This is a genomic window from Nonomuraea composti (assembly GCF_012034275.1).
In the GTDB taxonomy this organism is placed as follows: domain Bacteria; phylum Actinomycetota; class Actinomycetes; order Streptosporangiales; family Streptosporangiaceae; genus Nonomuraea; species Nonomuraea composti.
On record NZ_JAATEP010000007.1, the window covers coordinates 169742 to 282973 of the forward strand.

Annotated in this window: 106 protein-coding genes and 1 pseudogene (2 of these 107 only partly in view); 51 read left to right on the plus strand and 56 right to left on the minus strand. The window is 70.2% G+C overall.

What is annotated here, in order from left to right; all coding sequences use genetic code 11:
* Positions 1 to 934, plus strand: partial view of an NAD(P)-dependent alcohol dehydrogenase gene (locus HCN51_RS12565; RefSeq protein ID WP_168009847.1) — the 3' portion only. The gene continues 65 nt to the left of window position 1, outside the view; 934 of the gene's 999 nt are visible here — the last part of the coding sequence; the start codon falls outside the window, past its left edge; its stop codon occupies positions 932 to 934.
* On the opposite strand, the gene HCN51_RS12570 is transcribed toward HCN51_RS12565, so the two are convergent.
* The gene (locus tag HCN51_RS12570; RefSeq protein ID WP_168009848.1) at positions 925 to 2364 is read right to left on the minus strand and encodes an ATP-binding protein; all 1440 of its coding nucleotides are present in this window, start codon (positions 2362 to 2364) and stop codon (positions 925 to 927) included. The genes HCN51_RS12565 and HCN51_RS12570 overlap by 10 nt on opposite strands.
* Positions 2365 to 2447: 83 nt before the next feature.
* Here HCN51_RS12570 and sppA point away from each other — a divergent pair, with 83 nt between their 5' ends.
* Together sppA and HCN51_RS12580 are read left to right on the plus strand one after the other, a co-directional pair.
* The gene (gene sppA, locus HCN51_RS12575) at positions 2448 to 4145 is read left to right on the plus strand and encodes a signal peptide peptidase SppA (RefSeq protein ID WP_168009849.1); all 1698 of its coding nucleotides are present in this window, start codon (positions 2448 to 2450) and stop codon (positions 4143 to 4145) included.
* A gap of 228 nt (positions 4146 to 4373) precedes the next feature.
* The gene (locus HCN51_RS12580; protein WP_168009850.1) at positions 4374 to 5819 is read left to right on the plus strand and encodes an exo-alpha-sialidase; all 1446 of its coding nucleotides are present in this window, start codon (positions 4374 to 4376) and stop codon (positions 5817 to 5819) included.
* Positions 5820 to 5826: 7 nt separating this feature from the next.
* Here HCN51_RS12580 and HCN51_RS12585 read toward each other — a convergent pair whose 3' ends face one another.
* The 5 genes from HCN51_RS12585 to HCN51_RS12605 are packed head-to-tail and all read right to left on the minus strand — an operon-like array spanning position 5827 to position 9748.
* Complete coding sequence (locus tag HCN51_RS12585; protein ID WP_168009851.1) at positions 5827 to 6312, minus strand: flavin reductase; 486 nt, start codon at positions 6310 to 6312, stop codon at positions 5827 to 5829.
* A 43-nt stretch (positions 6313 to 6355) separates the two neighbouring features.
* On the minus strand, positions 6356 to 7288 hold the full coding sequence (locus HCN51_RS12590) for an ABC transporter substrate-binding protein (RefSeq protein ID WP_080045422.1): 933 nt from the start codon (positions 7286 to 7288) through the stop codon (positions 6356 to 6358).
* Between the two features lie 39 nt (positions 7289 to 7327).
* Entirely contained in the window at positions 7328 to 8020 is a 693-nt protein-coding gene (locus tag HCN51_RS12595; RefSeq protein WP_206066902.1) for an ABC transporter permease, read from the minus strand.
* Positions 8017 to 8697 carry an ABC transporter permease gene (locus HCN51_RS12600; RefSeq protein ID WP_168009852.1) on the minus strand — a complete coding sequence of 227 codons (681 nt, stop codon included), beginning with the start codon at positions 8695 to 8697 and terminating at the stop codon, positions 8017 to 8019. Before HCN51_RS12600 ends, HCN51_RS12595 begins: the two co-directional genes overlap by 4 nt.
* Entirely contained in the window at positions 8690 to 9748 is a 1059-nt protein-coding gene (locus HCN51_RS12605) for an ATP-binding cassette domain-containing protein (protein WP_168009853.1), read from the minus strand. Before HCN51_RS12605 ends, HCN51_RS12600 begins: the two co-directional genes overlap by 8 nt.
* A gap of 290 nt (positions 9749 to 10038) precedes the next feature.
* Between HCN51_RS12605 and HCN51_RS12610 the strand changes: the two genes are divergently transcribed.
* The gene (locus tag HCN51_RS12610; protein WP_168009854.1) at positions 10039 to 11694 is read left to right on the plus strand and encodes an RNA polymerase sigma factor; all 1656 of its coding nucleotides are present in this window, start codon (positions 10039 to 10041) and stop codon (positions 11692 to 11694) included.
* Between the two features lie 40 nt (positions 11695 to 11734).
* Here the strand turns inward: HCN51_RS12610 and sigJ are convergent, their stop codons facing one another.
* From sigJ to HCN51_RS12645, 7 genes are all read right to left on the minus strand, one after another.
* Positions 11735 to 12622 (minus strand): RNA polymerase sigma factor SigJ, encoded by an 888-nt coding sequence (gene sigJ, locus HCN51_RS12615; RefSeq protein ID WP_168009855.1) that lies wholly within the window; start codon positions 12620 to 12622, stop codon positions 11735 to 11737.
* Between the two features lie 167 nt (positions 12623 to 12789).
* Positions 12790 to 13950 carry a lipid-transfer protein gene (locus HCN51_RS12620; protein ID WP_080045416.1) on the minus strand — a complete coding sequence of 387 codons (1161 nt, stop codon included), beginning with the start codon at positions 13948 to 13950 and terminating at the stop codon, positions 12790 to 12792.
* Positions 13947 to 14336: a MaoC family dehydratase gene (locus tag HCN51_RS12625; RefSeq protein ID WP_346433622.1), complete on the minus strand. Its 390-nt coding sequence runs from the start codon at positions 14334 to 14336 to the stop codon at positions 13947 to 13949. Before HCN51_RS12625 ends, HCN51_RS12620 begins: the two co-directional genes overlap by 4 nt.
* Complete coding sequence (locus HCN51_RS12630; RefSeq protein ID WP_168009856.1) at positions 14321 to 15238, minus strand: bifunctional MaoC family dehydratase N-terminal/OB-fold nucleic acid binding domain-containing protein; 918 nt, start codon at positions 15236 to 15238, stop codon at positions 14321 to 14323. The genes HCN51_RS12625 and HCN51_RS12630 overlap by 16 nt, the downstream gene beginning before the upstream one ends.
* Positions 15235 to 16389 (minus strand): acyl-CoA dehydrogenase family protein, encoded by a 1155-nt coding sequence (locus HCN51_RS12635; protein ID WP_168009857.1) that lies wholly within the window; start codon positions 16387 to 16389, stop codon positions 15235 to 15237. The genes HCN51_RS12630 and HCN51_RS12635 overlap by 4 nt, the downstream gene beginning before the upstream one ends.
* Complete coding sequence (locus HCN51_RS12640) at positions 16389 to 17501, minus strand: acyl-CoA dehydrogenase family protein (protein ID WP_168009858.1); 1113 nt, start codon at positions 17499 to 17501, stop codon at positions 16389 to 16391. Before HCN51_RS12640 ends, HCN51_RS12635 begins: the two co-directional genes overlap by 1 nt.
* Positions 17501 to 19180, minus strand: a complete 1680-nt coding sequence (locus HCN51_RS12645; protein WP_168009859.1) for an AMP-binding protein — start codon at positions 19178 to 19180, stop codon at positions 17501 to 17503. The genes HCN51_RS12640 and HCN51_RS12645 overlap by 1 nt, the downstream gene beginning before the upstream one ends.
* 211 nt (positions 19181 to 19391) lie before the next feature.
* On the opposite strand from HCN51_RS12645, the gene HCN51_RS12650 reads away from it, so the two are divergent.
* The gene (locus HCN51_RS12650; RefSeq protein ID WP_206066903.1) at positions 19392 to 20048 is read left to right on the plus strand and encodes a TetR family transcriptional regulator; all 657 of its coding nucleotides are present in this window, start codon (positions 19392 to 19394) and stop codon (positions 20046 to 20048) included.
* A gap of 233 nt (positions 20049 to 20281) precedes the next feature.
* Here the strand turns inward: HCN51_RS12650 and HCN51_RS12655 are convergent, their stop codons facing one another.
* The 3 genes from HCN51_RS12655 to HCN51_RS12665 all read right to left on the minus strand — a co-directional run bounded on the left by HCN51_RS12655 (position 20282) and on the right by HCN51_RS12665 (position 21609).
* Positions 20282 to 20656 carry a dihydrofolate reductase family protein gene (locus HCN51_RS12655; RefSeq protein ID WP_240972757.1) on the minus strand — a complete coding sequence of 125 codons (375 nt, stop codon included), beginning with the start codon at positions 20654 to 20656 and terminating at the stop codon, positions 20282 to 20284.
* 120 nt (positions 20657 to 20776) lie between these two features.
* Positions 20777 to 21253 carry an SRPBCC domain-containing protein gene (locus tag HCN51_RS12660; protein ID WP_168009860.1) on the minus strand — a complete coding sequence of 159 codons (477 nt, stop codon included), beginning with the start codon at positions 21251 to 21253 and terminating at the stop codon, positions 20777 to 20779.
* Positions 21250 to 21609: an ArsR/SmtB family transcription factor gene (locus HCN51_RS12665; protein WP_168009861.1), complete on the minus strand. Its 360-nt coding sequence runs from the start codon at positions 21607 to 21609 to the stop codon at positions 21250 to 21252. The genes HCN51_RS12660 and HCN51_RS12665 overlap by 4 nt, the downstream gene beginning before the upstream one ends.
* Positions 21610 to 21713: 104 nt before the next feature.
* On the opposite strand from HCN51_RS12665, the gene HCN51_RS12670 reads away from it, so the two are divergent.
* The 6 genes from HCN51_RS12670 to HCN51_RS12695 all read left to right on the plus strand — a co-directional run bounded on the left by HCN51_RS12670 (position 21714) and on the right by HCN51_RS12695 (position 28312).
* The gene (locus HCN51_RS12670) at positions 21714 to 22706 is read left to right on the plus strand and encodes a sigma-70 family RNA polymerase sigma factor (RefSeq protein WP_168009862.1); all 993 of its coding nucleotides are present in this window, start codon (positions 21714 to 21716) and stop codon (positions 22704 to 22706) included.
* A gap of 42 nt (positions 22707 to 22748) precedes the next feature.
* The gene (locus HCN51_RS12675) at positions 22749 to 23864 is read left to right on the plus strand and encodes a steroid 3-ketoacyl-CoA thiolase (protein ID WP_168009863.1); all 1116 of its coding nucleotides are present in this window, start codon (positions 22749 to 22751) and stop codon (positions 23862 to 23864) included.
* A 297-nt stretch (positions 23865 to 24161) separates the two neighbouring features.
* Entirely contained in the window at positions 24162 to 25184 is a 1023-nt protein-coding gene (locus HCN51_RS12680; RefSeq protein ID WP_168009864.1) for an MBL fold metallo-hydrolase, read from the plus strand.
* A 25-nt stretch (positions 25185 to 25209) separates the two neighbouring features.
* Positions 25210 to 25890 carry a FadR/GntR family transcriptional regulator gene (locus HCN51_RS12685; RefSeq protein ID WP_080045405.1) on the plus strand — a complete coding sequence of 227 codons (681 nt, stop codon included), beginning with the start codon at positions 25210 to 25212 and terminating at the stop codon, positions 25888 to 25890.
* 69 nt (positions 25891 to 25959) lie between these two features.
* A complete protein-coding gene (locus HCN51_RS62235; RefSeq protein WP_168009865.1) occupies positions 25960 to 26961 on the plus strand; it encodes a DNA polymerase ligase N-terminal domain-containing protein in 1002 nt (333 codons plus the stop codon).
* 94 nt (positions 26962 to 27055) lie between these two features.
* On the plus strand, positions 27056 to 28312 hold the full coding sequence (locus tag HCN51_RS12695; protein ID WP_206066905.1) for an ATP-binding protein: 1257 nt from the start codon (positions 27056 to 27058) through the stop codon (positions 28310 to 28312).
* A 44-nt stretch (positions 28313 to 28356) separates the two neighbouring features.
* Here the strand turns inward: HCN51_RS12695 and HCN51_RS12700 are convergent, their stop codons facing one another.
* The 7 genes from HCN51_RS12700 to HCN51_RS12730 form a co-directional block, all read right to left on the minus strand.
* Positions 28357 to 29295 carry an aldo/keto reductase gene (locus tag HCN51_RS12700; protein WP_168009866.1) on the minus strand — a complete coding sequence of 313 codons (939 nt, stop codon included), beginning with the start codon at positions 29293 to 29295 and terminating at the stop codon, positions 28357 to 28359.
* 95 nt (positions 29296 to 29390) lie between these two features.
* Positions 29391 to 30380, minus strand: coding sequence for an ABC transporter permease (locus tag HCN51_RS12705; RefSeq protein ID WP_346433623.1), 990 nt, complete (start codon positions 30378 to 30380; stop codon positions 29391 to 29393).
* Entirely contained in the window at positions 30377 to 31858 is a 1482-nt protein-coding gene (locus tag HCN51_RS12710; protein ID WP_168009867.1) for a sugar ABC transporter ATP-binding protein, read from the minus strand. Before HCN51_RS12710 ends, HCN51_RS12705 begins: the two co-directional genes overlap by 4 nt.
* Positions 31859 to 32881 carry a sugar ABC transporter substrate-binding protein gene (locus HCN51_RS12715; protein ID WP_168009868.1) on the minus strand — a complete coding sequence of 341 codons (1023 nt, stop codon included), beginning with the start codon at positions 32879 to 32881 and terminating at the stop codon, positions 31859 to 31861.
* A 30-nt stretch (positions 32882 to 32911) separates the two neighbouring features.
* Complete coding sequence (locus HCN51_RS12720; protein WP_346433624.1) at positions 32912 to 33646, minus strand: SDR family NAD(P)-dependent oxidoreductase; 735 nt, start codon at positions 33644 to 33646, stop codon at positions 32912 to 32914.
* Positions 33643 to 34980: an L-fuconate dehydratase gene (locus HCN51_RS12725; RefSeq protein WP_240972758.1), complete on the minus strand. Its 1338-nt coding sequence runs from the start codon at positions 34978 to 34980 to the stop codon at positions 33643 to 33645. Before HCN51_RS12725 ends, HCN51_RS12720 begins: the two co-directional genes overlap by 4 nt.
* On the minus strand, positions 34977 to 35822 hold the full coding sequence (locus HCN51_RS12730; RefSeq protein WP_168009869.1) for a fumarylacetoacetate hydrolase family protein: 846 nt from the start codon (positions 35820 to 35822) through the stop codon (positions 34977 to 34979). Before HCN51_RS12730 ends, HCN51_RS12725 begins: the two co-directional genes overlap by 4 nt.
* A gap of 838 nt (positions 35823 to 36660) precedes the next feature.
* Here HCN51_RS12730 and HCN51_RS62240 point away from each other — a divergent pair.
* Positions 36661 to 37845 (plus strand): cytochrome P450, encoded by a 1185-nt coding sequence (locus tag HCN51_RS62240; protein WP_080047521.1) that lies wholly within the window; start codon positions 36661 to 36663, stop codon positions 37843 to 37845.
* A gap of 298 nt (positions 37846 to 38143) precedes the next feature.
* On the opposite strand, the gene HCN51_RS12740 is transcribed toward HCN51_RS62240, so the two are convergent.
* A complete protein-coding gene (locus HCN51_RS12740; protein WP_168009870.1) occupies positions 38144 to 38908 on the minus strand; it encodes a DUF559 domain-containing protein in 765 nt (254 codons plus the stop codon).
* 700 nt (positions 38909 to 39608) lie between these two features.
* The gene (locus tag HCN51_RS12745) at positions 39609 to 40688 is read right to left on the minus strand and encodes a GDP-mannose 4,6-dehydratase (RefSeq protein ID WP_168009871.1); all 1080 of its coding nucleotides are present in this window, start codon (positions 40686 to 40688) and stop codon (positions 39609 to 39611) included.
* Between the two features lie 251 nt (positions 40689 to 40939).
* On the opposite strand from HCN51_RS12745, the gene HCN51_RS12750 reads away from it, so the two are divergent.
* The 5 genes and pseudogenes from HCN51_RS12750 to HCN51_RS62925 all read left to right on the plus strand — a co-directional run.
* Complete coding sequence (locus HCN51_RS12750) at positions 40940 to 42190, plus strand: glycosyltransferase (protein ID WP_168009872.1); 1251 nt, start codon at positions 40940 to 40942, stop codon at positions 42188 to 42190.
* Between the two features lie 3 nt (positions 42191 to 42193).
* Entirely contained in the window at positions 42194 to 42904 is a 711-nt protein-coding gene (locus tag HCN51_RS12755) for a class I SAM-dependent methyltransferase (RefSeq protein ID WP_346433625.1), read from the plus strand.
* Positions 42901 to 43944, plus strand: coding sequence for a glycoside hydrolase family 15 protein (locus tag HCN51_RS12760; RefSeq protein WP_168009873.1), 1044 nt, complete (start codon positions 42901 to 42903; stop codon positions 43942 to 43944). Before HCN51_RS12755 ends, HCN51_RS12760 begins: the two co-directional genes overlap by 4 nt.
* A gap of 165 nt (positions 43945 to 44109) precedes the next feature.
* Positions 44110 to 45078, plus strand: coding sequence for a DUF1702 family protein (locus HCN51_RS12765; RefSeq protein WP_168009874.1), 969 nt, complete (start codon positions 44110 to 44112; stop codon positions 45076 to 45078).
* Between the two features lie 9 nt (positions 45079 to 45087).
* Positions 45088 to 45453, plus strand: a pseudogene (locus tag HCN51_RS62925) (zinc-binding dehydrogenase); the annotation flags it as partial.
* A 32-nt stretch (positions 45454 to 45485) separates the two neighbouring features.
* On the opposite strand, the gene HCN51_RS12775 reads toward HCN51_RS62925, so the two are convergent.
* On the minus strand, positions 45486 to 46115 hold the full coding sequence (locus HCN51_RS12775; protein WP_168009943.1) for a class I SAM-dependent methyltransferase: 630 nt from the start codon (positions 46113 to 46115) through the stop codon (positions 45486 to 45488).
* Between the two features lie 86 nt (positions 46116 to 46201).
* On the opposite strand from HCN51_RS12775, the gene HCN51_RS12780 reads away from it, so the two are divergent.
* The 3 genes from HCN51_RS12780 to HCN51_RS12790 are packed head-to-tail and all read left to right on the plus strand — an operon-like array spanning position 46202 to position 47956.
* The gene (locus HCN51_RS12780) at positions 46202 to 46654 is read left to right on the plus strand and encodes a pyridoxamine 5'-phosphate oxidase family protein (protein ID WP_168009875.1); all 453 of its coding nucleotides are present in this window, start codon (positions 46202 to 46204) and stop codon (positions 46652 to 46654) included.
* A complete protein-coding gene (locus tag HCN51_RS12785) occupies positions 46651 to 46842 on the plus strand; it encodes a ferredoxin (RefSeq protein ID WP_168009876.1) in 192 nt (63 codons plus the stop codon). Before HCN51_RS12780 ends, HCN51_RS12785 begins: the two co-directional genes overlap by 4 nt.
* 28 nt (positions 46843 to 46870) lie before the next feature.
* The gene (locus tag HCN51_RS12790) at positions 46871 to 47956 is read left to right on the plus strand and encodes a Zn-dependent alcohol dehydrogenase (protein ID WP_080045387.1); all 1086 of its coding nucleotides are present in this window, start codon (positions 46871 to 46873) and stop codon (positions 47954 to 47956) included.
* 43 nt (positions 47957 to 47999) lie between these two features.
* Here the strand turns inward: HCN51_RS12790 and HCN51_RS12795 are convergent, their stop codons facing one another.
* The 8 genes from HCN51_RS12795 to HCN51_RS12830 form a co-directional block, all read right to left on the minus strand.
* Positions 48000 to 49007 (minus strand): sugar phosphate isomerase/epimerase family protein, encoded by a 1008-nt coding sequence (locus HCN51_RS12795; protein ID WP_080045386.1) that lies wholly within the window; start codon positions 49005 to 49007, stop codon positions 48000 to 48002.
* Positions 49004 to 50155 (minus strand): Gfo/Idh/MocA family protein, encoded by a 1152-nt coding sequence (locus tag HCN51_RS12800; RefSeq protein ID WP_080045385.1) that lies wholly within the window; start codon positions 50153 to 50155, stop codon positions 49004 to 49006. The genes HCN51_RS12795 and HCN51_RS12800 overlap by 4 nt, the downstream gene beginning before the upstream one ends.
* A 17-nt stretch (positions 50156 to 50172) precedes the next feature.
* On the minus strand, positions 50173 to 51231 hold the full coding sequence (locus HCN51_RS12805) for an ABC transporter substrate-binding protein (protein WP_168009877.1): 1059 nt from the start codon (positions 51229 to 51231) through the stop codon (positions 50173 to 50175).
* Positions 51228 to 52217 (minus strand): ABC transporter permease, encoded by a 990-nt coding sequence (locus HCN51_RS12810; RefSeq protein WP_080045383.1) that lies wholly within the window; start codon positions 52215 to 52217, stop codon positions 51228 to 51230. The genes HCN51_RS12805 and HCN51_RS12810 overlap by 4 nt, the downstream gene beginning before the upstream one ends.
* The gene (locus HCN51_RS12815; RefSeq protein WP_168009878.1) at positions 52217 to 53701 is read right to left on the minus strand and encodes a sugar ABC transporter ATP-binding protein; all 1485 of its coding nucleotides are present in this window, start codon (positions 53699 to 53701) and stop codon (positions 52217 to 52219) included. The genes HCN51_RS12810 and HCN51_RS12815 overlap by 1 nt, the downstream gene beginning before the upstream one ends.
* 13 nt (positions 53702 to 53714) lie before the next feature.
* Positions 53715 to 54872, minus strand: a complete 1158-nt coding sequence (locus HCN51_RS12820; protein ID WP_168009879.1) for an ROK family transcriptional regulator — start codon at positions 54870 to 54872, stop codon at positions 53715 to 53717.
* A 306-nt stretch (positions 54873 to 55178) separates the two neighbouring features.
* On the minus strand, positions 55179 to 56051 hold the full coding sequence (locus tag HCN51_RS12825; protein ID WP_168009880.1) for an SDR family oxidoreductase: 873 nt from the start codon (positions 56049 to 56051) through the stop codon (positions 55179 to 55181).
* A gap of 54 nt (positions 56052 to 56105) precedes the next feature.
* Positions 56106 to 57164, minus strand: coding sequence for an MBL fold metallo-hydrolase (locus HCN51_RS12830; protein WP_346433626.1), 1059 nt, complete (start codon positions 57162 to 57164; stop codon positions 56106 to 56108).
* 44 nt (positions 57165 to 57208) lie between these two features.
* On the opposite strand from HCN51_RS12830, the gene HCN51_RS12835 reads away from it, so the two are divergent.
* Positions 57209 to 58054, plus strand: coding sequence for a glutathione S-transferase family protein (locus HCN51_RS12835; protein WP_168009882.1), 846 nt, complete (start codon positions 57209 to 57211; stop codon positions 58052 to 58054).
* Here the strand turns inward: HCN51_RS12835 and HCN51_RS12840 are convergent.
* Both HCN51_RS12840 and HCN51_RS12845 read right to left on the minus strand, forming a co-directional pair.
* Positions 58002 to 59285: an MFS transporter gene (locus HCN51_RS12840; RefSeq protein ID WP_168009883.1), complete on the minus strand. Its 1284-nt coding sequence runs from the start codon at positions 59283 to 59285 to the stop codon at positions 58002 to 58004. The two genes, HCN51_RS12835 and HCN51_RS12840, sit on opposite strands and share 53 nt — an antisense overlap.
* Positions 59282 to 59848 carry a helix-turn-helix domain-containing protein gene (locus HCN51_RS12845; protein ID WP_346433627.1) on the minus strand — a complete coding sequence of 189 codons (567 nt, stop codon included), beginning with the start codon at positions 59846 to 59848 and terminating at the stop codon, positions 59282 to 59284. Before HCN51_RS12845 ends, HCN51_RS12840 begins: the two co-directional genes overlap by 4 nt.
* A 74-nt stretch (positions 59849 to 59922) precedes the next feature.
* On the opposite strand from HCN51_RS12845, the gene HCN51_RS12850 reads away from it, so the two are divergent.
* From HCN51_RS12850 to HCN51_RS12870, 5 genes are all read left to right on the plus strand, one after another.
* The gene (locus tag HCN51_RS12850) at positions 59923 to 60567 is read left to right on the plus strand and encodes a B3/B4 domain-containing protein (RefSeq protein ID WP_168009884.1); all 645 of its coding nucleotides are present in this window, start codon (positions 59923 to 59925) and stop codon (positions 60565 to 60567) included.
* A gap of 204 nt (positions 60568 to 60771) precedes the next feature.
* Positions 60772 to 64419 (plus strand): multifunctional oxoglutarate decarboxylase/oxoglutarate dehydrogenase thiamine pyrophosphate-binding subunit/dihydrolipoyllysine-residue succinyltransferase subunit, encoded by a 3648-nt coding sequence (locus HCN51_RS12855; RefSeq protein WP_168009885.1) that lies wholly within the window; start codon positions 60772 to 60774, stop codon positions 64417 to 64419.
* 112 nt (positions 64420 to 64531) lie between these two features.
* Entirely contained in the window at positions 64532 to 64711 is a 180-nt protein-coding gene (locus tag HCN51_RS12860) for a DUF6104 family protein (protein ID WP_080045373.1), read from the plus strand.
* Positions 64712 to 64835: 124 nt separating this feature from the next.
* A complete protein-coding gene (locus tag HCN51_RS12865) occupies positions 64836 to 65639 on the plus strand; it encodes a DUF4097 family beta strand repeat-containing protein (RefSeq protein ID WP_168009886.1) in 804 nt (267 codons plus the stop codon).
* Positions 65636 to 66391, plus strand: a complete 756-nt coding sequence (locus HCN51_RS12870) for a PadR family transcriptional regulator (protein WP_080045371.1) — start codon at positions 65636 to 65638, stop codon at positions 66389 to 66391. Before HCN51_RS12865 ends, HCN51_RS12870 begins: the two co-directional genes overlap by 4 nt.
* A 372-nt stretch (positions 66392 to 66763) precedes the next feature.
* Here the strand turns inward: HCN51_RS12870 and HCN51_RS12875 are convergent, their stop codons facing one another.
* From HCN51_RS12875 to HCN51_RS12900, 6 genes are all read right to left on the minus strand, one after another.
* Positions 66764 to 67627: an oxygenase MpaB family protein gene (locus HCN51_RS12875; protein ID WP_168009887.1), complete on the minus strand. Its 864-nt coding sequence runs from the start codon at positions 67625 to 67627 to the stop codon at positions 66764 to 66766.
* Positions 67628 to 67703: 76 nt separating this feature from the next.
* Positions 67704 to 68660 carry a zinc-binding dehydrogenase gene (locus HCN51_RS12880; RefSeq protein ID WP_168009888.1) on the minus strand — a complete coding sequence of 319 codons (957 nt, stop codon included), beginning with the start codon at positions 68658 to 68660 and terminating at the stop codon, positions 67704 to 67706.
* Positions 68661 to 68781: 121 nt separating this feature from the next.
* Positions 68782 to 69663: a hypothetical protein gene (locus HCN51_RS12885; protein WP_168009889.1), complete on the minus strand. Its 882-nt coding sequence runs from the start codon at positions 69661 to 69663 to the stop codon at positions 68782 to 68784.
* A gap of 46 nt (positions 69664 to 69709) precedes the next feature.
* Positions 69710 to 70138 carry a type II toxin-antitoxin system VapC family toxin gene (locus tag HCN51_RS12890; protein ID WP_168009890.1) on the minus strand — a complete coding sequence of 143 codons (429 nt, stop codon included), beginning with the start codon at positions 70136 to 70138 and terminating at the stop codon, positions 69710 to 69712.
* Complete coding sequence (locus HCN51_RS12895; protein WP_168009891.1) at positions 70125 to 70403, minus strand: DUF6364 family protein; 279 nt, start codon at positions 70401 to 70403, stop codon at positions 70125 to 70127. The genes HCN51_RS12890 and HCN51_RS12895 overlap by 14 nt, the downstream gene beginning before the upstream one ends.
* A gap of 96 nt (positions 70404 to 70499) precedes the next feature.
* Complete coding sequence (locus tag HCN51_RS12900) at positions 70500 to 71930, minus strand: acetyl-CoA synthetase (RefSeq protein ID WP_168009892.1); 1431 nt, start codon at positions 71928 to 71930, stop codon at positions 70500 to 70502.
* 283 nt (positions 71931 to 72213) lie between these two features.
* Between HCN51_RS12900 and HCN51_RS12905 the strand changes: the two genes are divergently transcribed.
* The 7 genes from HCN51_RS12905 to HCN51_RS12935 all read left to right on the plus strand — a co-directional run bounded on the left by HCN51_RS12905 (position 72214) and on the right by HCN51_RS12935 (position 83128).
* On the plus strand, positions 72214 to 73335 hold the full coding sequence (locus tag HCN51_RS12905) for a trypsin-like serine peptidase (protein ID WP_080045364.1): 1122 nt from the start codon (positions 72214 to 72216) through the stop codon (positions 73333 to 73335).
* A 345-nt stretch (positions 73336 to 73680) separates the two neighbouring features.
* Positions 73681 to 74799, plus strand: a complete 1119-nt coding sequence (locus HCN51_RS12910) for a trypsin-like serine peptidase (protein ID WP_168009893.1) — start codon at positions 73681 to 73683, stop codon at positions 74797 to 74799.
* Positions 74800 to 74997: 198 nt separating this feature from the next.
* Positions 74998 to 76161: a trypsin-like serine peptidase gene (locus HCN51_RS12915; protein WP_080045362.1), complete on the plus strand. Its 1164-nt coding sequence runs from the start codon at positions 74998 to 75000 to the stop codon at positions 76159 to 76161.
* Between the two features lie 725 nt (positions 76162 to 76886).
* Positions 76887 to 77300: a transposase gene (locus tag HCN51_RS62930; protein ID WP_168009894.1), complete on the plus strand. Its 414-nt coding sequence runs from the start codon at positions 76887 to 76889 to the stop codon at positions 77298 to 77300.
* Between the two features lie 455 nt (positions 77301 to 77755).
* Positions 77756 to 79363 (plus strand): trypsin-like serine peptidase, encoded by a 1608-nt coding sequence (locus HCN51_RS12925; protein WP_168009895.1) that lies wholly within the window; start codon positions 77756 to 77758, stop codon positions 79361 to 79363.
* Positions 79364 to 79808: 445 nt separating this feature from the next.
* Positions 79809 to 81407, plus strand: coding sequence for a trypsin-like serine peptidase (locus HCN51_RS12930; RefSeq protein WP_168009896.1), 1599 nt, complete (start codon positions 79809 to 79811; stop codon positions 81405 to 81407).
* A gap of 176 nt (positions 81408 to 81583) precedes the next feature.
* On the plus strand, positions 81584 to 83128 hold the full coding sequence (locus HCN51_RS12935; protein WP_168009897.1) for a trypsin-like serine peptidase: 1545 nt from the start codon (positions 81584 to 81586) through the stop codon (positions 83126 to 83128).
* Positions 83129 to 83218: 90 nt separating this feature from the next.
* On the opposite strand, the gene HCN51_RS12940 is transcribed toward HCN51_RS12935, so the two are convergent.
* The 3 genes from HCN51_RS12940 to HCN51_RS12950 all read right to left on the minus strand — a co-directional run bounded on the left by HCN51_RS12940 (position 83219) and on the right by HCN51_RS12950 (position 87057).
* Positions 83219 to 84052 (minus strand): hypothetical protein, encoded by an 834-nt coding sequence (locus HCN51_RS12940; protein WP_168009898.1) that lies wholly within the window; start codon positions 84050 to 84052, stop codon positions 83219 to 83221.
* A 149-nt stretch (positions 84053 to 84201) separates the two neighbouring features.
* Complete coding sequence (locus tag HCN51_RS12945) at positions 84202 to 85560, minus strand: NsdA family TPR-like regulatory protein (RefSeq protein ID WP_080045355.1); 1359 nt, start codon at positions 85558 to 85560, stop codon at positions 84202 to 84204.
* Positions 85561 to 85863: 303 nt separating this feature from the next.
* Positions 85864 to 87057 carry an NAD(P)-dependent malic enzyme gene (locus tag HCN51_RS12950; RefSeq protein WP_428981535.1) on the minus strand — a complete coding sequence of 398 codons (1194 nt, stop codon included), beginning with the start codon at positions 87055 to 87057 and terminating at the stop codon, positions 85864 to 85866.
* A 281-nt stretch (positions 87058 to 87338) separates the two neighbouring features.
* Between HCN51_RS12950 and HCN51_RS12955 the strand changes: the two genes are divergently transcribed.
* The 4 genes from HCN51_RS12955 to HCN51_RS12970 all read left to right on the plus strand — a co-directional run bounded on the left by HCN51_RS12955 (position 87339) and on the right by HCN51_RS12970 (position 90333).
* Complete coding sequence (locus tag HCN51_RS12955) at positions 87339 to 88193, plus strand: ABC transporter substrate-binding protein (protein ID WP_168009900.1); 855 nt, start codon at positions 87339 to 87341, stop codon at positions 88191 to 88193.
* Positions 88194 to 88196: 3 nt separating this feature from the next.
* A complete protein-coding gene (locus tag HCN51_RS12960) occupies positions 88197 to 89024 on the plus strand; it encodes an amino acid ABC transporter permease (RefSeq protein WP_080045352.1) in 828 nt (275 codons plus the stop codon).
* On the plus strand, positions 89021 to 89767 hold the full coding sequence (locus HCN51_RS12965; RefSeq protein ID WP_168009901.1) for an amino acid ABC transporter ATP-binding protein: 747 nt from the start codon (positions 89021 to 89023) through the stop codon (positions 89765 to 89767). The genes HCN51_RS12960 and HCN51_RS12965 overlap by 4 nt, the downstream gene beginning before the upstream one ends.
* Before the next feature lie 140 nt (positions 89768 to 89907).
* Positions 89908 to 90333, plus strand: coding sequence for a CGNR zinc finger domain-containing protein (locus HCN51_RS12970; protein ID WP_168009902.1), 426 nt, complete (start codon positions 89908 to 89910; stop codon positions 90331 to 90333).
* Here the strand turns inward: HCN51_RS12970 and HCN51_RS12975 are convergent.
* Positions 90330 to 90662, minus strand: coding sequence for a S24 family peptidase (locus tag HCN51_RS12975; RefSeq protein ID WP_168009903.1), 333 nt, complete (start codon positions 90660 to 90662; stop codon positions 90330 to 90332). The genes HCN51_RS12970 and HCN51_RS12975 overlap by 4 nt on opposite strands.
* A gap of 88 nt (positions 90663 to 90750) precedes the next feature.
* Here HCN51_RS12975 and sodN point away from each other — a divergent pair, with 88 nt between their 5' ends.
* From sodN to HCN51_RS12990, 3 genes are all read left to right on the plus strand, one after another.
* Positions 90751 to 91152: a superoxide dismutase, Ni gene (sodN, locus tag HCN51_RS12980; RefSeq protein ID WP_080045348.1), complete on the plus strand. Its 402-nt coding sequence runs from the start codon at positions 90751 to 90753 to the stop codon at positions 91150 to 91152.
* 128 nt (positions 91153 to 91280) lie between these two features.
* The gene (locus HCN51_RS12985) at positions 91281 to 91718 is read left to right on the plus strand and encodes an ATP-binding protein (RefSeq protein ID WP_080045347.1); all 438 of its coding nucleotides are present in this window, start codon (positions 91281 to 91283) and stop codon (positions 91716 to 91718) included.
* Positions 91719 to 91735: 17 nt separating this feature from the next.
* Positions 91736 to 92515, plus strand: coding sequence for an RNA polymerase sigma factor SigF (locus tag HCN51_RS12990; RefSeq protein ID WP_186404427.1), 780 nt, complete (start codon positions 91736 to 91738; stop codon positions 92513 to 92515).
* Positions 92516 to 92579: 64 nt separating this feature from the next.
* Here the strand turns inward: HCN51_RS12990 and HCN51_RS12995 are convergent, their stop codons facing one another.
* A complete protein-coding gene (locus HCN51_RS12995) occupies positions 92580 to 92993 on the minus strand; it encodes a hypothetical protein (protein WP_080045345.1) in 414 nt (137 codons plus the stop codon).
* A gap of 88 nt (positions 92994 to 93081) precedes the next feature.
* Here HCN51_RS12995 and HCN51_RS13000 point away from each other — a divergent pair, with 88 nt between their 5' ends.
* Positions 93082 to 94047, plus strand: coding sequence for a diacylglycerol/lipid kinase family protein (locus tag HCN51_RS13000; RefSeq protein WP_168009904.1), 966 nt, complete (start codon positions 93082 to 93084; stop codon positions 94045 to 94047).
* Positions 94048 to 94319: 272 nt separating this feature from the next.
* A complete protein-coding gene (locus HCN51_RS13005; protein WP_080045343.1) occupies positions 94320 to 94574 on the plus strand; it encodes a WhiB family transcriptional regulator in 255 nt (84 codons plus the stop codon).
* A gap of 78 nt (positions 94575 to 94652) precedes the next feature.
* On the opposite strand, the gene HCN51_RS13010 is transcribed toward HCN51_RS13005, so the two are convergent.
* The gene (locus tag HCN51_RS13010) at positions 94653 to 96122 is read right to left on the minus strand and encodes a PAS domain-containing sensor histidine kinase (RefSeq protein WP_080045342.1); all 1470 of its coding nucleotides are present in this window, start codon (positions 96120 to 96122) and stop codon (positions 94653 to 94655) included.
* Positions 96123 to 96584: 462 nt separating this feature from the next.
* Here HCN51_RS13010 and HCN51_RS13015 point away from each other — a divergent pair, with 462 nt between their 5' ends.
* The 6 genes from HCN51_RS13015 (at position 96585) to HCN51_RS13040 (ending at position 102347) form a co-directional block, all read left to right on the plus strand.
* A complete protein-coding gene (locus tag HCN51_RS13015; protein ID WP_080045341.1) occupies positions 96585 to 97304 on the plus strand; it encodes a GntR family transcriptional regulator in 720 nt (239 codons plus the stop codon).
* Positions 97301 to 98002 carry a dethiobiotin synthase gene (gene bioD, locus HCN51_RS13020; RefSeq protein WP_168009905.1) on the plus strand — a complete coding sequence of 234 codons (702 nt, stop codon included), beginning with the start codon at positions 97301 to 97303 and terminating at the stop codon, positions 98000 to 98002. The genes HCN51_RS13015 and bioD overlap by 4 nt, the downstream gene beginning before the upstream one ends.
* A 77-nt stretch (positions 98003 to 98079) precedes the next feature.
* The gene (locus tag HCN51_RS13025) at positions 98080 to 99240 is read left to right on the plus strand and encodes a sensor histidine kinase (RefSeq protein WP_168009906.1); all 1161 of its coding nucleotides are present in this window, start codon (positions 98080 to 98082) and stop codon (positions 99238 to 99240) included.
* Entirely contained in the window at positions 99231 to 99887 is a 657-nt protein-coding gene (locus tag HCN51_RS13030; RefSeq protein WP_080045338.1) for a response regulator transcription factor, read from the plus strand. The genes HCN51_RS13025 and HCN51_RS13030 overlap by 10 nt, the downstream gene beginning before the upstream one ends.
* Positions 99884 to 100660, plus strand: a complete 777-nt coding sequence (locus HCN51_RS13035; protein WP_168009907.1) for a DUF4097 family beta strand repeat-containing protein — start codon at positions 99884 to 99886, stop codon at positions 100658 to 100660. The genes HCN51_RS13030 and HCN51_RS13035 overlap by 4 nt, the downstream gene beginning before the upstream one ends.
* Positions 100661 to 100700: 40 nt before the next feature.
* The gene (locus tag HCN51_RS13040) at positions 100701 to 102347 is read left to right on the plus strand and encodes an acetolactate synthase (RefSeq protein ID WP_168009908.1); all 1647 of its coding nucleotides are present in this window, start codon (positions 100701 to 100703) and stop codon (positions 102345 to 102347) included.
* On the opposite strand, the gene HCN51_RS13045 is transcribed toward HCN51_RS13040, so the two are convergent.
* Entirely contained in the window at positions 102348 to 104003 is a 1656-nt protein-coding gene (locus HCN51_RS13045) for a serine/threonine-protein kinase (protein WP_168009909.1), read from the minus strand.
* Between the two features lie 243 nt (positions 104004 to 104246).
* On the opposite strand from HCN51_RS13045, the gene HCN51_RS13050 reads away from it, so the two are divergent.
* Entirely contained in the window at positions 104247 to 104627 is a 381-nt protein-coding gene (locus tag HCN51_RS13050) for a thioesterase family protein (RefSeq protein WP_168009910.1), read from the plus strand.
* Between the two features lie 112 nt (positions 104628 to 104739).
* On the opposite strand, the gene HCN51_RS13055 is transcribed toward HCN51_RS13050, so the two are convergent.
* The 5 genes from HCN51_RS13055 to HCN51_RS13075 form a co-directional block, all read right to left on the minus strand.
* The gene (locus HCN51_RS13055; protein ID WP_080045333.1) at positions 104740 to 106035 is read right to left on the minus strand and encodes an HD-GYP domain-containing protein; all 1296 of its coding nucleotides are present in this window, start codon (positions 106033 to 106035) and stop codon (positions 104740 to 104742) included.
* Positions 106032 to 107387 carry an HD-GYP domain-containing protein gene (locus HCN51_RS13060; RefSeq protein ID WP_168009911.1) on the minus strand — a complete coding sequence of 452 codons (1356 nt, stop codon included), beginning with the start codon at positions 107385 to 107387 and terminating at the stop codon, positions 106032 to 106034. Before HCN51_RS13060 ends, HCN51_RS13055 begins: the two co-directional genes overlap by 4 nt.
* 224 nt (positions 107388 to 107611) lie before the next feature.
* Positions 107612 to 108553: an NAD-dependent epimerase/dehydratase family protein gene (locus HCN51_RS13065; RefSeq protein ID WP_168009912.1), complete on the minus strand. Its 942-nt coding sequence runs from the start codon at positions 108551 to 108553 to the stop codon at positions 107612 to 107614.
* A gap of 42 nt (positions 108554 to 108595) precedes the next feature.
* The gene (gene rsrA, locus HCN51_RS13070; protein WP_080045330.1) at positions 108596 to 108862 is read right to left on the minus strand and encodes a mycothiol system anti-sigma-R factor; all 267 of its coding nucleotides are present in this window, start codon (positions 108860 to 108862) and stop codon (positions 108596 to 108598) included.
* Entirely contained in the window at positions 108859 to 109464 is a 606-nt protein-coding gene (locus HCN51_RS13075; protein WP_043624264.1) for a sigma-70 family RNA polymerase sigma factor, read from the minus strand. The genes rsrA and HCN51_RS13075 overlap by 4 nt, the downstream gene beginning before the upstream one ends.
* Before the next feature lie 233 nt (positions 109465 to 109697).
* On the opposite strand from HCN51_RS13075, the gene HCN51_RS13080 reads away from it, so the two are divergent.
* A complete protein-coding gene (locus HCN51_RS13080; protein ID WP_080045329.1) occupies positions 109698 to 110441 on the plus strand; it encodes a class I SAM-dependent methyltransferase in 744 nt (247 codons plus the stop codon).
* A gap of 141 nt (positions 110442 to 110582) precedes the next feature.
* Here the strand turns inward: HCN51_RS13080 and HCN51_RS13085 are convergent, their stop codons facing one another.
* On the minus strand, positions 110583 to 110915 hold the full coding sequence (locus tag HCN51_RS13085; RefSeq protein WP_080045328.1) for a TraR/DksA family transcriptional regulator: 333 nt from the start codon (positions 110913 to 110915) through the stop codon (positions 110583 to 110585).
* A 156-nt stretch (positions 110916 to 111071) separates the two neighbouring features.
* Positions 111072 to 111818: an SOS response-associated peptidase gene (locus HCN51_RS13090; RefSeq protein WP_168009913.1), complete on the minus strand. Its 747-nt coding sequence runs from the start codon at positions 111816 to 111818 to the stop codon at positions 111072 to 111074.
* Between the two features lie 351 nt (positions 111819 to 112169).
* Here HCN51_RS13090 and aroA point away from each other — a divergent pair, with 351 nt between their 5' ends.
* Positions 112170 to 113232, plus strand: partial view of a 3-phosphoshikimate 1-carboxyvinyltransferase gene (aroA, locus tag HCN51_RS13095; RefSeq protein ID WP_168009914.1) — the 5' portion only. Its footprint extends 320 nt past the window's final position; only the first 1063 of its 1383 coding nucleotides appear in the window; its start codon is at positions 112170 to 112172; the stop codon falls past the right edge of the window.

Below are 113232 nucleotides of genomic sequence, written 5' to 3' on the forward strand. Positions count from 1 at the left end.
GCCGGCGCCCGGCCCCGGCGAGGTGCTGGTGCGGGTGCGCGCCGCCTCCGTCCAGCCCGCCGACTGGCACCTCATGCGCGGGGAGCCGTTCATCTCCCGGCTCATGCCCGGCCCGCTCGGCCTGCGCCGGCCGCGAATCACCGTCCTGGGCGCGGACGTGGCCGGCGAGGTCGCGGCGGTCGGCCCCGGGGTGACGGGGTTCGGGCCGGGCGACGAGGTGTTCGCGATGACGGCCAAGGGCGGCGGGTTCGCCGAGTACGTGTGCGTCCCGGAGACCGAGCTCGCGCCCAAGCCGGCGAGCCTGACGTTCGAGGAGGCGGCGTCCGTGCCGTTGGCCGCCGGCACCGCCCTGCTCGCGCTGCGCGACCAGGGCGCGGTCCGGCCGGGCTCCCGCGTCCTGGTCAACGGCGCGTCGGGCGGCGTCGGGACGTTCGCGGTGCAGCTCGGCAAGGCGTACGGGGCGCACGTCACGGGCGTGTGCAGCACCCGCAACCTGGACCTGGTGCGCTCGCTCGGCGCCGACGAGGTCTTCGACCGCACCAAGGAGGACTTCACCCGCAGCGGCCAGGTCTACGACGTGCTCCTCTACATCGCGGGCAACCGCTCGTTCGCGGAGTGCCGCCGGGTGCTGACGCGCAAGGGCGTCTGCGTCCTGATCGGCGGCGCGGCCACCCGCTGGCTGCAGCCCGCCGGCCACGTCTTCGCCACCCTCGCCGCCTCCGCGTTCGTCCCCCAGAAGGCGGTGCTCACGAACGTGCTCGCCTGCAAGGGCAACCGGCACAACCTGGAGGAACTGACCGCCCTCATCGACGAGGGCCGGCTCACGCCGGTGCTCGACCGCGTCTACGACTTCGAGGACCTGCGGGCGGCCATCCGCTACCAGGAGGAGGGCCACGCCCCCGGCAAGGTCGTCGTCCGGGTGGGTCAGGCGTAGAGGTCGTCGAGCGTGACCACGCGGGCGTCCTTTGGCAGGTCTCCCTGGAAGCCGGCGCCGGTGTAGCAGGTGAGGATCGTGCCGCTGGTGTCGTAGCCCTTCACCGACAGCAGGTCCCTGGCCCGGCGGAGCCGTTCGACATGGCCCGGATTCATGACCTTGTCCCACTTGACCTCGCCCAGGGACAGGACGCGGCGCGGCCGGCCGTGCTCCTCGCGGCCCAGCACGGCCACGTCCACCTGGATCTGGGTGCGGTTACGCGGGTCCGCCACCGTGCCGGCGGCCACCTCGCTGGGCAGCTCCCCGAACACGCCAGCGTCCACTGTCCACACCCACTCCCTGCACAGGGCCTCGAAGTGCGGGCCCACCACCTGGGACAGGAAGGTCGCGCGGGAGTCGCGCCACGCGGCTTCGGGCTGGCCGCGTTCCAGGCGGGTCCATTCGCGGCGCATGATGGCTTCGTAGAAGACGATCAGGGGCTCGCTGACGCGGAAGACCGATTTCCCCTTCCTGAACGCGTCCGCCTCACGAGTGATCAGCTGCGCGTCCTCCAGCACGGTCAACGGATGGCCGATGTCCGGAGATTTCCGCCCAATATGGTTGGCTATGCCGCCACGAGTGGCGTTGCCGGATGCGATGGCGTCGAGCACGGCGTGGTAGATGGCAGTGTCACGGATGTCCGCCTCCTCCGCCAAGAGGTAGCGGGCCTCCCGGAAGATCGGAGTCTGCGGGTTGAGCACGGTGCGCACCACCCAGTCATCGAAGTCGTCCACGGACTCCGGCACATCATGGGCGACGAACTCCCGCCGGTAAGCGGGCGTGCCTCCCACAACCGCATGGACGAGCACCGCGAGACGAGGATCATCGATGTCCCAGAACCTGGCAGCAGCGCGGTAGTCCAGGGGCTTGACCACCAGTTCCAGACTCGCCCGCCCGCGCAAGGGCGCGTTACCGGCGAGGAGACGCCCCATCACCCCCATGGCCGACCCGCACAACAGCAGCCGGGACTTCGCGCCTCTCGCATACCCACGTGGATCCAGCGCGAGCTGAAACACCGACGCAAGTGAGGGAGAAGCCTTCGCGAGATAGGGGAACTCATCGATCACGATGAGCCCTTCCGGCACGTCGATGTACAGCCGTTCCAGCGCCTCATGCCAGTCGGCGAACGCGTATCGGCCGCCTCCGGTCTGCGCCGCCAGCGCTCTGCCGAACCGGGCCAACGCGGCGGTCTCCGTCTCGTCCGTGGCGGTGAAGAAAAATCCACCCACCTCGCGCACCAGCGCATCGAGCAGGAACGTCTTGCCCTGTCTGCGTCTGCCACTCACGATCCCGAGCCGCACGTCCGGGCTCGGAGAGGTCGCGAATCGCACCAGGCCCGCCCACTCACGATCGCGGTCGAACACGTGGGCGGGTTTAGGGATCGACTTCATGGTAGGACCATACACCTAAGGTCTACACACCTTAGGTGTATACCTCTAAGCACAATCCGATTTGTGTCGCTTAGGGTGGCTCTATGGACGCAGGTAAGGCGATCATCGAAACCGTCGAAAAGCTTCGCCAGCGGCGCACCGCCCCGCTGATCCTGGAGCTGGACCTCACAGAGGGTCTCACCGAGGGCCCGCCGGCCGATCCGCTCGCCGCCGTGCTGTCCATGCGGAAGCCGCGCCTGGCCGACGTGCTGTCCGGGCTCAAGCGGGCCCGGCAGGACCCGCGGGTCAAGGCGCTGGTGGTGAAGATCGGGGGGCAGCCGCTGGGGCTGGCGATGGTGCAGGAGCTGCGCCAGGCGGTGATCCACTTCCGGGCCTCCGGGAAGCTGACGGTCGCGTTCTCCGAGTCGTTCGGGGAGTTCGGCGGCGGCACCGTGCCGTACTACCTGGCCACCGCCTTCGAGCGGCTCTACCTGCAGCCCAGCGGCGACGTCGGGCTGACGGGGGTGGCGCTGGAGCAGCGCTTCGTCAAGGGGGCGCTGGAGAAGCTGGGGGTCGGGTTCGAGGCGGGGCAGCGGCACGAGTACAAGACGGCGCCCAACACCTTCACCCAGGACCACATGACGGATCCGCACCGCGAGTCGATGGCGCGGATCGTGGAGTCGGTGACCGAGACGCTGGTCGCGGGCATCGCCGACGGGCGGCGGCTCGATCCGGGGAAGGTGCGGGAGCTGGTCGACCGCGGGCCGTTCACCGCCTCCGAGGCGCAGGAGGCCGGGCTGGTCGACGGGCTGGCCTACCGCGACGAGGTGTACGACGAGCTGAAGCAGGCGGCGGGCGACGACGCGCACCTGCTGTACGTCTCCCGCTACGCCAGGGGCGCGGCCGTGCGGAAGCTGCCGCATCCGATGGCCGACGCGGTCGCGCTCGTGCACGCCACCGGCATGATCAGGACGGGCCGCAGCGGCCGCAGCCCGCTCGGTGGCGGCGGCGCCATGGGCTCCGACACGATCAGTGCCGCGCTGCGGGCGGCCCGGCGCGACGACCACATCAAGGCGGTCGTGTTCCGGGTGGACAGCCCCGGCGGCTCGTACGTGGCCAGCGACACGGTCTGGCGCGAGGTGACGCTGACGCGCAAGGTGAAGCCGGTGATCGTGTCCATGGGCGACCTGGCGGCCTCCGGCGGCTACTTCATCTCGATGGCGGCCGACGTGATCGTGGCCCAGCCCGGCACGCTGACCGGCTCGATCGGCGTGTACGGCGGCAAGCCCGTCTTCGCCGAGCTGCTGGAGAAGGTGGGGGTCAACTCGGAGATGGTGGCCGAGGGCGCGAACGCCGGCATGTTCTCCACCTCTCGGGGCTTCTCGCCGGAGCAGTGGGAGCGCATCAACGCCTGGCTCGACCGCATCTACGACGACTTCGTGGGCAAGGTGGCGCAGAGCCGCGACCTGTCCCGGGAGCGGGCGCACGAGCTGGCCCGCGGCCGCGTCTGGACGGGCGCCGACGCCCGGTCGAGCGGGCTGGTGGACGAGCTGGGCGGGCTGGAGGACGCGCTGGCCATGGCGAGGAAGCGGGCCGGCCTGGCGGAGGACGCGCCGGTACGCACCTATCCCCGGCTGAACCCGCTGGAGCGGCTGCGCGGCCCGGAGTCGAGCGAGGACAGGTCGGCGGCGCTGGCCAGGATCCGGATGGACGCCTGGGGGCCGCTGGCCCGCCTGTCGGCCGAGCTGGGCCTGCCGGCCGTGGGTCCGCTGATCCTGCCGGGCTGGTACACGATCCGCTGACCCGCGTGACGGGCCGGCACACGATCCGGTGAAGGCCGCGCGACGGCCGCGCGTGGTCGAGGAGCCGGTCAACTCGCGAGCATCACGAAGGCCCAGGTCAGACATCGCCTTTGCGGATAAAGCGAACAAACCTGATCTTGGGCCGGTAATCTTCCTCCGTCGTTCGCCGGACCCCCTCAAGGAGGTCCGGTGACGTCTCCATGGACACGACGAGAACGAGGAAGGCTCGTGATCCGACCCTCCAGGGCTCTTCTGCCGGCCGCGGCTGTCCTGCTGGCCTGCGCCCTCGCCCAACCCGCCACGGCGGACGACGACGCGGCCGGGGCCGCCATCGTGCGGCAGGTCTCGGGCGTCAGCCCGTTACCCGCCGACTGCGGCCCGCCGCCCGCCGACGGCTACACCCTCAACCCGAACACCGAGGTCCTGCCCGCGCTGGCGCAGGACCCGTACCGGCCGCAGCGTCTCGTCACGGTCTTCCAGCAGGACCGCTGGAACCGTTACGGCAGCAACGGCACGGGCGTGGCCGTGTCGGACGACCGCGGCCTGACCTGGCGCCAGTCCAGGAACCGGCCCGCCTTCTCCCGCTGCGACGGCGGGGACTACGACGTCGCGACGGACCACTGGGTGACGGTCACGCCGTCGGGCACGGCGGTGGCCGCGTCGCTGGCGATGTCGCGCGCCGGCGACGTCACCGCCATCCTGGTGTCCCGCTCGGGTGACGGCGGCCGGACGTGGGAGGCGCCGGTCACCCTGCAGCGCGACGACAACGTGCGCTTCTTCAACGACCGCCCGTCGGTCACCGCGGACCCGTACCGGCCGGGCGTGCTCTACGCGGTGTGGGACCGCATCGACGACCAGTCGACGAGCACGACGCCCAACTGGGTGCAGCCGGTCTACCTGGCGAAGTCGACGGACGACGGCCGCACCTGGACCACGCGCAAGGTGTACGACGTGCCGACCAACAGTGGCGTCATCGGCACGCAGCTCGTGGCGCTCCCGGACGGGACGCTGCTGATCGGCATGCACCACGAGACGATCACCGAGGGCTCGACCCAGGTGATCCGCTCGACCGACGGCGGCGCGACCTGGTCGGCGCCGACGCTGAACGTCCCGGCCCCGCTCGCGGTGGGCCCGCGCATCCCCGACCCGGACGACTCGGGCGACCCGATCCGCAACGCCGCCCTGCCGCTGCTGGCCGCCCAGCCGGGCACGCGGGTGGTCAACGCCGTCTGGCCGAGCCAGGACTCCGACGGCACCTTCCACGTCGCCTACTCGCGCTCGTCGGACGGCGGGAAGACCTGGTCGGCCCCGATCCGCGTGGACAAGACGCCCACGGGCTCGGCCGCCGTGCCGGTCGTGGCCACGTCGAGGACGGGCACCGTGGCGATCACCTACTACGACTTCCGCAACAACACGCCCGACCCGGCCACCCTGCCCACCGACCTGTGGGCGGTGACGTGCGCGGGCGACTGCGCGAAGCCGGGGTCATGGCGCGAGCGGCACGTCGAGGGGCCGTTCGACACGCGGAAGGTCCCGGTGACCAGCGTCGGGCGGCTGCTCGGCGACTACACGGGGCTGGTCTCGGCGGGGAGCACGTTCACCGCCGTGTACGGGGTCGCGACCGCCGACGCCGCGAACCCGGTGGACCTGCACAGCGCCGTCTTCCCCGGCTGAGCCCGGGTCAGGAGGACGTCGAGCGGTAGCGGCCGCGCAGCCGTACCAGAGGGGTCTGGGCGGGGTCGACGTAGTCGACGGCGAGGACGGCGGCGATGAAGAGCGTGTGGTCGCCGGCCGGCACCACCTGGGTGGTCTCGGCCTCGATCGCGGCCACCCCGCCGTCGATGACGAGCGCCTCCGTCCGTTCGCCCCGGTGGTGCGGGGTGCCGGCCACCAGCAGGCGGGCGCTGGGCCGGCCGGCGGTGGCGAAGCGGCTGGCGACGGCGGCCTGCCCCGACGACAGCAGGGAGGCGGCCCAGCGGTCCTGCCGGAGCAGGACCTCGTTCAGGTAGCCGCGGGCGGCCAGGCTGACCAGGACCAGCGGCGGCTCCAGCGAGACGGACATGAGCGCCGACACGGTGGTGCCGAGGTCGTCGCGCCCGTCGCGGACGGTGACGACAGCGACCCCGGCGGCGAGCTGCGCCATCGCCTCGGTGAACAGCTCGCTCACCGCGCGGGCCCCCGGCGTCCGGGGGCCCGTGGCGGTGCGGGGGTCATCCGAGGCCGTTGGTGGTCAGCCATTCCTTGGCCACGGTCGCGGGCTCGTCCTTGTTGACGGAGATCTGCTGCATCATCTTCAGCAGGGACTCGGTGGTCAGCTTGGCCGAGATGCCGTTCAGGGTGGTCCTGATGGTGTCGCTGGCCGCGGCCTTGTTCAGGAGGGGCGTCACGTTCTGGGCGGGGAAGATGTTCTTGGGGTCCTGCAGCGCGACGAGGTTGTTGGCGGCCATCTTGGGGTCGGTGGTGAAGACGTTGCCGACCTGGATCGAGCCGTCCTTGATGGCGTCGGAGGTGGTGGGCCCGGTCGGCTTCCACTCCTTGAACTCCAGGCCGTAGACCTCCTTGAAGCGCGCCTCCCACCGCTTCTTGAACTCGGGCGGGCCGCCGACGACCATGTCCTTGGAGACCTTGGCGAGGTCTTCGATGGTGTTCAGCGACTGCTTGGTCTGGGTGTCCTTGGAGATCGACAGGCTGTCCTTGTCCTCGGCGGGCGAGGAGTCGAGCACTTCGAGCTCGGCGGGCAGCTTCTCCTTGAGCGCCGCGTTCACCTCGTCGGTGGTGGCGGCGGTGGCCTTCGGGTCGATGAAGGCGAGCAGGTTGCCGTTGTACTCGGGGACGATCGTCAGGCCGCCGCCCTTGACCTGGTCGTAGACGACCTCGCGGCTGCCGATGCGCGGCTTCTCCTCCACCTGCACGCCCTTGGCCTCCAGCGCCTGGGCGTAGATGGAGGCGAGCAGCACGCTCTCGTCGAAGTCGAAGGAGCCGACGACGGCCTTGCCGCCGGCTCCGGAGGCCGAGGCCGAGCCGCTGGGGGCGGCGCTCGTCGTGTCGAGCGGGTTGCCCCCGGTGCTGCCGCCGCCCCCGCAGGCGGCGAGTGCGAGCATCGCCGTCAGGAACACGCCGGCGACGCCGTACTTGCGTCTCATCTTGCTTTTCCCCTTCCAAGCGGGAGGTAATACAGGAGACTATCGGACCTTCAACCGCTGGCTCACCCCAGGCGACACCGTCACTCTCTGGGCGAGCGCGAACAGGACCTGCACCACGAGGGCGAACAGCACAATCAGTACTGAACCCCCCACGACGCTCGCGTAATCCTTCGTCGCGAAACCGTCGATCACATAACGCCCGAGACCGCCCAGCCCGGTGTAGGCGGCGACCGTGGTGGTGGCCACCACCTGGATGGCCGACAGCCGGCAGCCGAGCAGGATCAGCGGCAGCGCCACCGGCACCAGCACCCGGCCGAGCACCTGCGGGCCGCGCAGCCCCATCCCGTACGCGGCGTCGCGCAGCTCGGGATCGACCCCCTTGATCCCCTCGAACGTGTTGACCAGGATCGGCGGCACCGACAGCAGCACCAGCGGGATGATCACCGGCCAGATCGACGCCGTGCCCAGCAGCAGCACGAACATCACGAGCAGGCCCAGCGTGGGCAGCGCCCTGGCCAGGTTCGCGGACACGACGACCAGCAGCTCGCCCCGCCCCGTGTGCCCGATCGCCAGGCCCAGCGGCACCGCGATCAGCACCGCCAGCAGCAGCGCCAGCCCCGAGAACTCCAGGTGCTCCAGCAGGCGGACCGGGATGCCGCCCGGCCCCGACCAGTTCTCGCCGCTGCCGAAGAACTCGCCGAGCCAGCTCACGAACGACGACAGCCACGTCATGACGCCTGCCCCTTCCGCGCCCGCACCCAGGGGGTGAGCAGCCGCTGGGCCAGCACCAGCAGGCCGTCGGCGATCAACGCGAGCAGCACGATGAGCACGATGCCGACGATCACCGGCGGCATGAACGGGTTCTGATAGGCCCGCGTGAACAGCCCCCCGAGCCCGCCCTGCCCGATCAGCGCGCCCACGCTGACCAGGCTGATGCTGGAGACCGCGACCACGCGCATCCCGGCCAGCACCACCGGCACCGCGATCGGCAGCTCGACCTGGAGCAGGCGGCGCAGCGGCGTGAAGCCCATCGCGACGGCCGACTGGCGTACGTGGTCGGGCACCGAGTTGAGCCCGTCGACCACGGCCGGGATCAGCACCGCCATGCCGTAGAAGGTCAGCGGGATGATCACCGTGGTCTGCGACAGCCCGGTCACCGAGATCAGCAGCATGAAGACGGGCAGCGACGGCAGCGCGTACACGACGTTCATGAGCCCCGTGGTGGGCTGGTAGAGCCAGCGCCAGCGCACGGAGGCCAGGCCCAGCGGGAGCGCGAGGACCAGCGCGAGCACGATCGGCACCAGCGACATCGTGAGGTGGTCGGTGAGCAGGTTCCTGATGCTGTCGGCCCGGCCGGTGTCCCAGTTGCGCCCGATCCACTCCCAGATGGAGGGAGGACCGTCACCCATCTGCCGCCTCCGCCAGCGCCTCGTCCAGTGCCTGCCGGGTGGCCACGCCGACGGCCCTGCCCCGCTCGTCCACGGCCACCGCGCAGCCGGACGGCGACAGCAGCGCCGCGTCGAGCGCGGCGCGCATGCTGTCGGTGCCGTGCACGAACGTCCCGTACGGCTCCAGCTCCTCGGGCCGGTCGCTGGAGCGCCAGCCGAGCGGCCGGCCGTCGCCGTCCACCACCAGCAGCCACCGCTCCGGCGAGCTGCCGTCGAAACCTTCCGCCACGGTCAGGTCGGTACGCAGCCGCAGCCCCGCCGTGGAGATGAAGCGCAGCCGCCTGATCCCTCTGTCCTGCCCGAGGAACTCGCGGACGAAGTCGTCGGCCGGCTCCGACAGCAGCGTCTTGGGGTCGGCGAGCTGGGCCAGCCTGCCGCCCACCTGCAGCACCGCCACCTGGTCGCCCAGCTTGATCGCCTCGTCGATGTCGTGGGTGACGAACACGATCGTCTTGTTCAGCTCGCTCTGCAGCCGCAGCAGCTCGTCCTGGAGGTTGGTGCGGACGATGGGGTCGACCGCGCTGAACGGCTCGTCCATGAGCAGCACGGGCGGGTCGGCGGCCAGCGCCCTGGCCACGCCGACGCGCTGCTGCTGGCCGCCGGAGAGCTGGAACGGGTAGCGGCCGGCCAGCGCCGGGTCGAGACCGACGCGCTCCAGCAGCTCCATGGCCGTGGCCCTGGCCTTCTTGCGGTCCCAGCCCAGCAGGTAGGGGACGGTGGCGATGTTGTCGACGATCTTCCGGTGCGGGAACAGGCCGGCCTGCTGGATGACGTACCCGATGCCGCGCCGCAGCGTCGGCGGGTCGATGCCCTGCACCGGGACGCCGTCGAGGAGGATGCGGCCCTCCGTCGCGTCGATCATCCGGTTGATCATGCGCAGGGAGGTGGTCTTCCCGCAGCCCGACGGGCCGACGAACACGGTGATCTGGCCGGTGGGCGCCTCCAGGGTGAGGCGGTCGACCGCGACCGTGCCGTCCGGATAGCGTTTGGTGACAGACTCGAATGTGATCACGCGCGAACTCTCGCTCAGGGGCTTCCGGCGGCAGTGCCGCAGCCCCCGTGCCACGACCGCCGCATGATCTGCTGAACCCACAGACTACGGCGGCTCGTACCGGCCTGTCCCCTCGGGTTTTCCTGAAGCGTTTCACCTGAGCTGGGAGATTCCGATGAAATCTGGATCTGGTAGTGCGCCGGACCACGAAGAGTTGGCATGATAACCCTCACAATTCCTGACGCTTCAGCTCACAACTCCTGACGCGCACTCACCCCCCAGCGTCCGCATCCAGCAAGAGGAACCGGCCCGTGTCCCAGTCGCTCACCGATCAGCGCCGGCGCGCAGAAGTGATCGCAGAGCTCTACGACCTCCATGCCGCCGGGCTGTTCGCGTACTGTGCCGACCAGCTCGGCGACCTCGGCTCGGCCTCCGACGTCCTGGTGGCCGTGCTCGGCGGCGTCCCCGCCACCCCGCCGCCCCGCGCGGCGCTCTACGCCTTCGCCCGCCGCGAGATCCACCGGCGGGACATCGTCTACTCCCCGCCCGCCGTCGACCCGCTCATCGACCCCGCCACCGCGCTCGTCGAGCGCACCCTGCGGGAGCTGCGCCCGCACCAGCGTGAAGTGCTCGTGCTGTGCGCGGTGTGCGGGCTGAGCAAGCAGGAGCTGGCGTGGGTGCTCGACGTCGCGCCCGACACCGCCGAGGAGCTGGCGGTGGGCGCCGGGCACCGGTTCAGGCAGTCGCTGGGGGCCGCGCTGGCCTCGACCGGCGTCCGCGTGCCCAAGCCCGTGGCCGACGTCTACGGCGCGCTCGCGATCGCGCCGCTGGCCGACGTGCTCGGCCGCCTGCCCTGGCCGCAGCCGCCCGGCACGCTGCGCATCCACTTCGCGGGCTCCCGCACGGCGGCGCCCGCGCCGCTGTTCACCAAGCCGCGCTGGCCCAGCCCGCCCGTGTGGCCCCAGCCGCTGGCGGAGGCGGACCCGGCGTCCAGCACGGTGATCTTCCCGGCCGAGCTGCTGACGCCGCCGTCGCCCGCGCACACGCCCGTGCACGAGGCGACCACGGCTCCCATGCCCAAGCTGCGCGACCCGCTGTCGCCGCCTCGAGACGTCCTGGATCCGGGCCCGCCGCTGCGGGATCCGCTCGGGTCGGCGCGGACGCTCAGGGGGCCTCTGGGCGAGCCCGGGGTGCCGTCCGCCGGTGACAAGTGGGTGGCCGGGGCGTCCTCGTCGCGGCAGGCGCCGCAGGAGCGCCCGTTCTTCATGGCCGCCCCCGACCCCACGGCCGCCGAGCCGTTCGCCACCGGTGACGTGATCCTGCCCAAGGACGCGCCCGACCCGTACATGACCGGCGACGTGCTCCTCCACGACGGCCCCTCCCGGCCGCTGCCGCCGCCGCGGCGCGCGCCCGCCGACCGCCGGCCGCCGTCGTCGGAGCCGCAGCCGGCACCGGAGGAGTTCCGCCGCCCGCCGTCGGCGCCGGAGGAGTTCCGCCGGCCGCCGTCGGCGCCCGCCCCCCGCCGCCAGGCGTCCCGTGCCGAGGAGCCCGTACGCGGACCGGCGGCCCCGCTGTTCAAGCCCCGCAGCAACAAGCGCGCCTCCTCCAGGCCCGCCGGCGAGCCGGTCTACCGGCTGCCCGGCCCGGACGAGCAGGAGCAGGCGGGCTCGCTTGGACGGCCGCTGGAGAAGCCGCTCGTCAAGCCGCTGGAGAAGCCCCTCGACAGGCCCCGCCAGGGTGACCGGGAGCCGAAGCGGAAGGACCGGCCGGGCGCCTCCGTCCTGGAGCCGCGTCCCGTACGGGCCAGGCCCGCCCCCAAGCGGCGCCCCGACAGCGCCCGCCCCAAGAAGGTGCGCCGCCGCAAGGACCGCCACCACGACTGGGTGTGGGAGCTCGTCGGGTTCCTGCTGTGCGTGGCCATCGCGATGATCGTGTTCTTCTCCATGCCGGTCATCGTCGGCCCGTGACGATCATGGGGGGCGGCGGGCCGGCCCGCCGCCCCTTTCTTCACGCGCCGATGAGGGTGGCCGGGTCGAGCCCGGCCACGCGGGCGGGGTCGGCGAGGATGTCGATCGAGACGATCCTGCCGTCCGCGATCGTGAACGCTCCGACGGCGACCGTCTTGCCGTCCACGACGTTGAGCGCCCCCGCGACGCCGTTGACCAGCACGGGGTGCGCGAACGGCGCCATCCGCCGGAACATGAGCGCCTGCTGCCCGACGGTGAGCGCGCCGCGCAGCTCGTTCCAGCCCCTGGCCACTGTGGGCCCCATGTCGGTGCGCAGCACGACGTCGGGGTGCAGCAGCGACACGAGCGTGTCGAAGTCGCCCTCGCGGGCGGCCGCCATGAACGCCCGCACCACCTCCCGCTGCCGCGACACGTCCGGGTCGGGCTCGGGCGCCGCGCCGCGCACGCGGCGGCGGGCGCGGCTGGCGAGCTGCCGGGTGGCGGCCGGCGTGCGGTCGATGATCAAGGCGATCTCCTCGAACGGCACCGCGAACATGTCGTGCAGCACGAACGCCAGCCGCTCCGTCGGCTCCAGGGTCTGCAGCACGACGAGCAGCGCCAGCCCCACCGAGTCGGCCAGCAGCGCCTCCTGCTCGGGATCGACGCCGCCCGCCGGGCTCACCACCGGGTCGGGCAGGCGTTCCTCCAGCGGGTCCTCGCGGCGGTGCTCGCGCGAGCGCAGCATGTTCAGGCAGATGCGGGCCACGACCGTGGTCAGCCAGCCGCCCATGTTCCGCACGTCGGCGGTGTCGGTGCGGTTGAGCCTGATCCACGCCTCCTGCACGGCGTCGTCGGCCTCGCTGAGCGAGCCGAGCATCCGGTACGCGACGGCTCTCAGCTGACCGCGTTGCGCCTCGAAGAGGCCCGTCAGAGATTCGTGGTCGTCCATGTGTCACATTCCTTCTTCGGCCCGCGTCATCGCTGTGACCCATGAAAGCGGGCCGGCGTGACATGGCCGGCCCCGGGCCCCCTCTCTGGAGTGGGCGATGGAGGCACGGATGGGCCGGCCCGCCTTCGTCCTGCCGGGCGCCATGAAGGCGCTGCGGGCGAGCCGCCTCAGCCGGATGACAGGATGAGGCCGCTGGTCGGGACGCCCGTCCCGGCCGTCACCAGCACGTTCGTGACGTCGGGGAGCTGGTTGACGGCCGTGCCCCTGATCTGGCGGACGGCCTCCGCGATGCCGTTCATGCCGTGGATGTACGCCTCCCCGAGCTGCCCGCCGTGCGGGTTGACCGGGAGGCGGCCGTCCAGCTCGATGCCGCCGTCGGCGAGGAACCCGGGCGCCTCGCCCCGCCCGCAGAAGCCGAGCTCCTCAAGCTGGGTCAGGACGAACGGCGTGAAATGGTCGTACAGGATCGCCGTCTGGATGTCGGCGGGGGAAAGGCCGGAGATCTCCCAGAGACGCCGGCCGACGACCGACATCTCCGGCAGGCCGGTCATGTCATCCCGGTAGTAGCTCGTCATCATCATCTGGCCGGCCCCCGCCCCCTGGGCCGCCGCCGTGATCACGGCCGGGGAGCGGCGCAGGTCGCGGGCCCGTTCGGTGGAGGTGACCACCAGTGCCACCGCCCCGTCGCTCTCCTGGCAGCAGTCGAGCAGGTGCAGCGGCTCCACGATCCACCGGGACGCCTGGTGCTCCTCCAGCGTGATCGGGCGGCCGTGGAACCAGGCGGCCGGGTTCGTGGCCGCGTGCCTGCGCATGGCCACCGCCACCCGCCCGAAATCCTCGGAAGTCGCGTTGTGGACGTGCATGTAGCGGCGCGCGAACATGGCCACCCACGCCGCCGGCGTCATCAGCCCGAACGGCACGTGCCAGCTCATCTCCAGCCCCTGCGAGCCCGGCTGCCCGGCCAGCCCCGCGTTCGGACGGCCGAAGCGGCGGCCCGAGCGCTCGTTGAACGCCCGGTAGCAGACCACCGTGCGGGCCGCGCCCGTGGCCACCGCCATGGCCGCGTGGGCGACGGTGCCGCAGGCCGCGCCGCCGCCGTACTCGACGCGGGAGAAGAACGTCAGCTCGCCGATGCCCGTCTCCCTGGCGACGGCGATCTCCTGGTTGGCGTCCTGGCTGTAGGTGACCAGGCCGTCCACGTCGGCCGGCGACAGGCCGGCGTCGTCCAGGGCCGCCAGCACGGCCTCGGCGGCGAGCCGCAGCTCCGAGCGTCCCGACTGCTTGCTGAACTCGGTGGCGCCGATGCCGGCGATGGCCGTCGTCGTCACTGCGTCTCCAAGGTGACCGTGCCCGTGGCGTGCTCGCCCAGGCTCACCCGGCCGCGCACCTCGACCGTCAGCCGCTCGCCCGCGCCCGCCACGACCGTGCCGCTGAACGTCAGGCGGTCGCCCGCGTACGCCGGGACGCCCAGCTTGACGTCGATGCTCCTGATCACGGACCGGGGGCCCGCCCAGTCGGTCACGTAGCGCTCGACCAGGCCCATCGTGGTCAGGATGTTCAGGAAGATGTCCTTGGAGCCCTGGGCGCGGGCCAGCGCCGTGTCGTGGTGCACCGGCGTGTAGTCCATGGTGGCCAGGGCCGTGGAGACGACCATCGTGGGCGTCAGGTCGATCGACAGCTCCGGCAGCGCGGCCCCGATCACGGCCGCGTCCACATGGGCAGGACGAGCCGGTCGTCCATCCGGCGGTAGGTCACCCGCAACGGCATTCCGATCCTCACTTCCTCGACGGGGCAGTCCACGACGTTGCCGACGACCCGCACGCCCTCCGGCAGCTCCACCACCCCCACCACGAACGGCGTCTGCCTGCCCGGCACGGGCGGATGGTGGTGCACGACGTAGCTGAACAGCGTCCCGTTGCCGCTGGCCACGCGGTACGTACGCTCCGAGGAGCGGCAGCGCGGGCACAGCGGGCCGGGCGGGTGGCGCAGCTCGCCGCAGTCGGCGCACGCCTGGACGCGCAGCTCGCCGTCGTTCACGCCCTCCCAGAAGAACGCCGTGTCCTGGTTGACGGCGGGCTGCAGCGGATACGGCTCCATCGCCTTCGCCTGCGGCGGGCGGAACTTCAGTACCCGGAACATCATCTCGGCGACCGGCTCGTCGTCGTCGGTGTACCAGGTGATGTTCCACGTGGCGAAGTAGCCGACGCCCAGAGCCGTCCGCTTCGGCCCCGCCAGGCCCGCGAACCTCGTCGCCGGGGTCAGCCGCTCCCCTACCCGGACATAACGGTGGTAGGTCTGCTCGCAGTTCGTCGCCACCACACCCGTGTAGCCGCTGCCGTCGAGCGCGGCCATCATGTCGTCCACCGGCGAGCGGTCCTTCGCGCCGCGCCGCAGGCCCGGCATCGTCCACACCTGGGCCATGGCGGGCGGGGCCAGGCCCTCCTCCAGGTAGCGCGGGTTCTCGTCGCCCATGGCGGTCAGCCAGTGCCTGATCATCGGGACGTTCACGGGGTCGGCGGCCGGAGCGCCCCGCACCTCCCCGAGCGCCGCCTGCTTGCCCGCCAGCTCGTGCAGCTCCTCGTCCGACAGCGGCTCACGCTTCTCGGAGGCGGTCATCGCGGCGGCCTCGGGAGGCTCAGGCCGAGCATGGCGATCAGCTCGCGCTGCACCTCGTTCACCCCGCCGCCGAACGTCAGCACCACCGCGCCCTTCACCCCGTGGTCGAGGCGTTCGAGCAGCTCGGCCGTCTCCGGGTCCGCCGGGTCGCCGTACCTGGCCAGCACGTCGCCGACGATCCGGCCGATCTCCTGCATGCGCTCCGAGCCGTAGATCTTCGTCGCGGACGCGTCCGGCGCGCCCAGCCAGCCCAGGTCCATGTTGGCCGCCACCTGCCAGTTGAGCAGCTCGTTCGTCCGGAACGCCGCCCACACCTCCGCCAGCGCTCGCCGCACGTCCGGCTCGGCGTCCACGCCGGTGCGGCGCGCCCAGGCGCGGAAGCGGTCGTACGTCTGGCCGAGGTTGCCCGCCGGGCCGAGCGTGACGCGCTCGTGGTTGAGCTGGTTGACGATCAGGTCCCAGCCGCGGTCCACCTCGCCGACCACCATGTCCACCGGGACGCGCACGTCCGAGTAGTACGTGGCGTTGGTGTGGTGGCGGCCGTCCATGGTCACGATCGGCGTCCACGAGAAGCCCGGATCGTCCGTGGAGGCGATCATCATGGTGATGCCCTTGTGCTTCTTCGCCGTCGGGTTCGTGCGGGCGGCCAGCCAGATGTACTGCGCGTAGTGGGCGCCGCTGGTGAAGATCTTCTGGCCGTTGACGACGTAGTGGTCGCCGTCGAGCACCGCCGTGGTCCGCAACGAGGCCAGGTCCGTGCCCGCCTCCGGCTCGCTGTAGCCGATCGCGAAATGGCACTCGCCGGCGAGGATGCGCGGCAGGAAGTGCTCCTTCTGCCGCTCCGTCCCGTACTGCATGAGCGTCGGCCCCACCGTCTGCACCGTGATGATCGGGTACGGCACGCCCGCGCGGGCGATCTCGTTGGCGAAGATCTGCTGCTCCAGGGGGCCGTAGCCGCTGCCGCCGTACTCCTTGGGCCAGCCGAGGCCCAGCTTGCCGTCCCGCCCGAGGCGGCGGCAGTGCGCCATGTACGCCTCGCCGAACGGATCCTCGGCGATCTTGGCGCGGTCCTCGGCGGTGAGGCAGCCCTGGAAGTACTCGCGCAACTCGTCACGCAGCCTGCGCTGCTCGGGGGTCAGGTCGATGAACATCAGACGAGCGCTCCGATCACGTCGAGCTGCGCGTCGGCGCCGCCGAGCAGCAAGGACAGGTGCCTGGCCTGGGCGAAGTAGCGGTGCAGCGGGTAGGTGACGTCGAGGCCGAGACCGCCGTGCAGGTGCTGGCAGGTGTAAAGCGCCCTGAACGCCCCGCTGACGTGGTACGCCGCCAGCGCCACGTCCTCCTCCGCCGGCAACCCTTCGCCCAGCCGCCACACCGCCGACCACATGGCCACGTCCAGGGCCCTGGCGGCGATGTAGACGTCGGCGATCTGCATCGTCACGGCCTGGAACTCCGCCAGCGCCCGCCCGAACTGCCTGCGCTGCTTGATGTAGGCGGTGGTCAGCTCCAGCGCGCCCGCCAGCACGCCGCTCGCCTGCGCGGCCACGGCCGCCATGAAGATCCGCCGCGCGTCCGCCACCGCCTCCGGCCCCGCCACCCGCTCCGCCGGGGTGCCGTCCAGCACGACCGTGGCGGCCGGCTCGCCCGTGGAGGTGAACTCGGCCGCCGTCACCGGCTCGTCCACGAGGAACAGACCTTCGTCGGCGGTCACCAGCACCGCCCCTCCGGGATACGGCACCCCCACCTTCCGCCCGCTCACTCTCCACCCGGCTTCGCCCTCGGCGCCCGCGCCGGCACCTGGTGCCTCTGCCGCGACCGGCCCGGCGCCCGCCCCTCCAGCACCCGGCCCCTCAGCCCCCGGTCCAACGGTGACCTGGCGGGCGGTGGTCGTGGGTGGGTCGGCGAGGGCACGGGCCGGCTCGCGCAGGGCGAGGGTGAGGCGGCCGGTGCGCTGCCGGTCGGAGGTGGCGCGGCTTCGCGAGTCGGCCGCGTGGCGGCGCTGCTGGTCGGGGGTGCCGTGGCGGGCCAGCAGGAGCGTCGAGGCCAGGGTCGGCAGCGCGGGCACCATGGCCGCCCGCGCGCCCACCTCGCGCAGCACCACGGCCATCTCCACCGGCCCGAGTCCGGCCCCGCCCGCCTCCTCGGGCACGCACACGCCCATCAGCCCGGCCTGCCACAGCCGCTCCTCGTCGCCGTCCCTGGCGAGGACGTCGGCGGCCAGCTTCTTCAGATCCTGCTGGGTTTCGTCCAGGTTGAAATCCACTACGTCTCCAAGAGGTGTTGCCTGCCGTGCCGTACGAACTCCTCCTCGATCCCCTTCACGTCCGCCTCGGTGAGCGGCCTGAATCCGTCGGGCCCGCGCACCCAGACCGGGTCGGAGGCGCGCCAGGCGTCCCGGGCGAGCCGCCGCTTGATGACCTTGTGCGAGGCCGTCTGCGGCAACTCCCGGCACACGCGGACGAAGCGGGGCATGGACTTGACGCCGAGGTCCCGCCGCGAGGCCAGGAACGCGCCGAACGCACCCGGATCGAAGCCGGAGGCGCCGCCGTTCATGACGAGGGCGGCCATGACCTGGTCACCGGCCGCCGGGTCGGGCACCGGATACACCGCCGCCTCCACCACCCCGCCGAACTCCCGCAGCGCCGCCTCGATCGGCGCGACCGCCAGGTTCTCGCCGTCCACGCGCAGCCGCTCGGTGCCCCGGCCGGCGAAGAACACATGGCCGTCGGCGTCCATGTAGGCGAGGTCGCCGGACCAGAACGCCCCGTCCCTGACCCGCTCGGCGTCGGCGCCGGGGTCGTTGTAGTAGCCCTCGAACAGGCCGAGCCCGGCCGTGTTGACCAGCTCCCCGATGGCCTCGTCGGGGTTGAGCAGGCGGCCGTCCTCGATGCGGGCGGGCGGGCAGGGCCGGGTGGTGGACGGGTCGAGGATCAGCACGCCCTCGGGCAGGCGTCCGAGGCAGCCCGGCGGCCCGGCGGGGTCGGGGACGAGCGAGATCGCGGTCTCGGTGGAGCCGAAGGCATCGATGACCAGGCAGCCGAACCGCTCCCCGAACCTCCTGACCGCCACCGCGCTCCCCTCGTTCCCGAACGCGATTCTGAGCGGGTTGTCGGCGTCGTCGGGCCGCTCGGGGGTGGCGAGGACGTAGGAGAGCGCCTTGCCGACGTAGTGCAGGTACGTACAGCCGTATCGCCTGATGTCGGGCAGCACCCCGGAGGCCGAGAAGCGCCGCCGCAGCACCAGCGCCGCCCCGGACGCGACGGCGGGCGCGTAGGCGGCCATGAGCGCGCCGGAGTGGAACAGCGGCATCGAGCAGTAGACGGCGTCCTCGGGGGTGAGCAGCGCGGCCAGGCTCGTCCCGGGCACGGCGAGCTTCCGCTGCGTGATCCGCACGGCTCTGGGACGGCCGGAGGTCCCGGACGTGAAGATCAACATCACGAGATCCCCCGCCGCCGCCTCCCCCGCACGAGAGGCTTCGGGCGCGGCACCGTCGGGCTTGAGCGCGGGACCGTCCGGCTTGAGCGCGGGACCGTCCGCCTTGAGCGCGGGGCCGTCCGGTTGCGGGGCGAGGGGCAGCGCCGGCACGTCCAGCGCCTCCGACACCGCCCGGCCCGTCCCCGCGTAGGGTTCGCCGGCCAGGACCAGGTCGACCTCGGTCGCGCGGGCGTCGCGGATGAGCTCGTCCACCGACCGCGTCGGGTTCAGCGCCACGACCACGTGGCCGGCCAGCGCCGCGCCGCCGATCAGGCAGACCAGCTCGGGAACGTTCTCGCTGAGCACCCCGACGTGCGTCCCGGCCCCGCGCGCGGACAGCCGGGCCCCGGCGGCGAGGCAGTCCGCGACGTGCTGACGCCACGACCACACCCTGCCCTCGAACACGACCCCGGGCCGGTCGTCCTCGGCCCGTGCGAGCAGCAGGGAGGCGAGCGTGTCCGCGGTCATCGCTCCTCCAGCAAGCGCTAGGCAAGCTCGTCCAGCAAGCGCTAGGTAAGCCGAATCGCAAACTAGAACAGATTCTAATAGCTGTCCAGTATCCGGCCCGAGAGATAAACACCGATATATCCGCGTAACGCCGGAGACATGGGCCAATACGGCTCGTTTGTGACCCGCGAGTAACAAGCCGCGTTATCGAGAAATCAGATAACGTGTTCTTATGCGTACCCCGCAGCCCGCAATCACCGCGCCCCCGAGCGAGACCGAGGCAGCCGTGGAAAGCCACCCCGCGCCGGGCGGGCACAGCGTCCGTACGCGCAGCCAGCACCAACGCCGCAAGCGCATCGTCCAAGCCGCCGCCGCGCTCGCCTCACGCGGCGGCGTCGAGGCCATGCAGATGCGCACGGTGGCCGAGCGCGCCGGCGTGGCGCTCGGCACTCTTTACCGCTACTTCCCCTCCAAGATGGACCTCGTCGTGGCCGTCGTCGGCGAGGAGATCGACCTGCTGGAGAGCAGCATCGAGCGCCGCCCGCCGGGGGCCGCCACCCCGGCCAGCCGCGCCGTCGACGTGCTCATGCGGGCCACGCGGGGGCTCATGCGCGAGCCGGAGCTGGCCGACGCGCTGATCAGGTCGCTGATCCTGGCCGAGGTCCAGACCCCGTTCGGCGACCGCATGACGGGCCTGCTGCTGCGCGTCTCAGCCGACGGGCTGACGCTGGAGGAGGCCACCGAGGAGCAGATCGACCTCGCGGGGTCGCTGTCCAGCGTGTGGGTGCAGGAGCTGCTGGAGATGCTGCGCGGGCGCCGCACGTACGACCAGATCCAGCGCCGCATCGAGACCGCCGCCGCCCGCCTGCTCGCCGACATCCCCTCGTGAGTCGAACCCACCCCATCCCGTACGGCGAAGCCGCCCCCACCGCCACCCGCCGCACTCCGGCGCGGACCTTCCAGGAACACGCCCGCTGACCCCGTCAGTGGCGAGCCGCCGTTACGCCGCCCCAGTGGGCCGTCCGCGTGGCCGAGCAACATCCCGGCCACCGGGCGAAGGACTCCTGGGCGAAGGACTCCTGGGCGAAGGACTCCTGGGCAAAGGACTCCTGGGCAAAGGACTCAGACGAAGGCGGTGACGCCCTCGTACCGCCCCTGGGAGGCCCGCCCCGCCGCCTCGTACTCAAGGAGCACCAGCCCGCTCGGCGTCGCCTCGTGCCGCACGAGGCGCAGCCCGGACGTGCCGCCCGCCCCCGACAGGAGGCGCCGGCCGGCCCGCAGCACGGTGGGTGCGATCACGAGGTGGAGCACGTCGACCAGGCCGGCGGCGAGGAGCGTGTCGCCGAGCCGGCCGCTGCCGTGGATCTGCAGCTCCCGCCCGGGGCGCGCCTTGAGCCCGGCGACCGCCTGGACCGGGTCGCCGCCGAGGACGGTGGTGGGGTGCCAGGCGCCTTCGGTGAGGGTGTTCGAGACGACGTCCTTGGGTAGCGCGTTCATCCGCGGGCATACGGATCCGCCGGATCGGTGATCTTGGGCAGCCGCCACTGTTGTCCTCGTCGGGCGAGCCGGGCCCCTGGCTGACGCCGTCGAGCGTGACGAACTCGGTGAGCGTGAGCCTCATCGAGCGGCCAGGTCTTCGGCGACGGCGGCGAGCTGGGCGGTGACCAGGCCCCAACCGTCGGCGAAGCCGAGCTTCTCGTGGTGGGCGCGGGACTCGGGGTCGCCGTGCTGGACGAGGATCTGGTAGTCGGTGCCGTCGGGGTGGTCGGTCAGCGTGATGGTGGCGGTCATGGCGACGGGGGCGGGGGTGGCCGGGCGCCAGGTGCTGGTGAGCGCGTTGGTGAAGACGATGCGTTCGAGCTCGTCCACGACGAGGAAGCACGCGTCGAGGTGGGGGACGAACGTGCCGTCCGCGTCGCTCATCCGGGTGACGAACGCCCCTCCCGGCCTGGGGTCGAGCCGGTCCACCTGGCAGCGGGCGGGGGCGGGCAGCCACCACTGGGCGAGCTTGGCCGGGTCGGTCCAGGCGTGCCAGACGGCCGCGCGCGGGGCGCGGATGATCCGCTGCAGGGTGAGGTCGAGATCGGGGTTCATGGATTGCCCTCCTCGGGGCCGGTGACGAACTGTTCGGGGCCGGTGACGAACTGTTCGAGGCGGTCTGTGCGCTCCTCCCAGATCCGGCGCTGCTCCGCGAGCCAGCCGTCGATGAGGGCGAGGCGGTCGCGGTTGAGCACGCAGGTGCGCACCCGTCCGGACTTGGCCGTGCGGATGAGCCCGTTCGACTCGAGCATCCGCACGTGTTTCATGAACGAGGGGAGCGTCATCGGGAACTCGCGGGCGAGGTCACCGACGCTCACGGGCCCGCGGCCGAGGCGACGGACCACGGCGCGCCGGGTCGGGTCGGCGAGGGCGACGAACACGCCGTCCAGCTCCGCCGAATACTGTGCCATGCGGCTAAGTATTAGGGGGTCACAATGGTTAGCGCAAGGGCTAAGTGTTCGGCGTCTGTCGAAGCATTCACCGTTCTGTCGGTGCCGGAGGCTATACAGGGGGTATGACCGACAAGCCGACGAACGAGGACTTCCTCCGGCTGGCTGATCCGATGCGGCGTGAGCTGCTGGCGCACTGCTACCGCATGATGGGTTCGGTGCACGAAGCCGAGGACCTCGTGCAGGAGACGTACCTACGCGCGTGGCGCGGCTATGAGAACTTCGAGGGGCGCTCCTCCCTGCGCACCTGGCTCTACCGCATCGCCACCACCACCTGCCTGACCGCGCTCGACAGCCGCTCCAGGCGCCCGCTCCCGACCGGCCTCGGCGCGCCGAGCCAGGAGGCCACCGCGCCCCTGGTGCAGGACAACGAGGTGCTGTGGCTGGAGCCGGTACCCGACGCGCTGGCCGGCGTCGGCGGCGACGACGACCCCGCCTCGATCGTGACCTCCCGCGAGAGCATCCGGCTCGCGCTGATCGCGGCGCTGCAGCACCTGCCGCCCCGGCAGCGGGCGGTGCTGATCCTGCGCGACGTGCTCAAGTGGAAGGCCGCCGAGGTGGCCGAGGCCGTCGGCACCTCCACGGCGGCGGTCAACAGCATCCTGCAGCGGGCCAGGGCGCAGCTCAGCGAGGTCTCGCCGAGCCTCGACGACCCGGTGGAGCCGCTGACGCAGGAGCAGCGGGCCCTGCTCGACCGCTACGTGGCCGCGTTCGAGAACTATGACGTCGACAGCCTGGTCGACCTGTTCACGAAGGACGCGGTCTGGGAGATGCCGCCGTTCGTGGGCTGGTACCAAGGGCCGGAGACGATCGCGGAGCTCACCCGCACGCAGTGCCCGGCGGAGAAGGCGGGCGATCTCAAGCTGGTGCCCGTCGCGGCCAACGGCCAGCCGGCCTTCGCTCTCTACTACCGGCGCGACGGCGTCTACGAGCAGTTCGCGATCGCGGTGCTGACGTTCTCGGGCGATCGGATCAGCCACGTCGGCATGTTCTTCGAGGAGGCGCTGTTCGGGACGTTCGGGCTGCCGCCGAAGTGGGAGGGTTCCGAAACAAAGTAGAACGCGTTACAGTCGCGCCAGAGCGTCGTTCTGGAGGCGGCCATGGGCACACCGGTCATCGTCGAAGCCGTCCGCACGCCCATCGGCAAGCGGGCGGGGTGGTTGTCGGAGCTCAAACCGCAACAGGTTCTGGCCGCGGCGCTGAACGGGCTCGTCGAGCGGTCGGGCCTCGATCCGGCCGCCGTGGAGCAGGTCTTCGCCGGTTGCGTGACGCAGGCCGGCGAGCAGGGCGGCCACGTCGGCCGTTACTCGTGGCTGTATGCCGGGCTGCCCTACCAGGCGGGCGTCACCACCGTCGACGCCCAGTGCGGCTCCAGCCAGCAGGCGGTGCACCTGGCGGCCGCGCTGATCGGCGCGGGCGTGATCGAGGTCGGCGTCGGGTGCGGGGTCGAGGTGATGAGCAGGGCGCCGCTGGGCAGCAACGTGCGTCCCGCCCGTCCCCGACCGGACGACTGGAGCATCGACCTGCCCGACCAGTTCACCGCCGCCGAGCGCATCGCGCGGCGGCGCGGGCTCACCCGCGAGCGGCTCGACTGGTTCGGGGCGCGCTCGCAGCAGCGGGCCGGCAAGGCGTGGGCGGACGGGCGCTTCGAACGGGAGATCGTCCCCGTCGGCGACGTCCGCAGGGACCAGGGCCTGCGCGAGACCACCGTGGAAGCGCTGGCCGGGCTGAAACCGGTGGTCGAGGGCGGCCTGCACACGGCCGGAACCTCCTCGCAGATCTCCGACGGGGCCGCGGCCGTGCTCGTGACGAGCGAGGCGGCGGCGCGGCGGCATGGCCTGCGCCCCAGAGCCCGGATCCTGGCGCAGGCGCTCGTGGGGGCGGAGCCGTACTACCACCTGGACGGGCCCGTGGAGGCGACGGCGCGCGTCCTGGACAGGGCCGGCATGACGGTCGGCGACATCGACCGGTTCGAGGTGAACGAGGCTTTCGCGTCGGTGGTGCTGTCGTGGGCGAGCGTGCACGAGCCCGACCTCGACCGGGTGAACGTCAACGGCGGCGCCATCGCCCTCGGCCATCCCGTGGGGGCCACGGGGGCTCGGCTGATCACGTCGGCGCTGCACGAGCTGGAACGGTCGGACTCGACGACAGCACTGGTCACAATGTGCGCGGGAGGCGCCCTGGCCACGGCCACCATCCTCGAACGCATCAGCTGACCCCTCTGCAGAAGGCCCCGCCCCCGCCCCACGACCTCCACCGGTTGCCACAGAAGACCCTGACCTCGCCGACCCGCGACCTTCACCGGCTACACAGAAGCTCCGACCCCGCCCACCACGACCTCCACCGGCCGCCGCAGAAGCCCCGCCACCGCCGACCACGACCCCGCCGGCTTGGCGGGAAACGCCGCGCCCGATCCCCCGCAAGCGACCATTTCCGACAAATCAGCCGATCATGTATCTGGCCGCCGGTCCCGGCGCTCAGACCACGTACGCACTTTCTCAATCGGGGGACAGATGAAGTCCAGGCGCAGGCCGTACGCAGAGCAGCGCCCGCAAGACCTCGGCGGCGGCGTGTGGAGCGTGCCGGTGCCGATCCCGGGCAACCCGCTCGGCTACACGCTCGTCTACGCCATCGACTCCCCTCCCGGCCCGGTGCTGATCGACGCGGGATGGAACCATCCGGACGCGTGGGCGGCCCTGAGCGGCGGCCTGGCCACGCTGGGGCTGGACGTGAGCGCGGTGACGGGGGTGGTCGTCACCCATTTCCATCCCGACCACGCGGGCCTGGCCGGGCAGGTCAGGCAGGCGTCCGGTGCCTGGATCGCCATGCACGAGAGTGACGCCGCGCTGGTCAGGCTCATGGCCGAGTACGCCGGCGCCGAGCACGACGCGTTCCAGGCCGACATGCTGAGACGGGCGGGAGCCGATCCGGGCGAGGCCAGACAGGTCGCGGGCGAGCGCCCGGCCCCGCCCGCACCGCCGGACCGGGAGCTGCGCGACGGCGACCTGGTGGACCTGCCGGGCCGCAAGCTGCGTGCCGTGCACACCCCCGGGCACACGCCGGGGCACATCTGCCTGCACCTGGAGGACGCCGACCGGCTGTTCACCGGCGACCACGTCCTGCCCGACATCACCCCGCACATCGGGATCTACCCCTACGACCGGGACGACATCGACCCCTTGGGCGACTTCCTGGACTCCCTGGACCGGGTGAGCGAGCTCGGCCCTCTCGACGCCCTTCCCGCACATGAGTGGATATTTCCTGATGTGGCCGCACGCGCCGCCCAGATCCGCCACCATCACGAGGAGAAGCTCGAACGGCTGCGCGCCCTCCTGGCCCAGCGGCCGCAACCGCTGACCATCTGGGAGGTCGCCGCGATGATGACGTGGAACAGGCCGTGGGACGAGCTGCCCCCGCCGCTGCGGGGCATGGCGGCCGGCGAGGCCGCCGCACACCTGCGCGCCCTGGAGGCCAAAGGTCACGTGCGGCGCCTGCCCGGTGTCGATGCCGTCCGCTTCCACGCTCTAGACTCCTAGACATCCGATGTCTAGGGAGAAGAGCGTGGCGGTCACCGATGCGGCCATCGACAAGATCAAGCAGATGATCCTCTCCGGGGAGCTGGCCCCCGGCGACCGGCTGCCTAAAGAGGCCGACCTGGCCGAACGGCTCGGCCTGTCACGCAACTCGCTGCGCGAGGCCGTCCGCGCGCTGTCGCTGATCAACGTGCTCGACGTGCGGCAGGGCGACGGCACGTACGTCACCAGCCTGGAGCCCGGGCTGCTGCTCGACACGATGTCGTTCGTGCTCGACCTGCACCGCGACGACACCGTCATCCAGTTCTTCGAGGTGCGCCGCATCCTCGAGCCGGCCGCCACGGCGATGGCGACGGAGCAGATGTCCGACGCCGACATCGCCGAGTTGCGCGTGATCCTGGAGTCGCTGCCCGCCCGGCCCACCGTGGAGGAGCTGGTGGCCAACGACCTCCAGTTCCACCACCGCATCGCGCAGGGGTCGGGCAACAGCGTGCTGTGCTCGTTCATCGAGAGCCTGTCGGGGCCGACCACCCGCGCCCGCATCTGGCGCGGCCTCACCCAGGAGGGTGCGATGGACAAGACGCGCGAGCAGCACACCGCCATCTACGAGGCGATCGCCGCCCGCCAGGCGGACGTGGCCCGCGCGTGGGCGACCGTGCACGTGGCGGGCGTGGAGTCGTGGCTGCGCCGGGCCCTGGAGATGGACTGATCTCGTCCGCACATCGGAGGACTCCAGGACCGCCGATCAGGGAGAGCCCGAGCGGGTAGTACCGGTCCTGTGTCCGACAAACTCTCGAAATACCGGAGCAAACGCGACCCGAACCGCACCCCAGAGCCCGTCCCCGACACCCCCTCCCCCGACGGCAGCGCTGACGGCAGCGTTGACGGCAGCGTTGACGGCAGCGTTGACGGCAGCGTTGACGGCAGGGCCTTCGTGATCCAGGAGCACCACGCCCGCTCCCTCCACTGGGACCTGCGCCTGGAACGCGACGGCGTCCTCGTCTCCTGGGCCGTCCCCAAGGGCCTGCCCGCCGACCCCGACACCAACCACCTGGCCGTGCACACCGAGGACCACCCGATGGAGTACCTCACCTTCCACGGCGAGATCCCCCAGGGCGAGTACGGCGGCGGCACCATGACCGTCTGGGACACCGGCACGTACGAAACGGAGAAGTGGTCGGACCGCGAGGTCAAGGTCGTCCTGCGCGGCGAGCGGGCCTCCGGCCGGTTCGTGCTGTTCCGGACGCGCGGCAAGAACTGGATGATTCACCGCATGGGCGCGCCCGTCCGCGACCCGTTCCCGCCCCTGACGCCCATGCTCCCCACCGACCGCACCCGCCCCCCGAAGGACGTTTCGGCCTACGCCTTCGAGTTCGCGTGGGGCGGGCGCCGCCTCCTCGTCCCCATCGACGGCGGCCGCACGGACGCGGCCCGCGACCACCCGTGGCTACGCGGCCTGGCGGAGTCGTTCGGCAGCCGCACCGCCGTCCTGGACGGCGAAGTGGCCACGCTCGGCGGCGCGGAGCTCCTCGTCTTCTACGACCTCCTGTACGACGACGGCCACTCCCTCCTGACCGAGCCCTACACCACGCGGAGAGCCGCCCTGGAAGCCCTGAACCTGACCGGCCCCCACTGGCAGACCGCCCCATCCTGGCCCGGCGAGTCGGACGCGGTCCGCCGGGCGGCCCGCGAACAGGGCCTGCCCGGGGTGATCGCCAAGCGCCTGAACTCACCGTACGAACCGGGCCCGTCGAAATCCTGGCTCTTCGTCCCCTCCTGACGGCCCCACCCCGACCGATCCGTCAGCAGAAGGGCGACCAGTCCGTCAGCCCAAAGGCGGCCAACGCGTCAGCCACGTACGTCATGCTGCGGATATGGCCAGCACGCCCATGCGCGAGTTCCTGCCCCGGCACGCCGAACGAGCGGTGGTGGAAGCACTGGACGACACCAGAGTCGTCCTCGTCAACGGCGCCCGCCACTGCGGCAAGAACAGGCTGGTGAGCCGGATCGCGAAGGGCCGGGCGACCGAATGGCGCGATCTCGACAGCACGGCCACGAGGCAGGCGGCCGTCGAGGACCCGGACGGCTTCGTGGCGTTCCCCGATCTCATGGTGATCGACGAGATCCAGCGGGTTCCCGAGCTGCTGCTCGCGATCAAGTCGCAGGTGGACAACGACCCGAGGCCAGGCCGCTTCCTCCTCACCGGATCGTCCCGCCTGCTCGCCCTCAAGGACCTCCCCGACACGCTGCCGGGGCGCATGGAGACGATCGAGCTCTGGCCGTTCGCGCAGGGAGAGATCGACGGCACCGCCGATCGATTCGTCGACGCCGTCTTCGCGGAAGGGCCCGCGTTGCGGCACAACTCCGAGGTGACCAGGACGGAGTACGCCGAGCGGCTCATCCGAGGTGGCTTCCCGGAAGCGGTGGCCCGCGACAACCCCCGGCGCAGAGGGCGCTTCTTCGACTCCTACCTCGGCGATCTCATCGCCCGTGACGTGCGGCGGCTCTCGGAGATCGAGCGTGCCCCCCAGATGACGGCCCTCATCCGCCTCCTGGCCGCCCGATCCGGCCAGTTGCTCGTCGCGAACGCCCTGAGCGCCGAGCTCGGCGTGTCCGCGAGCACGGTGATCCGCTATCTCGCCCTGCTCGAAGAGGTCTTCCTCATCAAGCGGATCCCGGCCTGGTCCAGAAACCTGAGCAACCGCGCCGTGGGCACGCCGAAGGTGGCGTTCGTGGACTCCGGCGTGGCGGCGAACGTGCTCGGGACCGACGCGCGCGGGCTGGTGCGGCCCGGGGGCGCGTTCGGGCCGCTGCTGGAAGGGTTCGTGCTCATGGAGCTGGCCCGGCAGCTCACCTGGTCGGACGAGCTCGTCGATCTCTCCCATTACAGGACGAAGGACGGCGTCGAGGTGGACGCCGTGCTGGAGAACAGGCAAGGGCGCGTCGTGGGCATCGAGGTCAAGGCCGCCTCGACCGTACGGGGCGGGGATTTCAGGGGGCTGAGACACCTGGCCGACCGGCTCGGGGACGACTTCGTCGCGGGCGTGGTCCTCTACACCGGCACCCAGACCCTCCCCTTCGGCGATCGCATGCGGGCCATGCCGGTGAGCGCGCTCTGGGAGGCCGGGTAGGCCCGTCCGGCGACGGGCCCACCGCAACCGCCTCCTCGCCGGGATCATCGCCTCCCCGCCGCGAGCAACCCCTCTCCTTCCAGCTCCGCCCACAGCTCCTCGGGCACCGGGCGGGACCACAGGTCGGCGTTGCGGCGTACCTCCTCGGGGGTGCGGGCGCCCAGGACGATGGTGGTGATCGCCTCGTGCCGTAGCGGGAACGCCAGGGCCGCGTGCGGCAGGGTGACGTCGTGCCGTTCGCAGATCCCGGCGATCCGCCTGGCCCGCTCCAGCAGTTGTGCCGGCGCCGGGGCGTAGTCGTACGTGCCCGCCGGCTCGTGGGTGGCCAGGATGCCGCTGTTGAAGACCCCTGCGGCCAGCACCTTGACGCCCCGCTTCGCGCACTCGTCCAGCAGCGGCAGGCCCGACTGGTCGAGGAGGGTGTAGCGGCCGGCGAGCATGACGACGTCGATGTCGGTCTCCTGGACGAAGCGCAGCGGCACCTCCCACTGGTTCATGCCGACGCCGATGGCCCGCACCCGCCCGTCGGCGCGCAGCTCGGCCAGCGCCGGGTACGCCTCGCCGATGGCCTGGTCCGCGTGGTTGTCGGGGTCGTGGATGAGGGCGATGTCCACGGACGGGAGGCCGAGGCGTTCGAGGGATTCGTCCAGGGAGGCGCGGACGCCGGCGGCCGAGAAGTCCCACACCCGCTCCAGCTCCCCCGAGACGTCGAAGATGTCGTCGTCGTGGCCGGGGCCGGACGCCTTGGGGCGCAGCAGGCGGCCCACCTTCGTGGACAGCAGGTAGCCGGACCGGCCGGCGAGCGCGGCGCCGAGGCGGCGCTCCGACAGGCCGAGGCCGTAGTGGGGGGCGGTGTCGTAGAGGCGCACCCCGCTGTCCCAGGCCGCGTCCACCGTGGCGCGGGCCTGCTCCTCGGTGACCTCGTCGTACAGGTTGCCGATGGGCGCGCCGCCGAACCCGTGTCGGGGCAGGTCGATGGCCATCACTCGTGCACCTTTCCACCCGCGGCTGCCATCACTCGCGCGCCCTTCCACCCGCGGCTGCCATCACTCATGCACCCTTCCACCCACGACTGCCATCAGTCTTGTGCCTTTCCGCCCGCGATCCGGCTGATCATGAGGGCGATGAGGATGATCGAGCCGTAGATCACCGGCTGCCAGAAGCCGGAGACGCCGATGAGGGTGAGGATGTTCTGGACGAGGCCGATGACCAGCACGCCGGTGAGCGCGCCGAGGATCGTGCCCTTGCCGCCGTCCATGCTGACGCCGCCGATGACGGCCGCGGCGAACACCATGAAGATCCACCCGACGCCCTGGTTGTTGCCGATCGCCCCGAGGCGTCCGGTCTCCAGGATGCCGGCCAGCGCCGCGAGCGTGCCGCCCAGGATGAAGACGCCGTACAGGACGCGGTCCACCCGGATCCCGGCGGCGCGGGCGGCGTCGATGTTGCCGCCGATCGCGTACAGGGCGCGGCCGAGCCTGAGGTAGCCGAGGCCGAAGATGCCGGCGGCGAACAGCACGCCGGCGATCCAGATGGCGGCCGGCAGGCCGAGCCACATGGCGCTGCCCAGGTAGAGGATCGATTCGGGGAGCTGGAACAGCGTCTTGCCCTCGGTCGGCCCCTGGAGGAAGCCGTGCACGATGATCAGCATGGCCAGCGTGACGATGAACGCCGACAGCTGGAACCTGATGATCAGGAAACCGTTGAACGCCCCGATCGCGGCCCCGATGAGCAGCGCCAGCGGGATCACGAGCACGCCCGGCAGCCCGATGCCGAAGCCGCCGGCGGCGGCCGGGATCACCAGCATCACCGCGATGGCCGGCGCGGTGCCGACCGTGGACTCCAGCGACAGGTCGAACTTCCCGGCGATCAGGATCATCGACTCGGCCAGCACGAGCAGCGAGATCGCGGCCTGCTGCTGGAGCACGTTCGTGAGGTTGCCCGCGGTCAGGAAGGTCGGGTCGAGGAACGCGCCCACGATCAGCAGGAGCACGATCACCGGCACGAGCGTCAGGTCGCGGAACCTGGCCATCCTCAGCCGAGGGGCGGGTGCGGTCAAAGTCGTCACTCTTCCATGCCTTCCATCACGGCCACGAGCTCGTGGTCGGTCCAGCCACGTGGCACGTCCTTCACCACCCTGCCATGGAACATCACCAGCACCCTGTCGCAGATGCGCAGGTCGTCGAGCTCGTCGGAGACCACCACGGCGCCCGCGCCGCGCTCGACCGCGTCCTCGACGGCGCCGAGCAGGGCCTGCTTGGCCTTGACGTCCACGCCGGCGGTCGGGTTGATCACGACCAGCACGGTCGGGTCGTCCACGAGGGCCCGCGCGAAGACGACCTTCTGCGCGTTCCCGCCGGACAGGTCGCCGACGGGCTGGTCGGGGCCTTCGGTCTTGATGTCCAGCGCCGCGATCATCCGCTCCGCGGTGGCGCGCCGCCTGGCCGGGGAGACCAGGCCGTAGCGGCCCAGCTTGCGGGCGATCGGGAACGTGGCGTTCTCCCCGACCGACAGCAGCGGGACGAACCCCTCGTGGTGCCGGTCCTCGGGCACGAACCCGAGCCCGGCCCGTATGGCGGCGGGCACGTCGCCGGGCCGGACCCGGGTGCCGTTCACCTCGACGGTGCCGGTGTCGGGTTTGCGCAGCCCGACCAGCGTCTCGGCGAGGCCGACCTTGCCGCTGCTCGCGGACCCGGCCAGGCCGACGACTTCGCCCTCTTTGACGGAGATATCGATATCCGTGTAGCGGCCGGTGAGGCTGAGGCCCGTCCCTCGCAACACCACCCGCTCACCGGGAGTGTGCTCGCGCGCCTCGTAAGCCGCCGTGGCCTCCCCCGTCATCGCGGCCACCAGCTCGTCGTGCGGCAGGTCGGCGACCCGCCGGGTCGTGACGTGCCGGGCGTCGCGGAAGACGGTGACGCTCTGGCAGATCTCGTAGACCTCGTCGAGGTGGTGGGAGATGTACATCATCGTGACGCCCTGCTCGCGCAGCGACCGCATGCGCGCGAACAGCCGCTCGATGGCCGGGCCGTCGAGGCGGGCGGTCGGCTCGTCGAGGATGATGAAGCGCGCCCCGAACGACAGCGCGCGGGCGATCTCCACGAGCTGCCGCTGCTCCACGCTGAGGTCGCCGGCCAACGCCTGCGCGTCGACGTCCACCTCGTACGTGTCCAGCACCTCGCGCGCCCTGGCCCGCAGCCGGCGCCAGTTGATCCTGGCGTGGCCGTCGGACTGCCGGTTGAGGAACAGGTTCTCGGCGACGGTGAGCGCCGGGATGATCGTGGACTTCTGGTAGACGCAGGCCACCCGCTGCCGCCAGGCGTCACGGTCGGCCAGGGCGGGCGCGGCCTGCCCCGAGAACCGCACCTCGCCCTCGTCCGGCCGCTGCAGCCCGGTCAGGATCGACACGAGCGTCGACTTGCCCGCGCCGTTCCTGCCCACGAGCGCGTGCGTCTCACCCTCGGCGATCTCGATCTTCGCGCCGTTCAGCGCGGTGGTCGGGCCGAAGCGTTTGACCACGTTCCGGGCTTCGACGTGAATGTTCATCTACTTGACCTGGTTGCCCCAGAGGGCCTTGTCGTCCACGTTCTCCTTGGTCACCAGCGGCGCCGGGAGCTGGTCCTCCAGTCCGTTGGGGAGCTGGATGATCGTGCTGTCGTGGTCGGTCGGGCCTGGCTTGAACGTCTTGCCCTCCGCCGCGGCCTTGGCGTAGAAGAGGGCGTACTTGGCGTAAAGGTCGGCCGGCTGCGACACCGTCGCGTCGATGTCGCCCTTGCGGATCGCCTCGAACTCCTGAGGGATCCCGTCATTGGAGATCACGAAGATGTGCTTGGGGTCGTCCGGCGGGACCAGCAGGCCCTTCTGCTTGAGCACCTGCAACGTCGGCGCCAGGTGCACGCCGCCCGCGTGCATGTAGATGCCCTTGATGTCCGGGTTCTGCTCCAGGCGGGTCTGCAGCATGGACGCCGCCTTGCTGCCCTCCCAGTCGGTCGGCTCGCTGAACACCGTGATGCCGGGGAACTTCGCCTTCATGCACTCCAGGAACGCCTCCGACCTGTCACGGCCGTTGATCGAGCTGAGCGCACCCTGGAGCTGCACCACCTTGCCCTTGCCGCCGAGCTTCTCGCCGAGGAACTCGCACGCCTTCGTGCCGTACGCGCGGTTGTCCGCACGGACGACCATGTAGACCTTGCCCTTGTCCGGACGGGTGTCCACGGTGACGACCGGGATCTTCTTGTTCTCCAGCTGCTGGAGCGTGTTGGCGATGGCGCCGGTGTCCTGAGGGGCCATGACGATGACCTTCGCGCCCTGGCCGATCAGCGCCTGCACGTTGTTGACCAGCTTGGCCACGTCGTTCTGCGAGTTCGTGGCGGGCATGAGGTCCACCTTGAGCTCGCCGGCCATCTGCGGGACGTACTTGATGTAGGAGTTCCAGAAGTCGGAGTCGGCACGCGGATGGTCGATGCCGACCTTGCCGCCGCCGCTTCCTGCTCCCGTCGTGGTGCCTGAGCCACACGCGGTCACGACCGCCAAGAGGGCCGCTGCCGCGACCGCCCGTCCGAACTTCATTGGGGGGTACCTTCCTTAGTAGCGTGGCCCTCAGTTGGTGGGCCGGAGCCGTAGCCCCTGCATGCCGCCGTCCACCGCGAGCGCGGTGCCGGTGGTCGAGGCGGACTCGGGGCCGGCGAGGTAGGCGATCGCCGCGGCCACCTCCTCCGCGGTGACCAGGCGGCCCATCGGCTGCCTGGCGTTGAGCGCCGCCCGCTCCGCCTCCGGGTCGTCGGCCGCGGCCAGCAGCCTGCCCACCCACGGCGTGTCGGCGGTGCCCGGATTGACGCAGTTGACGCGAATGCCCTCACGGATGTGGTCCGCCGCCATCGCCAGCGTCAGCGACAGCACCGCGCCCTTCGTAGCGCTGTAGAGCGCCCGCTGCGGCAGCCCCGCGGTGGCCGCGATCGAGCACGTGTTCACGATCGCCGCGTGCTCCGACCTCCTCAGGTACGGCAGCGCCGCCCGCGCCACCCGGACCATGCCGAGCACGTTGACGTCGAACACCCGGTGCCACTCGCTGTCCGGGTTGTCCTCGATGGTGCCCTGCGCGCCGATGCCCGCGTTGTTCACCAGCACGTCGATGCCGCCCAGCCGCTCGGCCGCCTCGGCCACCGCCGCGCGTACCTGCGCGTCGTCGGTGACGTCGGCCTTGATGCCGATGAACGGCTCACCCGGCGGGTTGAGGTCGAGACAGGCCACCGTCATGCCGCGCCCGGCCAGCGCCCGCGCCGCCGCCAGCCCGATCCCGGACCCGCCGCCGGTCACCACCGCTTTCAGGCTCACGCCTCATCCCTCCAGACCTCGCCACCCGGATACGTGTGGGCGGCGATCGACTCCGCGTGCATTTCCGCGCTGAACCCCGGCCTCGACGGCGCCACGTACCGGCCGTCGCGGATCACCACCGGGTCCACGAAGTGCTCGTGCAGGTGGTCGACGTACTCGATCACGCGGCCCTCCATCGACCCCGTGACCGCCACGAAGTCGAACATCGACAGGTGCTGCACCAGCTCGCACAGCCCCACCCCGCCCGCGTGCGGGCACACCGGCACGCCGAACTTGGCCGCCAGCAGCAGGATCGCCAGGTTCTCGTTGACCCCGCCGACGCGGGCCGAGTCGATCTGCACGTACGAGATGGCCTCGGCCTGAAGGAGCTGCTTGAACACGATGCGGTTCTGGACGTGCTCGCCCGTCGCCACCGGCACCGGCGCGATGCCCCTGGCGATGGCGGCGTGCCCGAGCACGTCGTCGGGGCTCGTCGGCTCCTCCACCCAGTGCGGCCTGAACTCGCTCAGCGCGCCGACCCACTCGATGGCCGAGCCGACGTCCCAGCGCTGGTTCGCGTCGATCGCGATCGGGAAGTCGGGCCCGCACACCTCGCGCGCCACCCTGAACCGCCGCCGGTCGTCCTCCAGATCGGCGCCGACCTTCAGCTTGATCTGCCCGAACCCCTGCTCCAGCGCCTCCTTGCAGAGCCGCCGCAGCTTCTCGTCGTCGTAGCCGAGCCAGCCCGGAGACGTCGTGTACGCCGGATAGCCCTCCCGGACCAGCCGCTCGATCCGCTCGCCCTTGCCGGCCTCGTTCCGCCTCAGGATCTCAAGGGCCTCGTCCCTGGTCAGCGCGTCGCTCAGGTACCGGAAGTCGATCAGCTCGACGATCTCCTCCGGCGTCATCTCCGCCAGCAGCCGCCACAACGGCAGGCCCGCCCGCTTCGCCTTGAGGTCCCACAGGGCGTTGACCACGGCGGAGATCGCCATGTGCATGACGCCCTTCTCCGGGCCCAGCCAGCGCAGCTGCGAGTCGCCCACCATCTCGCGGTACAGGGCCCCGAGGTCCTCGACGTCCCTGCCCACCACGTACGGCTCCAGGGCGCTGATGGCCGTGGTCTGGATGTCGTTGCCGCGGCCGATCGTGAACGCGAAGCCGTGCCCCTCGTACCCGTCGTCCGTCCTGAGCACCACGTACGCGGCGGAGTAGTCGGGGTCGGGGTTCATCGCGTCGGAGCCGTCCAGCTCCCGCGAGGTCGGGAACCGCACGTCGTGCGTCTCCATTCCCACGATCCGGTACGACCCGCCCCGGCGATCCCCGCCGGCCGTGGAGGCGTCCATCGCCGCCGTCATGCCTGCCCCACCGTCTGCCGCTGCCGCCCCAGCCCTTCGATCTCCAGCTCCATCACGTCACCGGCCCGCAGGTACGGCTGCCCCGGCATGCCCATGGCGACACCCGCCGGCGTCCCGGTGTTGATCACGTCGCCGGGCTCCAGCACCATGAACTGGCTCAGGTACCGCACCACCTCGGCCACGTCGAAGATCATGTTCTTGGTGTCGCCGTCCTGCCGCAGCTCCCCGTTCACCCAGAGCCGCATCGGCAACGCCTGCGGATCACCTACCTCGTCGGCCGTCACCAGCCACGGGCCCAGCGGGTTGAACGTCTCGCACGACTTCCCCTTGTCCCACTGTCCGCCCCGCTCCAGCTGGAACTCCCGCTCGGAGACATCGTTGGAGATCGCGTACCCGGCGATCACGCCGAGCGCCTCCTCCCGGCTGCCGAGGTAACGGGCCTCCTGCCCGATGACCACGGCCAGCTCCACCTCCCAGTCGGTCTTCACGCTGCCCCGCGGCACGAGCACCTCGTCGTACGGACCGACCATCGTGTTGCCGGCCTTCATGAACACGACGGGCTCGGCCGGAACCGCGGCACCGGACTCGGCGGCGTGATCGCTGTAGTTCAGGCCGATGCAGACGATCTTCCCGGGCCGCGCGATCGGCGCCCCGACCCGCACCCCCTCGGCCTCGACGACCGGCAGATCACCGCGCTCCAGCGCCGCACGCACCCGCGCCACTCCCCCGGAGGCGAGGAAAGCCCCGTCGATCTCCGGTTCTCCGATGTCGCGCAGGTTACCGGCATCGTCCATGACCACCGGCCGCTCCTGGCCGGCGGGTCCCACTCGCAGCAGCTTCACACCGCATCCTTCTTATCTATACATCGGATGTCTCGTTTCAAGATGCTGGTGCTGCCGCGTGGCATGTGTCAAGGCCATCTCCCCGCATACCTCCGATCCCTGACCACGACAAACCCCCGCAAGCTCCCCCCGCCACCTCGTGAACCCACTTAACAACCCCGACCACCCCCTTTCACGCGACCGAAACCCCGTCCCCCAATACATCGGACCACAAACCCTCCTGACCCACCATCCCCTTCAACCCCACCACTCAGGTTCCTCATGCAGGGGTCGGAGGGCTGGGACTCACCACGGGAGTCGGGCGCGCCGAGGGACGGGAGCCGACAAGGCAAGGACGCCAGGCAGGAAGCCGTGAGACCGGGACCCGCGAGGCAGCCGCGCGCACACCAAGACCGCTCAGACAGAAGCCCAGGCAGCACCCCAAGCAGGAGCCCAAACAGGACTGAAGCGGGGGCGCAGACGGGGACAGGCACGAGCCACGGCGGTAAGACACGGAGGCGGGAGGTGCGGGCCGCCGCGCACGACGCAGAGGCCGGACACGGAGGCCGGAGGCACGACCGCCACACAGGACACAGAGGCGGGAGGACACGGAGGCAGGGAGGACGCGGACCGGCGGGAGGACATGGACCGGCGGGAGAGCATGGACCGGCGGGAGAACACGGACCCGCGACGAGGGCGACCTCGATGACCGAGGTTGGTGGGATAAGTGCAGGCCAGAGGCGATTTAGGGCAGAACTCATCAGGAACGATCGATGCCCGTCCTTGACGACCGTACAGCGCCGTAATAGAACACGTTTCAGATAGGCCTAACCAAGCGCTTGATCAAGAGGTGACCCGCGTGCACATCGACCTTGTCGACAGGGACATTTACGCGAACGCCGGCCCACCCCACGACCAGCTCGCCTGGCTACGCGCGCACTCCCCCATCCACTGGCACGAGGGCGACCCCGGGTTCTGGGCCGTGACGCGCTACGAGGACGTCGTGCACGTGTCACGGCACTCCGACCTCTTCTCCTCCCACCGTAAGCTCGCCCTCTTCGAAGACCTCCCCGAGGACCAGATCGCCCTCCAGCGCCTCATGATGCTCAACCAGGACCCGCCCGAGCACACGAGGCGCCGCTCGCTGGTCAACCGCGGCTTCACCCCCCGCACGATCGGCGCACTCGAACAGCACATCCGCGACATCTGCGACGACCTCCTCGACAAGCTGACCGGCGAGATCGACTTCGTCACCGAAGTCGCCGCGCCCCTGCCCCTCTACGTGATCTGCGAGCTGCTCGGCGCCCCGGCAACCGACCGCGACAAGCTGTTCAACTGGTCGAACCGCATGATCGGCTCCCAGGACCCCGACTACGCCGCCAGCCCCGAAGAGGGCTCCGGCGCCGCCATGGAGGTCTACGCCTACGCCAACCAGCTCGCCGCCCAGCGCAAGGCCAACCCCAAGAACGACATCGTCACCAAGCTCCTCCAGCCGGACGAGCACGGCGAAACTCTCAGCGAGGACGAGTTCGACCTCTTCGTCCTCCTCCTGGTGGTGGCCGGCAACGAGACCACCCGCAACGGGGCCTCCGGCGGCATGCTCGCGCTCTTCGAGCACCCCGACCAGTGGGCCCGGCTCGTCGCCGACCCGACCCTCGCGAAGACGGCCGCGGACGAGATCGTCCGCTGGGTCTCCCCCGTCAACCTCTTCAGACGCACCTCGACCACCGACCAGGTGCTGGGCGGCCAGGAGATCAAGGAGAACGACAAGGTCGTGGTCTTCTACTCCTCCGCCAACCGCGACTCCTCCGTCTTCCCCAACGCCGACACCTTCGACATCGGCCGCGACCCCAACCCCCACATCGGCTTCGGCGGGGGCGGGGCCCACTTCTGCCTGGGCAACCACCTCGCCAAGCTCGAACTCCGCGTCCTCTTCGAGCAACTGGCCCGCCGCCACCCCCGCCTCCGCCAGACAGGCGAGGCCCGACGCCTGCGCTCCAACTTCATCAACGGCATCAAGGAACTGCCCGTGACCATCGGCTGATCATCTGTCTGGTGCTCTGTTGAGGAGCACGAATGCGGGGCCACCTGTCCGACCCAAGGACTGTGAGTGATCGTCATCGTCGGTGGCGGGATCACGAACTCTCCGGGCGGCACGGCTAGGCAGGTCGACGGCACAGGTCGAGGAGGCGGTCAGCGCGACGGATGGGTGACTCGCGCCGAGAACCCACGTTGAAAGCGTGGTCTGACGGCGCGAGGCGAGGGCCGGGGCCGGCGACACGAGATCAGGGCGTGGGTCGGGGGGTGCGAGACAAGGGGACGGGACGAGGGCGTGCGTGAGTCTAGGGCGAGAGCGAGACGCGAGGACGAGACACGGCCCGAGGACACGGCCCGAGGACACGGCCCGTGGGTGCGGCCCGTGAGTGCGGGGCGAGGGAGGGTAAGCGGTAGCGGCGGCTGCGGCGGGCGGCGCGGATGCGGCTCAGGATGCGGATCGTGCGTTGCGGGCTCGGTTGCCAGCCGGATTCGATCAGGGCGTTCGCCACGTGTTGCAGGAGGTCGGCGATCTGGCCGGGGATGACGTCTCGGCGGACGGCGATCACGCGCCACCCACGCCGGCGCAGCTCCTCGCGGCGGTCTGTGTCGTGCTGCTGGTCGGCGGGTGACGTGTGGTGCTCCTGGCCGTCGTACTCCACGGCGACCTTGAACTCCTCCCAGCCCAGGTCGAGATAGGCGAACCGGTCATCGCCCAGGTCCACCCTGATCTGGGTGGTGGGTCTGGGGAGGCCCCCGTCGGTCAGGATGACTCTGAGCCAGCTCTCCCTCGGAGAGGCCGCGCCTCGGTCGACGAGGCTGAGGGTTTCCCGGAGGCCCCAGGTGTTGAGCGGACGGTGCCACAGCGCCTCGAGGTCCACGCCCCGGCGGGCGAACTGGTCGAGGGTGGCCACGGCAACCATGCGCGGCAGCCAGCGGGCGCAGTCGAGGGCCGTGCGGTCCATGGTGGTGAGACGAACGCCCTGGTGCTCGGTGATGTCCTCTTCGGGGAGAGGTGCCGGGTAGGTGACGCAGCCGGGGATCGCGAGATCACTCGGGGCGATCAACTCCACCGGCCACTCCTCCTCCGGCGTGGAGAGCGTTTTGACCCCCCAGATGTGGGCCGCCGTCTGACGGCAGACGACGGCCTCCGGCACTGCCCGGGTCGCCCGGCGGGCACGCTTCAGGAGGGAGAGCGATGCGGCAGGCGTGCCCGATGACGAACGCTGGGACGGCGAGTCGGGCGACGGCTGCGACGGCGAGGGCGGCCGAGGCTGGGACTGCGCGAACGAACGCGGGCGCGCCGAAGGCGGCGGCGCGGGTGCCAGGAGCGGAGGCGTCAGCGGCGAGGCAACGGGCGTGCCCCGCAGCGACGGCTGGGATGACGAGAGCGGCGGAGGCGAGGGCGGGGGTGGCGGAGGTGAGGGTGGGGGTGTCGGTGAGGTCATGGTGGGAGGGTGCCTCAGCCACGCTCAGCCGGCAGGCGCCGAACACGGTTCTGTGGATGAGGGAGCTTGTCCACAGACGAACGGGATGGCGCCCGCATGGTTCGGCCCCGGTTTCGCGCTCCACGCCGGGCCGGCTGCTTCGAAGGCGCGCCCCCTGAGAGATGTTCCGAAGGCGTGCCCTCCCTTGAAGATGCTGGGAGGACGCGCCCTCCCTTAGGGCGGCTCCGAGGGCGTGCCGTCCCGAAGGGATGCTCCGAAGGGCGTCCCCTCCCTGAAGGGCGAGAGTGACGAGAATCACAGGGCGGGGAGCGCTGCCCCGGCGAGGTCAGGGCCAGGAGCTGTCGTCGTGGGGGTCGCCGCCGTCCGTGAGGAGCCGCAGGTCGGCCTCCACCATCATGGCCACCAGTTCGTCGAACGACACCCGGGGCTCCCAGCCGAGCTGCGCCCGCGCCTTCTTCGGGTCGGCGCACAGCAGGTCGACCTCGGCGGGGCGGTGGAGGGTCTGGTCGGTGACGACGTACTGCTCCCAGTCCAGGCCGGCGGCGTCGAAGGCGGCCTGCACCAGTTCCCTGACCGACTTCATGCGGCCGGTGCCGATGACGTAGTCCTCGGGCTTGTCGGCCTGGAGCATCAGGTGCATGGCCTGGACGTAGTCGCCGGCGTAGCCCCAGTCGCGGCGGGCCTCCAGGTTGCCGAGCCGCAGCTCGGTGGCCAGGCCGAGCTTGATGCGGGCCACCCCGAGCGAGACCTTCCTGGTGACGAACTCGGCGCCGCGCCGCGGCGACTCGTGGTTGAACAGGATGCCGGACACGGCGAACATGCCGTACGACTCGCGGTAGTTCTGGGTGAGGAAGTGCCCGTACGCCTTGGCGACCCCGTACGGGGAGCGGGGGTGGAAGGCGGTGCGCTCGTTCTGGGGGGTTTCGGTGACCTGGCCGAACATCTCGGAGGAGGAAGCCTGATAAAAGCGGATTTGTCCCCCACCGCCCCCAGCAGAGCCCCCAGCGCCCCCAGCGCCCCCGCCGCCGCCGGCAGAGCTCCCAGCGCCGCCGCGCGACACGCCCGAGCACACCCGGATCGCCTCCAGCATGCGCAGCACGCCCATCCCGGTCACCTCGGCGGTGAGCTCGGCCTGCTCCCACGACATGGGCACGAACGAGATCGCTCCGAGGTTGTACACCTCGTCCGGCTGCACCCGTTCGACGGCGGAGATCAGCGACCCCTGGTCGAGGAGATCACCGCGCACCACGCGGACGTCGGCGAGCAGCTTGCGCATGCGCGACACGCGCGGGTTCGCCTGTCCCCGGGCCAGCCCCCAGACCTCGTACCCCTGCTGGAGCAGGTGCTCCGCCAGGTAGGAACCGTCCTGGCCGGTGATGCCGGTGATCAGAGCGCGCCTGGCCAAGGGGTCCTCCAACTATCGCCTGCCCTGTCCCTTTGAGACGGGAATGTACAGCTAAGCACCTCACAAGGACATCAGGCGACATAGAACACGTTCCACCGAACCACGCTCGGTTACAGCAATGTCGCAGTTCGCACGCCCTGCAACGGTCATTGTGAACAATTCCAGCCGACCTACCGAATGGTAGCCTTCTCGGACTAAGGTCATCTTTCACGGTACACGCCCGGATCCGGGCCCTACCGGCGGAGAAAGGGGTGTCCGTGCGGGAGCGAACGCTGCGGATCGCGCTTCTGTCCTACCGCAGCAAGCCCACCTGTGGCGGTCAGGGGGTCTACCTCCGCCATCTGAGCCGGGAGCTGGTCGCCCTGGGGCACCACGTGGAGGTGTTCTCCGGCCAGCCGTATCCCGAGCTGGACGAGGGCGTCATCCTCCGGAAGGTGCCCAGCCTCGACCTCTACCGCGACGAAGACCCGTTCAGAACGCCCAAGCTGCACGAATACCGCGACTGGATCGACTGGCTGGAAGTCGGCACCATGTGGACGGCCGGCTTCCCCGAGCCGCTGACGTTCACGCTGCGCGCCTACCGCGAGTTGAAGAAGCGCGTCGGCGACTTCGACGTCGTGCAGGACAACCAGACCCTCGGGTACGGCCTGCTCGGCATCCAGAAGCTGTTCCCCGTGGTCGGCACCATCCACCACCCGATCAGCGTCGACCGGCGCATCGAGCTGGAGGCCGCCGAGGGCGCCAAGAAGCTGACCATGCGCCGCTGGTACGGCTTCGTGAAGATGCAGTCGCGCGTCGCCCCCCGGCTGAGCCCGATCCTGACCGTCAGCGAGTCGTCGCTGGCCGACATCCACCGCGACTTCAACGTCCCCCAGGCGAACATGCGCCTGATCCCGCTCGGCGTCGACACCCGCTACTTCCACCCGCGCCCGGACAAGCCGAGGCGGAAGGGCTCGATCGTGGCGGTGGCCAGCGCCGACTCCCCCATGAAGGGCGTCGCGACGCTGCTGCGCGCGGTGGCGAAGCTGGCCACCGAGCGCGACGTGAACCTGACCGTCGTCAGCAAGCCCACGCCGGGCGGCCCCACCGAGCAGCTCGTGCAGGAGCTGTCGCTGCAGGACCGCGTGCGGTTCGTGCACGGCATCTCCGACGACGAGCTGGGCGAGCTGATCGCCACCTCGGAGATCTCGGTCGTGCCGTCCCTGTACGAGGGCTTCTCGCTGCCCGCCGTGGAGCACATGGCGTGCGGCACGCCGCTGGTCGCCAGCCGTACGGGCGCGCTGCCCGAGGTGGTCGGCGACGCGGCCGTCCAGGTGCCGCCGGGCGACCCGGAGGAGCTGGCCGCGGTGCTGCGCCGCCTGCACGACTCGCCGGAAGAGCGCGAGCGGGTGGGCAAGGCCGGATACGACCGGGTCATGGAGCGCTACACCTGGCACGTCGTGGCCAAGCGGACCGTCGAGGCGTACCACGAGGCCATCGAGAACCACAAGAGGAGAGTCTGACCAGTGCTGACGGTGGACTTCGCCCGGCTGCCGGTGGGCCCGGGCGTGCGCGTGCTCGACCTGGGCTGCGGCGGCGGCAGGCACGCCTTCGAGGCGCTGCGCCGGGGCGCGGACGTGGTCGCGTTCGACATGGACCAGTCGGAGCTGGACACCGTGGCGAACATGTTCACGGCCATGGACAAGGCGGGCGAGGTGCCCGACGGCGCCACCGGCGAGACGGTCCAGGGCACCGCGCTGGACATGCCGTTCGAGGACGGCAGCTTCGACCGCGTCATCGCGGCGGAGGTGCTGGAGCACATCCCCGACGACATGGCGGCCATGCGCGAGATCTTCCGGGTGCTGAAGCCGGGCGGCACGGCGGCCGTGACCGTGCCGGCCTTCCTGCCCGAGCGCATCTGCTGGGCACTGGACGAGGACTACCACACCGCTCCCGGCGGCCACGTCCGCATCTACACGCTGGCGGAGCTGTCGGCCAAGCTGAAGTCCACCGGCTTCGAGATCGGGCCGCACCACCACGCTCACGGCCTGCACGCGCCCTACTGGTGGATCAAGTGCGCGGTCGGCGTCAACAACGACGACCACCCGCTCGCCAAGGCGTACCACGAGCTGCTGGTCTGGGACATCATGAAGCGGCCCGCCGCCACCAGGATCGCCGAGGCCGTGCTCAACCCGATCATCGGCAAGAGCGTGGTCCTGTACGTCAAGAAGCCATGATCTCCCGCGAGGAGGTCGTCCGCACGGCCGAGAGCATCGCCGCGATCCAGCAGGACGACGGCGGCGTGCCCTGGCCGGAGGGCCACGTGGACGCGTGGAACCACGTCGAGTGCCTGATGGCGATGTCCGTGGCGGGTCTCGACGAGCCGGTGCGCCGCGGCTACGCCTGGCTGGCCCGCCACCAGCGCCCCGACGGCTCCTGGCCGAGCAAGATCGTCGATGGTGTGCCGTCGGAGTCGAACGGCGAGACGAACCACGCCGCCTACCTCGCCGTCGGCGTCTGGCACCACCACCTCGTCACCGGCGACCGGCGCTTCACCGAGGAGAGCTGGCCGATGGTCAAGGCCGCGCTCGACTACGTGGCGGGGCTGCAGACCGAGCGCGGCGAGATCGTCTGGGAGCGCGACGCGCACGGCACGGCCGCGACGTACGCGCTGCTGACCGGCTGCTCCTCCATCCACCAGGGGCTGCGCTGTGGCGTGCTGCTGGCCGAGCACCTGGGCGACCCGCAGCCGCACTGGGAGCTGGCCGCCGACCGGCTGGCGCACGTGCTGGCGGCCCACCCCGAGGCGTTCGCCGACAAGAGCCGCTACTCCATGGACTGGTACTACCCGGTGCTGGGCGGCGCGGTGCGCGGGCAGCAGGCGTTCGAGCTGCTGGAACGCGAGTGGGCCACGTTCGTGGTGCCGGGGCTGGGCATCCGGTGCGTCTCCGACCAGCCGTGGGTGACGGGGGCCGAGACGTGCGAGCTGGTGCTGGCGCTCGACGCGCTCGGCGACGGTGAGCGGGCCCGTACGCTCTTCGCCGACATGCAGCACCTGCGGCACGACGACGGCTCGTACTGGACGGGCTGGCAGTTCGCCAACCGCAAGCACTTCCCGCACGAGCGCTCCGGCTACACCGCCGCCGCGGTGGTCCTGGCGGCCGACGCGCTGCTCGGGCTCTCGCCGGGGGCCGGGCTGTTCCGCGACATCGTCGGGACGGCCGTGTTCGACCCGGAGGTGTGCGGCTGCGCCGCCGTACGGACGGAAGGGCTCTAAAAGCAGCGGAAGGGCTCTGAGGCGCCCGCACAACCGCTTTTGCGGGTTCTTTGCCCGCGACGTCCGGTGCGCCGCCGATGCGTCGCTCAGCGGGCTTACTAGCTTCTGAGTGACGTACGAGGCGTCTTCGGGGGAAGCGTGGGCGACACGGGCACACCATCGTTCTTGGACCAGGCCGGGACCGAGCCGACACTCTCGGAGATCAAGGGGCTGCGGCGGCTGCTCGCCAAGGGCCCGGAGGAGTCGGACCTGAGCCGGCGCAGGTTCCGGAACCGGAGCGGCACCGCACCGACGGTCTTCACGGCCTCCGAGCGTTCGTACGTGTTCGGCTACAACGCGGTGGTGTCACGAGAAGCCGAGAAGATCGAGGAGCTGCGGGAGGACCAGCGCCCCTTCGCCTACGAGGGGGCCGCGGCGGCCTGCACGGTCCTCGACCTGCTCACCCTGACCCGGGGCCGGCGCCTTCACGAGCTACTGGCCGGCCCCGCCCGGCATCACCGCCACGCCGCCTACCTGGGCGCCGGCCGCGGCTACGCGTTGCTGCGGCTGCGCCCGGCGCAGGGCGCGCGCCGGGCGCATCCGCTGCTGCGGTGGCTGGCCGTGGACGGGTTCGGCTTCCAGTGGAGCCTGGCCAGGGCCGACCGCATGGTGGGCGAGCGGACGATGCCGGACCTGCTGACGCGGGCGCACTGCGCGGTGTTCGACCAGGGGCTGGGGCGGCTGCTGTGGTACCACGAGGGGGGCGCGCCCGAGGACGTCTCGGCGCGGATCGGGGCGTATCCGATCCCGCGGCGGGCCGACCTGTGGAGCGGGGTGGGGTTCGCGGCGGCGTACACGGGCGGCGCGGAGTCCGAGGAGCTGTGGTGGCTGACCGAGCGCGCCGGGGCGGACGGGTTCCGCGCGTACCTGGCGCAGGGGTGCGCGTTCGCGGTGGCGGCGCGGCTGCGTTCGGGAGCGCCGCCGGAGCACGTGGCGCGGGCGGCGGCGATCCTGGCGGGCACGGACCCCGAGGAGGCGGCCTCGTGGACGGACCGGGCGCTGATCGCGCTCGGCCACGAGGCGCACACACATGAGGACTTCCGGAGCTGGCAGTCGCAGATCCGCCGCTCCTGGACGCGCCGCCACCACTACTGAGCGCCCAGCCTGCCCGAGCGGGTGCGGGCCCTGGCTCCCGGCGGGGTGGACGCTGTGTTCGACTGTGCGGGCGGCTCGCTGCCCGACCTCATCGCGATCGCCGGCGACCCGTCCCGGGTGGTGACGATCGCGCCCAACCGTGACGCGGCGGCCCTCGGCGTGCACATGTCGCACGGCGTGCCGGGCGGGGACGCGGCCGCCGGCTCGGCGGCCGACCCGCTGGCGGTGCACGGCCTGGCCATCGCGGCCGATCTCGCCGCGCGGGGGCGGCTGCGGGTGCCGGTCGCGGCGGCGTTCCCGCTCACCGAGGCCGCGGCCGCGCACGAGCTGAGCGAGCGCCGCCACGCGCCGGGCAGGATCGTCCTGGTGAACTGATCAGATACGGAACTGATCAGATACGGAACTGATCAGATGCCGGGCCGGACGCGCTCCAGGACGCGCAGCGAGCCGGTGACCGCCACCTCGTCGAACGCGCCGGAGTCAAGCGCCCGCCGGTAGACCCGGTACGGCGCCTGACCGCCGTCGGCCGGGTCGGGGAAGACGTCGTGGAAGACCAGCGCCCCGCCGCCCAGCACGTGCGGCGCCCAGCCCTCGTAGTCGCGGGTCACCGGCTCCTCGGAGTGGCCGCCGTCGATGAACAGCATGCCCAGCGGCGTGTTCCAGAGCGCGGCGACGCGCTCCGACCTGCCGACGATCGCGATCACCTCCTCCTCCAGCCCGGCGGCGGCGATCGTGGCGCGGAACGTCGGCAGGGAGTCCATCTTCCCGAACCGGGGGTCCATCAGCGTGGGGTCGTGGTGGGCCCAGCCGGGCTGGATCTCCTCCGAGCCCCGGTGGTGGTCCACCGTGACGACGACGGACCCGCTCTGCCGGGCGGCCGCGCCCAGGTAGATGGCCGACTTGCCGCAGTAGGTGCCGATCTCGCAGATGGGGCCGAGCTTGCCGTAGCGGCAGGCGGCCTCGAACAGGGCGAGGCCCTCTTCCGGCGGCATGAATCCCTTGGCGTGCTTCGCCGCGTAAAGCAGCTCTGACGGCATCGTCATAGCCCTGAACCCTAGCCGAACCGAACAACATTCCAACCGGCTCTTGCCGGGCCGATCTGGAACCTGTTCTACTTGGCAGCGTGAATCAGCGCGCTCGCATCGCCATGCCGGACGACGAGGTCACCGCCTTCCTGGAGGGCTCGCGCAAGCTGCAGCTCGCCACCATCAACCCGGACGGCACCCCCCACCTCGTGACCATGTTCTACGGCCTGGACGAGGGCCGCATCGCCTTCTGGACCTACGCCAAGGCGCAGAAGACCCGCAACCTGGCCCGCGACCCCCGCGTGAGCTGCCTCGTGGAGGCCGGCGAGGACTACGCCGAGCTGCGCGGCGTCCTGCTGTACGGCACGGCCGCCCGAGTGGACGACCGCGACCGGGTCCTGTCCATCGGCCTGGCGATCGCGCGCCGGATGACTCCTGGCGTACCCGACGAGCTGCTGCTCCCGTACGTGGAGAAAACCGGCGCCAAGCGGGTTGCGTACGTCGTCGAGCGCACGAAAGTGGTCTCATGGGACCACAGGAGGCTCACATGAAGGTCAAGGTGGACGAGCTGGTCTGCGAGGCCAACGCCGTGTGCATGGGGCTCGCGCCGGAAGTGTTCGAGGTGGACGACGACGACCAGCTCCACATCCTGCTGCCCGAACCACCCCCCGAGTTGCAGGACCGCGTCCGCCACGCGGTCAGGTCCTGCCCGAAAGCCGCTCTGTCCCTCGAGGAATAGCCCGCAGGCAACACGAGGAGGAACCCCCATGCGCGCCGCGATCCTGCACGCCGTAGGCAACGACAAGCTCGACATCCGCGACGACGTGACCCTGGCCCCGGTGGGGCCGGCGGACGTACGCGTCCGGATCAGGGCGACGGGCGTCTGCCACTCCGACCTGTCGGCCATGACCGGCGTGCTGCCCCAGCCCGTGCCGCTCATCCTCGGCCACGAGGGCGCGGGTGAGGTGGTCGAGGTGGGCGAGCACGTCACGTCGGTCAAGCCGGGCGACCACGTCGTCATCAGCTGGCGCCCGGCGTGCCAGGAGTGCGAGCTGTGCGTGGGCGGCCAGCCGTTCCTGTGCATGAAGTACGTCGTCGAGTCCTTCACCAAGGGCAACTTCCGGCTCGGCGACGGCTCCACGGTGTTCGGGATGGCCGGGTGCGGCACCTGGGCCGAGGAGATCGTCGTGCCGTGGCAGGGCGCGATCAAGATCGACGACGACGTGTCGTGGGAGGCGGCGGCGCTGATCGGCTGCGGCATCACGACCGGCGTCGGCGCGGTGCTCAACACCGCGAAGGTGCGGCCCGGCTCGACCGTCGCGGTGGTCGGCTGCGGCGGCGTCGGCCTGTCCGTCATCCAGGGGGCGCGGGTCTCCGGGGCCCGCACGATCCTGGCGGTGGACCCGCTGGAGTCCAAGCACGAGCTGGCCAGGAAGGTCGGGGCCACGCACGCGGTCACCCCCGAGCAGGTGCCGGGCGCGCTGGCCGAGCTCACCGGCGGCGCCGGCTTCGACTACGCCTTCGAGGTGGTCGGCAAGTCGGCCACCATCCAGGCCACGTGGCAGCTCGCCCGGCAGGGCGGCGACGTGATCGTCGTCGGCGCCGGCGCGATGGACGACACGGTCTCCATCTCCGCCTTCAGCCTGCTGTTCGAGGGCAAGAACCTGCTGTCCAGCCTGTACGGCGAGGCCGACGTCCGGCACGACTTCCCGTACTTCGCCAAGCTCCACAAGTCCGGCCTGCTGGACCTGGAGTCGATGATCAGCGCCCGCATCCGCCTGACCGACCTGAACGACGCGGTCGCGGCGCTCAAGGGCGGCGAGGTGCTGCGCCAGATCGTCCTGATGGACTGACGGCAGCGGGGCCGCCCCCGCGAAGGGGCGGCCCCGCCAGCCGCTACTCGGTGGAGAAGGCGGCGTCGAAGGCCGTCGCCGGCGGGGTGATGGAGTTCAGCTTGCGGATGTAGCCGAGCGCCTCCTTGGCCCCGTCGAGCCGGTCCATCCCGGCGTCCTCCCACTCGATCGAGATCGGGCCTTCGTAGCCGATCGCGTTGAGCGCGCGGAAGCAGTCCTCCCACGGCACGTCGCCGCGGCCGGTCGAGACGAAGTCCCAGCCCCGGCGCATGTCGGCCCACGGCAGGTGCGACGACAGGCGGCCCTTGCGGCCGTCGCCGACCCGCACGCGGGTGTCCTTGCAGTCGACGTGGTAGATGCGGTCGGCGAAGTCGAGGATGAACCCGACCGGGTCGAGGTCCTGCCACACCATGTGGGACGGGTCCCAGTTGAGGCCGAACGCGGGCCGGTGGCCGATGGCCTCCAGCGTGCGCACGGTGGTGTGGTAGTCGTAGGCGATCTCGCTCGGGTGCACCTCGTGGGCGAAGCGCACGCCCACCTCGTCGAAGACGTCGAGGATCGGGTTCCAGCGGTCGGCGAAGTCCTGGTACCCGGCCTCGATCATCGAGGCGGGCACCGGCGGGAACATCGCCACCGTGTGCCAGATCGAGGAGCCCGTGAAGCCCACCACGGTGTCCACGCCGAGCAGCGCGGCGGCGCGGGCGGTGTTCTTCATCTCCTCGGCCGCGGCCTGGCGCACCGACTCGGGGTCGCCGTTGCCCCAGATGCGGGCCGGGAGGATGGCCTTGTGCCGCTCGTCGATGGGGTGGTCGCAGACGGCCTGGCCGACCAGGTGGTTGGAGATCGTCCAGACCTTCAGGCCGTGCTTGTCGAGCTGGGCGCGCTTCTGCTCCACGTACGAGGGGTCCGCCACGGCCTGCGCCACGTCGAAGTGATCGCCCGAGCAGGCGATCTCCAGGCCGTCGTAGCCCCACTCGGAGGCCAGCCTGCACACCTCCTCGAACGGCAGGTCGGCCCACTGTCCGGTGAACAGTGTGACGGGTCGCATCAGTCCTCCACGTTCGTGTAGCGGCTGCCGTCAGCCGCGCTGCGCTCGACCGCCTCCAGCACGCGCTGCACCCGCAGCCCGTCGGCGAACGACGGCGACGGGTCGGCGCCCGTGGCGACCGCTTCCAGGAAGTCCTTGATCTCGTGGGTGAAGGTGTGCTCGTAGCCGAGGCCGTGGCCGGGCGGCCACCAGGCGCCGACGTACGGGTGGTCGGGCTCGGTGACCAGGATCCGCTCGAAGCCGCCGCCGTTCGCGCTGAACCACAGCTCGTTCATGGCCTCGAAGTCGAAGGCGAGGCTGCCGAGCGAGCCGTTGATCTCGAGGCGCATGGCGTTCTTGCGCCCGTTGGCGAAGCGGGTCGCCTCGAACGAGGCCACCGCGCCGCCCGACATGCGGCCGATGAACAGTGCCGCGTCGTCGACCGTCACCTCGCCCCTGGCGCTGGACCCGGTGGCGCCGAGCCCGGCGGACTCGGTCGCCAGCGGGCGCTCCTTGATGAACGTCTCGGTCAGGGCCGACACGCCCACGACGTTCTGGCCGGTGACGAACTGGGCGGCGTCGACGATGTGCGCGCCGATGTCGCCGAGCGCGCCCGAGCCCGCCTTGTCCTTCTGCAGCCGCCAGACCAGCGGGAACTCCGGGTCGACGATCCAGTCCTGCAAGTACTGTGCCCGGACGTGCCTGATCTCGCCGATCCGGCCCTCCTCGACGTACCGGCGGGCCAGCGCGATCGCGGGCACCCGCCGGTAGTTGAAGGCCACCATGCTCTTGCCCGTCGCCGCGGCGGCCGCCGCCACCATGGCCTCGGCCTCGGCGACGGTGTTGGCCAGCGGTTTCTCGCAGATCACGTGCTTGCCGGCCTGCAACGCGGCGATGGCGATCTCGGCGTGCGAGTCACCGGGCGTGCAGATGTCGACGATCTGCACGTCGTCGCGCTTGACCAGCTCTCTCCAGTCCGTCTCGATGTCGGCCCAGCCGAGCTGCGCGGCGGCCGCCTCGGTGCGCTCCTTCGACCGGCCGGAGAGCACCGCCATGCGCGGCGCCACCGGCAGGTCGAAGAACGCTCCGACGCTGCGCCAGGCCTGGGAGTGGACACGGCCCATGAAGGCGTAGCCGACCATGCCCACGCCGATGGTGGTTCTGTCTGACATGCAACCCCCGATCAGGATCAGGATTCGAAGCCGAGTGCCAGGTACTTCTCGACGTTCTCCTTGGTAATGGTCTCGGACGCGAGCGTGATGGACTGGGGAACCGTGTTCTCCACCAGATCACTCATGCCCTTCCCCTGTGCTATCAGACGCGCCAGCTTGATCGCCGAGGAGGCCATGGTCGGCGAGTAGGTGACGGTGGCCTTCAGCACGGAGTTGCCCGACTGGATCTCGCGCATCGCGTTCAGCGAGCCGGCGCCGCCGACCATGATGAACTCGTTGCGGCTGGCTTCCTTGATGGCCGCCAGCACGCCGACGCCCTGGTCGTCGTCGTGGTTCCACATCGCGTCGATCTTCTTGTGCGCCTGCAGCAGCGACGTGGCGACCTCGTTGCCGGTCTCCACGGTGAACTGGGCGTCCTGCTTGGCCGTCACGCTGAACCCGTACGTCTTCAGCGCGTCGGCGAAGCCCTTGCTGCGGTCCTGCGTCAGCGGCAGCGTGGCGATGCCCTGGATCTCGACGATGACGGGGTTCGAGACGCCCTTGTCCTTGAGCTGCTTGCCGATGTAGTGGCCGGCGGCCACGCCCATGCCGTAGTTGTCGCCGCCGACCCACGTGCGGTAGGCGAGCTTGTCCGGGAAGATCCGGTCGAGGTTGACGACCGGGATGCCCGCCTCCGTGGCCTGCAGCGCGACCTGGTTGAGCTGCTGGCCGTCGTTCGGCAGGATCACCAGGGCGTTCACCTTGGCCTGGATGAGCGTCTCCACGGCGGAGATCTGCTGGTTGATGTCATTGGTCGGCTCGACCGGCTTGAAGTCGATGTCGGTGTACTGCTTCGCGGTGGCCTCGGCGTTCTTGGCGATCGCCGCGATCCAGCCGTGGTCGGCCGCGGGGGCCGAGAAGCCGATCGTCACCTTCGTGCCCGGCTGGTCGTTGCCGCCACTCGCCTGGGCGGGGGCGGGGGCCGCGCTGGTGGGGCTCGACGCGGCGGGCTCGTTGCTGGTGCAGCCCGCCGCCAGCAGCGCGGCCCCGCCGAGTCCGCCGATGAGGAATCCCCGGCGCGCGACGTTGTCACTCATGGTGCTCTCTCCTTCAGATTCCGCCGCTGGAGAAGGACGGCGACGACGATGATCAGGCCCTTGGCGATCAGCTGGTCGCTGGTGTTGAGCCCGTTGAGGATGAAGAGGTTGGTGATGAGGGTGAAGATCAGCAGGCCCAGGATGGAGCCGACGATCGTGCCGCGGCCTCCGGTGAGCAGCGTGCCGCCGATGATGACGGCGGCGATGGCGTCCAGCTCGTACAGGTCGCCGTGGGTGGACGAGCCCGTCGTGGTGCGCGCCATGATGAGGATGGCCGCGATGCCGCAGCACAGGCCCGACAGCGCGTACAGCAGCATGGTGTGCCTGCGTACGTCGATGCCGGCCAGGCGGGCGGCCTCGGGGTTGCCGCCGACCGCGTACGTGCGCCGCCCGAACGTCGTGCGGTTGAGCACGATCCAGCCCAGCACCACGACCAGCGCGAAGATGTAGACGAGCAGCGGGATGCCGAGCAGCCGCGTCGTCGACAGGTCCACGAGGGCCGAGTTGTCGGCCTGGATGAGCTGGGTCTTGCGGTCCGACATGCGTTGCGCGAGCCCTCGCGCGGCCACCAGCATGGCCAGCGTGGCGATGAACGGCACCAACCGCCCGTAGGCGATCAGCCAGCCGTTGACCAGCCCCGCTCCGGTGCCGACGAGGATCGCGCAGATCGCCATGACGACCGGCCCGTACGACTGCGTGGCCACGGTCGTGGCCCACACGCTGGCCAGCGCCATGACCGCGCCGACCGACAGGTCGATGCCGCCGCCGATGATGACGAACGTGGCCCCGACCGTGATCACGCCGATCGTGGCCGCCAGCGACAGGATGCTGACGAGGTTCGAGGTGGTCAGGAAGTTGTCGGGCCGGGTGATCAGGCCGACGACGACCAGCAGTGCCAGCGCGCCGACCAGGCCGAGATGCCGCATCTCGCCGACGCCGCGGATGGACGGCAGCGCCGGTACGGCCTTCGTCGTGGGCTCGCCCATCACGCGGCCCTCCCATTCATGATCATGTCCAGTACGCGGTGCTCGTCCAGCTCAGTCGCCTCTCCCTCATGGATGACCGCGCCCTCGCGCAGCACCAGCACGCGATCGGCCAGCCCCAGCACCTCGGGCACCTCGCTGGAGACCAGCAGCACCCCGATGCCCTGCTTGGCCAGGTCGTGGATGACGGCGTACAGCTCGGCCCTGGCTCCCACGTCCACGCCGCGGGTGGGCTCGTCGAGCAGCAGCAGCTTGCGCCCGCCGAGCAGCCAGCGGGCGAGCACGGCCTTCTGCTGGTTGCCGCCCGACAGGGTCCTGATCGGGCGTTCGGGGTCGGGCGGGCGGATGTCCAGCATCTCGGACAGTCGTTTGGCCTCGTCCCGCTCCCGTTTGCGGTCGATCCAGCCGAACCTGGCGAACCCCGGCAGGGTGCCCAGCGTGATGTTGGCCGTGACGCTCTGGTCGAGGAGCAGGGCCTGCGCCTTGCGTTCCTCGGGGGCCAGGCCCATGCCGCTCCTGACGGTGCCGACCACGCCGCGGCGCACCTGGCGGCCGTCGAGCAGGACGCGGCCCGTGTGGGGGCGGGCGCCGTAGACGGCCTCCAGGATCTCCGAGCGGCCCGAGCCGACCAGCCCGGCCAGGCCGACGATCTCGCCCGCCCGGACGCTGAACGAGACGTCCTTGAAGACGCCCGGCGAGCTCAGGTTCTCGACGCGGAGCACCTCCTCGCCGAACTCGCGGCCGCCCCTGGGCGGGAAGACGTACTCGACGTTCCTGCCGGTCATGAGCGAGACGATCTGGGTGGTGGGCGTGTCGCGGGCGGGCAGCCCGACCGCGACCGTGCGGCCGTCCTTGAGCACGGTGACGCGGTCGCCGATCTCACGGATCTCCTCCAGCCGGTGGGAGATGTAGACCACGGCCACGCCCTGGGCGGTCAGCTCGCGGATGATGCGGAAGAGGTTGTCGACCTCGTCGTGGGCGAGCGCGGCCGACGGCTCGTCCATGATGATCAGCTTCGCCTCGTGGGAGAGCGCGCGGGCCATGGAGACGACCTGCTTGGCCGCCGGTGACAGCCGCCCCACCTCGGTGGAAGGGCGGATCTCCGGATGGCCGAGGCGCTCCAGCACCTCGCGGGCGGCCCGCCGGCCCGCCGCCCTGTTGACGAAGCCGAGGCGGGCGTGCTCGTGGCCGAGGAAGATGTTCTCGGCCACGCTGAGGCCGTCCACCAGATCCAGCTCCTGGTAGATGGTGGCGAAGCCGAGCTTGATGGCGTCGATGGGGCTGCCGGGGCGCACCTCCGCCCCGTTGAACGAGATCGTGCCCTCGTCCGGCTGGTGAACTCCGGCCAGCACCTTGATCAGGGTGGATTTGCCGGCGCCGTTCTGGCCGAGCAGGCAGTGAACCTCGCCCGCCCGCACGTCCAGATCGACCCCGTCCAGCGCGCGCACGCCGGGGAACTGCTTGACGATGCCCTTCATGACCAGCATCGGGAGGTCCCTTTCAGGCGTTGACGATGCGGTTGATGTTGTCGGGTGACAGGTAGTGCTCGATGGCGAGGATCCCGGCGCCGAGCGCGGCGGCGTTGATCCCCGTACGGCTCGGCGTGATCGACAGGTGGTGCGTGGCCAGCGGGAGCGACCTGCGGTAGACCGTCTCCCTGATCCCTGCCAGCAGGTGCTCGTGCACCCGTGACAGCGCGCCGCCGATCACGATGACCTCGGGGTTGAAGAAGTTGACCAGGCTGGCCAGCACCTCGCCGATGAGCCGGCCGGCCTCCCTGACCAGGCGCAGCGCCTGGGTGTTTCCTGATTGGACGAGTGCCACGACGTCGGCGCCGGTCTCGGCCGGAAGGCCCAGCTCGGTCAGCCGCCGCGCGATGGCGGCGCCGCCGGCCACGGCTTCCAGGCAGGCGCTGTTGCCGCACCGGCAGCCGGCGTCCTCGTGGCCGCTGACCCGGATGTGGCCGATGTCGCCGGCGGAGCCCTGCGCGCCTCTGTGCAGGGTGCCGGCGGCCATGATGCCGCAGCCGATGCCGGTGCCGACCTTGACGAACAGCAGGTGCTTGGTGTCGGCGAAGGCGCCCCGGTGCTCGCCCAGCGCCATCACGTTGACGTCGTTGTCGACCAGCACCTCGACACCCTCGAAGTACTCGGGGATGGGGTAGTCGTTCCAGCCGGGCATGATCGGCGGGTTGTTCGGCCGCCCGGTCGCGAACTCCACCGGCCCCGGCACGCCGATCCCGATGGCCCGCAGCGCGGCCCTGGGCCGGCCCGCCTGGCCGAGCAGGTGGTCGAGCCGCTGGTCCACGTGGGCGAGCACCTTTTCCGGGCCCTCGCCGATCAGCAGCGCGTCCTCGCACTCGGCCAGCACATTGCCCGAGATGTCCATGAGGGCCACCCGGCAGTGGGTGGCGCCCAGGTCCACGCCCGCGAAGGCGTGGTCCTCGGTGTGCAGGCGAAGCTGGCGCGGCGGGCGGCCACCGGTCGACTCGCCGCTCTCGGTCTCCTCGACCAGGCCGCGCTCGATCAGCGCGTCCACGCGCTGGGAGATCGTCGAGCGGGCCAGGCCGGTGAGCCTCGCCAGATCGGATCGGGTCGTCGCGGAGCCCGCGCTGATCAGCGTCAGCACGTCGCCGGCGGAGCCCGGCTGGGGGGTCATGCCGCGACAATAAGATCACCGATGGGGCAAATCAAGAGCGGAGATCGACCAAACTCCCCCAACTTCCGCCGAAGATCGAACAAAGGCCGGTTTTAGCCCAGAAAAGCCGACATTTCGGTACTTACCCAGGTATGCGGAAGCGCCGACCCCCGAACCGGGAGCCGGCGCTTCGAACATGGCCGCCGGTCGCCGCGATCAGCCGGAGCGGCCGGGCGTGGCGGTCAGCCGGGCGTGGCGGTCAGCCGGGCGTGGCGGTCAGCCGGGCGTGGCGGTCAGCCGGGCGTGGCGGTCAGCCGGGCGTGGCGGTCAGAGCATCGACTTCATGGAGTCGGCCGCCGTCAGCACGTAAGGCTGCTCGGTCATGACCGCCCCCCAGTTGTCCGCGATCGCCTCGGGCGTCAGGTCGTCGCTCTTCCACCCCGGCCCCTCGGCCACGAACACCCGCGCCACCTTGCCGCCCCCGACCGTGAACACCTCGCCGGTCGCCTCGCACGACTCGTGCACGAGGTAGGCGACCAGCGCGCTGACCCGCTCGGGCGTGAACTTGGCCTCGAACTCGGCCGGCAGCAGCGCCTCGGTCATCCGCGTCCAGGCGACGGGGGCGATCGCGTTGGCCTTGATGCCGTTACGCGCCCCCTCGATCCCGAGCGTCTTGGTCAGGCCCACCAGGCCCATCTTGGCCGTGGAGTAGTTGGCCTGGCCGAAGTTGCCGAACAGGCCGGCGGGGCTGGAGGTGTTGACGACGCGGCCGTAGCCGGCCGCCTTCATCAGCGGGTAGGCGGCCTGGCTGACGAGGTAGGAGCCGCGTACGTGCACGGCCAGCACCGCGTCGAACTCCTCGACCGTCATCTTCCCGAACGACTTGTCGCGCAGGATGCCCGCGTTGTTGACGACGATGTCGACCTTGCCGAACGCGTCCACCGCGGCCTGGACGATGGCGTGGGCGCCTTCGGGGGTGGCGACGTCGTCGGCGTTGGCGACGGCCTGGCCGCCGTTCTTCGTGATGAGGTCGGCCACCTCGGCCGCGGGGCCGGTCGAGGCGCCGGTGCCGTCGAGCGCGCCGCCGAGGTCGTTGACGACGACCTTGGCGCCCCGCTCGGCGAGCAGGAGCGCGTGCGACCTGCCCAGGCCGTGCCCGGCCCCCGTGATGATCGCGACCCTGTCATCGAACCGAAGCATCGAACCTCCCGAGCCGAGGAGAACAAAATTCTGGTCACCTGTACGATAGCCGCCTCAGGGCAGCCGCCACAGGTCCGGCTCGCCCGCTTCCCTGACCACCCGCCCCTTGGCCTCCAGCCACGCCAGATGAGCCAGCGTCTCGTTGTTGGCCGAGCGCCGCATGAACGGCGGGATCGTCTCCCACGGCCGCGACCACGTCAGCCGGGTGGCCACGTCCCAGCAGTTGGCGGCGCCGGCCGCGCCGACCACCTGCTCGATCTCCGCGAGGCGGGCGTCGTGGTGCGCCAGCACCGTCTCCACCCGCTCGGCCAGCTCCAGGAACCGGTACTCGTGCGCGGGCAGCACCTCCTCGACCTCCAGCTTGCGCACGGCGTCCAGGGAGTCGAGGTAGTCGGCCAGCGGGTTCGGCCCCGACTGCGGGTGCACGGCCACGATGGGCGTGATCCGCGCCAGGACGTGGTCACCGGAGAACAGCACCTTGCGCTCCGGCGAGACGAAGCACAGGTGACCCGGCGAGTGGCCGGGCGTCCAGATGGCCCGCAGGTCCCAGCCCGGCAGGCCGAGGTCGTCGCCGTCCTCCACCAGCCGGTCCGGCCTGGCCATCGAGACCATGTGCCTGATCATCATCGAGGCGCCGGCCAGCTCGTCCAGCGTCAGGTCAGGGACGCCGCAGCGGCGCAGTAGCGCCCGCTCCCGCTGGACGAGGGAGTCGATGGCGTCGTCGTCGTAACGCTCGCGGACCAGGCGGGCGTCGGCGGGGTGCAGCGCGATCCAGGCGCCGGAGCTGTCCCTGATGCGGCCCGCCAGGCCGTAGTGGTCGGGGTGGATGTGGGTGACCAGGACGCCCTTGACGTCCGTGATCGCGTACCCGGCCACGCCCAGGCCCGCCACGAGCGCGTCGTAGGCCTCGTCGGTGTTCCACCCGGCGTCGATGATGGCCACGCCGTCGGGCAGCTCCAGCACGTAGACGAGCACGTACCGGAGAGGGTTGATCGGGATCGGGACGGGAACGGACCACAGGCCGGGACGCACCCGCTCGACTTCGGGGAACGTCCCGCCGACCCACGCCTCCCGCTGGGCGGGGTTGGCGGGGGTCACTACGAATTTCGCCACGACCCGAATATAGTTCTGCGTCCGAATCATGTTCTACTTGGGGCATGAAGCTGAGCCGCGAGATCAACGATGATGGCCGCTTCGTCCGGCAGCCGAACCGTTTCACGGATCGGCTCGGCCCACCCGAGCCCGGCCGCTACCGGGTCTACGCGTCCTACGCCTGCCCGTGGGCGCAGCGCGTACTGATCGTCCGTAAGCTCCTGGGCCTGGAAGACCTGCTGGACGTCACGATCGTCGACCCCATCCGCGACGAGAAGGGCTGGCGTGTCCCCGGTGGCGACCCGGAGTACCTGTCGGAGCTCTACCACGCCACCGACCCCGGCTACACGGGCCGCTACACCGTCCCCTGCGTCTGGGACACCCAGGAGAAGCGGATCGTCACCAACGACTTCCCGCAGATCACGCTCGACCTGGAGACGACGTGGGGCACCTCGCCCAACCTCTATCCCGAACGCCTGCGCCCCGACATCGACATCATGAACGACCGCCTCTACCACGGGCTCAACAACGCGGTCTACGAGGCGGGCTTCTCCCGTGACCAGCAGGTCTACGAGGAGGCGGTGGCCCGGGTGTTCACCACCCTCGACTTCCTGGAGGTGCGGCTGGCCGAGTCGGAGTTCCTGTTCGACACGCTCACCGACAGCGACGTGCGCCTCTACACGACGCTGGCCAGGTTCGACGCCGTCTACTACGGGCACTTCAAGTGCTCGGTGCGGCGGCTGGTCGACTATCCGGCGCTGTGGGCGTACGCGCGCCGCCTGTACGCCATCCCGGCCTTCCGCGAGACCACCGACTTCGACCAGATCAAGCGCCACTACTACATCACCCAGACCACCATCAACCCGAGCCGGATCGTGCCGGTAGGGCCGGAGCTGGACTGGAGCCTGTAGGCGCGGGCATCCGCACGAACAGCAGCGCCGAGACCAGCATCACGGCGGCCGCGACGGACCAGGCGGCGGCGAGGCCCGCCTGGGTGGCCAGCGAGCCGAGCGTGAGGTTGGCCGCGATGCCCCCCGACTGCAGGGACAACGAGCTGGTGGAGGTGACGGTCGTGCGCTCGGCGGAGCCGACCGCGTTGTGGGTCAGCTCCAGGCAGAGCACGCCCGTCACCGCGACGCCGACGAAGAGCACGACGTAGGCGAGCCCGGCGCTCAGCAGGCCGGGCAGACCGGCCAGCCCCGCCGTCGCGGCCAGCGCGCCGACGGCGAGCGCGGTCAGCGCCGTGCCCGCGATCGCGCCCCTGGCCGACCCGCCCGCCAGGCGCGCGGCGCGGGGCGCGAGCGCCGCGCCCGCCGCGCTGCCGGCGAACCCCAGCGCCGCGACGACGGCGTAGGCCAGGCTGCCCTCCTCGGCGGTGCCGGCCAGCTCGGCCAGGCGGCCGGGCGTGAGCAGCTCGATGCACGTCAGGACCACGCCGGACGCCGCGGCGGCGAGCATGAGCCTGCGCAGCAGCACGCCGCCCAGCGCCAGCCGGATGCCGCCGGCCACGGTGGCGGGCACCTCGCGCAGCACACCGGCCGGCGAGCGACGCCGGTGGGCCGGCTCGGGCAGCGCGAGCACCACCACGACCAGCAGCACCAGCGCCGCCACCGCGCCCACGAGGGGCGGCGCGGCCAGCGGCAGCATCAGCGACGGCGGCACCAGGAGCGGCAGTGCCCCGCCCGCCAGCACGCCCGCGCACAGGGCCGCGGACTCCATCGCGCCGCCCCTGGCCAGGCCGGGCTTGAGGTCCGCCCCGCGCCCCTCGATCGCGTGCAGCGTGTCGACGTACCAGGAGGTGGCGGGACCGCTGGACAGCGCTCGCGCGACGCCCTTGAACACCCCGCTCAGCAGGAACATCCAGAACGTGGTGGACACGCTCATCAGCGCCAGCCCCGCCACCGTGAACGCGGCCGAGGCCGCCAGCACCATGCGCCGGCCGACGACGTCGGCCAGCCCGCCCGTCGGCAGCTCCAGGCTCACGGTCACGACCGAGTAGACCGTCACCACCAGCCCGACCTGGGCCAGGCCGAGACCCCGCTCGGTCATCAGCAGGACCATCGTGGCCATCATGAGCCCCGGCGGCAGCCAGGTCAGGAAGCTGACGAGCAGGTAGCGCCGTAACGCCGACCGTGTGGTCACGGCTCCTCCCTCCGCTTGCGGGGGAAGCCCCCCACCCAGATGTGGACGAGCTGACCGTCGGGGGCGCCCTCGTGGCGGGCGGCCAGCTCGCGCAGGATCTCCCCGGTACGCGCGGCGAACTCCTCCAGCGCGGCCGGCGGCAGCTCCACGATGTGGTCGCTCATACCGGCCGCCGACACCCATTCCGGCGACCAGCCGGCCTCGTCGAACTCCTCGGTGACCCGGCCCAGCAGCTCCGCCTGGAGCAGCCGCATGACCTTGACCGTCTCGCGGCCCTCCGGCGTCACGGCCATCTCGCGGCTGTTCCACGAGGTGTAGCGGTGCCGGGCCCGCCAGCGCCGCTCGCGGCCGTCGCGCTGCTCCGGGTCCTCCTCGATGAAGCCGTGCTTGAACAGCTCGCGCAGGTGGTAGCTGGTCGAGCCGGAGCTCTCGCCCACCGTGCGGCCGAGCTCGCTGGCGGTGGCCGGGCCGTCGGAGCGCAGCAGGCCGAGCAGCCGGGCCCGCAGCGGGTGGGTGACCACTCTCAGCACCTGCGGGTCGCTGATCTTGTAATGCTCTTCCACCCCTTCACCGTAAATCGCAAAGACGATTTTGCAAAGAGGATTTTGCGGTTTGCCCGCTCTCCTAGACTGTGGGGATGCTCGACGACATCTGGGTGGACGACTCCGTCCTGGCGCTGCGCCCCGACTTCGCGGTGCTCATCGTGACCGCGCACGGCCTGCGCAACGGCCCCACCGACGACCGCTCCCGGGCCTGGCTGGCGGCCGCCTCGGCGGTGGAGGTGCCGACGGACAAGATCGACGCCTGGAAGGACGCCTACCGGGCGTTCGGCGCCAAGCCGCAGCGCACCCGCCCCTCGGTCGACGCCCTGACCAGGCGCATGCCGCTGCCGGAGATCAACCGGGTCGTCGACGCGTACAACGCGATCAGCGTCAAGCACGCGCTGCCCATCGGCGGCGAAGACCTCGACAAGTACGTCGGCCCGGCGCGCCTGGTGCGGGCGAGCGGCGACGAGGCGTCGGAGGAGGCGCTCGGTCAGCCCGAGCCCGGCGAGGTGATCTGGCGTGACGACATCGGTGTCACCTGTAGGAGATGGAACTGGCGCCAGGTGGTGCGCACCCGCCTCACCGAGGAGACCACCAACGCGATCTTCCTGCTGGAGCGCCTTGAGCCGATGTCTTTGGAGGAGCTGAAGCAGGCAGGAGAGGAGCTTTCGGAGCTTCTGACCGAGTTGTCCCCCGAGGTGCGCATCTCCAGCCGGCTCCTGTCCAGCGGGAAATAAACCTCACCCCCCGGTGTTGATACCAAAGAGTAATAAACGCTGCACCACCCGGATTGACGAGGCGCGCGTGACCTCTTTGCGCGGTCCTGAGAGGATCGTTCGAGGCGGCACGGGTCCTTCGGCGCGCGCTGCCAGTCCGGGCGAGTAGCCTTGGACAGGTTCTCTAACATCAACGCCGATCTGCGGAAGAGGGCGATTTCCGCCGTGTCGTCTGAGTCGTCGCGGACAAACCCGCTGGCAAGCTTTGGTCAGAACGAGTGGCTTGTCGACGAGCTGTACCAGAAGTACCTCCAAGATCCAGAGTCTGTCGACAAGGCCTGGTGGAACTTCTTCGCTGACTACAACCCTGATTACGGACCGGGCCGAACCCCGGTCAGGGAGGCGGCGAACGGCACGGTGACCGCGCCCGCTCCTCCCCAGACCCCGAAGGCGCCACCCAAGGCGCCACCCGCGGCCGAAAAGCCGAAGCAGCCCGCCACCCCGGTGCCCAAGGGCGCCGAGGAGGTCAAGCTGCGCGGCGCCGCGGCCCGCACCGCCGCCAACATGGACCTCTCCCTTGCGGTCCCGACGGCGACCAGCGTGCGGGCCATCCCGGCCAAGCTGCTCATCGACAACCGCATTGTGATCAACAATCACCTCAAGCGGGGCCGCGGCGGCAAGGTTTCCTTCACGCACCTGATCGGGTTCGCGATCGTCAAGGCGCTGAAGGCCATGCCGGAGATGAACTACTCCTACGCCGAGATCGACGGCAAGCCGACGCTCGTCAAGCCCGCGCACGTCGGCTTCGGCCTCGCGATCGACGTCCAGAAGAGCAACGGCGAGCGCCAGCTCCTCGTGCCCTCCATCAAGGGCGCCGAGGAGATGGACTTCCGCCAGTTCTGGATGGCCTACGAGGAGGTCGTCCGCAAGGCCCGCGCCGGCAAGCTCGGCGTCGACGACTTCTCCGGCACCACGATCTCCCTCACCAACCCCGGCACGATCGGCACCGTCCACTCCGTGCCGCGCCTCATGCCCGGCCAGGGCACGATCATCGGCGTCGGCGCGATGGAATACCCGGCCGAATACCAGGGGGCCTCCCCCGACACGCTCTCGCGCCTGGCCGTCTCCAAGGTCATGACGCTGACCAGCACCTACGACCACCGGATCATCCAGGGCGCCCAGTCGGGCGACTTCCTGCGCCAGATCCACCGGCTGCTGCTCGGCGAGGACGGCTTCTACGACGAGATCTTCGAGGCGCTGCGGATCCCGTACGAGCCGGTCCGCTGGGTCCAGGACATCTCGGCCACCCACGACGACGACGTGGCCAAGTCCGCGCGCGTGATCGAGCTGATCCACGCCTACCGCGTCCGCGGCCACCTGATGGCCGAGACGGACCCGCTGGAGTACAAGCAGCGCAAGCACCCCGACCTCGACATCCAGTCGCACGGGCTGACGCTGTGGGACCTCGAGCGCGAGTTCGCCACCGGCGGCTTCGGCGGCAAGCCGCTGATGAAGCTGCGCGACATCCTGGGCGTGCTGCGTGACTCCTACTGCCGCACCGTCGGCATCGAGTACATGCACATCCAGAACCCCGAGGAGCGGGCCTGGATCCAGGCGCGGGTGGAGAAGCCGCACAAGTCGCCCGAGCGCGACGAGCAGCTCAACATCCTGTCCCGGCTCAACACCGCCGAGGCGTTCGAGACGTTCCTGCAGACGAAGTTCGTCGGCCAGAAGCGCTTCTCGCTGGAGGGCGGCGAGTCCCTGATCCCGCTGCTCGACTCCGTGATCAGCGACGCCGCCGACGAGGGCCTCGACGAGGTCGTCATCGGCATGGCGCACCGCGGCCGCCTCAACGTCCTGGCCAACATCGTGGGCAAGTCCTACGCCCAGATCTTCGGCGAGTTCGAGGGCAACATCGACCCGCGCACGGCGCACGGCTCCGGCGACGTGAAGTACCACCTCGGCGCCACCGGCACCTTCACCGCGCCGAGCGGCAAGACGATCACCGCGTCCGTGGTCGCCAACCCCTCCCACCTAGAGGCGGTCGACCCGGTCCTGGAGGGTGTCGTCCGCGCGAAGCAGGACCTCCTGGAGCGCGGCGAGGAGGGCTTCACCGTCCTGCCCGTCCTCATCCACGGCGACGCGGCCTTCGCCGGCCAGGGCGTCGTGGCCGAGACCCTCAACCTCTCGCAGCTGCGCGGCTACCGCACCGGCGGCACCGTGCACGTGGTCGTCAACAACCAGGTCGGCTTCACCACCTCGCCCGCCTCCTCCCGCTCCTCGGTCTACGCGACCGACGTGGCGCGGATGATCCAGGCGCCGATCTTCCACGTCAACGGCGACGACCCCGAGGCCGTGGTGCGCGTGGGCGAATTGGCCTACGAGTACCGCCAGGCGTTCCGCAAGGACGTCGTCATCGACCTCATCTGCTACCGCCGCCGCGGCCACAACGAGGGCGACAACCCCGCCTTCACCCAGCCGCTGATGTACGACCTGATCGACGCCAAGCGCTCCACCCGCAAGCTCTACACCGAGGCGCTGATCGGCCGGGGCGACATCACGGTCGAGGAGGCCGAGTCCGCGCTGCGCGACTACCAGGCCAAGCTGGAGCAGGCGTTCACCGAGACCCGCGAGGCGGCGAAGAAGCCGGCCGAGGCGGCCGCGATGCGGGTGCCCCCGACCGAGGTCGTCAAGTGGTCCCACGACGACACGCCGACCGGCATCACGCACGAGACGCTCAAGCGCATCGTCGACACCCAGCTCAACCTCCCCGAGGGCTTCACACCGCACCCGCGCCTGGCGCCGGTGCTGCAGCGCCGCGGCCAGATGGTCGAGCAGGACGCGATCGACTGGGCGATGGGCGAGACGCTGGCCTTCGGCTCGCTGCTGATGGACGGCCACCCGGTCCGCCTCGTCGGACAGGACTCGCGGCGCGGCACGTTCACCCAGCGCCACGCCGTCCTGGTCGACCGCATGACCGGCGCCGACCACACGCCGCTCAAGACCTTCAACCAGGGCACCACGAAGTTCTACGTCTACGACTCACTGCTCAGCGAGTTCGCGGCGCTCGGCTTCGAGTACGGCTACAGCGTCGTCCGTCCTGACGCCCTGGTCTGCTGGGAGGCGCAGTTCGGCGACTTCGTCAACGGCGCCCAGACGATCATCGACGAGTTCATCTCGTCGGGCGAGCAGAAGTGGGGCCAGAAGTCCTCCGTCGTGCTGCTGCTGCCGCACGGCTACGAGGGCCAGGGCCCCGACCACTCCTCGGCCCGCATCGAACGCTTCCTCCAGGTCTGCGCGCTCGACAACATGACGGTCGCGCAGCCCACCACCCCGGCCAACTACTTCCACCTGCTGCGCTGGCAGGTGGAGTCGGAGCGGCACAAGCCGCTGGTGGTCTTCACGCCCAAGTCGCTGCTGCGCCACAAGGCGGCCACGTCGAAGGCGTCCGACTTCACCTCGGGCTCCTTCCAGCCGGTCCTGGGCGACGCCACGGCCGACCCGGCCAAGGTCACCAAGGTCGTGCTCACCTCCGGCAGGCTCTACTACGACCTGGCGGCGCGGCGCGACAAGGACGGCCGCGACGACGTCGCGATCGTGCGGCTGGAGCGCCTCTACCCGTTCCCGTCCGAGGAGCTCGCCGCCGAGCTGTCCCGGTACGGCGACCAGGTGGAGCTGATCTGGGCGCAGGACGAGCCGGCCAACATGGGCCCGTGGCCGTACCTCACGCTCAAGATGGCCGAAGACCCGCAGACGCTGGGGGGCCGGGCGGTGCGGCGCGTGTCGCGCACGCCCAACAGCTCGCCGGCGACCGGGTCGCACAACTCCCACGACACGGAGCTCGAGGAGATCCTGCACCAGATCTTCGGCTGAGCCACCGTCGTCCGAGCCCCCGGCCCGCCGCTTCGCGGCCGGGGGCTCGCTGCTGCCCGGACAGGCTAAAGTGCAGGTCCGGGCCCCTGTCTGAACCTGCGAATGGAGAGCGATGTACTTCACCGATCGGGGGATCGAAGAGCTGGTCGAGCGCCGCGGCGAGGAGGAGGTCAGCCTGTTGTGGCTGGGCGAGCGGCTGCGCGAGTTCGTCGATCTCAATCCCGAGTTCGAGACCCCGATCGAGCGGCTGGCCACCTGGCTGGCGCGCCTCGACGACGACGAGGACGACTGAGCGCCCCGCGACTTCCCTCGCGAAGCCGTAGTCTCGAATAACGCGATACATCTTGAGATTCATCGAGACGCGACATATCGTGAGTTGTGGAGAACCGGTGTCGCCTAGAGAGGGGCGGGGGATCATGCAGCAATGGACGATCGACGAGCCAGGACAGCTGACGTTCGGCGACGTGGAGTCGCTGGACGTGCGCATCGTCGCCGGCCGGCTCGACGTGCTCGCCAGCGACGGCCCGGCCACCCTGGAGATCGCCGAGATCGAGCCGGCCTCACCGCTGACCGTGACCTACGACGAGGCCACCCGCTCGCTCACCGTCGCCGACCGCGACCTCACCTGGGACGGCGTGCTCGGCTGGCTGCGCCGCGACCGGCGCCGATCCGTGCTGTCCATCGCCGTGCCCAAGAGCTGCCGGGTCAAGGCGGGCGTGGTGTCCGCACCCGCCGTCCTCGCCGGGTTCGAGAGATCCACCCACGTCAAGAGCGTCTCCGGTGACGTCGTCCTCGACGGGGTCAGCGGCGACGTCGCCGCCAACACCGTGTCAGGAGCCGTCGAGACCCGGGCCATGGAAGGCGACCTGTCGTTCGTCAGCATCTCCGGTGACCTCACCGTCGCCGACGGCGTCCCCCACCGGCTGAAAGCCAACACCGTCTCCGGCCGGATCACCGCGGATCTCACCCTGCGGCCGACGGGTCACGTCACGTTCAACAGCGTCTCCGGTGACATCCTGGTCAGGCTGCCGGAGAACGTGGAGGCGGACGTCAGCATCAGATCCACCTCCGGCAGGCTGGTCAGCACGTTCGAGGAACTGTCCAACACGAGCGCCCCCGCGGCGAAGTCGCTGTCGGGGCGGCTGGGTGGCGGCATGGCCTCCCTGTCGGCGATCACGGTCTCCGGCGAGGTCACGCTGCTCAAGGGAGAGAAGGAATGAGCCCTGTCTTCGGTCACGGCCGGCTCCGGCTGTACCTGCTCAAGCTGCTGGAAGAGAGCCCGCGCCATGGCTACGAGGTCATCCGGCTGCTCCAGGACCGCTTCCTCGGCGTCTACTCGCCCTCTCCCGGCACCATCTACCCGCGCCTGGCCCGCCTGGAAGAGGAGGGCCTGGTCACGCACGAGGTGGTCGAGGGCAAGAAGGTGTTCTCCATCACCGACAAGGGCCGCGAGGAGCTGAACGCCCGGCTCGACGAGCTCGACGACCTGGAGCAGGAGATCTCCGCCTCCGTCCGCGACATCGCCCGCGAGGTCAAGGAGGACGTGCGCGACACCGTCAAGTCGCTGCGCGAAGAGCTGACCCGCATGGCGAAAGACGTCCGCACCGGCGCCGCCGAGGACACCCGGCGGCTGCGCGACAAGCAGAAGGAAGAGCTCAAGCGGCTGCGCGACCAGCAGAAACGCCAGTGGATGGAGCACGCCTACCACTGGCAGGACGAAGGCGAGCGGCTCACCAAGGAGTGGCGCCGGATCTGGTCCGAAGTCTGGACCACCCTCGGCGGCACCCCCGCCGGCGGCTCCTCCGCCAACCGGGCCGAGCTCGACGCCGAGCTGGGCGAGCTGCTCGCCGACTTCGTGGCGCGGGCGCGCGAGGACGCCTCCAACGCCCGGCTGACGCCGGAGAAGCTGGCCGAGCTCCGCACGACGCTCGACGAGACGACCCGCCGCATCCACGACATCCTCGACCGCTGACCGACCGGGGAGCCGCACCCCTCCCCGGCCCAGCGGAGAGCACCGCCTCCTCCCGACGCCTGCTGAGGGCACCACTTTCTCGCGGGCCCCACCGAGAGCGCCATCTCCTCGCCGACCCCTACCGAGGAGCACCACACCCTGCCTGCCCCGCGGAGGAGCATCGCCTCCTTCCAGCCGCTTCCTCCTCCAGCCGCTGCCTCTGCCAGCCGCAGGCCTCTCCGCACGTCGGCCCGGCAGGCGTGGTGGGCGCGCGCCTGGCCAGGCACGGCCGGCTCACCAGATACGCCGGCCCGCCAGATACGCCGGCCCGCCAGATACGCCGGCGCGCCAGGCACGGCGGCGCGCCAGGCACGGCTCCGAGCCGTCGGCTGGTCAGGCGGAAAGGCGTCCCGCGTGTCGGCGGCGGCGGAGGGAGCTGCGCGCGGCCCTCCTGGCGTGGTAGGCGATCGGCATGTACCGCAGCCGCTCGGGCAGCCGCGGCGTCACCATCGCCACCGCATGCCCGAGATGCCGCAACCGCCGCTCCTCCCGGGCGGTCCACCGCAGCCCCAGCTTCTCCCGCACGGCGGGCGGCAGGGTGCCGACGGTGACGAAGTAGGTGAACTCGCCCGCCCCGGCACCCACCGGCGTCCACAGCCGGCGCAGCGGCGCGGGCAACCGGGGCGGCGCGGGCGTGCCGCGCATCACCGTCAGCACGTCGAGCGCGGTCGCGTGCGCCTCCAGCCGCCCGCGCACCATCTCCTCGAAGTAGCGCCAGAACGCGTCCAGGTCCGCCGGCATCTCCCGCTCGGGCACCCGCAGAATGGCCCCGAGCTGCCGCGACTCGGCGTAGAGCCGCCGCTCCTGCGCCGGCGTGAACGGCGTGCCGAAGTACCGGTTGAGCGCGATGAACCGCTCGAACAACGACAGGTGCACCCACGCCCACGCCTCGCCGTTCAGCGCGTGGTAGTGCCTGCCCTGCTCGTCCACCCCGCTGATCGGCTTGTGCAGCTCTCTGAGCCGCTGCCCCTCGGCGGGGCCGTCCGGCCCGCCGTAGACCCATTTCTGCACGGACGCGAGCGTGCGCTCCAGCCGCCCCCACGGGTCGGCCTTGTACGTGGAGTGCTCGGCGACCGCGGCCCCGACGGCCGGATGCATCGTCTGGAGGACCAGCGCGCTGCCGGCCACGAGCAGGTTGCGGTACTCGCCGGCGGTGTCCCAGTGCATCGAACCTGGGCCGAACGGCTCAACGTCCATGATGACTGCCTCCTGGGTGCTACAACCCCATTCCTCTTGTATCACCCAGGAGGGTCACAAGTAACCCTTCACTTACTCAAACCGTGAAGACGACCTTCCCGAAGATCTCCCCGGCCTCCATGGCGGCGAAGCCGTCCCGCGCCTCGGCCAGCGGCAGCACCCGGTCGACCACCGGCCGCAGCCCCGTCTGCTCCAGGAACACCGCCAGCCGCCCCAGCTGCTCCCGCGTCCCCATCGTCGTGCCGACCACCGAGAGCTGCAGGAAGAAGACCCGGTTGAGGTCGGCCGGCGGCACCGCGCCGCTCGTGGCCCCCGACACCACGATGCGCCCGCCCGGCTTGAGCGACTTGAGCGAATGGTCCCACGTGGCCTGCCCGACCGTCTCCATGACCGCGTCCACCCGCTCGGGCAGCCGCGCCCCCGGCTCGAACACCTGGTCGGCGCCCAGCTCCCGCGCCCGCTCCCGCTTCTCCTCCGAACGGCTGGTCGCCCACACCCGGTAGCCCGCGGCGCGGCCGAGCGCGATCAGCGCCGTCGCCACTCCCCCGCCCGCCCCCTGCACGAGCACGGTCGAGCCGGGCTGCAGCCCGGCCTTGTCGAACAACATCCGGTACGCGGTCAGCCAGGCCGTCGGCAGGCAGGCCGCGTCCTCGAAGCTGAGCGCCGCGGGCTTCGGCACCAGGTTGCGGCGCGGCACGGCCACCCGCTCGGCGAACGTGCCGTCGTACACCTCCGACAGCAGCGTCCGCTTCGGATCGAGCGTCTCGTCGGCACCCGTGCCGATCACGGAGTGCACGATGACCTCGTTCCCGTCCTCGTCCACGCCGGCGGCGTCGCAGCCCAGCACGATCGGCAGCCGGTCCTGCCTGATGCCGACGCCCTTCAGCGTCCACAGGTCGTGGTGGTTGAGCGCGGCCGCCCGTACGGAGACGGTCGTCCACCCGTCGGGCACCTTCGGCTCGGGGCGCTCGCCCAGCGTCAGGCCGGCGAGCGGGTTGTCGGGATCGGTCTGTGTGGCGGTTACGGCGAACATGGCCGCACCCTACTTCAGCCCCCACCCCTCAACCCCGAACCCTCACCACACCGACCCAACCCACCACCCCCGACCATCCACCCCAGGACGACCGAGCACCACACCCCTGGCAAACCAAAGCTCACTTCATCGTGACGCGGATCCCGGAGATCGCCTTCGTCCGGAACGACGCCGGCCCGCTGGCGGCCACCAGCACGTCTCCCTGGCACACCATCTCGGCCCGCCGCCCCCGCCCCTGGACCACCCCGGGCATCCGGGCCCGCTTCGCGCAGTCGGGCGTGGGCACGAGCGCCACCGTCTCCCCCGCCCCGCCGCCGAACCACAGCTGCGGCCCGATCGGCTCCCCCTGCGCGTACTCGCCCGGCTCGGCGAGCTGCACCCCGCCGCGCGCCGTCAGCACCAGATACCCGTCCTTGGTCACCCGCCCCTTGAGGCTCGTCGCCAGCGCCGTCCGCTGGTCGAACGTGAGCCCCTGACCCCGGTCGTACATCGCCACCCGCCACGGCCCGAACGCGAACAGCAGCACCTGCCCGTACTGGCCGCTGCCGGCCTGGCGTGGCCAGAGGGTCACGTTCGGCGCGTAGTTCCTGAGCGGCCGGCCGCCGCGCGTGATCTCGGCCTCGCCTCCGTAGGGCGCGACGAACTCCCGGAACATCCCGTCGATCCACCCCGCCCGGTACGGCCGCACCCCCATGGCGGCAAGCCTGAGCCCGGACGGGTAACGCACCTCGGCCCGCACCCCGTGCGGGAACACCACCTGGATCACCTCGTCGCCGCCCTTGTGCTTGACCGGCGCGGTCAGCATGTTGGGCGGGTTGTCGATGGTGGTCAGGGAGGTGATGGGCGAGGGCGTCCGGCTCGCGGACACCGGCCCCGGCTCCGGGTCCCGGCTGGCGAGCAGGCCGACGACCGGGATCAGCAGGAGCGCCAGGACCACCGCCAGCCCGATCCACCGGCGACGGCCGCGCTCGCCTGCCTCGATGACGTCGAACTGGTCAGCCACGACGTTCCTAGCCGAGTAGTGCCGGCTTGCGCCCTTACGTCTCAGTTCAGTTGAGGGGCGACCGCCAGCGCAAGCCCTGGAACCTGGCGAAGCCCTGGTCGCAGGTCACAAATTCACAACCGTGCTCGATGGCGAGTGCGGCGAGGTAGGCGTCGGGGATGAGGTTGCCGGTCGCGCCGGCCGCGCGGGTGAGCCGGGTGAAGATCTCCCAGTGCCGGTCCTCCGCCGTGATGACGATGGCATGCGGCTGGTTGCGGTAGGTCTCGGCGAAGGCCAGCGCGCGCTCGACGGGATCGGGCTCCTTGTAGATGCGCCGGTTGGTGACCATCCGGACAAAGCCGTTCACGACGAAGTCGCTCACCGCGTAACCGGAGTCGCCGTTGACCATCTCGTCGATGACGGCGTGGCACTGCTTGTGGTCGGGGGACTCCTTCCTGAAGGCGTTGACGAGGACGTTGGTGTCAGCGAGCAGCATTGCGCGCCCTCTCGACCCATTCCTCGTCTTCGAGGTCGGAGAGGATGTGCTCCAGCGTCTCGCCGGCGTCGAGCCGCTGCTGCACCATGGGCGCGAAGCCAGGCTTGGCGTCGGACGTGATGAGCTCCACGCGGGGCCGCTCGGCCACCTCCGTGGCTCGGTTGAGCAGTTGGCGCAAGGCGTCCTCCATGACTGAGGTGAGACTTCTTCCGTTCTTGGCCGCGTACGCCTTCGCCTCGTTGAGGAGCGTCTCGTCGATGCGCACCGTTGTCCTCCGCATGACTCCAGCGTCCGCGCCTGACATAAAAATGTCAACACCAGATAGTAGTCACGCGATCACAGATTTTGCGCCCACTTTACGTCACCACGTGGCCACATTGAGCTTCCCGTCGCCGGCCACCCGCACCCGCTCCCCCACCAGCTCCCGCTCCTCGGCCTCGGCCAGCAGCGCCGCCTCCTCGACCACCGCATAGGACCGCCCCCCGGGCACGTCCAGCACGAGGAACCCCTTCTCGGCGGCGCCGTCGCGCCCGTGCGCCACCGTGTACCCGGCGACGATCCCCACCCCTTCGCAGCTCTCCACCAGCGGCACCTCCTTGGCCACGTGCACCGGAGCGGCGCCCCCGAGCCGCCCGCCCGGCTCGCTCGACCACACCGCGTACGTGTGCTTGGTCAGGTGCATCCCCACCCCGGTCACCAGCCCGTGCCCCGACTGGGCCCGCAGCAGCCCCGCCATGGTGGCCGTCGAGTGCAGCACGTAGTCGCTGGCCGGCCCGCCCGCGTACGGCAGCCCGCCGGTGACGGTCAGCCCGCGCGGGTCGAGCGGGTCGAGCCCGATGGCGTCACACGCCTGCCGCAGCGCGATCGCGAAGCAGCTGTAGAGGTCGAGCGCGTTCATGTCGTCGAGGGTCAGCCCGGCCCGTTCGAAGGCGGCTTCGGCGGCGCGGGCGATGGCGGTGGAGGAGCCGAGCGCGGGCCGGGTCGCGACCTCCCAGGTGTCCTCCGCGTACGCCCATCCGCGCAGGTACACCCGCCGGTCGGGCGGCACTCCGAGCCGGTCGGCCAGCTCGGTGCTGGCCAGGACGACGGCGGCGGCCTGGTCCACCTCCAGCACGGCCACCGTGTCCCTGGTGTAGGGCCAGCCGACGAACCGGTCGCCGAGCTCGTGGGGCTCGCGGGCGGTGCGGCGCCAGGCGTGCGGGTTCGCGGCGGCGACCTCGGTCATGGGGGCCATGATGCGGGCCCGTTCGCGCATCTCCTCCTCGATCGTGAGGCCGGTCGCGGCCCGCCGCGCGGTCTCCATGATCGGGTACGTGTGCACCGGCAGGACCAGCCCGTGCGCGAGCGCCGAGGGGTGCGGCGGCCGTTCCCACCCGTACGGGGGCTTGGGGTCGGCGGGATGGCTCCATGGCACGTGCTCCCCCGCTTTCCTGTACGCCCTGCGCGTGGCCAGCGCCTCGGCCCCGGCGACCAGGGCGGAGTCGAGCTCGCCTGCGGCGATGGCGGCCATGGCGGCACCGATGAGCAGGTGCGGAGCCGTCCCTCCGACCTTGGAGTAGACCCGGTGGCGCGGCGCGGCACCGAGGCGGTCGGCGAGGCGGCCGACGGGCGAGTCGTACTGCCAGGAGTCGGTCCAGACGATCTGGATGGAGTCGAGCCGTTCGACGGGCAGCCGCGCGTCGCCGGCGGCCTCGCGTGCCACGGACTCCCAGAGGTCGAGCGGCTCGGGCCCGGGCTGCTCACGAACGGTGCGTTGTGCGATGCCAATGAGACAGGGGGTGCGAGGGTCCATGGATCAAGTCAACCAGAACATCGCTCGGTTGATAAGGAGTGGCATGTGATAAATGCGGTTACCGTTGTGACCAGAGAAATTAAATCAAGGCGTCCACCTGCGAAGATGCCCATCACGAATACATGCGAATTTGCTATTTCCATAACGGAATGGAACCGGCTCATGCTTTTTCACGTCGTTTCCTGGTCGCCGGATCGCGCCGTTCATTAACGTTCCGAACGTTTTCCTGGCCCACCGGGGCGCAGTCCCCCGCTCTGGGCCGCCGAAAGCTGAGAGGAGCTCCATGAACCCCCGAGCAAGGCGCATCGCGTTCCCCCTCGCCGGCCTGCTGGCCATCGGGCTGGCGGCGGGAATGGTCAGCGGCGCCGCAGACGCGACGACCGCACCCTCCGACGTCATCGCCAGGAACTCGGCGACGCCCGCCGAGCAGGCCGTCCAGTTCTGGACGCCGGACCGCGTCAAGCAGGCCACCGATCACGACGAGGGCATCGACGTGACGTCCAAGGGCGTCAAGGGCAGCAACGACGCCCCCGACGGCCCGCCCGGTTCCGTGCCGCCGATCGGCGGCGAGAAGACGTCGTCCAAGAGAAGCAAGCACGTCAACCTGCCGAACACGGTCGGCCGCGTGTTCTTCACGCTGCCCAAGGCCGACCCCCGCGACCCGAGGAACTGGCGTTACTGCTCGGCCACCTCGGTCCAGAGCAAGTACCGCAACCTCGTGGCGACCTCCGCCCACTGCGTGTACGACACGAAGCAGAACACCTTCTACGACAACTGGATCTTCATCCCGTCGTACTGGGACGGCGACAAGGTCTGGAACGGCAAGGCCCCGTACGGCATCTACGCCGCCAAGACGTTCAACGCGCACGACGACTTCGTCGTGAAGGAGGACTACGACTACGACTACGCGTTCGTCAACGTCTTCAACGGCATCAAGGTCGACTGGCAGAAGGCCGGCAACCGCTGGCGGTGGACCGTCAAGAACGTCGGCCGTCTCGGCGACAACGTCGGCGGTCAGGGCTTCACCTGGAACCGGAGCACCAAGCTGAACGTGTTCTCGTTCGGCTACCCGGCGGGTGAGCACCCCGACGGCGACCGGCCCTACACCGGCCGCACGATGAAGTACTGCTACGGCAAGACCAAGGCGATGCCCGAGGCCAAGAAGTACAACCTTCAGGAGCACGTCGGCTTCAAGTGCTCCTTCACCGCCGGCGCGAGCGGCGGGCCGTTCCTCTACAACTACAAGAGCGCGTCACGCACCGGCTACCTGGTGGGCGTCAACAGCGTCGCCTGGGACACCGACGGCAACGACCGCTACGACCACATCTCCTCGCCCTACTTCAACACCGACACCTACAAGGTCTACAAGGCCGCGGCCAACCGCTGGACGGGCAACTGGCGGTGATCGACCGGCACTCCACTGACGGGAAGGCCCCGGTTCCCCTGGGAGCCGGGGCCATCCATCGGCGGAATGAGGGGTGCGATGCGGGCGTGGCGTACGCCACTGGAACGTGCGAATGCGACCGCGAATGCGCGCGAATTCGGTTCACGCGGATCGCCGCCGAACCCCCCGCTCACCTGCGGTGACGCAGCCCACTAATGATCATTTACGCGTATCGAGAGCGCACGACTGACGGCATCCTTATGGTTCGCGACGCACTCTTGATCAGGTAACGAATCTCTATCCGAGCTGCAATACCGTCTGTACATCTGGAAAAATCCACCCTTACGACCCCAAGAAAGGCATTTCATGATCCCCCGCGCCAGGCACTTCGTGGCCGCTGCCCTCGGCAGCGCGCTGCTGATCGTGCCTGCCTTCACGGGGATCGCCCACGCCGCGACGAGCGCGGTCGCCAGCAAGGTGTACGCCGTCCCGCTGGCCAGGACCCTCGCGGACGTGAAGCGGGTCGCCGACTACTGGAAGCCCGACCGCCTCAAGCAGACCGACCTCTACACCCCGGCCACGCCCGGCTCCGGCGCCGGCTCGACGACCTCGTCGGGCGCCGCCGCCGGCCCCGCCGCGCCCGCCGCCGCCGCTGTCACCGCTGCCAAGCGGACGAACGCCGCGGCCGCCGTCGCGCCCGCGCTGCCCCGCCAGGGCACCGCCGCCAACACCATGGGCAAGGTCTTCTTCCGCTTCGGGGACAAGGAGTTCTGGTGCTCCGCCGCCGCGGTCGCGGCCAGGAACCGCAGCGTCGTCGCCACCGCCGGCCACTGCGCGTACGACTCGCGCACCGGCAAGCCCGCCGACTACTGGATCTTCGTCCCGAACCCCGGCCCCAACGGCGGCGCCCCCGACGGCATCTACGTCGGCGCCTCGATCAGCCTGCACGAGGACTGGTCGGGCAAGGGCGACTACGACTACGACTACGCGTTCGTGACCGTGCACCGGGGCTTCACCTGGGTCGCCGGCAAGGACGGCGCGTCCGTCATGCAGGACGTCGGCCGGCTCCAGGACAACGTGGGCGGCCTCGGGCTGGAGCTGAGCAAGAAGCCCGGCACGTACACCGTGACCGCCTTCGGCTACCCGGCGGGCCAGCAGCCCGACGGGACGCACCCGTTCGACGGCAAGACGCTGCTCAAGTGCCTGCCCGGCACCACCCGCTACACCGTCGCGCCCGGGCGCGACCTGCAGAAGGGCGTCGAGCTGACGCCGTGCGACTTCAGCCCCGGCGCCAGCGGCGGCCCCTGGGTGATCGCCTACGACAGCACCCGCAGGCTCGGCAGCCTGGCCGGCGTCAACAGCCTGACCTGGAACAGGGACGCCAAGGGCCGCTACGACTCGGTGTCCGCACCGTACTTCGACACCACCACCGGAGACGTCTACCGACGCGCCGCGTCACTTTCGACCATCCCAAATGTGACCTAAGTCATAGCAACCATCTGATCACTGCGGGTGATCAGCGGGTTCTTTGTCACGGTACGGTCACGGCGCGCGTTTGGAACGCTGACAGGATCTACCGGTAATTCACATGACCGGAGTCAACCCGATAGGTTCCGGGCTGTCCGTTTGCTGAGTTTTGAAGGTGCAGCAAGGCGCCTCATGTCAGCGCAACCTGGAGTTACCTTGAAGCGAATCCTCCTTCCCGCCGGCGGTGCCCTCCTGGCCACCGGCCTGCTCGCCGCCGGCCTGTCCGGCACCGCGCAGGCCGACGGCGACGTCGCCCACGACCCGATGGCCCGCAACAACTCCGACGCCGTCTCCATCGCCTCCTTCTGGCTGGCCTCGAACGGCGCGGCGCTCCGGTCCGCGACCCAGTACACGTGGGACTCGAACGAAGTTCGGAAGGTCGTCTCCAAGGGCGGCTACAGCCCCGACGGCAGGCCCGGCACCACCGCCCCGACCGGCTCCTCGAAGTCGACCGGCTCGGCCCAGAACGTCAACCTCCCCAAGACCGTCGGCAAGGTCTTCTTCGTCGACGGCCAGGGCAAGTTCCGCTGGTGCTCCGGCACCTCCATCCAGTCGAACTACCGCAACCTGGTCGCCACCGCCGGCCACTGCGTGTACGACACCGACAGCAACAGCGCCACCATGGACAAGTGGGTCTTCGTCCCCGGCTACTACCAGGGCAAGGCCCCGTGGGGCATCTACGTCGGCAAGCAGGCCTTCACCCACTACGACTTCGACACCTACGAGGACTACGACCGCGACTACGCGTTCGTCACCGTCTTCAACGGCATCACCTCGAACGGCGTCAAGCAGGTGGACCGCAAGGACTTCGAGCGCTTCACCGGCCCGAAGCGCGCCTGGGGCGGCCACTACTACATCCTCCTGTCCAAGGACGCCGGCCGCCTCGGCGACAACGTCGGCGGCCAGGGCTTCGCCTGGAACCAGCCCACCGGCAAGCCCGTCCGCGCCTTCGGCTACCCCGCCGCCCCCCACCCCGACGGCAACAAGCCGTACAGCGGCGTCACGCCCAAGCACTGCTACGGCAACACCACCGCCAAGGCCGTCGGCGCCTCCTGGCTCAAGATCGAGGAGCACATCGGCCTCAAGTGCGCCGTCACCCCCGGCTACGACGGCGGCCCCTGGCTCCTCAACTACAGCAACGCCAAGCGGCTCGGCTACGTGAACGGCGTCACCAGCACGTTCGCCGACCAGGACGGCAACGACCGCATCGACTACATCACCTCGCCGTACTTCGACGGCGAGACCGCGTCCGTCTACAACGCGGCCAAGAACGTGTGGTCCGGCAAGATCGTGGGCCCGAACGGCGAGCTGTACAAGTAAGCCCTACCAGGGGAACGGCGAGGGCCTCGACCCCGAGGCCCTCGCCTTGCCGTTTCCCCGGAACCCTGCGTCTCCAGGGGCTCACAGCACGGCCTTCCGCACCTGGGGCGCTTCGCGCCTTGGAGCTTCAGACAGCGCCTCCCAAGGAGGCTCCGCCCCCTTTCGATCCCCCGACACCCCCCGCTCGCTCCGCTCGCCGCAGCGCCACCGCCGCCTTCAGTAACGCCCTCAGCGACGCTTGATCACAAGCACGTACGGGTCGCTCGCGCGTCACACAACTGGCTGGATGACGTTTGGCAGCATGGGGAGCGCACGTCCCACCCGGCAGCCGGAGAACCCTGCCAGGCTGGCAGTGATCGCAGCAGGCGCGACGGCAGATTTCTTCCAAAGTCGGCTGATGAACAGAAGATCGCATGTCGGCTCAGCGACTGACGAGAGCAAGCGGTCGCCGTGCCCCTGCCGTCGAGGAGACATCGACGGCCACACGTGTGACCAAGAGCCGCGTCCCGCAGATCGAGCGCGGCGAGGTGTCCACCGTGTAGGCCATCGCCCGCTACGTCCAGGCCCTGGGCGGGTAGCTGCAGATCTCCGCGGTGTTCGGCGATGACCTCTACATCCTGCGCGGCACCGACACCCATGCCGCATAGCCGGACCTTCCACCCGCCCCCGGGAAGATCTTTCTTGGTTCAACTGACAGACGGTATTTGCCTTGTCACGATGGGCGCATGCGTCGCGATGATCTGACAGACGCCGAATGGGAACAGGTCGCTCCCCTGATCCCCCACGACAGCGTCCACGCCGACCGCACCGACGACCGCACGGTGATCAACGGCCTGCTGTATCAGGCCCGCACCGGCGTCCGATGGCGTTATCTCCCCGACCGGTACGGCTGCTGGGTCACCATCTACAAACGTCACCGCCGCTGGCTGGCCGACGGCACCTGGCACCGGCTGGCGCTGGCGCTCCGTACCGACGGAGCCAAGACCATCAGGGCCGGCCACGCCGACCTCGACCTCATCCGCACCCATACTCCCGGCTCCCCCGGCCCGGCACCGGACCTGTCGCCCTTCAAGGACACAGCGGTGCTGGCCAGCCTCCAGGCCCTTCTGGGCGACACGGTCAGAGCCAAGAAGCCCTGACCCAGCCCCCACCACATCCCCACGGCCCGCCGACGACATGTCGGCGGGCCGTTGCATGCGGCCCCTCAGAACCCCGACAGGGACGGGTTTCTGAACGTTCCCGAGCCGAACCTGAAGACTTCCTGGGAGAAACGGGCCAAGTTAGACGGAGTCGGTTCCCATCTGGTTCCTGTGATCTAAGTCATATTTATCCGACTACACTCCGCAATGAACCTCTAACGGCACTAAAGTGCCGGAAGCGACAACCCCTCCACACCCTGCAAAAACGTGACTTCGTGATCACGACGCGCATATGTCTCTGACAAGTCACGGAAAGATAACGGCGACAAGAGGCTCTGCCGGACCACTCAAAGCGGGTTTCACCTGCGGAGATCACCACGCTATGTTCCTTGCTATCCCTTTACTGACGCATGGGACGCAAGTTGCGACCCACGACAGAGCAAGGAGCAGTTCCCTTGAAGCGCATCCTCATCCCCGCCGGTGGCGCCCTCCTGGCCACCGGTCTCCTGGCCGCCGGCCTCGCCGGTGCCGCGCAGGCCGACGACACCGTCGCCAAGGACAACATGGCGACGAGCGCGGCCAACGCCAAGGCCATCGCCCAGTTCTGGGCGGAGAACAACGGTGCTGCCCTCAAGGCCGCTACCGAGTCGAACGTCTGGGACAAGGCTGACGTCGCCAAGCTTCAGAGCAAGGGCGGCTACAGCTCGGACACCAAGCCGGGCTCCACCGCGCCGATCGGCGAGGAGAAGAAGACCTCCGCCAAGGTCCAGAACGTGAACATGCCGAAGACCATCGGCAAGGTGTTCTTCGTCAACAGCAAGGGCGAGAAGAAGTGGTGCTCCGCCACTTCGATCCAGTCGCAGTACCGCAACCTGGTCGCCACGGCCGGCCACTGCGTGTACGACACGGCCGCCAACACGGACGTCCTGTCCAAGTGGGTCTTCGTCCCCGGCTACTACCAGGGCAAGGCTCCTTGGGGCATCTACGTGGGTAAGCAGGCCTTCACCCACTACGACTTCGATGTCTACGAGGACTACGACCGCGACTACGCGTTCGTGACCGTGTACAACGGCGTCAAGCTCGACGGTGGCAAGGCCACCAAGGTCACCCCGAGCGAGTACAAGTCGCACGTCGCCAAGGGCGGCGTCGGCTACGTCAAGGAAACGCCGATCACGAAGGAAGAGTTCGAGGCCGGCTACGACAAGTACGGTGAGGCCGGTCCCTTCAAGTCGAAGGCCGCCGACCCGAAGGTCGAGACCGTCGCGAAGCCTGCCGACGTGACCGGCTCGAACGTCGACGCCTACATCAAGGGCGAGGGCCCCACCAAGGGTGTCCAGCTCACTGGTGCCGAGGTCTACAAGTCGCAGTACACCGCGGCTGGTTCGGGCTTCGACAACGGCGACAAGTTCGAGCGCCTGAGCACCGAGGTGCCCATCAGCAAGGAGCAGTACGACGAGCTGAAGGCCGCCAAGGGCGACGGCAAGTTCATGGGCGAGGTCCGCGCCCAGCTCGGTGCTGACAAGAAGACCGAGGTCGCCTGGTTCAAGCAGCAGTTCTTCGTCAAGAAGTGGGTCAAGACGACCGCTCAGATGAAGTACTGGGTCGAGGACTACTACGTCATCGACACCAAGGGCATGGACGCCGGTCGCCTCGGCGACAACGTCGGCGGTCAGGGCTTCGCCTGGAACCAGCCGACCGGTAAGGCCGTGCGCGTGTTCGGCTACCCGGCCGCTCCTCACCCCGACGGCAACAAGAACTACACCGGCGTGACTCCGAAGTGGTGCTACGGCAACACCACGAAGAAGCTGGTGGGCTCCGCTGCCAAGAAGATCGAGGAGCACGTCGCCCTCAAGTGCGCCATGACCGAGGGCGCCGACGGTGGCCCGTGGCTGTACAAGTACAGCAACAGCAAGCGTCTCGGCTACGTGAACGGTGTCACCAGCACCTTCAACGACCAGGACAGCAACGGCCGCGTGGACTACATCTCGTCGCCGTACTTCGACGGCGAGACCAACACCGTCTACAAGGCCGCCGCGGCCTCGTGGTCCGGCAAGATCGTCTGAGGTAACGGATAGCGACCGGGCTTAGACCGTTCGTACAACCGTTGCCAGAAGGGGCCCGGCATCCTGCCGGGCCCCTTCTGCTTTCTGCCCGGCGGCGCCCCGAAAGTGAAGGCGTTTGGACGCACGGCGCGCCCAGACGGTGCCATCAACCAGATGTGATCTGCGTCACATCACCCCATCGACCCGGATCGAGAGGATTCCTCAACCCCGGCAGCCCCACTGACAACTTCCTTATGTTGATCTGGGCAAACGGTGTAGAGGCCAGCTTTCCTCAGCTCCTGCGCATCAGCCATCTAAACATCACAGAACGATCACGGCCGTCTTGTCCCATCTTTTCCGGCCAAAGCGGCTACCGGATCTCAAGATCGACACTGTATGTTCCTGGCTATCCCTTTACTGACGCATGGGACGCAAGAGGCGTTCCACGACAGCGCAAGGAGTTACCTTGAAGCGCATCCTCCTCCCGGCCGGTGGCGCCATTCTGGCCACTGGTCTCCTGGCTGCCGGTCTGGCCACCACGGCTCAGGCCGACGACGACATCGCCAAGGCCGACCTGGCGAAGACGTCCGCCCAGGCGTACGAGACCCTCAAGTTCTGGACGCAGTCGAACAACGCGGCCCTGAAGAAGGCCGTCGCGTTCAACCCGGACGCTCTTGAGGTTCAGAAGATCTCCTCCGGTGGCGGCTACAGCGCGGACACCAAGCCGGGCTCCACCGCTCCCATCGGCGAGGAGAAGAAGAGCACCGCCAAGGTTCAGAACGTGAACCTGCCGAAGACCATCGGTAAGGTTTTCTTCGAGTACCGTGACGGCTCGCTCTACTGGTGCTCGGGCACCTCGATCCAGTCGCAGTACCGCAACCTGGTCGCCACGGCCGGTCACTGCGTCTACGACATCGCCGGCAACGACGAGGTCGTTTCCCGCTGGGTCTTCGTCCCGGGTTACTACCAGGGCAAGACGCCTTGGGGCGTGTACGTGGGTAAGCAGGCCTTCACCCACTACGACTTCGACGTGTACGAGGACTTCGACCGCGACTACGCGTTCGTCACCGTCTACGACGCGCTCGTGCCGGGCAACCCCAAGGTCACCAAGGTCACCCCGAGCGAGTACAAGGCGCACGTCGCCAAGGGTGGTAAGGGCTTCGTCAAGGAGACCCCCATCACCGCCGAGGAGTTCAAGGCGGGTTACGAGAAGTACGGCGAGGCTGGTCCGTACAAGTCGGCCGCCGCTGACCCCAAGGTCGAGTCGGTTGCCAAGCCGGCCAACGCCGAGGCGAAGATCGAGGACTACATCACCACCGGTGTCGACGGCGTGAAGCTGATCGGCGTCGAGGTGACGGAGTCGGTCTACAAGAACGCCGGCAAGGGCCTGGACAACGGCAACCAGTTCGAGCGTCTCTCCAACGAGGTTCCGATCTCGCAGGAGGAGTACCAGAAGCTGGTCGCCGAGAAGGGCGACGGCAAGTTCCTCGGCACCCTGCGCGTCACCAAGGACGCGAACGGCACCGAGACCGCTTGGTTCAAGACGCAGTACTACGTCAAGAAGTGGGTCAAGTCCACCGCTCAGGCCAAGTACTGGGTCGAGGACTACTACGTCGTCGAGGGCGCGCTCATCAAGAGCGGCGGCCGCCTCGGTGACAACGTCGGTGGCCAGGGCTTCGCCTGGAACCAGCCCACCGGCAAGTACGTCCGCACCTTCGGCTACCCCTTCGGCCCGCACCTGGACGGCAACAAGCCGTTCACCGGTGTCACGCCGAAGTGGTGCTACGGCAAGACGGCCAAGAACGTTCTGCGCATCCCGTCCAAGAAGGTCGAGGAGCAGATGTCGTTCAAGTGCACCGTGACCGCCGGTTACGACGGTGCGCCGTGGCTGTACAAGTACAGCAACAGCAAGCGTCTCGGCTACGTCAACGGTGTCACCAGCCTCATCGCCGACACCGACAACAACAAGCGCTACGACACGATCACCTCGCCGTACTTCGACGGTGAGACCGCCGCGATCTACAAGGCCGCTTCGGCCTCGTGGTCCGGCAAGCTCGTTCCGTAGTTCTTGCTGTTGGACCGAACGACGGCCCTGGTCATCGTTCACCTGCTTCACCCAAAGGGCTCGGCTTCGGCCGGGCCCTTTGGCCTTTTCATGATGAATTTGAGCATTCCCCTTACCAGAGTGACTGGTGGGTCGATAGGGTCTTTACACCCTTTTTGACAACTGTGGAGCCTCCCGTGAAGCGCCTGCTCATCCCCCTCGCCGCCGCCGGCCTGAGCGCCGCCGTACTCGCCTCGCCCGCGACCGCCGCCCCGTCCTGGGCATCCGAAGACCTTCTGCCCAAGCCGGCCGACGCGTACGGCGCCGCCGCTTTCTGGCTCGACTCCAACGGGGCCGCCCTGCGGAAGGCCACGCAGTACAACCTGGACGCCAAGGACGTCCCGAAGATCGTCAGCTCGGGCAGCAACGGCGCCCCTGACGGCAAGCCCGGCATGACCGGCCCCACCACCACCGCCAAGGCCACCGCCAGCAAGAACGTGAACCTGCCGAAGACCGTCGGCAAGGTGTTCTTCCTCGACAAGGCGGGCCACTACCGCTGGTGCACCGGCACCGCCATCCAGGCCAGGAACCGCAACCTGGTCGCCACCGCGGGCCACTGCGTGTTCGAGGACGGCAAGAACGACGTCTACAGCAAGTGGATCTTCGTGCCCGGCTACTACCAGGGCAAGGCCCCCTGGGGCGTCTACGTCGGCGCCTACGCCTTCACCGCGTACGACCTGGACACCTATGACGACTACGACGGCGACTACGCCTTCGTGGCCGTGCACAACGGCTTCTCGCTGACGGGCTCCAAGGAGGTCGTCAAGAGCGAGTTCCACGCGTGGGCCGGCGACAAGTGGATCAAGCACGAGGAGATCAAGAAGGAAGAGTACGACGCCGGGTTCGACAAGTACGGGCCCGCCGGGCCGTACTGGTCGAAGGACTTCGACGTCACGCCGGAGAAGGTCGCCCACAACTACACCGGCGAGAAGATCCTGACCAAGGTCGAGGTCACCGAGGCCGAGTACGCCAAGGCGCCCAAGGACACCGCCGACGACGTCAACGGCGAGCAGTACGAGCAGGCCGGCCCGAGCCCCATCAGCAAGGAGGAGTTCCAGAAGCTCACCGCTGAGAAGGGCGACGGCAAGTACCTCGGCAAGCTCACCGCCACCAAGAACGCCAACGGTGAAGAGACGGCGTGGTTCGAGACCCGCTACTACATCAAGCAGTGGGTGAAGGCCGGCAAGACGGTCCGCTATTTCCGCGACCACTACTACCTCGGCCTCGCCAAGGACCTCGGCCGCCTCGGCGACGTCGTCGGCGGCCAGGGCTTCGCCTGGAACCAGCCCCTCGGCCAGCAGGTGACCGTCTTCGGCTACCCGAGCGCCCCGCACCCCGACGGCAACAAGCAGTACACCGGTGTCACCCCCAAATGGTGCATCGGCAAGACCGGCACGAAGAGCGTCCAGGTCAACACCTTCAAGGTCGAGACCCACCAGACCCTCAAGTGCTCGATGACCTTCGGCGCCGACGGCGGCCCCTGGCTCATCAAGTACAACAACAGCAAGCGCACCGGCTACGTCAACGGCGTCACGAGCCTGTTCGCCGACACGGACGGCAACGACCGGATCGACACGATCAGCTCGGCCATCTTCGACAGCGAGACCGCCGACGTCTACAACAAGGCGAACTACGCGGAGACGAAGAAGATCGTCGGCCCGAACGGCGAACTGCTCAAGTAGCGGTCGATGGGCCCGGGCCGACGTGAGCCTGGGCCCATCACATCATCCGGCCTGCACAAATCAGCAGATTTTCGCGCAGGGGACGATCGGTCATTCGAAGACCTGCATGTCGGCGATGCTCATTGCCGAAACGTTCGGCTCGCTCAGAATCCTGAGCATGGCCTGCGAGCTGTCCCACACAATGATTCCATGGACCCGCATGTCCGCGGCCTGCTCCTGCAATTCGGGCAGACTCAGACCCAGGTTCTCAAGCGCGGACTCGTCGCCGGACCGCAGCATCGACACCCATTTCTGGAAACTGTCCGTGGCGGATCTGGCCTCGGCGCAGAAATCGAATCCGCGAAGACCTGCACAGGTGTTTCCGGACGAGCCTGAGTCCCAACTGATCGGCTTGGCCTCGTCCCGCGGAGCGTAGAGGAACACCTCGGGATTGGAGGCGATGTCGCGCACTTCGTCCTCGTTCATTGGCTTGGCCAACCGCACCACCGCTTTCACTGTCAGGCCGGATCCCATGCGCTTGAGCTGCTCGGTCGTCTCGGCTTTCAAGGGCCGGCGCTGGGGGTCACCGAGAGACTTGATTCCCTCCGTCATGCGCCATGGCCCCAGGTCAGCTACCGCTCTTCCGGTGCTGAAGTCGGCCGTGTACATGGGGCGCAGCGGGTCGACGGTGAGGAGCCGCGGTGAAAGGCCGACCCACGGCAGGAACGGCATGTCGTATTCCTTGGCGAAACAGGCTTGATTCGAGCTGTAAGCCGGCCAGTGCAGGTAATAGTCGGGGTTGGCGACCGCCATACCGGTCAGGAGAACGAGCCGGAACCTCTCGCACGACGGCCGCCGGTCGCCCTCCGTACGTTCCTGCGTGAAGACTCCCATACCGACGGCCACCAATAACAGGACGATGACACTGCTGCCCAGCTTCTTCATCCGTGTTCCCTCAAGAGGCGACGGTCGGAAAAGCTGATGCTACAGCGGGAAGCCCACGCCGCATTACTCCCTATTCGCGGATGACGGCGGTGAATCCGAAGCCCGAGCCCGAAAGCGATGGGCCCGGAGGAACCGGGCCCACCACCACATCAGACGGCGGTGAGTTCGCGGGTGCGTTCGCGTAGTGCCGCGACCGCCCGCTCATTCTTGTAAGGCTCCAGCCGCCGCCGAAGATCGGCCGCGTAAGACCGCGACCGCACCGACTGCAGCTCAGCGGCGAGCGTCAGAGCGTGGCCCGCCGCCGAGCAGGCCTCCTCCAGCTCTCCGCACTGCAAAAGGCCGGCGGCCAGCAGGGACAGGTTGAACATGCGGCCCCGTACGTACCGGGAGTCCATGTCGAGGGAGCGGCGGGCCTGGCGGACGACGCGTTCGCCCTCCCCCAGGTCGCGGAAGCAGTGGGCGAACTTGGCGGACAGGTAGGCCTCGTCGAAGTAGCTGAGCCACGGGGGCTCTTCGGCGGGGTTGCGGGCGTCGAAGGCGCACTCGGCCTCGTGGAGGGAGTGGCCGCAGGCGCGGGGGTCGCCCAGGCCGGCGTGCGCGTGGGCCTCCAGGACGTGCGCGGAGGCCAGGAGGGTCTTGACCCCGGCCGTGCGGGCCGCCATCTGGGCGGCTCTGGCCAGGTCGAGGGCGTGGGCCGGCTGGCCCATGTAGATGGCCTGGTGCGCCATGCCGGCCAGGATCTCGCCGCCCAGCGTCTGGTCGTCGGCGCCCCTGGCCAGGCGCAGGGCCTGGATGAGGTAGCGCTGGGCGAGGCCGTGCTGCTCCATGTCGTAGGCCATCCACCCCGCCAGGCGGGTCAGCTCGGCGGCCGCGGCGGCGAGTTGCCGGCCGGTGGATTCGCCGTACGTGCCGTCCTTGAGCAGGGGGGAGACGGCGGTGTCGAGGTATTTGACGACGGACGAGCGGACGCGTCCGCTGCCGAAGCGGTTGTCGAGCTCACCGAACGAGCGGGTGACCTCGTGGATGGCGGCGATGTCGGCGCGGCCGACGCGCCGCGTCCCGGTGCCGCTCGGGCGCCCCTCGGAGGGCGATGTCAGCCAGCGTACGGCTCCAACAGAGCCTGCTCCTATCGCGAACGTCGAGTCGATCAGGAACCTCCGTCTCTCCACATCGGCCCGCCACAGCGCCGTCACGGTCGCGACCCCCTCCTGCCAGGTGTGCGTGAACTCCTGTCCGAGATCGAGGGGTGTGATGACCGCCGGCATGCCGAGATCCTCCGACGAGACCGGCCTGCCTAGCCGGAGCGCGAAGATCTCGGTGAGCAGGCACGGGACCGGATCGCGTGGCCTCTGGCCGCCGAGCCAGCGCAGCACGGAGCTGTGGTCGTACTTGAGGCCCGGTGTGCCACGTGCGGCTCCCAGATCGTTGAGGCGCCTGGCCAGTCCCTTGTGGGAAAAACCCGCCTCTGCGATGAGCTGCTGCAGCAGTCGATTCGGCTCGCGTTCCATCGCTCTCCTCGTCACAGGAGTCGGCGCCCACATCATTACAGAGAGCTACTGTTATAGCACCTTGCGTAAAGGGTTTATGGCAGTTCCCAAAGGTCACCCAAACTCCATCCCACACCCCGGGCCCGGCCTGCGCATGGTCACGAGCCAGGTCAAGCACGGTCGAGCATGGTCAGGCGGGCCCTGGCTCCTGGACGGGGATCTCAACTACCCGCAAAACGAGCCCATAACCCGAAAGGCGGAACGACCGGCGAAAAAGACGCAGCGGGCGAGGCGATGGAACGCACCCGCCCGCCGCACGACTGCCTACTTGACGCGGGCCACGCCGTCCACGCGCGCCTGGGCGGCCACGGCGGCCGTCACGGCGGGGGCGACGCGCTCGTCGAACGGGCTCGGGATGATGTACGTCTCCGACAGCTCGTCCCCGACCACCCCGGCCAGCGCGTTGGCCGCGGCCACCTTCATGTTCTCGGTGATCGCGGTGGCCCGCACGTCGAGCGCGCCCCGGAACACCCCGGGGAAGGCCAGCACGTTGTTGATCTGGTTGGGGAAGTCGGAGCGCCCGGTGGCGACGACCCGGACGTGCTTGGCGGCCACCTCGGGGTGCACCTCGGGCGTCGGGTTGGACAGGGCGAACACGATGGCGTCGGGCGCCATGGACGCGATCGCCGCCTCCGACACGGTCGAGCCGGACAGTCCCAGGAACACGTCGGCGCCCTCCAGGGCCTCCTCGGTGGAGCCGGTGTGGCCGGCCCGGTTGGTGTCGCGGGCCAGGGCCTGCTTGACGGGGTTGAGGCCGTCTCTGCCCTCGTACAGCATGCCCTTGGAGTCGGAGACGGCGATGTCGCCGATGCCCGCTTCGAGCAGGATGCGGGTGACGGCGACGCCGGAGGCGCCGGCGCCGGCGACGACGGCGCGCAGGTCGCCGAGGGCGCGGCCGGTGAGGCGGGCGGCGTTCTGGAGGGCGGCCAGCGCCACGATCGCGGTGCCGTGCTGGTCGTCGTGGAAGACGGGGATGTCGAGCAGGCTCCGGAGCCGGTCCTCGACCTCGAAGCAGCGGGGGGCGCTGATGTCCTCGAGGTTGATGCCGCCGAACGAGGGCGCCAGGCGCACCACGGTCTCGACGAGCGCGTCGACGTCGGTGCAGTCGAGGCAGAGCGGCACGGCGTCGACGCCCGCGAACTCCTTGAACAGCAGCGCCTTGCCCTCCATGACGGGCATGGCCCCGGCGGGGCCGATGTCGCCGAGGCCGAGCACGGCGGTGCCGTCGGAGACGACGGCGACGACGTTGGAGACCCAGGTGTAGTCGTCGGCCAGCTCGGGCCGGTCGGCGATGGCGGTGCAGACCCGGGCGACGCCGGGCGTGTACGCGAGCGACAGGTCGTCGGCGTCGCGGACGGGAACGGTGGAGCGGATCTCGATCTTGCCTCCCTTGTGCAGGGCGAAGGCCGGATCGAGTTCGGGTGTTTCGGCGGATGCGGAAGCGGACGTGGCAGCCACAGCGACCCCTGTAGTCATCGGTAGCGGAAGAAACCTTCGGCGGACGAGCGCGAGCGGGCTGGCTTCGGTAGCTGCCAGGATCCCCTCGCCGGTCGTCTGGTGAGGGGGTTCGGGGGTCACCCGTGCCCCCATAGTGCCACATGCTGAGATGGTGTTCGGTGTCGCCGCTGACGCCGTTCTGTTGACGCATCGTTAAATCGAAGATGACGGACCGCAGCTAAACCCCATCTAAACTGCACAAAACGCAAGTTTCATGGCTTTTCACATCGAGGAGGCCGTACATGGCCCTCAGACCCTTGGGCCGCCGTGGCTACGCCGCCGGCGCGCTCGCCTTGGCCACTGCGCTCACGCTGACCGCGTGCGGCAGTGACAGCGGCTCGGGCACCGGCACGACCAGCGCGAGCGCCTCGGCGGCGGGCGGCGTCAAGCTGGTCCAGCCCGGCAAGCTCACGGTCTGCACGAACATCCCGTACGAGCCGTTCCAGTTCAAGGACGCGAGCGGCAAGATCGTCGGGTTCGACGTGGACATCGTCGACCTGGCCGCGAAGAAGCTGGGCGTGACCCAGAACATCGTGGACATCGACTTCGCCGTGATCAAGAGCGGTGCCGCCATGGCGGCGGGCAAGTGCGACGTCGCCGCCGCCGGCATGACGATCACCGACGAGCGCAAGCAGAACATCGACTTCTCCGACCCCTACTTCGACGCCACGCAGGCCCTGCTGGCCAAGAAGGGCACCGGCGCCGCCTCCCTGGCGGACGTCAAGTCCAAGGGGCTCAAGCTGGGCGCCCAGGCCAGCACCACCGGCCTCGACTACGTCAAGAAGCAGGGCTTCAACCCCACGGAGTACGCCGACTCCGCCAAGGAGCTGCTCGCGCTGCAGGCCGGCCAGGCCGACGTGATCGTCCAGGACCTGCCCGTCGTCCTCACCTGGCTGAAGAAGCCCGACATCGCCGCCAAGTTCGAGATGATCGGCAGCCTCGACACCGGCGAGCAGTACGGCATCGGCCTGAAGAAGGGCGCCGACCCCGTGCTGCTCAAGACGATCAACGAGGAGATCGCCAAGGCCAAGCAGGACGGCACCTACGAGAAGATCTACGTGAAGTGGTTCGGCAAGAAGCCCGGCGAGCTGGGCTGATCCATGGCCGACCAGCCGAAGACGGCTGAGCCTGGACGCGCCAGGCTCAGCCCCCGGAAAAAGCAGCAGGTCAGCCGTACCATCCAGTACGTCGTACTGATCGCCGCGCTCGTCGCCGTCGTACTGTACGCCGACTGGGCCAGCCTCGCCCAGAACTTCGCCAAGCCGGACGTGGCGAGGCAGGCGCTGCCCGACCTGTTCACCATCGCGCTGCGCAACACGATCATCTACACGGTGGGCGGCTTCGTCTTCTCGTTCGTCCTGGGCCTGCTGCTGGCGCTCATGCGGCTCTCGCAGGTCCGGCCGTACCGGTGGATCGCGGTCGTTTACATCGAGATCTTCCGCGGGCTGCCCGCGCTGCTGATCTTCCTGATGATCACGTTCCTCCCGCTGGCCCTTCCGGGGTTCGCGGTGCCCTTCGGCACGTACGGGCAGGGCATACTCGGGCTCGGCCTGGTCGGCGCGGCCTACCAGGCGGAGGTCTTCAGGGCGGGCCTGCAGGCCGTGCCCAAGGGGCAGACGGAGGCGGCCAGGTCGCTCGGCATGTCCGCCACCCGCGCGCAGGTCACCGTGGTGATCCCGCAGGCCATCCGCATGGTCATCCCGCCGACCACGAACCAGTTCGTGGCGCTGCTCAAGGACTCGTCGCTGGTGCTGTTCCTCGGCGTGTCCGGCGAGTACGTCGAGCTGGCCAAGTTCGGCAACGACCTGGCTTCCCAGTACGCCAACGCCACGCCCATCATGGTCGCCGGCGTGACGTACCTGATCGTCACCATCCCGCTGGGTTACCTCGCGTCCCGGCTGGAGGGGCGCAAGGGGAGGAACCGATGACCGTCCACGCCATCGAGCTTCGGGACCTGCACAAGCACTTCGGCAAGAACGAGGTGCTCAAGGGCATCGACATGACCGTCGAGCAGGGTCAGGTGGTCTGCGTCATCGGCCCGTCGGGCTCGGGCAAGTCCACCCTCCTGCGCTGCGTGAACCTGCTGGAGGCGCCCACGAGGGGCAGGGTGTTCGTGGAGGGCGTCGAGGTCACCGACCCCGACGTGGACATCGACGCCGTGCGCCGCCGCATCGGCATGGTCTTCCAGCAGTTCAACCTGTTCCCGCACATGACCGCGCTGCAGAACGTCATGATCGCCCAGCAGCGCGTGCTGAAGCGGAGCAAGCGGGAGGCGGAGGTCGTCGCCCGCGACAACCTGGACAAGGTCGGCGTCGGCGCCAAGTGCGACTCGCTGCCCGGCCAGCTCTCGGGCGGCCAGCAGCAGCGGGTCGCGATCGCCCGCGCCCTGGCCATGAACCCCAGCCTGATGCTCTTCGACGAGCCCACCTCGGCGCTCGACCCCGAGCTGGTCGGGGACGTGCTCACCGTCATGCGCAAGCTGGCGGAGGAGGGGATGACCATGCTGGTTGTCACCCACGAGATGGGCTTCGCGCGGCAGGTGGCCGACCGGGTGGTGTTCATGGACGGCGGCGTGATCGTCGAGGACGGCGCCCCGGCCCAGGTCATCGGCGACCCGCGGCACGAGCGCACCCGCGCGTTCCTGCACCGCGTCCTGCACCCCGAGGAGTAGCCGGCGCGCTGAAGAGCGGGGCACGCCGGACGCATCCAAGCGGCGGCCGCCCCGCCTTCCGCCGGCGCGGACCTCTGCTGTAATGGACCGGCATGCTGCCGCTGCGATAGACCGGCAGGCTTCTGCTGTAATAGACCGGCATGGACCTCACCTCTTACGCCGAGTGGGCGGTCCGGCTGGCGAACGACCCCGACCCGCCGCCCGAGCTCAGGGGCCTGCGCGACGAGCTGGCCGCCGTGTTCGACGCGGCCGGCGACGATCGTGCCGTCGCCGCCCTGCTGAACGCCCTGCTGGCCCGCTATCCGGTACGCCCGCAACTGTCGGACCACGACGGCCGCGGCTGGCACCTGCACCTGGCCGAGGACCCGGCGGCGACCGCCGTCATGGGCCTGGCCGCGGTGGTCGCCGAGCTCGGCGTGGACCGTCTCGGCCGCTGCCGGGAGCCGCACTGCGGGCTGGCCTTCCTCGACACCTCCTCCAACCGCTCCCGCCGCTACTGCTCGGCCCGCTGCGCCAGCCGCGCCAACGTCGCCGCCTTCCGCGCCCGCCGCAGGAACGGCGCCTAACGCCGCTTGCCGGACGACCCGCCTGAAGACTTGCGGCCGGAGCGGCGCACGAGCGGCCAGTAGCGCAGCACCACCCGCCCCACGATGTCGTGGACGGGCCCGAAGTCCCAGCTGTCGCGCCGCCCGCTGGCCCGCTGGTTGTCGCTCTCCAGCCACCACCCGTCGGCCCCGTGCCACTGTGCCCGTTTGACGATGAGCCGGTCGGGATCGCCGGGCAGCCTGGCCACCACGAGGTCGCCGGGGTGCACGGCGGCGCCCCGGCGTACGAGGAGCCAGTCGCCGGGCATCAGCGCGGGCCGCATCGAATCGCCTTCGACACGTACTCTCATCGTCTTGACCCCCTACTCCGCAGGCGTTGGGACCCGAGTAAGGTCGTTGATGGACCAAGCTGATTCAGCATCCAGGAAGGATTTTCTGATGCTCGCACGACTGCTACGACCCAAGCATGTCGCTTCCGCACACTGCGACCTGCCTTGTGGGGTCTATGACCCCGCTCAGGCCCGGATCGAGGCCGAGTCGGTCAAGGCGATCATGGAGAAGTACGCGGCCAACGAGGACCCGGTCTTCCGCGCCCGCGCCATCAAGATCAAGGAGGAGCGGGCCGAGCTGGTCAAGCACCACCTCTGGGTGCTCTGGACCGACTACTTCAAGCCGCCGCACCTGGAGCAGTACCCCCAGCTCCACCAGCTCTTCTGGGACGCCACAAAGCTCGCCGGCGCCGCGGGCGCCAAGGGCACGGTCGACGTCGCCAAGGCCGAGGACCTGCTGGGCAAGATCGACGAAATCTCCAAGATCTTCTGGGAGACCAAGGCCGCCTAAAACGGCACATAAGGCTCTGTGCGGTCACACACCGCACAGAGCCTTTTCCGTTGATGGCGAGTCTGAATCGTCCAAGCACCTCTCAGGGGCGGTAAGTTGCAGTCAGCGTCGGATTCGCGAGGAGGAACGTGACCGAGGAAACCGAGACGCGCGCGGAAGGCGTGGCCGGCATCCGTGACGTGGTGAGCATCAGGCTCCCCGCGGCGAGTGCCTACCTGTCTGTGCTGCGTACGGCTACCGCCGGCCTGGCGGCGCGGCTTGACTTCACCCTGGACGAGATCGAGGACCTGCGGATCGCGGTCGACGAGGCGTGCGCGATGCTGCTGAACGAGGCGGTGCCGGGCACCGACCTCACCGCGGAGTTCGAGCTCACCGGGCAGGAGATGCAGGTCAGGGTCGAGGTCGCCACCGTCGGCAGCTCCGCGCCCAAGCGCGACGACTTCGCCTGGATGGTCCTGACCGCCCTGGCCGACGACGTCGACGCGGTGACCGACTCCCCCGATCGCATGGCGATCGTCCTGCGTAAGCGCCGAGGCGCGGCCCGGGGTACGGCGGGGCCGGCGTGACGGAAAGGACTGGAGCCATGGCCACCAGCGAACACGCCGTACCCGACAGGGTGCGTGCCCGCATGCTCTTCGCCGAGCTGGCCGAGCTGGGCCCCGAGGAGCCGCGCCGCCAGCGCATCAGGGATGAGCTGGTCGAGCTTCACCTTCCCCTGGTCGAATACCTGGCCCGCCGCTTCCGCAACAGGGGCGAGTGGCTCGACGACCTCACGCAGGTCGCCACCATCGGGCTGATCAAGTCCATCGACCGGTTCGACCTCAACCGGGGCGTGGAGTTCTCCACCTACGCCACGCCCACCATCGTCGGCGAGATCAAGCGGCACTTCCGCGACAAGGGCTGGGCGGTCCGCGTGCCGCGCCGGCTGCAGGAGCTGAAGCTCTCGCTGACCAAGGCGATCAGCGATCTGTCCCAGCGCGAGGGGCGCGCCCCGACCGTGGCGGAGCTGGCCACCTACCTCAAGATGACCGAGGAGGAGGTGCTCGAGGGGCTCGAGTCGGCCAACGCCTACTCCACCGTCTCGCTCGACGCGCCCGACTCTGGAGACGACGACGCTCCCGCGGTGTCCGACTCGCTCGGCATCGTCGATGAGTCGCTGGAGGGCGTCGAGTACCGCGAGTCGCTCAAGCCGCTGCTCGAACGGCTGCCGCCGCGCGAGAAGCGCATCCTGCTGCTGCGTTTCTTCGGCAACATGACGCAGTCGCAGATCGCCACCGAGCTGGGCATCTCGCAGATGCACGTCTCGCGCCTGCTCGCCCGCACGCTGGCGCAGCTGCGCGAGGGCCTGACCGCCGACGACTGAGCCCGCCCGTCCGCGCGTCGCCGGCCCCGGGACGCACGATGTGCCGCGAAGCGCGGAAACGGAGCTAGCGGCGCGAACGGCCCGGGTCCGGCGCCTGGTCGTCGGGGTAGAGCGCCTGGGTGGTGGGCGGAGCCAGCAGCGTCACCAGCCCCAGCAGGCCCAGGACGATCACCGGGATCCCGAGCTGCGGCTGGTCCGACGTGACGAGCGTGCCCCCCACGGGCAGCATGAAGATCTGGGTCAGCACGCCGGGCGAGCGCCCCCACCGCTCCACCTTGAAGAGCCCGCCCCAGGCGACCCAGAGCAGGCCGGCCCCGATGAGCAGCCCGAACACCGCCTCGGCGAGGGCGCTGGTGAGGTCGTCGGGTTTCCCCGTCAGGGTCTGCACCGCGACGTAGACGCCGAGACCGAGCGCGACCAGCCCCTCCAGGGCGACGACCGCGGCGGCGATGAGGAGGGTAAGCGGGCGACCGTTCACGTCCGTACCCTACCTCCCGGCCCTGTCGGCACGGAAAATAGGACGATCGGCCGATAAGCCGGACAAGGCCACCGGCTACGCTGGCCGTATGCGCGCAATGCTGCTGGTCAACCCCAAGGCCACGACCACGAATGCCCGCACCCGGGACGTGCTCATCCGCGCGCTCGGCGCGGCGGTCGAGCTCGCCGTCGAGGAGACCCGCTACCGCGGGCACGCCGCGTCGCTGGCGGCCACCGCGCGGGCCAAGGGTTATGACGTGGTGGCGGTGCTGGGCGGCGACGGCACCATCAACGAGACCGTGAACGGCCTGCTGAACCCGGTCAACGGCGAGGACCCGGCCCACGGCAGCAACCCCAGCGCCGGGCGTCCCGGCCTGATCGTCATCCCGGGCGGCAGCGCGAACGTCTTCGCCCGCGCCCTGGGCCTGCCGAACGACCCGGTGGAGTCCACCGGCCAGGTGCTGGAGGCGCTCAGGGAGGACCGGCGCAGGACCGTGGGTTTGGGCCAAGCCCTCTGGGAGGGGCAGAGCCGCTACTTCACCTTCTGCTCGGGGCTGGGCTACGACGCGGAGGTTGTACGGGCCGTGGAGGGCCTGAGAGGCACCGGCCGTAAGGCTACCCCTGCACGGTATGTGAACACGGCTCTGAGGCACTATCTGGCCACGGACAAGCGGCATCCCGCGATGACGGTGACGGGCCCCGGCATCCCGCCGGCCGAGGGGGTGTTCATGGCGATCGTCTCCAACACCTCGCCGTGGACGTACGTGGGCAGCCGGCCGGTGCGCCCCACCCCGTGGGCGAGCTTCGAGACGGGCCTCGATCTGCTCGGCCTGCGGCGGATGGGGCCGATGACGCTGGCGAAGACGATCCGGCACATCCTCACGCAGAGTGACATTCTTCCGTCCGGCCGGCATCTGGTGCAGATGCACGACGAGGCCGAACTGACGCTCACCGCCGACCGCCCTGTGGCCTTCCAGCTGGACGGCGACTACCTGGGCGAACGCGAAACCGTAACATTCCGGTCTACACCGAACGCGTTACAAGTTCTGGTCTAGCCGGTTACATTCGGTCATTGTGTGACGCATCCGACATCCATAACCGCCAAAACTTCCCGCCAACCCTCTTGCGTGCACTCTCCGTGGCTGACAGGCTCGTTCATGACGTCGGAACGTAGGACCTTTAAACACCCCAGGGTCCTCCGATGCTCAGTGGGCAACCCCGGTCCTCACAGGATCCGGGTAATTGTTCGCGCGAGTTAGTGAAACTCTTCACAAAGTAGTAGCCGCACGGAGCCGACCAGAGGCTCCATCTACTAAGGAGTGGACGCATGGACTGGCGCCACCGAGCTGCCTGCCGTGACGTGGACCCCGAGCTGTTCTTCCCGATCGGCAACACCGGCCCGGCACTCATGCAGATCGAGGAGGCCAAGCAGGTCTGTCGTTCCTGCTCGGCCGTCGAGATGTGTCTCAAGTGGGCGCTGGAGTCCGGCCAGGACGCCGGTGTCTGGGGCGGCATGAGCGAGGACGAGCGCCGCGCACTCAAGCGCCGCACCGCCCGCGCCCGGGCACGCGCCACCGCCTGACCCCCGAAACTCCCCCGGAAAACCGAACCCCGACGCCGGCCGCACCGCAGCAGCGGCCCGTCAACCGTCACTGTGCCGTCAGCCGGGCGGGAGCGGGATCGACAGGGCAACCTCCGTGCCGCCCTCCAGGCGCGGCTCAATGGTGAGCCGCCCGGACAACTCCCCCTCGACCAGCGTACGCACGATCTGCAGCCCCAGACTGGTGGAGCTGTCGAGGTCGAAGCCCCCGGGCAGGCCGCGGCCGTCGTCCCAGACGGTCACGTTGAGCCGCTCGTGCGCGGACTCGACCACCACCTCCAGCCGCTTGGGCCGCCCGTGCTGCAACGCGTTCTGCAACAGCTCGGTCAGCGCCATGGCCAGCGGCGTGGCGATGAGCGAGGGCAGCACCCCGAACCCGCCGACCCGCCTCGGCGTGACGGCCACCTCCGGCGACGACACCTCTCCCGCCATCGCGATCACGCGGTCGGCGATCTCGTCGAAGTCGACGAACTCCTCGGGCGCGTGCGACAGCGTCTCGTGCACGATCGCGATCGACCCGACCCTGCGCACCGCCTCCTCCAGCGCCTCCCGCCCCTCGGGCACCTGAAGCCGCCTGGCCTGGAGTCGCAGCAGCGCGGCCACGGTCTGCAGGTTGTTCTTGACCCGGTGGTGGATCTCGCGGATGGTGGCGTCCTTGGTCATCAGCTCGCGCTCGCGCCGCCGTAGCTCGGTGACGTCCCTGATGAGGACGAGCGCGCCGATGCGGCCGCCGCCCACGATCAGCGGGATGGCCCGGAGCTGCACGATCGTGCCGCCCGACTCGACCTCCGTCTCCTTGGCCGCGCGCCCGCTGGCCACGATCATGAGGTCTTCGTTGATGGGCTCGTCCGAGTAGCAGAGGGTCGCGGTGACCCGGCCCAGCTCGGCGCCGACCAGGTCCGCGTGCAGGCCGAGCCGCCGGTAGGCGGACAGCGCGTTCGGGGAGGCGTAGGTGACGCGCCCGGCCCGGTCGAGCCGCAGCAGGCCGTCGCCGACGCGCGGCGAGCGCACCAGGATCGGCTCCTCGCCGGAGAACGGGAAGCGGCCCTCGGCCACCATCTGCGCCAGGTCTGAGGCGCTCTGCAGGTAGGTCAGCTCCAGCCGGGACGGCGTGCGGGCCGAGGACAGGTTCGTGGAGCGCTGGATGACCGCCAGGAAGCGGCCCTCGCCGCCCTCGACCGCCCGGCGCACCGGGATGGTCTCCTCGCGCACGGGCACGCCGGTGGACCAGTCGGGGTCGCCCTCGCGGCAGATGCGGCGCTCGTTCCAGGCCGTGTCGATGAGGGCGCGCTCGCCCTTGGCGGCCACGGTGCCGACGATGTCGTCGTGGTAGACGGTCGGGCCGGTCGTCGGCCGCATCTGGGCGATCGCGATCCAGCCGCTCTCCCCCAGCAGCGGCGCCCACAGGATGAGGTCGGCGAACGACAGGTCGGCCAGCAGCTGCCAGTCGGAGACCAGCGAGTGCAGCCAGTCGAGATCTGCCTCGTCGAGCGCTGTGTGACGGGCTACGAGGTCGCTGAGAGTCGGCACGAGTGCATCATGCGTGCTTTCCCCCGCAACAACCAAACCGACTCCCGGTCAGAGGGGGCGGGCTTGAGCCGATAGGGGACGAGCAGGCAGGGTTCACCACAGCGGGGGCATAACACCATACTGTGGGGGGTCAATCTCATATTGTGAGAACCGTCACACGGGCGCAGCCGCCGGTTCCCAGGGTGGAGCGGTGCACGGCCAGCCGGAGGTGATCCACACGGCCAGGTGGTTCTTCCGCGACACGGCGCGCGGACCGGCCTCGGTTGCGATCGCGCACGCTGCTGTGGATATCCTTCACAATCAACCTGAGCTGCCCGGATCCGCGTGTGCTCACACCCGTACGCGCCCGGAGCCTGCGGGCCGCTCCAGCCCGCGGTTGACCGCTCGGGCCGAAGTGAGTTCCGATGATCTCGCGGTGATCAGACACGCCCTCACCGCCGTGGCAGAAGTGAAGGTGAGAGCGTGACAGACGACAGCCCCCGCGTTCCCAAGTACTACGACGTGAAACGGGCCCTGCTCGAGCTCACCAAGACCCTGCCCGCCGGCACGGCCCTGCCGCCCGAGCGCACGCTCGCCGTCCGCTTCGAGACCTCGCGCACCACCGTCCGCCAGGCACTGACCGAGCTGGTCGTCGAGGGGCGGCTGCTGCGCATCCAGGGCAAGGGCACGTTCGTGGCACAGCCCAAGGTGGCCCAGGTGCTGCAGCTCACCTCGTACATCGGGGATCTGCGCACCGCCGGGCTGGAGCCGGACACCAAGATCCTGGAGATCGGCTACATCACCGCCGACGAGGCGCTCGCGCGGCGCCTGGCCATCAACCCCGGCGGACGGGTGCTGCGCATCCACCGGCTCAGGCTCGCCAACGGCGAGCCCGTCTCGATCGACACCACCCACCTGTCCGCCCGCCGCTTCCCCCGGCTGCGGCGCGAGCTGGAGGTGCACGCGTCGCTGTACGAGACGCTGCACAACGCCTACAACGTCCGGCTGACGGACGCCGAAGAGATCATCGAGACCGTCCTGGCCACCCCCTACGACGCCAAGGCCCTGGGCGTGGACGTCGGCCTGCCCATGCTCCTGCTCACCCGGCACGCCTTCGACGCCGACGGCAACCCCGTCGAGTGGGCGCAGTCGCTCTACCGCGGCGACCGGTACAAGTTCGTCACCCGCCTGCGCCGCCCATGAGCGTCCTCGTCGTCACGGGTACCGGCACCGGGGTGGGCAAGACGGTCGTGACGGCGGCACTGGCCGCGCTGGCGCTGGCGCGCGGGTCCACGGCGGCGGTGGTCAAGCCCGCGCAGACCGGGCGGGCGGCCGGCGAGCCCGGCGACGTGGACGAGGTCATCCGGCTGTCCGGCGTCACCACCACGTTCGAGCTGGGCCGCTTCCCCTGCCCGCTGCCGCCCGCCGCGGCCGCCAGGGCGGCGGGGGCGCCGCCCGTGTCGCTGTCGGCGGCCGCGACGCTGGCGCGGGAGCTGGCCGAGAGCAACCGCCTGGTCGTCGTGGACGGCACCGGCGGGCTGCTCGACCGCTACGACGAGGAGGGCGCCACGATCGCCGACCTGGCCCGCGCCCTGCGCGCGCAGGTCCTCGTCGTGGCACGGGCCGGCGGCGACACCGTCAACCACACCGCGCTCACCCTGGAGTCCCTGGCCCACCACGGCCTCGACCTGGCCGGGATCGTCATCGGCCGCTGGCCCGCCACCCCCGGCCCGGCCGAGCTCAGCAGCGTCGCCGACCTGGAGATGCTGGCCGCCCGGCCGCTGGCGGGCGCGCTGCCCGAGGGTATGGGCGGCCTGCGCGACCGCCAGACGTTCACCGAGGCGGCGCGGCAAGGGCTCGGCGTCACGCTGGGCGGCGCGTTCAGAGGGCCCCTGTCCTGAGGGTGGGGCTAACCCCACCTCCCACCGGCACACCAGACCCATTTCACGTCCTCGCTCACGGTCAATACCTTTGAGGCATGAAAGTCCCCCGCCCCTGGTCGGCGCGAGCCTGGCTGGACACGGCCCATGTGATGATCGGCTTTCCGGTCGCCGTGCTGCTCGGCGGGCTGACGCTGACGCTGGCCGTGGCGCCGCCCGTGCTGCGGCACGCCCTGCCCTGGTTCACCCGGGTGCAGCGCTCGCGGCTGCACGCCTTCCAGGGCGTGCGCATCCCGCCCGTGCCCGCCCCGACCGGCTGGCGCGACTCGCCGACGTGGCGGCAGATCGGCTACCACCTGCTGTCGCCGGTGGTGGGCCTGGCCGGCGCGGTCCTGGTCGGGCTGGCGTGGGGCGGGGCCATCGTGGGGCTGCTGGCGTTCCTGCCGCCGAAGCTGGAGGAGCCGCCGCTGGAGTTCATGTTCAACCTCAGGGACAACCGGGTCCAGCTCGTCTTCATGCTGATCGGGCTGGCGCTGCTGGTGCTCGCGCCGTTCCTGGCCCGCGGCATGGCCGCGCTCGACCTGTCGGTGGCCCGTACGCTGCTCGGGCCGAGCCGTACGGAGCTGGGGCAGCGCATCGAGACGCTGACCGAGAGCCGGGCCGGCGTGATCGACGCGGCCGACGCCGAGCGCCGCAGGATCGAGCGCGACCTGCACGACGGCGCCCAGCAGCGGCTCGTCTCCCTGGCCATGAACCTGGGGCTGGCCAGGGCCACCCTGACCGACCTGCCCGAGCCGGCCAAGGAGGCCATCGCGCAGGCGCACGAGGAGGCCAAGCAGGCGCTCAAGGAGCTGCGCGACTTCGTCCGCGGCCTGCACCCCGCCGTGCTCAACGACCAGGGGCTGGACGCGGCGCTGTCGGGCGTGGCGGCCCGCGCGCCGTTCCCCGTCAAGCTGACGGTGGACATCGAGCGGCGGCCCACCCCGACGATCGAGGCGGTGGCGTTCTTCACCGTCTCCGAGGCGCTGACGAACATCGCCAAGCACGCGGCGGCCACCAAGGCCGAGGTGCTCGTGCGGCGCGAGCGCGACCGCCTGCACGTGCTCGTGCACGACGACGGGTGCGGCGGTGCCAGGATGGACGGCGGTACCGGGCTGCGCGGCCTGGCCCAGCGCATCGACTCCGTCGACGGGCGGCTGAAGCTGTCCAGCCCGCTGGGCGGACCGACGACGATCGAGGTGGAGCTGCCGTGCGAGTAGTGCTCGCAGAGGATTCCGTACTGCTGCGAGAGGGCCTGATCCGGCTCCTGGCCGCGGCGGGCATGGACGTGGTCGCGGCCGTGGACGAGGCTGAGGGGCTGCTGCGGGCGGTCGAGGAGCACCGGCCCGAGCTGGTCGTCACCGACGTCAGGATGCCGCCCACGCACACCGACGAGGGCCTGCGGGCCGCGCTCGTGCTGCGCCGCCAGCAGCCGGGCCTGGCCGTGCTCGTGCTGTCGCAGTACGTCGAGGAGCGCTACGCCGCCCAGCTCCTCGCGTCGGCCTCGGCCGGCGGCGTCGGCTACCTGCTCAAGGACCGGGTGGCGGACGTCGCGGAGTTCATCGACGCGCTGCGCAGGGTCGCCTCCGGCGGCACCGCGCTCGACCCCGAGGTCGTGGCCCAGCTCCTGCTGCGCGGCAACAGCGACCCGCTGGAGCGGCTCACGCCCCGCGAGCACGAGGTGCTCCAGCTGATGGCGGAGGGCCGCTCCAACGCCGGCATCGGCCAGGCCCTGGTGCTCAGCGAGGGCGCCGTGGGCAAGCACATCGGCAACATCTTCACCAAGCTCGACCTGCCGCCCGCCGAGGGCGACCACCGGCGGGTGCTCGCCGTGCTGCAGTTCCTCAAGATCCGGAGCCTGCCGTGAGAGCTCTGTGGCTCGCGGCCGGCGCCGTGGCCACCGTGGTCGTGCTCACGGTGTCCACCGTGGGCCTCTGGAACGGCTTCGCCGGCGCCAGGACCCCGACGGACGTCACCATCAGGTCCATCCCGTTCGACGGCCAGGAGCTGCGCGTCAAGACCGGCAAGGGCCAGGTGAACCTGTGGATCGTGTCGGGCAAGGCGGGCGAGCTGCTCATCCGGCGGTCGCTGAGCTGGTCCCGCGACCGGCCCACCGTCACGGAGGACTGGGACGCCAGCGCCCGCACGCTGCGGCTCGACGCCGTGTGCCCCCGCTACGACCAGCCGGACGGCCCCATCTGCGAGGCCGACTACCTGCTGGCCGTGCCGCCCGAGACCTCGGTGGAGGCCGCCACGTCCGTCGGCCAGCTCACGGTGGACGAGTTGTTCGGCGACCTGCGCCTGACCTCCGTCTCCGGCGACGTCAACGTCAACTCCCTGGCCGGCGACCTCTACGTACGCACCGGCACGGGCCGCGTGGACGGCGACGGGCTGCGCGGCGCCCGGGCCGACGTGGAGGTCGGCTCCGGCGACGTCGAGCTGGCCTTCCGCAGCGCCCCGTCGGAGGCGAAGGTGGTCGTGCGGACGGCGGGTGACGTCTACCTCCAGGTGCCGCCCACCGTGTACGACGTCGCCGTCCAGGGCGCCAACACCACGGTCGACGTCAAGCACGCCCCCGGCGCGTCAAGAAAGATCACCGTGACCGCCCCCGACGGCCTCGTGAACGTGTGCTGCCGATGAAGACCTGTTTACCCGTGTGACTGGTTGGTAAGTTCCCGGCATGGAGTCTGCGAAGCACGCCGGTGACGCCGCCGTCGCCGTGTCCAAGGCCTATGGTGTCGAGACCATGTTCACCCTGTCGGGAGGGCATGTCTTCCCGCTTTACGACGGAGCGGTGCACGAGGGCATGCGCATCCTCGACGTACGCCACGAGCAGAGCGCTGTCTTCGCCGCCGAGGCGACCGCCAGGCTGACGAGGAAACCGGGCCTGGCCGTGCTGACCGCGGGCCCCGGCATCACCAACGGCGTCAGCGGCGTCGCGACCGCCCACTTCAACGGCTCCCCCGTGGTCGTGCTCGGCGGGCGGGCGCCCCAGTCCCGCTGGGGCAGCGGCGCGTTGCAGGAGATGGACCATCCGCCGCTGCTGGAGCCGATCACCAAGCTCGCGTTCACCGCGTCCGGCGCCGAGTCCGTCGGCCAGGACGTCGAGGTGGCCTTCCGCACGGCGGTCGCGCCCCACCGCGGCCCGGTCTTCCTCGACTTCTTCATGGACCACCTGTTCTCGCCCGCGCCGCTGCACGACGTGAGCACGCAGTCGCCGTCGCCGCTGGAGCCCGACCCCGACGCCCTGGCGGGCATCGCCCGGCTGCTGGCCGAGGCCGAGCGGCCGGTGCTGGTCTACGGCTCCGACGTGTGGATGGACCGCGCCGAGGAGGCCGCCCGCGACTTCGCCGAGACGTGGCGGCTGCCGGTCATCCCCAACGGGCAGGGCCGCGGCATCCTGCCGGCCGGCCACGAGCTGCTCGTCACCCGCGCCCGCGGCCTCGCCTTCGGCCAGGCCGACCTGGTCATCGTGGTCGGCACGCCGCTCGACTTCCGCCTCGGCTACGGCTGGTTCGGCGGCAAGGACGGCGCGCCGCTGGCCAGGGTGGTGCACATCGCCGACGCGCCCTCGCAGCTCGCCACGCACATGCAGCCGGCCGCGTCGGCCGCCGGCGACCTGTCGGTGGTGTTCTGGGGCCTCGGCACCGCCTGCGGCGAGGCGGGCGTCAAGCCCGACGCGTACGCGTCGTGGGTGACGAAGCTGTCCGAGGCCGCCTCGGCCGCCATCGAGGGCGACGCCGAGCTGCTGTCCTCCGGCTCCGACCCGATCCACCCCATGCGGATCTACGGCGAGCTCAACCGCGTCCTCGACGACGACGCCGTGGTCATCGGCGACGGCGGCGACTTCGTCTCCTACGCCGGTAAGTACGTCGAGCCGAAGCAGCCCGGCAACTGGCTCGACCCGGGCCCCTACGGCTGCCTCGGCACCGGCCTCGGCTACTCCATCGCCGCCCGCCTGGCCAGGCCGTCCTCGCAGGTGGTGCTGCTGCTCGGCGACGGCGCCGCCGGCTTCTCCCTGATGGACGTCGACACCCTCGTCCGCCACAACCTGCCGGTCGTGATGATCTGCGGCAACAACGGCATGTGGGGCCTGGAGAAGCACCCCATGCAGATGCTGTACGGCTACGACGTGGCCGCCGAGCTGCAGCCGCAGTGCCGCTACGACCAGGTCGTGACCGCGCTCGGCGGCGGCGGCGAGCTGGTCACCAAGCCGTCGGAGATCGGGCCCGCGCTGCGCAGGGCGTTCGACTCCGGCGTGCCGTACCTGGTGAACATCGCCACCGACCCGCAGATCGCCTACCCCCGCAACACGACGGGGGTGTGACTACCCCTTCGGCGTGGAGGTGGGCGTGGGCGTCGTCGCCGTGGGCGAGGGCGAGCCGTCCTCGGGGCAGACGCTGTCGACCACGACGAGCGTGACCGTGGTGCCCTTGGTGACCGGCTTGTTCGCGCCCGGCGTGGTCGCCTTGACCCGGCCGCAGCGCATGCCGTCGGTGGTGGTGGTCTGGTCGTCGGGGTTCGACAGCAGGCCGGCCGCCTCCACCATGTCCACCGCTTCCAGGTAGCGCCTGCCGACCACGTTCGGCATCAGCACCTTGTTGCCGGACGCGGTCGGGCTCGGCGACTTCGACGTGGACGGCGGAGGGGTCGAGGGCGTGCTGGACGGCGTCTTCGTCGGCTCCTCGGTCTTCTCCGGCACCTGCTGCGACCTCGTCGGCGGCCGGGTGGTCGGCCTCGGCTCCTCCGTCGTCGGGTCGGGCTCGGGCTCCGAGGTCTTGGACGGGGGCCTGGTCGTCTTGGTGGGCTTGGTGTCGTTGCCCTGGTAGGTGGCGGTGACCGTGGGCTCAGGAGCGCCGAGGGGCATGCCCGTCAGCGCCACGGCGGTGGCGCCCGCGCCGAGCACGACCGCCGCGGCGATGCCCGCGATCAGCCCGGTCCTGCGCGGCGCCTTGGCCGCGCGGCGACTCCCGCGCCGGTCGGAGATCGTGGTCTCCTCGTGCGCCATCCTGGCGCCCGTCTGGTACGGGCCCGAGTCGTGCTGGCCGGCCGCCTGCTGGTACTGCTGCTGTTGCTGGTACTGCTGGCCGGTCGGCTGCTGCTGGTACTGCTGCTGCGGCGGCTGGGCCATCGTGGAGCCGGTGGCCAGCTCGGGCACGGCGGGCGCCTGCCCGCTGGCGATCGCCCTGGCGGCCTCGCTCATCGCGCGGGCGCTCGGGTAGCGCCTGGCCGGATCCTTCGACAGGGCGATGTCCACCAGCGTGCGCACAGCCTGCGGGATGTCCTGGGGCAGCGGCGGCGGGGCCTCGCGGATGTGCTTGAGCGCGATCGTGACCGCGCTGTCACCGTCGAAGGGCCGCTGGCCCACCAGGCACTCGTACGCGACCACGCCGAGCGCGTAGATGTCGACGGCGGGCGTCACGGGAGCGCCCTCGGCCTGCTCGGGAGCGCAGTAGGCGGCGGTGCCGAGCACCATGCCGGCGTCGGTGAGCCGGCTGGCGATGTCGGAGCGGGCGATGCCGAAGTCGGTGAGGACGAGCGTGCCGTCGCGCTGCACGAGCAGGTTGCCCGGCTTGACGTCGCGGTGGACGATGCCCTGGTCGTGCACGGCTTGCAGGGCCGAGGCGGCCTGCGCGATGAGCTCCATGGCGGGCTGCGGCGGGATGCGCCCCAGCCGGCCGAGCAGGCGGTCGAGCGGCTCGCCGTCGACGAACTTCATCACCAGGTAGACGGTGTCGCCGCTGACGCCGTAGTCGTAGACGTCGACCACGCCGGAGTGGTTGATCGTGGCCATCGCCCGCGCCTCCCCCTGGAAGCGAGCGACGAACCCGGGGTCCTGCATGCGGCCTGGGAGCAGCACTTTGACGGCGACGGTGCGTGCGAGCACGACATCCTCGCCTCGCCACACCTCACCCATGCCACCGGCGCCGATGCGGGTATCCAGCCGATACCGCCCCGCCAGCGTCGTCCCTTGGGCCACCATGATTCCCCCGCTACCCCCCTACCATCCGTAACCCTCTTACCTCGCCCACCCCGCGGATCTCCAACAAAGCGAAGTTTTGTCGCGGTGAGGTAACACAGTGGTCACGGAACTCAGAGAGTGTACGACTCACCTGACCCACATGCCACTCAAATGCCTCAAGCCGTACAAAGCCTATCCTGGGGCCTTCCGGCCGCACTTGTCCGCGTTTCCGGGAACTCGGCGGCCCCATGAGAGGCTCATCTCATGACGCTCACTCCAGGTCTGCGCGCTCACCTGCTCATCATGGTCGAGATGGAGGACACCGCGAAGCGGATCGGCAGCGGGGACGTGCCCGTGCTGGCCACGCCCCGGCTGCTCACGCTGGCGGAGGCGGCGACCGTACGCGCCGTCGAGAAGCACCTGGCGCCCGGCGAGACGTCCGTCGGCACCCGGGTCGAGCTCGACCACCTGGCCGCCAGCCCGCTCGGCGCTCACGTCCAGGTGAGCGTGGAGCTCGTCGAGGTGGACGGGCGGCGGCTGGTCTTCGCGTTCGAGGCGCACGAGCAGAGCACGGTGATCGGCAAGGGCAGGATCGAGCGCGTCGTGGTCGACCGCGCGAAGTTCCTCGCGCGCGCCACTCGCTGAGAGCGTGTTACTCACTGAGAGCGCGCGACTTGATGACGGCGCGCCACTCACTGAGAGCGCGCGGCTCGATGACGGCGCGCCACCCCTTGTCGGCGCCCACCTCGGCCGGTGATCACACCCGGCCGCGGTCGATGACCCGGGCCAGCGCCTCGACCGCGTGCGGATCGTACGCACTCCCTGACGACAGCCGGATCCGCTCCAGCGCCGCCCCGCCCCGGTCGCGGTCGGTGGAGGGCCCCACCAGGTCGTCGTAGGCGTTGGCCACCTTGATGATGCGGCTCGACAGCGGCGGGTCGTCGGTGATCGGGTCGCACTGCCTGCTGACCACCTCGGCCACCCGGTCGAGCACGCCCGTCTGCCTGATCACCTCCGCGCCCAGCTCCGCGATGCGGCGGGCCTGCTCGGGCTCGGTCAGCACGGTCGCCCCGCCGGGGATCGGGTCGCGCAGCGAGAGCTGGCCGATGTCGTGCATCAGCGCGGCGTACTCCAGCTCCAGCAGCTCGGGCTCGGCCATGCCCAGCTCCCTGCCGATGGCGACCGCCAGGCGGCTGACCCGGCGCGAGTGCCCCGGCTCGACGTAGCCGCCCACCTCGGTGACCCGCGACAGCGCGCGCACGGTCTGCAGGTAGGTGGCCCTGATGCCGGCGTACTTGCGGAAGGCCACCTGCGTGACCAGCAGCGGCGCCGCGAACACCAGCAGCGCCACGAGGTCCATGCTGTGCGTGGCCAGCGCGAGCAGCACGCCCGAGGAGGCCACGGCGGCGCCCAGCGGGAAGGCCATGTTGATCTCGTCGCGCACGGCCACCCTGAACGCCGTGCGCACCTGCTCGGCCCGCAGCAGCGCGGCGATCAGCACGTCGATGAGCAGGGTGATCGCGATGAGCGTGACCATGACCACGAGCGCCGGCCACCACGTGCGGGTCGGCGGCTTGGTCATCTCGTAGAGCGGGGCCGCCAGCGGCCGGAACGCGAAGGCCAGCAACGCGCCGGTGAGCAGCCGCCTGGCCATCGCGTCGAGGCGCGGCGGCCGGCCCACCGCCAGGTGCGGGAGCGCTCCCGCCGTCATGCCGACGGCGATCACGGCCACGACCTGCAGCGCGGGGTGCTCCAGCGGGGTCTGGCTGAGGTCGAGCAGCAGCGTGTAACCGAGCGCGGCGGCGGCCCCGATCGGCGCGACCTCCCTGTTGCCCGGCATGGTGAGCCTGGCCAGCTCGCCCACCGCGATCAGCGCCCCGAACCCGACCGCGATCTCCGGCTGCGTGAGCCCGACGGCCGCCGTGTGCGCCACGCCCACCAGCGCGACCAGGCCGGCCGCGCAGATGAGCAGGAGCTGGCCGGAGTCGAGGCGGCGCAGGACCGTGCTCAGCGAGCGCCCGGTCGTGCGCCTGACGCGCTCAGTGGTGATCATGATCCGGTCACGACCTGGATGGGCATCGTCGGGTCGTCGTGGTCCTTGATCGTCGCCTCGGCGGCGTCGGGCGGCGGCTGGTCCGCGCGGCGCGGCGGCTGCCACGGCTCGCGCTCCAGCGCCCGGATGAAGGCCGCCACCATGACCGGGTCGAAGTGCGTGCCCGCGCTCTTGCGCAGCTCCTCGATCGCCTCGGGCACCGGACGCGCGCCCCGGTAGGAGCGGTCGGAGGTCATCGAGTCGAACGCGTCGGCCACCGCGATCACCTTCGCGAACTCGGGGATCTCGTCGCCCGCCAGCCCCATCGGATAGCCGGTGCCGTCGTGCTTCTCGTGGTGGTGCATGATGCCGGCGTACGCCTCGTCGAGGAAGCCGATGCCCCGGACGATCTCCAGCCCGCGCATCGGATGCAGCTGGATCGCCGCGAACTCCTCCTCGGTGAGCGGCCCGTCCTTCTGCAGCACCTTCGTCGGCACACCGAGCTTGCCCACGTCGTGCAGCATGCCCGCGTACCGGATGGCCCGCACCCGCTCCAGGCCCATGCCGATCTCCTGCGCGATCATGGACGAGGCGTGGGAGACGCGCGTGCAGTGGCCCCTGGTGTAGTAGTCCTTCGTCTCCACGGCCTGGCAGAGCGCGGCGATCGTGGCGTCGTACGAGCGCTGCTGCGCGTGGTACTGCCCGAACGCCCACCGCGCCACGAACAGCGGCAGCAGCACCAGCACCGCCGAGATCGACGCCACCGTGGCCCACAGGCCCGCCACCAGCAGCCCGAACGTCCCGTAACCCAGGTACGACAGCAGGAACTGCGCCATGCCGCGCATCGGCACCTCGGTGGCCCGCACCCGCGTGGCCAGCCCGACCATGGTGAGCGTGAGCGCGATGTTGAGCGGCACGAAGACGGCCGTGGCGGCGGCGTACGGGCCGATGAGGTCGTCGAAGGCGTTGACCTCGGGCACGCCCACGCGGCCGTCCAGCGCCTCGTAGACGCGCCCCGCGACGAAGCCGCAGATGGCGAACTGCGCGCCGTTGAACAGGCGCTTGATCAGCGGCAGGCCCGGCCGCACGCTGAGCACCGCCGTCAGCCCCACCAGCGCGGCGCCCCCGGGCCCGAGCAGCACCACGGCGGCCAGCGAGGCCGAGAAGCTCACCGACACCGCGAACTGCTCCACGTTCAGGAGCGTCGGCATCGACTCGCACACCAGGAACAGCAGGGCCAGCACCAGGAGGATGTCGAGGTCCTGCGTGGCCACGGGCGGGCCCGAGACCATCACGCCGCGTACGACGAGAGCGGCCGCCGCGGCGATCACGGCGACCAGATAGACCCTTGCGGGCCACGGCAGATCACGCATTGCGGCCCCCCACGGCGATCAGGTCCAGGACACCCCAGGAGGAAGGACCGCTCCGGCGATCAGCGTGACCACCGGGGTGATCAGCACGACGGCCGTGAGCAGCCGGGCGACCGTAACCTTGGACATCCACATGCCTCCACGTCGACTTGTGGGGTTCACGCTACAGAACCGGACGTGGCCGTATGGGCTGAGTCGGAAATCGCAAGCAAAGCGTAATCAAGCCACTACTTCGCGCGACGGCTCGCGGCCCACTCGACGGTCTTCTTCACGCCGGTCGACAGGTCCGTACGCGGCTGCCAGCCCAGCCCCTCGTGCGCCGGCACCGGATCGACCGCCATCGCCGGCAGGTCGCCCACGCGCGGCGGCGCGAAACCGGGCTTGTCCTGGGCGCCGGCCGCGTCGGCGATCAGCGAGTGCAGCCGCCGGTCGGTGGTCTGGATGCCGGTGCCGAGGTTGAAGCGGCGGCCGTTGCCCTCGCCGCCGCACGCCCGGACGAAGCCGTCGACCACGTCGCCGACGTAGACGTAGTCGCGGGTCTGGGTGCCGTCGCCGTACAGGACCGTCGGCGTGCCGTTGAGCAGCGCGTCGGTGAAGATCGCCACGACGCCCGCCTCGCCGTCGGGCGACTGGCGCGGGCCGTAGACGTTCGACAGCACCAGCGTCGTGTACTCGATGCCGTACAGGGCGCGGAACGTGGCCAGGTAGATCTCGCCGCTCAGCTTCGAGGCGGCGTACGGCGAGCGCGGGTCGGTGGCCGCGTCACCCGGCACCGGGATCGTCGCCGGACGGCCGTAGACGGCCACCGACGAGGCGAACACCACCTTGCGGGTGCGCCCCTCGTGCGCGGCGTTCAGCACGGCCGCCGTGCCCTCGACGTTGAGCCTGGCGTCGTGCGCCGGGTCCATGACGCTCTTGCGCACGCTGATCTGCGCCGCCAGATGGCAGACCACCTCCGGCTGCAGCTCGGCCATCAGGCCGACCAGCGCCGGGTCTCTGATGTCCATCTCGTGCAGCCGGAACCGGTCGCTGCGCGCCGCCTCCACCAGGTTGTCGCGCGAGCCGGACGACAGGTCGTCGACGACATGCACCTCGTGCCCGTCGGCCAGGAGGCGATCGACGAGATTCGAACCGATGAACCCGGCACCCCCGGTGACCAGAACGCGCATGAAGGAGATCCTAGTCCGCCCCTGGTCTCGGTCGGCCGCTCGTCAGTCGGCCAGCTCCGAACGTACCTGCGCGATGCGGGCCAGCACCTTGCTGCGCAGGTCGGCGGGGACCGGGTCGCACCCGCAGTGCTTGTGCACCAGCGCCTTGACGGCCTTGTCGAGGTCGTACTCCTTCAGGCACGGGCTGCACTCGTCGAGGTGCACGCGGATCTCCGCGACGTCCCCCTCGGTCAGCTCACCGTCGAGGTAGGAGTACACCTTGTCGAGAACCTCGCGACAGTCGGTGTCATGCGGGTTTCCACAGCTCATTTCGATCCCTCCGCCGGGACCAGGCCACGCTCGCGAGCATAGTCCTCAAGGAGGCCCCGCAGCTGCCTGCGTCCTCTGTGCAGCCTCGACATCACGGTGCCGATCGGAGTGCCCATGATGTCGGCGATCTCCTTATAAGGGAAGCCTTCGACGTCCGCCAGGTAGACGGCGATCCTGAACTCCTCCGGCAGGGCCGCGAGCGCCTGCTTGATGTCGCCGTCGGGCAGATGCTCCAGCGCCTCCACCTCGGCCGACTTCAGCCCGCTCGAGGTGTGGGACTCGGCGCGCGCCAGCTGCCAGTCCTCGATCTCCTCGGTGCCCGACTGCTTCGGCTCGCGCTGCTTCTTGCGATAGCTGTTGATGAAGGTGTTGGTCAGGATCCGGTAGAGCCACGCCTTGAGATTCGTGCCCTGCTGGAACTGGTGGAACGACGCGAACGCCTTGGCGAAGGTCTCCTGCAGCAGGTCCTCCGCGTCCGCGGGATTTCGGGTCATCCGGAGCGCGGCGGAGTAGAGCTGCTCGAGATACGGCATGACGTCGCGCTCGAATCGCTCGCTTCGCTGCTCCAGCGTCTCCGCGCCTGTCGCGGGCACCGGACCCACCCCCCTAAGATCACCGGTGGCCGGCTGTGGCGGTACACCGTACTCAGGGGAGGATACCCGCTGGCCCGCGACCGCTCGGTCAGCGGGCCGGGGTTCTACCAATGTGAGCATGCTCGTCGCAACACGCCCGCGCCCTTGTCTGTTCCCGCAAGATAGAAGGTACGAAGGACCCGGTGCGGGGAACGTCATACGTACCGGCTGGTAGCCCTTTTTCCGGAACCCAGGAGTCGCGTGTGCTGCCCATTCCGGCCGAGGAACTGAACGGCTCAGGGACGCTCGGGCCGTACTGGACCTTCTACCGTGCCGTAGCCGCCGAACAACTCAACCGATGGCTCCCCGCCGAACCCTCCGTGATCCTCGATCTGTCCGGCGGGCGCGGCAAGTGGTCCGGCCAGGCCGCCAGGCTCGGGCATCGGGTCGTCGAGGTGCTCGACTTCCGCCGGACCGCCGACGGGCAGTCCCGGCTGCGCGACGCCGACCGCGTCCGCCACGTACGCGCCGACGACCTCTCCTTCCTCCCCGACGCCAGCGTCGACGCCGTGCTCGCCGAGGAACGCGCCATGTCGATCGAGCTCATGGCCGAGTCCGCCATGAGCGACGTCGCCAGAGTGCTGCGGCCCGGCGGCCGCGCCCTGATCTGCGTCGACTCGCTGGTGCTCGGCATGGCGATCCTGGCCGAGCAGGAGCAGTGGCAGCACCTGCGGCAGACCGGCGAGGTCATGCTCGTGCCGTGGCCCGACGGCAGCATCACGCGCTGCTTCAGCAGCGGGCAGCTGCGCGAGCTGCTCGTCGGGGCCGGGCTGGAGGTCGAGTGGATGCGTCCGCGCACCGTCCTGTCGCCGTCCACCGTCGACCACGTGCTGAGCTCCGACGCGCGGGCGCTCAACTACCTGGTGCGGACCGAGCTCGAAGCCCAGCCCAACGACGACGACACGGTGGGCATCCACCTCGTCGCCAGCGCCCGCCGTCCCGGCTAGTCCGGGCTAGTCGCGGCTAGGAGCGTCCCGTCCACGTGCTGGGGCGCCTCTTGCGCCGGCTCACCCGCCGCGGTCACCGCGCCTGGCGTCCTTCGCGCCGCCGTTCTTCGTGTCCGGCGGCTTCGGGACGTCGTGGTCGGCTCAGCGGCGGCGTTCCTGCTTGCCCTGGCACTGCACGCAGCGCGCCGCCTCCGGACGGGCCTCCAGCCGGCCCTCCGGCACCGGGCTGCCGCAGTCGACGCACCTCCCGTACACGCCTTCGTCGATGCGCTTGAGCGCCTCCATGATCGCCTGCCGCTGTGCGGTGGCCACGGTCAGCATGGCCTGAGCACGGTCGGCGTCGGTCAGGTCGGAGCCGGCGTCCGCCGCGGAGTGCTCACGTACGGCGACGGGGTCGCCCTGAAGGACCCCGATCGAACGATCCAGTTCCGCGAGCATGTCTTCCAGCCGCTCACGAGCGGTCGTGACGTCCACGAATCCGCACCTCCGGGTGAATGAGGGCAACCCGCGACGAGGACTCCCCGGATGTCCCGCCCGGTGCAATGAGGGGGCATTTTCTGGCGGTGACATCGAGTAAACGGATGCATCGCTTTCCTCACCGGATGCCCGCTAACCGCGCTTCTTACACCTTTAGAAAAGCGCGGTTTCCTCCTCCTCAGGGAGAGGTTTGATGAGGTCCGGGCCATTGTTCCGGACGTTGTTGACATCCGTCGACACCGCGTACGCGGTCAGCCGCCCCGACTCCGCGGGCACCAGCAGCCGCCCCGCCTGCTCGGTGTCGGTCAGCTTGGGGTCGAGCCACTCCGCCCAGCGCTCCCGCTCGATCATCATGGGCATCCTGTCGTGGATGCGGCCCAGATGATCCTCCGCGTTGGTGGTGATGACCGTGCACGTCACCAGCCACTTCAGCGGGTCGTCGTCCTCGCGCGACGGGTCCTTCCAGAACTCGTACAGGCCCGCCATCGCCAGCACCCCGCCGTCAGACGGGTGGATGAAGTACGGCTGCTTCTTCTTCTTTTCCCCCTCGACCGGCATCCACTCGAAGTAGCCGTCGGCCGGCAGCAGGCACCTGCGCTTGGCGAACGCCTGCCGGAACGACGGCTTCTCGGCCAGCGTCTCGGCCCTCGCATTGATCATCCGCGAGCCGATCGACGGGTCCTTCGCCCACGCCGGCACCAGCCCCCACTTGACGACCCTGAGCTGCCGCACCGCCCGCTCGGCCTCCTTGGGCACCCGGCTCAGCACGGCGTAGACGTTCTTCGTGGGCGCGACGTTGTAGTCGGCGCCGAGCTCCTTGTCGGGCTCGGCGTCCTGCTCGACCTGGAATTCCTCGAGCAACTCGTGCTTCTTGCGCGCCGAGGCGTATCTACCGCACATGACCCCACACTGCCACGTCCCGCCTTGAACCGCATGCCTCCCCACGCACCGGCCGCCCCTTCACCATCCGGTCTTCGGACGCTCTGCGCCGCACACCTTCCACCACATGCCCTCCACAGCCCGCCCCACCCCGTGCCCCGCGTACCGCACCGCACCCTTTCGCCGCGCCCGCCGCACTCCCCGCAACCCCGCACCCGTCGCGCGTCCCGTGCCGTGCCCGTCACCGGCCCTTCGGCGCGGCCGTCCACAGGGGGCGAGATCCGGTGACCGTTGTCCACAGGCAGGCGACAGGGTGGTGACCGGCGTCCACAGGCTGTGACCCCGCCCCTCCGCGGCCAGTACTCTTTGACCATGCCCGCTCCGCACTGGCCCGCGCCGACGGCGACCACTCCGGTCACCGCCACCGTCCCGCTGCCCGGCTCCAAGTCGGTGACCAACCGTGCGCTCCTGCTCGCCGCGCTGGCCGACGGCCCGGGGGTCGTGCGGCAGGCGCTGCGCAGCCGCGACGCCGACCTGATGGTGGCGGCGCTGCGGGCCCTGGGCACCACGTTGACCCCCATGAGAGAGACGTCCGCGGGCGTCGACTGGCAGGTGACGCCCGGCCCGATCCGTGGCGGCGCGCACATCGACGTGGGCCTCGCGGGCACGGTCATGCGGTTCGTGCCTCCGGTGGCGGCGCTGGCCGATGGCCCCGTCTCCTTCGACGGCGACCCGCACGCGCGCAAGCGCCCGATGGGCCCCATCCTCGACGCCCTGCGCGCCCTGGGTGCGAGGATCGACAACGACGCGCTGCCGTTCACGATCAGCGGGCCGCTGGCGGGCGGCGAGGTCACGCTCGACGCGTCGGGTTCGTCGCAGTTCGTCTCGGGCCTGCTGCTGGCGGCGGCACGCTTCGAGAAGGGCATCACGATCCGCCACGTGGGCCCGCCGGTCCCCTCACTGCCGCACATCGAGATGACCATCGAGATGCTCAGGGCGGTCGGCGTCCGGGTCGACGCCGGCGAGCGCGACGTGTGGCGGGTGGAGCCGGGCCCGATCGCGGCCAGAGACATGACGGTCGAGCCCGACCTGTCCAACGCGGCCCCGTTCCTGGCGGCGGCGCTGGTGACGGGCGGCACGGTCACGATCCCCGCCTGGCCGCTGCACACCACGCAGGCAGGCGACGCCCTGCGCGACCTCCTCACCACCATGGGCGCCACGGTCACCCGCGCCCCTGCCGACTCCACGGCCTCCGGCACGACCACTGCGGGCTCCGGCACGCCTGCCGCAGGTTCCGACGCGACGGCCGCGGGTTCTCACCCGACCGCCGCGCGATCCGGCACGACCGACCTCGTGGTCACAGGCACGGGTCACATCACCGGCATCGACGCCGACCTGCGTGACGTGGGCGAGCTGACCCCGACCATCGCCGCCC

What these genes read in the sequence shown, in the direction of transcription:
- HCN51_RS12570 (WP_168009848.1), bottom strand. Translation starts at nt 2,364, where the DNA reads ATGAAGTCGATCCCTAAACCCGCCCACGTGTTCGACCGCGATCGTGAG.
- sppA (WP_168009849.1), top strand. Translation starts at nt 2,448, where the DNA reads ATGGACGCAGGTAAGGCGATCATCGAAACCGTCGAAAAGCTTCGCCAG.
- HCN51_RS12590 (WP_080045422.1), bottom strand. Translation starts at nt 7,288, where the DNA reads ATGAGACGCAAGTACGGCGTCGCCGGCGTGTTCCTGACGGCGATGCTC.
- HCN51_RS12595 (WP_206066902.1), bottom strand. Translation starts at nt 8,020, where the DNA reads ATGACGTGGCTGTCGTCGTTCGTGAGCTGGCTCGGCGAGTTCTTCGGC.
- HCN51_RS12600 (WP_168009852.1), bottom strand. Translation starts at nt 8,697, where the DNA reads ATGGGTGACGGTCCTCCCTCCATCTGGGAGTGGATCGGGCGCAACTGG.
- sigJ (WP_168009855.1), bottom strand. Translation starts at nt 12,622, where the DNA reads ATGGACGACCACGAATCTCTGACGGGCCTCTTCGAGGCGCAACGCGGT.
- HCN51_RS12630 (WP_168009856.1), bottom strand. Translation starts at nt 15,238, where the DNA reads ATGACCGCCTCCGAGAAGCGTGAGCCGCTGTCGGACGAGGAGCTGCAC.
- HCN51_RS12635 (WP_168009857.1), bottom strand. Translation starts at nt 16,389, where the DNA reads ATGTTCATCGACCTGACCCCCGAGCAGCGCAGGCTGCGTGACGAGTTG.
- HCN51_RS12645 (WP_168009859.1), bottom strand. Translation starts at nt 19,180, where the DNA reads ATGACCGCGGACACGCTCGCCTCCCTGCTGCTCGCACGGGCCGAGGAC.
- HCN51_RS12650 (WP_206066903.1), top strand. Translation starts at nt 19,392, where the DNA reads ATGCGTACCCCGCAGCCCGCAATCACCGCGCCCCCGAGCGAGACCGAG.
- HCN51_RS12655 (WP_240972757.1), bottom strand. Translation starts at nt 20,656, where the DNA reads ATGAACGCGCTACCCAAGGACGTCGTCTCGAACACCCTCACCGAAGGC.
- HCN51_RS12660 (WP_168009860.1), bottom strand. Translation starts at nt 21,253, where the DNA reads ATGAACCCCGATCTCGACCTCACCCTGCAGCGGATCATCCGCGCCCCG.
- HCN51_RS12665 (WP_168009861.1), bottom strand. Translation starts at nt 21,609, where the DNA reads ATGGCACAGTATTCGGCGGAGCTGGACGGCGTGTTCGTCGCCCTCGCC.
- HCN51_RS12670 (WP_168009862.1), top strand. Translation starts at nt 21,714, where the DNA reads ATGACCGACAAGCCGACGAACGAGGACTTCCTCCGGCTGGCTGATCCG.
- HCN51_RS12675 (WP_168009863.1), top strand. Translation starts at nt 22,749, where the DNA reads ATGGGCACACCGGTCATCGTCGAAGCCGTCCGCACGCCCATCGGCAAG.
- HCN51_RS12680 (WP_168009864.1), top strand. Translation starts at nt 24,162, where the DNA reads ATGAAGTCCAGGCGCAGGCCGTACGCAGAGCAGCGCCCGCAAGACCTC.
- HCN51_RS12695 (WP_206066905.1), top strand. Translation starts at nt 27,056, where the DNA reads ATGGCCAGCACGCCCATGCGCGAGTTCCTGCCCCGGCACGCCGAACGA.
- HCN51_RS12700 (WP_168009866.1), bottom strand. Translation starts at nt 29,295, where the DNA reads ATGGCCATCGACCTGCCCCGACACGGGTTCGGCGGCGCGCCCATCGGC.
- HCN51_RS12710 (WP_168009867.1), bottom strand. Translation starts at nt 31,858, where the DNA reads ATGAACATTCACGTCGAAGCCCGGAACGTGGTCAAACGCTTCGGCCCG.
- HCN51_RS12715 (WP_168009868.1), bottom strand. Translation starts at nt 32,881, where the DNA reads ATGAAGTTCGGACGGGCGGTCGCGGCAGCGGCCCTCTTGGCGGTCGTG.
- HCN51_RS12725 (WP_240972758.1), bottom strand. Translation starts at nt 34,980, where the DNA reads ATGACGGCGGCGATGGACGCCTCCACGGCCGGCGGGGATCGCCGGGGC.
- HCN51_RS12760 (WP_168009873.1), top strand. Translation starts at nt 42,901, where the DNA reads ATGATCTCCCGCGAGGAGGTCGTCCGCACGGCCGAGAGCATCGCCGCG.
- HCN51_RS12775 (WP_168009943.1), bottom strand. Translation starts at nt 46,115, where the DNA reads ATGCCGTCAGAGCTGCTTTACGCGGCGAAGCACGCCAAGGGATTCATG.
- HCN51_RS12785 (WP_168009876.1), top strand. Translation starts at nt 46,651, where the DNA reads ATGAAGGTCAAGGTGGACGAGCTGGTCTGCGAGGCCAACGCCGTGTGC.
- HCN51_RS12790 (WP_080045387.1), top strand. Translation starts at nt 46,871, where the DNA reads ATGCGCGCCGCGATCCTGCACGCCGTAGGCAACGACAAGCTCGACATC.
- HCN51_RS12800 (WP_080045385.1), bottom strand. Translation starts at nt 50,155, where the DNA reads ATGTCAGACAGAACCACCATCGGCGTGGGCATGGTCGGCTACGCCTTC.
- HCN51_RS12805 (WP_168009877.1), bottom strand. Translation starts at nt 51,231, where the DNA reads ATGAGTGACAACGTCGCGCGCCGGGGATTCCTCATCGGCGGACTCGGC.
- HCN51_RS12810 (WP_080045383.1), bottom strand. Translation starts at nt 52,217, where the DNA reads ATGGGCGAGCCCACGACGAAGGCCGTACCGGCGCTGCCGTCCATCCGC.
- HCN51_RS12815 (WP_168009878.1), bottom strand. Translation starts at nt 53,701, where the DNA reads ATGCTGGTCATGAAGGGCATCGTCAAGCAGTTCCCCGGCGTGCGCGCG.
- HCN51_RS12820 (WP_168009879.1), bottom strand. Translation starts at nt 54,872, where the DNA reads ATGACCCCCCAGCCGGGCTCCGCCGGCGACGTGCTGACGCTGATCAGC.
- HCN51_RS12825 (WP_168009880.1), bottom strand. Translation starts at nt 56,051, where the DNA reads ATGCTTCGGTTCGATGACAGGGTCGCGATCATCACGGGGGCCGGGCAC.
- HCN51_RS12835 (WP_168009882.1), top strand. Translation starts at nt 57,209, where the DNA reads ATGAAGCTGAGCCGCGAGATCAACGATGATGGCCGCTTCGTCCGGCAG.
- HCN51_RS12850 (WP_168009884.1), top strand. Translation starts at nt 59,923, where the DNA reads ATGCTCGACGACATCTGGGTGGACGACTCCGTCCTGGCGCTGCGCCCC.
- HCN51_RS12860 (WP_080045373.1), top strand. Translation starts at nt 64,532, where the DNA reads ATGTACTTCACCGATCGGGGGATCGAAGAGCTGGTCGAGCGCCGCGGC.
- HCN51_RS12865 (WP_168009886.1), top strand. Translation starts at nt 64,836, where the DNA reads ATGCAGCAATGGACGATCGACGAGCCAGGACAGCTGACGTTCGGCGAC.
- HCN51_RS12870 (WP_080045371.1), top strand. Translation starts at nt 65,636, where the DNA reads ATGAGCCCTGTCTTCGGTCACGGCCGGCTCCGGCTGTACCTGCTCAAG.
- HCN51_RS12875 (WP_168009887.1), bottom strand. Translation starts at nt 67,627, where the DNA reads ATGGACGTTGAGCCGTTCGGCCCAGGTTCGATGCACTGGGACACCGCC.
- HCN51_RS12880 (WP_168009888.1), bottom strand. Translation starts at nt 68,660, where the DNA reads ATGTTCGCCGTAACCGCCACACAGACCGATCCCGACAACCCGCTCGCC.
- HCN51_RS12890 (WP_168009890.1), bottom strand. Translation starts at nt 70,138, where the DNA reads ATGCTGCTCGCTGACACCAACGTCCTCGTCAACGCCTTCAGGAAGGAG.
- HCN51_RS12900 (WP_168009892.1), bottom strand. Translation starts at nt 71,930, where the DNA reads ATGGACCCTCGCACCCCCTGTCTCATTGGCATCGCACAACGCACCGTT.
- HCN51_RS12905 (WP_080045364.1), top strand. Translation starts at nt 72,214, where the DNA reads ATGAACCCCCGAGCAAGGCGCATCGCGTTCCCCCTCGCCGGCCTGCTG.
- HCN51_RS12910 (WP_168009893.1), top strand. Translation starts at nt 73,681, where the DNA reads ATGATCCCCCGCGCCAGGCACTTCGTGGCCGCTGCCCTCGGCAGCGCG.
- HCN51_RS62930 (WP_168009894.1), top strand. Translation starts at nt 76,887, where the DNA reads ATGCGTCGCGATGATCTGACAGACGCCGAATGGGAACAGGTCGCTCCC.
- HCN51_RS12940 (WP_168009898.1), bottom strand. Translation starts at nt 84,052, where the DNA reads ATGAAGAAGCTGGGCAGCAGTGTCATCGTCCTGTTATTGGTGGCCGTC.
- HCN51_RS12945 (WP_080045355.1), bottom strand. Translation starts at nt 85,560, where the DNA reads ATGGAACGCGAGCCGAATCGACTGCTGCAGCAGCTCATCGCAGAGGCG.
- HCN51_RS12955 (WP_168009900.1), top strand. Translation starts at nt 87,339, where the DNA reads ATGGCCCTCAGACCCTTGGGCCGCCGTGGCTACGCCGCCGGCGCGCTC.
- HCN51_RS12960 (WP_080045352.1), top strand. Translation starts at nt 88,197, where the DNA reads ATGGCCGACCAGCCGAAGACGGCTGAGCCTGGACGCGCCAGGCTCAGC.
- HCN51_RS12965 (WP_168009901.1), top strand. Translation starts at nt 89,021, where the DNA reads ATGACCGTCCACGCCATCGAGCTTCGGGACCTGCACAAGCACTTCGGC.
- HCN51_RS12970 (WP_168009902.1), top strand. Translation starts at nt 89,908, where the DNA reads ATGGACCTCACCTCTTACGCCGAGTGGGCGGTCCGGCTGGCGAACGAC.
- HCN51_RS12975 (WP_168009903.1), bottom strand. Translation starts at nt 90,662, where the DNA reads ATGAGAGTACGTGTCGAAGGCGATTCGATGCGGCCCGCGCTGATGCCC.
- sodN (WP_080045348.1), top strand. Translation starts at nt 90,751, where the DNA reads ATGCTCGCACGACTGCTACGACCCAAGCATGTCGCTTCCGCACACTGC.
- HCN51_RS12990 (WP_186404427.1), top strand. Translation starts at nt 91,736, where the DNA reads ATGGCCACCAGCGAACACGCCGTACCCGACAGGGTGCGTGCCCGCATG.
- HCN51_RS13000 (WP_168009904.1), top strand. Translation starts at nt 93,082, where the DNA reads ATGCGCGCAATGCTGCTGGTCAACCCCAAGGCCACGACCACGAATGCC.
- HCN51_RS13005 (WP_080045343.1), top strand. Translation starts at nt 94,320, where the DNA reads ATGGACTGGCGCCACCGAGCTGCCTGCCGTGACGTGGACCCCGAGCTG.
- bioD (WP_168009905.1), top strand. Translation starts at nt 97,301, where the DNA reads ATGAGCGTCCTCGTCGTCACGGGTACCGGCACCGGGGTGGGCAAGACG.
- HCN51_RS13025 (WP_168009906.1), top strand. Translation starts at nt 98,080, where the DNA reads ATGAAAGTCCCCCGCCCCTGGTCGGCGCGAGCCTGGCTGGACACGGCC.
- HCN51_RS13040 (WP_168009908.1), top strand. Translation starts at nt 100,701, where the DNA reads ATGGAGTCTGCGAAGCACGCCGGTGACGCCGCCGTCGCCGTGTCCAAG.
- HCN51_RS13045 (WP_168009909.1), bottom strand. Translation starts at nt 104,003, where the DNA reads ATGGTGGCCCAAGGGACGACGCTGGCGGGGCGGTATCGGCTGGATACC.
- HCN51_RS13050 (WP_168009910.1), top strand. Translation starts at nt 104,247, where the DNA reads ATGACGCTCACTCCAGGTCTGCGCGCTCACCTGCTCATCATGGTCGAG.
- HCN51_RS13055 (WP_080045333.1), bottom strand. Translation starts at nt 106,035, where the DNA reads ATGATCACCACTGAGCGCGTCAGGCGCACGACCGGGCGCTCGCTGAGC.
- HCN51_RS13060 (WP_168009911.1), bottom strand. Translation starts at nt 107,387, where the DNA reads ATGCGTGATCTGCCGTGGCCCGCAAGGGTCTATCTGGTCGCCGTGATC.
- HCN51_RS13065 (WP_168009912.1), bottom strand. Translation starts at nt 108,553, where the DNA reads ATGCGCGTTCTGGTCACCGGGGGTGCCGGGTTCATCGGTTCGAATCTC.
- rsrA (WP_080045330.1), bottom strand. Translation starts at nt 108,862, where the DNA reads ATGAGCTGTGGAAACCCGCATGACACCGACTGTCGCGAGGTTCTCGAC.
- HCN51_RS13090 (WP_168009913.1), bottom strand. Translation starts at nt 111,818, where the DNA reads ATGTGCGGTAGATACGCCTCGGCGCGCAAGAAGCACGAGTTGCTCGAG.